Origin of the sequence: Bradyrhizobium sp. CCGE-LA001 (assembly GCF_000296215.2) — a bacterium.
Taxonomy (GTDB): Bacteria; Pseudomonadota; Alphaproteobacteria; order Rhizobiales; family Xanthobacteraceae; genus Bradyrhizobium.
This window is the reverse complement of record NZ_CP013949.1, coordinates 7,570,422-7,684,368: the sequence shown is the minus strand read 5'-3', so window position 1 is coordinate 7,684,368 and position 113,947 is coordinate 7,570,422. Positions and strand designations below refer to the sequence as shown.

Here is a 113,947-nt window from a genome sequence, read left to right as displayed (position 1 = left end):
TTTGCCATTATCTCGGCATCCAACATGGTCCGACGCCGCTGATGGTCGGCCCCGAAGATCCAGCCTATGGCGCGTTCCTGAACTGGATGTATTTCAGCGATGCCACGTTAACCTTCCCGCAGACGCTGGTGCTCCGATACACCCAGCTCGAGCCGGAGGAGCGGCGCAATCCGCAGGTCGCCGGCGACTATGCCAAATGGTTCCTGGGACGCCTGCGCGCCGTCGAGGCAGCGACCGCGAATGCCGAAACTTTGTGCGCAGACCGGTTCACCGCCGCTGACATTGTCATCGGTTACGCGCTTCGCCTCGCCGATAACATCGGCCTCGCCAAGGATTTCGGGCCAAATGTCGCAGCCTATTGGGCGCGCCTGCAACAGCGGGAAGGCTTCAAGCGCGCGGTTGCTGCGGAGCAAGCGGCCGGAAAGCAGCAGAATGTTGCGCCGAGGGTGAGAGGATAATCTCCGCCGTCGTCCTGGCTCTGCGGTCCGCTTCGCTTTGCTTGTCCAAACGACGGGATGGACGGTTCCGAGCTCTACTCATCCTGCTGGAATGCCAGCGGTTTGCGTCTCATGACAGCGCTATCGCGTCGTGACAGCGCCCAAATTTCCGCTAAGGTGACCTCCGTCCGCAGCGGCCAGAGAGCCGCGCGAGGAGGAACCCAATGGAATATATCGGTCGCGAATCCGACCATCTGATGCTGATCACACCGGAGCGCGTGTTCTATGCCGGCCTGCTTGGCCGGCCCCGCAAGCGGACCCCCGGTTGCTGCCATGTCTATGTCGCGGTGAAGGGCAGCCTGCATCTGACGATCGACGACGTTCACACATCAGACGAATTGATCGTGACCCTGCCTAACCAGCGCCATTCGATTGCGAGCGACTACCGGACTGCGATCAGCGTGACGCTGGAGCCGGAAAGCATGCCGGATGGCGTGATCGAAGCTCTGGCCGAACGGCTGCGGGGCCCGGACAAGGCCGCCTATGCCCGCAAGATTCTCGCCGCCTATGCGCTGCTGCGCCAGCGCCGCTATGGCGACCTCACCACCGCCGAGTTCGACGAGATGTGTTTTGGCGAGCCGTTGCCGCGCCGCGTGCTCGACCCGCGCGTGATGCGCGCGGTCGCCCGCATCGAGCGCTTCTCCGGCGAGCCGGTGACGGCCGACACTTGCGCGGCCGAAGCGGGCCTGTCCGCCTCGCGCTTCCTGCATCTGTTCAAGGAAGAGACCGGCATCTCGTTCCGCTCCTTCCGCGCCTGGAAGCGCGCGCGGCATCTGTTGCACTTCGCCAACCAGGACCTCAACCTCGCCCATCTCGCGCAGGATATCGGCTATCCCGATTCCACGCATTTCAGCCACTCGATCCGCCGCTTCTACGGATTGAAGCCGCGAGCGATCTTCGTCGGCTCGCGCGACCTTGCGATCTATCGCAGCAACGAGACGGTGAGGCTGGCGGAGGCGAGCTAGCGCCGTTCTTGTAGGGTGGGCAAAGCGAAGCGTGCCCACCATCTTTGCCAGACACGGAGAATGGTGGGCACGGCGCAAGAGCGCCTTTGCCCACCCTACGATTTCCTATCCTGTACTCAGCTTCTCCGCGCAAGAAGCCGCATCCCCGCGCGTCACATGATCGCAACCGTTGAATTCTCAACGTGCGAGACATTTTTGGCATGAGCGACAAGGCCGTCATCACCTGCGCGCTGAACGGCGTGCTCACCGACCCGAAGCAGCACAACGTGCCCGTGACGCCCGAGCAGATGGCACGCGAGGCCAAGGCTGCATTCGATGCCGGCGCGTCCGTCATGCACATCCATCTGCGCCAACAGGCGCCGAACAAGGGGCACCTGCCGTCCTGGGAGGTCGCAGTCAGCAGGGAGATCCAGCAGGCGATCCGCGAGGCCTGTCCCGGGGTCATCATCAACCACACCTCGGGCGTCTCAGGTCCGAACTACTCGGGCGCGCTCGACTGCATCCGCGAGACCAAGCCTGAGATCGCAGCCTGCAATGCCGGCTCGCTGAATTACCTCAAGGTCAAGGCCGACAACACCTGGGCTTGGCCGCCGATGATGTTCGACAACGCGGTCGAGAAGGTGAAGGACTATCTCGACGTCATGAACGCGGTCGGCACCATTCCCGAATTCGAATGCTTCGACGTCGGCATCGTCCGCTGCGTCGGCATGTACCGCCAGGTCGGCATGTACAACGGCCCGCTCGAATACAACTTCGTGATGGGCGTCGCCTCCGGCATGCCGGCCGATCCCGAGCTGCTGCCGATCCTGATCAAGCTGAAGCGTCCCGAAGCGCATTTTCAGGTCACCGCGATCGGCCGCGAGGAGATCTGGCCGCTGCATCAGCGTTGCGCCGAGCTCGGCGGCCATTTGCGCACGGGGTTGGAGGATACTTTCTATCTCGCCGACGGCAAGAAGGTGACGTCGAACGGGCAGCTCATCGAGGCCGTCGCTGCTTGCGCAAGACGCGCGGGCCGCGAGATCGCAAGCCCTGCCGAGGCGCGGAAGATCTTCGGGACGAATCGGTAAAGTATCGCCTCACCCGTCATTGCGAGCGAAGCGAAGCAATCCAGAATCTCTCCGCGGAAGCAGTCTGGATTGCTTCGTCGCTTCGCTCCTCGCAATGACGAGCAGGATCAGATCATGTCCACCATCGAAAACACCATCTCCCCCGGCAGTGCCGCCTACCAAGCCAACCGCGACGGCATGCTCGGTCTGATCGACCGCATGCGCGCGCTGGAGGAGCGCACGCGTGCGGCCTCGGCGGCCGCGAAAGACCGCTTCCACAAGCGCGGCCAGCTGCTGCCGCGCGAGCGCGTCGCGCTGGTGCTCGATCCCGGCGCGCCCTTCATCGAGCTGTCGACGCTCGCCGGCTACATGTTCGACGTACCGGATGCGGCCAAGAGCGTGCCGGGCGGCGGTGTCATCGCCGGCATCGGCTTCGTCTCGGGCATCCGCTGCATGGTCAGCGCCAACGACGCCGGCATCGATGCCGGTGCGCTCCAGCCGTATGGTCTCGACAAGACGCTGCGGGTGCAGGAGCTCGCGCTGGAGAACAAGCTGCCTTACGTCCAACTCGTCGAAAGCGCCGGCGCCAATCTGTTGCGCTACCGCGTCGAGGATTTCGTTCGCGGCGGCAACATCTTTCGCAATCTCGCGCGGCTCTCGGCGGCAGGCCTGCCGGTCGTCACCGTCACGCACGGCTCGTCCACCGCCGGCGGCGCCTATCAGACGGGCCTCTCGGATTACATCGTGATGGTCCGCGGCCGTACCCGCGCCTTCCTCGCCGGCCCGCCACTGCTGAAGGCCGCGACCGGCGAGGTCGCGACGGAGGAAGAGCTCGGCGGCGCCGAGATGCACACCCAGGTCTCTGGCCTCGGCGATTATCTCGCCGAGGACGATCGCGACGCGCTGCGCATCGCGCGCGAGATCATGGGTGCGATGGAATGGGACCGGTCGGGCCGGGCGCCTTCCGAATTCAAGCCGCCGCGCTACGACCAGGACGAACTGCTCGGTATCATGCCGATGGACCACAAGCGGCCCGTCGACATGAAGCAGGTGATCGCTCGCATCGTCGATGATTCCGATTTCACCGAGATGGCGCCGAACTACGGACCCGCCACCGTCTGCGGCCACGCCCGCATCGAGGGTCAGGCCATCGGCATCATCACCAATAACGGCCCGCTCGATCCCGCCGGCGCCAACAAGGCAACGCATTTCATCCAGGCCTGCTGCCAGACCCGCACGCCGCTGCTCTACTTGAACAACACCACCGGTTACATGGTCGGCAAGGCCTATGAGGAAGCCGGCATGATCAAGCACGGCTCGAAGATGATCCAGGCGGTGACGTCGGCGACAGTGCCGCAGATCACGATCTATTGCGGCGCTTCCTTCGGCGCCGGCAATTACGGCATGTGCGGCCGAGGCTTCCATCCGCGCTTCTGCTTCTCCTGGCCCAATGCCAGGACCGCGGTGATGGGCGGCGAGCAGGCCGCGGAAACCATGGCGATCGTGACCGAAGCCGCCGCCGCGCGCCGCGGCAAGCCGATCGAAAAGGATAAGCTGGAGGCCATGAAGGCTGAGATCATCGGCGTGTTCGACGGCCAGATGGACGTGTTCTCCACCAGCGCGCGCGTGCTCGACGATGGCGTCATCGATCCGCGCGACACCCGCGCGGTATTGTCCGAAGTGCTCGCGATCTGCCGCGAGGGCGACGCGCGCACGCCGCAGCGCATGCAATTCTCGGTGGCGCGCCCATGAGGAACGGATCAGTGCAGCACCGGCCGTTCTTCAAGGTCCTGGTCGCCAATCGCGGCGAGATCGCGCTGCGTGTCATGCGCAGCGCGCGGCAGCTCGGCCTCGGCGTCGTCGCAGTCTATTCGGATGCGGATCGCGATGCGCTCCACGTCAAGCACGCCGATCAGGCCGTGCGCATCGGCGAAGCCTTGCCGGCGCAATCCTATCTCAACATCCCCGCGATCATCGCCGCCGCGAAGGCCAGCGGCGCCGACGCGGTCCATCCAGGCTATGGCTTCCTCGCCGAGAACGAGGACTTTGCGCGAGCCTGCAAGGAGGCCAGCCTCATCTTCATCGGCCCGTCGCCGCAAGCGATCGAAGCGATGGGCAACAAGGCCGGCGCCAAGGAGATCATGAAGAAGGCCGGCGTGCCCATCGTGCCAGGCTATCAGGGCGCCGACCAGGGCGACGAGGTCATGCTCGCGGAGGCCAGGAAGATCGGCTTCCCCGTGATGATCAAGGCCGTCGCCGGCGGCGGCGGTCGCGGCATGCGGCTCGTCACAGACGCGGCATCCTTCCCCGATGCGCTGCGCAGCGCGCGATCGGAAGCAAAGGCCGCGTTCGGAGATCCCACTGTCATCCTCGAACGCGCCATTCAGAACCCACGTCACATCGAGATCCAGGTGTTCGGCGACAGCTACGGCAATGCCATCCATCTCGGCGAGCGCGACTGCTCGGTGCAGCGGCGGCACCAGAAGCTGATCGAGGAGGCGCCGTCGCCTGCCGTCACGCCGGACCTGCGTGCGAAGATGGGCGAGGTAGCGGTCGCCGCCGTCAAGGCGCTGCGCTATGAGGGTGCCGGTACGCTCGAATTCCTGCTCGATGAGCGCGGCGAATTCTACTTCATGGAGATGAACACGCGGCTCCAGGTCGAGCATCCCGTGACCGAGGCGATCACCGGGCTCGACCTCGTCGAGCTGCAACTGCGCGTCGCGCGCGGCGAGCCTTTGCCGGTCAAGCAACAGGACATCAAATTCTCCGGCCATGCCATCGAGGTGCGGCTCTGCTCCGAAGATGCCGTAAGCGATTTCATGCCGCAGTCCGGCCGCATGGCGCGCTGGCAGGTGCCCGATGGCATCCGCGTCGAGCACGCGCTGCAATCGGGCACGGAGATCCCGCCGTTCTACGATTCCATGATCGCCAAGGTCATCAGCCACGGCGCCACGCGCGAGGAGGCGCGAGGACGGCTGATCGTCGGCCTGGAGCAGCTTACGGCATTCGGCGTGACCACCAATCAGGCGTTCCTGATGTCGTGCTTGCGTCATCCCGGGTTCGCCAAGGGCGAGGCGACGACGGCCTTCATCGGCGCGCATCGGGACGAGCTGTTGTCGCCGCGGACGGATGGCCTATTCGATGCAGCGCTCGCGGGCCTGCTGCTCTACGTCACCAATCCTCACGCGCCGTCATGGCGCAGCGGCCGGAGCTTGTCGGCGACATTTCCTCTGCCTGCAAAGATCGAGATCGCCGGCCATGCGCATGAGCTCGAAATCACGCGCGAGCGCGACGGCAGCTACATGGTTGCCGCCGATGGTCGCCAGGAGAGGTTTGAGATCGATCAGCTCGATGCCGACGCCATCCGCTTTCGCCATGATGGCGTCATGGACGCCGCCAAATTCCTGCGCGACGGCGACCGGCTCCATCTCCAGCACCGCGGTATCCCGCTTGCGGTGACCGATCTCACTCTTGCCGCACCGAAGGCTGCGGCAAGTAATGGTGGTGACGGCAAGGTGCGTGCCGCCATGAACGGCCGCGTCGTCGCCGTGCTGGTGAAACCCGGCGACCGCGTTGCCGCCGGCCAGCCGGTGCTGACGCTGGAGGCGATGAAGATGGAGCACGTCCACAAAGCCGGCGTCGACGGCGTCGTGGCCGCGATCGATGTTGCCGAGGGCGAACAGGTCACGACCGGCAGGATCGTCGCAGAGATCGGGGCGGGGTAGCGTTTCGCTACGTCATTGCGAGCGCAGCGAAACAATCCGGAATCTCTCCGCGGGAGCGGTCTGGATTTGCTTCGCTGCGCTCGCAATGACGTTTTGTAGGTTGTGTTGCATCAACACCTCGCGCCTCACGAGTGTTCTGCGGGCGAGCTCCCGCTTACGATCAAAAATTTATGATTTCAATAGGTTGTTGGTCGGTCTGCGAGACCGCAATTTCGATTGAACTTCGTTCATTTCTGGGCTACTAATATTGAACGATGTTCAATACATGGAAGACACCGCATGTTCCGCGCAAATGACCTCGCCCAAGCGACCGCTGCCGTGCTTCCCTTGGCATCCCGCCGCTTCTCATTCGCCGCCCCGCAAGTCCGCGAGAAATATCTGACGGTCGCGCTATTCGTGCTCGCACTCGCGGCGCTGTTCGCGCCCGCGCTGCCGGCTGCCGGCTGGCACATTCCGCATTTCGTCGACACGCGCGCCTTGCTCGGCGTGCCCAACGCCGGCGACGTGCTGAGCAATCTCGCCTTTCTTGCAATGGGTGTCTGGGGCTCGGAGCGGCTGCGCGCCCGGAAGGACGCGCCCGTGGGTGCGAGCTGGTTCTTCGTCGGACTGATCCTCACTTGCCTGGGCTCCGGCTTCTATCATCTGGATCCCGACATGGCGGAGCGGCTCGTGGCTGATCGCCTCGGCATGGCGGTGGCGTTCGCGGGCTTTCTGGGCATCGCGGCCAGCGAGCGCATCAGCGTGCGCGCAGGCGAAGCGGTGCTGGTTCTGATGATGGTTGCGGGCCTGCTCGCGGCTTGGGTGGCACGCGAGAATCTCACGCCTTGGGTGGTCGTGCAGTTCGGCGGCATGGCGCTCGCAGTCGGACTGGCTTTGACACGGCCTCGGCCCGGCGCGATCGGCGTGCCACTCGGCGGCGTGCTCTTCTTCTACGTGCTGGCCAAGCTCTTCGAGCTCGGTGACGCGACGATCTTCGAAGCCACCGGGCACATCGTCTCGGGCCACACGCTCAAGCATCTGGCCGCGGCGCTGGCGGCTTGGCCGATAATCCGGGCGCTCCGGTCTACTGGCTCCGCCCCGTCCCTTCATTGAGCAGACATGCCACCTGGTGCCCATCGCCGGCGTCCACCAGCGCCGGCCGCTCGGTCTTGCAGCGCTCCATCGCAAACCGGCAGCGGGTGTGAAAGGCGCAGCCCGAGGGCGGATTGACCGGGCTCGGCACGTCGCCATCGACCAGCGGCGCAAGTCTTTTCGCGAGCGGATTCGCGACCGGCACGGAAGCGAGCAGGGCTTGCGTATAGGGATGGCGTGGATTGCGGAATAGCTCGTCCTTGTCGGCGATCTCGACGATGCGGCCGAGATACATCACGGCGACGCGGTGGCTGATATGAGCGACCACGGCGAGGTCGTGCGCGATGAAGAGATAGGAGAAGCCGTGCCGGCGCTGCAGATCGATCAGGAGGTTGATCACCTGCGCCTGGATCGAAACGTCGAGCGCGGAGACCGGCTCGTCGCAGACGATCAGGCGTGGTTCCAGGGCGAGCGCCCGTGCGATGCAGATGCGCTGGCGCTGGCCGCCGGAGAATTGATGCGGGAAGTTGCGCATCTGGTCCGGCCGCAGGCCCACCTGCTCGAACAGTCTTGCGACGCGCGCCTCCAGCGCCTTTCCGGTCGCAAGGCCATGCACGGCGAGCGGCTCGCCGACGATGTCGCCCGCGGTCATGCGCGGATTGAGCGAGGCGAACGGGTCCTGGAACACGATCTGCATCGAACGGCGGTGCGGACGAAGATCGGACTTCGAGAGATGGGTGATGTCCTCGCCTTCGAGGCGGATCTGCCCCGAGGTCGGCTCCACCAGCCGCAGCACGCTGCGCGCCACCGTCGACTTGCCGCAGCCGGATTCGCCGACGAGGCCGAGCGTCTCGCCGATACCAAGCGAAAACGACACGCCGTCGACCGCATGCACGGTGCCGACGCGCCGGCGCAGCACACCTGCGCGCACCGGATAGTGCTTCTTGAGATCTGTGACCTCGAGCAGCGCTTCGGTCATGCCACCTCCGCAACTTCCGCCGCGCGCCAGCACGCTGCGAGATGGCCGCCGCCCCAATCCGTCAGCGGCGGATATTCGGCCTCACAGCGCTTGATTGCCAGCTTGCAGCGCGGCGCAAAGGCGCAACCTTGCGGCAGCCGGACCAGCGAGGGCACGGTGCCGGGAATCTCGTTCAGCCGCGCCTGCGCGGCGGCGCCGGATGCCGGCACCGCCGGGATCGACGCCATCAGCCCGCGCGTATAGGGATGCTTGGGCGACGCAAACAGCGTCTCGACGCTGGCTTCCTCGACCTTCCGCCCCGCATACATCACGATCACGCGCTGCGCGGTCTGCGCGACCACGCCGAGATCATGCGTGATCAGCACGAGGCCGGTGCCGAGCTCTTTCTGAAGATCGAGGATCAGCGCCAGGATCTGCGCCTGGATGGTGACGTCGAGCGCGGTGGTCGGCTCGTCCGCGATCAGCAGCGCCGGCCGGCATGCCAGCGCCATCGCGATCATCGCGCGCTGGCGCATGCCGCCGGAGAGCTGATGCGGATATTCCCTTGCGCGCCGCGCCGGTTCGGGGATGCGCACCAGCCGCAGCATCTCGACCGCGATATTCCCGGCCTCCTTGGCCGACAGGTTCCGGTGCAGTCGCACCGCCTCGACGATCTGGTCCCCGATCCGCATGACCGGATTGAGCGATGTCATCGGCTCCTGGAAGATCATGGAGATGCGGTTGCCGCGGATCTTGCGCATCTCCGCTTCATCCAGCGCCAGCACATTCGTGCCTTCGAGCGAGACTGTGCCGCCGACGATGCGCCCCGGTGGATCGGGCACCAGCCGCATTAGCGACAGGGCAGTGACGCTCTTGCCGCAGCCGGATTCGCCGACGATTGCCAGCGTCTCGCCGCGCCTCACACTGAAGGAGAGATCGTCGACGGCCTTGAACAAGCCTGAATTGGTGAAGAACACCGTCTTCAGGTTCTTCACCTCGAGCACGAGATCGGATTTGTCAGCCATCAGCCGCGCTGCCGTGGATCGAGGACGTCGCGCAGAGCGTCGCCGAACAGGTTGGCGCCGAACACGGCGAGGCTGATGGCGATGCCCGGGAAGATCACCAGCCAGGGCGCAGTGCGGACGTATTCGGCGGCGGATTCGGAGAGCATGCGGCCCCATGACGGATACGGCTCGGGAATGCCGAGGCCGAGGAAGGAGAGGGACGCCTCGGTGAGGATGGTCGAGCCGAGCTGAGCGGTGGCGAGCACGATCAGCGGCGCCAGCGTGTTCGGCAGCACGTGGCGCAGCGCGATCCGCATCTCGCTCATGCCGATCGATTTCGCGGCTTCCACGAACGGCTGCTCGCGCAGCGCCAGCGTGTTGGCGCGGATCACGCGCGCGACCGTCGGAATCAGCGGAATCGCGATGGCGATGATGACGTTCGGCAGCGACGGGCCGAGCGCGGCCGTCATCACCAGCGCCAGCACCAGCAGCGGCAGCGCCTGGAGCACGTCCGAGACGCGCTGGAACACGAGATCGACCCAGCCGGAGAGATAGCCCGACGTCAGCCCGACGATCACCCCGATGATGCCGCCGAGCGCGGTCGAGCCGAGTCCGACCGCGAGCGATATCCGTGCCCCATGGATGATGCGGCTGAAGACGTCCCGACCGAAGGAGTCCGTGCCCATCCAGTGCGCCAGGCTCGGGCGGGCCAGCGCACGGGCGGAATCGACCGTCAGCGGATCGTAGCGTGCGATGAAGTCGGCGAAGATCGCGGTGAGGACGAATGCCATCATGATGACGAGCCCGGCCGCGCCCAGCACATGCCGCTGCGCCATGAACAGCACGCGCCGCCAGCCGCCGGTCGCGTGCGCCCCGGCGCGCCTCAATTCAACGTCGAAGTCGATCGCGGCCAAGCTGATCTCCTAATCCGTGTACCTGATCCGCGGATCGAACACCGCGTAGAGCATGTCGACGATGAAATTGGCGAACACCACGACGACGGCGATGAACATCACGAGGTTCTGCACGATCGGATAGTCGCGCCAGCGGATCGCCTCGACCAGGTAGCGGGCGACGCCGGGGATGTTGAACACGGTCTCGGTCACGATCAGGCCGCCGATCAGGAACGCGGCCTCGATGCCGATCACGGTGATGACCGGCAGGATCGCATTCTTCAGCGCGTGGTGGTAGTTGACCGCCGCCTCGGACGCGCCCTTCGCGCGGGCGGTGCGAATGTAGTCCTGCCGCAGCACTTCCAGCATCGAGGAGCGGGTGATGCGCATGGTCAGTGCCGCGCTGCGGAAGCCGACCGCGGCAGCCGGCACGGCATAGGTGGCGAACGCTTCGAGCCAGGTCTGCGGATTCGGGTTGAAGATCGGCATCTGGCCGAACATCGCCACCGACGCGGTGAGGATGAGCAGGCCGAGCCAGAACGAGGGCAGCGACAATCCGCTGAGGCTGACGACGCGCAGGGCATAGTCGAGCTTCGTGCCCTGCTTCACCGCGCTGATGACGCCGAGCGGGATGCCGATCGAGGCCGAGAACAACAGCGCGAGGCCGGCAAGCCGCGCCGTGATCGGGATCCGCGGCAGGATCTCCTGCAGCGCCGGCTTTTCCGAGACGTAGGAGTAGCCGAAATCGCCGCGCAGGAAACCGCTGATCCAGTGCCAATATTGCACGACCAGCGGCCGGTCGATGCCGAGCTCCTTCTCCAGATTGGCCTTGTCGGCGGGATCGACATAGCCGGCGGCGGCAAACAGGATGTCGACGATGTTGCCGGGCACGATGCGCAGCAGGAAGAAGATGACGATCGAGATCCCGAACAGGGTCACGAGCATCAGGAACAGGCGCCGCACCAGATAGGCAAACATGCACCGCCTCCCGTCGAACCCGTCAGCCGCCCGTGGCCTGCGCTACTTGTCCAGCCACGCGTCCTCGTAGCGATAACCGTTATAGGAGCTGTTCGTCATGATGGTGATGCCCTTGACGTAAGGCTGCCAGCAGCTGCCCATGCGGCTGTGGAAGATGATGGGCCGCGCGACGTCCTCCTGCAGCTTCTTGTCGATGTCCCAAACCAGCTTCTTGCGCTTCTCGACATTGGTCTCCTGCGACTGCACATCGAACAGCTTTTCGATCTCCTTGTTGCAGTAGTTGGTGTAATTGCGCTCCGAACCGCAGGCATAGTTCTCGTAAAAGGACTGGTCGGGGTCGTCCACGGCATTGCCGGTGAGATTGAGTCCGATCATGTAGTCCTTGCGCGCGACCTTCGGGAACCAGTTCGCGGTTTCCACGACGTCGACCTCGCCGTCGATATAGATGTTCTTGAGCTGGTCGATCAGGATCACCGCGGGATCGCGATAGATCGGGATGTTGCGCGTGGAGACCTTTACGGCGAGATGCTTGTCGGGCCCGTAGCCGGCCTTCTGCATCAGCTTCTTGGCCTCCTCGCGGTTGGCCTTCACGTCGGGGCCGTAACCGGGAATGGTCTCCAGCATCTCCTTGGGCATGCCCCACAGGCCGTTCGGCGGCGGCAGCATGGTGCCGCCGACGTCGCCCTGGCCCTCGAACATGATCGAGATGAACGCCTTGCGGTCGAGCGCCATCGCCATGGCGCGGCGAATGTCGACATTGTCGAACGGCGGCGAGGACGAGTTGACGATGATGTTGGTGGCGACATTGGTCGGCGCGATCTCGCAGATCGCGTTCGGCGCCTGTGACTTGACGTCCTTCACCAGCGGGATCGTCACCTCCGTCGGGAAGGTCATGTCGAACTTGCCGGCGATGAAGGCGAGGATCGCGGTCGAGCGGTTCGGGATGATGGTGAATTCGATGCCGTCGAGATAGGGCCGACCCTTGCGCCAATAGTCGGGATTGCGGGTCAGCTTGATGGATTCGTTGGCCTTGAACTCGACGAATTTGAACGGGCCGGTGCCGATCGGATGCGTACGCATCTCCGCCGGCGAGACATGGCAGGGATAGACCGGCGTGTAGCCCGAGGCCAGCAGCGCCAGCAGCGAGGGTTGCGGCCGCTTCAGGTTGAACGAGACCTCGAAGTCGCCGCTGGTCGAGACGTCGTTGACCTGGTCGTACCAGGTCTTGCGCGGGTTCTGCCGGAACTTCTGCTGCGCCTTGCCCATCAGCATGTCGAAGGTGCATTTCACGTCGGCCGAGGTGAACGGCTTGCCGTCGTGCCATTTCACGCCCTGGCGCAGCTTGAAGGTCAGCGTCTTGTTATCGCCCGCCCAGGCCCAGCTCTCGGCGAGCTCGGGCACGATGCTGTCCATGCTGTTCTGCGCCACGTCCTGCTTGTAGATGACGAGGTTGTTGAACACAGGCATGAAGGGAATGTTGAGCGAGTAGGTCGCGCCCTCGTGGATCGAGGCGTTGGCGGGGCTGTCGCGGTGATACATCCGCATAATGCCGCCCTGCTTGGGCTCGCCAGCCAGCGTGGTGGTCGAGGCCGTCAGCACAGATAGCGCCGCCATTGCGGCGAGCGCCCACACGCTCCGCATGCTCATCCTCCCTGGACAACGGCCTTTGCGGCCTGTTTGTCAGACGATAGCGAGACAGGTGGAGCGAGGCAACGGGCAAGTCCGCAGGAAGCCTCGACAATTCGGATGACGGATGGCCGCGGGGTTTCACGCTTCCGTCATGTGAGAGTGCAGGTGCGAAGGGGAGGATCACGCATGGATCCCGGCCCCTGCGCGCAATTGCGCGCTAGGCCGAGACCACACTGAATCTGTCGATGGCCCCTCACACGATCCGCGACGCCTTGTTCCCCCAATAGCGATCCCTGAGCAGCCTCTTGTAGAGCTTCCCCGTCGGCAGTCGCGGCAGTTCCTTCTCGAAGTCGATCGAGCGCGGCACTTTCTGTCGCGACAGCGATTTGGCGCAGAACGCGATCAACTCTTCCGCGAGCGCGGGGCCCGGCACAACGCCGGACATCGGCTGCACCACCGCCTTCACCTCTTCACCGAGGTCGGGATTGGGCACGCCGAACACGGCGGCATCGGCGACCTTCGGATGGGTGATCAGCAGATTCTCGCACTCCTGCGGATAGATGTTCACCCCACCCGAGATGATCATGAAGGTGGCGCGGTCGGTGAGGTAGAGGAAGCGGTCCTCGTCAACATAGCCGACGTCGCCGACCGTGCTCATGCTGCCGTCGGCCGAGCGCGCCTCCTTGGTCTTCTCGGGATCGTTGAAATACTCAAACGGCGTGGCGGTCTTGAACCAGACCTGGCCGGGCGAGCCGGTCGGACACGCCTGCATGTTCTCGTCGAGAATATGGAGATCGCCGAGCAGCACCTTGCCGACAGTGCCGCGATGGGCGAGCCATTCCTCGCTGTTGCAGGCGGTGAAGCCCAGCCCTTCGGTCGCGCCGTAATATTCGTGGATGATCGGTCCCCACCATTTGATCATGTCGTCCTTGACCAGGGCCGGGCAGGGCGCAGCGGCGTGGATCGCGATTTCGAGCGAGGACAGGTCGTAGCGGCTTCGCACCTCCTCCGGCAGCTTCAACATGCGCGAGAACATCGTCGGCACCAGCTGGGTGTGGGTGATGCCCCATTGCTGGACGAGCTGAAGGTAGCGCTCGGGATCGAAGCTCTCCATGATGATCACGGTGCCGCCCATGCGGATCGTGAGATTCACGGCCGCCTGCGGCGCGGAATGATAGAGCGGGGCCGGCGACAGATAGACCATGCCCTCGCGATAGTGCCAGAGCTTGGTCAGGAAATCGAACAGCGGCAGATTGTGCGTCGGCGGCTCCTCGGGCAGCGGCCGCAGAATGCCCTTGGGCCGTCCGGTCGTGCCCGACGAATAGAGCATGGCAGTGCCGAGCCATTCGTCGGCGATGTGCGTCGCCGGCAGGCCGGCGGTCACCTCGGCAAGGCCGACGATGCGGTCGCTCTCGCCGGGGCCATCGGCGACGATGCAGAGCTTGACCTCGGGACAGGCCTGGATCGCCTCGCGCGCGATGTCGAGCTTGGCCACCGACGTGATCAGGATCCTGGACTGGCTGTTGACCAGGAGATAGGCGAGCTCGCCCGGCGTCAGGAACGAGTTGATGCAGGTGTAGTAGAGGCCGGACCGCTCGCCCGCGCCGCAGGCTTCCAGATAGCGCGCATTGTTCTCCATGAAGATCGAGTAATGATCGAGCCGCTTCAGGCCGTGCTTCCGGAACAGATGCGCGAGACGGTTACTGCGCGCCTCCAGCTCGCGATAGGTGACGGCCTCGCCCGTCGAAGCCATGATGAAGGCGGGCTGGAGCGGGCGTAGGCGGGCATGCTGACCTGGGTACATCAGTCCTCCGGCTTGGAATCATGCGGCAAGAAGTAGGATTTCGCGCACATCGGCGGGGCCCTCGATCCTGCGCGGATTTCGCGGAATCCAGTTCGTGCGCATCGCTTGTTCCGCAATGCCATCGAAATGCTCCGGGGACACGCCGACGTCGGCGAGGCTGCGCGGCATGCCGAGCGAGCGGATGAAGGCATCGAGCACATCGGCCGCGTTCCGGCCGGGATAGCCCATTGCGGCGGCGACGATCATCTGGCGCTCGGCATTGTCGCGCGCGTTCCAGCGCATCACCGCCGGCAGCATGACGCAGGAGGTGTAGCCATGCGGGACATCGAAGGCCCCGCCCAGCACGTAGCCGATGCCGTGGCTCGCGCCCATGGGAACGCCAGCGGAAAGCGCACCCATCGACAGCCAGGTGCCGATCTGCGCGTCCATGCGCGCGTCGAGATCGGCGGGGTCCGCCTTCACCCGCGGCAGCGCGTCGCCGAGCATGGCGAGGCCCTTGACCGATTGCGCGTCGGCATAGGGATGCGTCTCGCGCGAGCAGATCGCTTCCACGCAGTGGTCGACGGCGCGGATACCGGTCGATAGAAACAGCCATTCCGGCGTGTGGACGGTGATGGCGGGGTCGAGGATGGTTGCCCGCGGCACCGTGAGCGGATGCCGCAGCATCTGCTTCACATGCGCAGCTCGGTCGGTGACGCCGGCGATCGCGCTGAACTCGCCGCCGGCGATCGTGGTCGGCACGCTGATCTGCCGCACGACGGGTGCGTTCATCTGCGGCGCGGCGCTCTTGTGGACGCGAATGCGGTCGATACCCTCGATGTCGTCGATGCCGTTCGCAAGGCAGAGTTGCACCGCCTTGGCGCCGTCGGTGATGGAGCCGCCGCCGACGGTGACGATCAGATCGGCGTCAACTTCGCGCGCCGCGCGAGTGGCGGCGATCACCGCTTCGCGCGGCGTGTGCGCCGGCATCGCGTCGAACAGTCCGGCGCAGCGTGCGCCGAGCGCCTGCTTGATTCTTGTGATCTCGTCGGTCTGCCGGTTGAGCGTGCCGGAGACCATCAGGAAGGCGCGGCGCGTTCCCAGCCGGTCCATCTGCGCCACGATGGCCTCGGCTGCCGGATGGCCGAACACGACCTCCTCGATCGCGCCGTAAACGACACGTCCCTGGTGCACGCCTGTCCTCCCCGGACAATTCCTCTTGTTTTTGTTGGAGTATCCTAGCCGAGGCCGCCTTGCCCGTCATGTGCGAAGACGCTGATCCGCCCTTGCTTCTCCTCCGCCCGTCCCCCCGCAGGCGAGGAGAGGCGAACAAGTCGTGTCAACCCGCCATCCGGTCAGGCGCCCCGGCGGAGCATTGCACGCGCATTGGTCTTGAAGTGTTCATCATTGCCGCCCATCTTGTGTCGCCCGCGAGCAGGCGCGTACCCTGCATTTGCCGCGGCTTTTGATGCGAGGACAGGGATGGGCGGACCGGACGGAAGCGAGCGACCTGTCAAAAAGCACGACTTCGTCCAGTGGCGGCATGGCGCCATGGCCGGGCTCCTCATCGCGGCATTCGCGCTCGCGGGCTGCGACAAACCGGCCTCACAGGCCGCCGCCCCGCCGCCGGCGCCAGTCACTGTCGCCCAGCCGGTCAAGCGCACCGTCACCGATTGGGACGAATACACCGGCCGCTTCGAGGCGGTCGAGGAGGTGCAGGTGCGCCCGCGGGTCGGCGGCTTCGTCAATTCGGTCGAATTCCAGGATGGCGCCATCGTGCGGCAGGGCGATCTGCTCTACGTGATCGACCCGCGTCCGTTCGAAGCCGTCGCCGCGCAGGCGGAAGGGCAGCTCTCCGACGCGCGCGCCAAGGTCGAGCTTGCCAAGCGCGAGCTCGATCGCGGCCTCAGCCTGGTGCAGACCAGCGCGGTCTCCGAGCAGGTCGTCGATCAGCGCCGCCAGGCTTTGCAGGCCGCGCACGCTGCCGAGAAGCAGGCCGAGGGCGCGCTGAAGGCCGCCAAGCTCAACATCGAGTTCACGCACGTCACGGCGCCGCTGACCGGCCGCGTCAGCCGCCACCTCGTCAGCCCCGGCAACCTCGTGCAGGGCAGCGATAGCGGAACGTCGACATTGCTGACGTCGATCGTCACGCTGGATCCGATCTACATCTATTTCGACATGGATGAGGCGACCTTCATCAAATACAGCAAGCTGTGGTTCGAAGGACGGCGCCCAAGCTCGCGCGACACCGCAAATCCGGTGCAGGTAACGTTGGCAGGCGAGACCAAGCCGTCGCGTGAGGGCGCCGTCAACTTCCTCGACAACCGCCTCGACGTCTCGACCGGCACGTTGCGCAGCCGCGCCGTGGTCAAGAACACCGACCTCTCGATCCTGCCCGGCCAGTTCGGTCGCGTCCGTCTGATCGGCAGCGCGCCCTACGAGGCGCTGCTGATCCCCGACGCTGCGATCGCGACCGATCAGTCCCGCAAGATCGTGTTCGTGGTCAAACCTGATGACACTGTCGAGGCGCGTCCCGTGGTGCTCGGGCCGCTCGACGACGGCCTGCGCGTGATCCGCGAAGGCTTGAAGGCGGAGGACCGCGTCATCGTCAACGGCATCCAGCGCGCCCGTGTCGGCGCCAAGGTCGCCCCGCAGACCGCGCAAGCCCCGGCCGGTGGCAAGTCATGAATCTTGGCCGTCTCTCCATCAACCAGCCCATCCTGGCGATGGTGCTGTCGATCGTGCTCTTGATCGTCGGCGCGCTGGCCTACACCACGCTGCCGGTCTCCGAATATCCGCAAGTGGTGCCGCCGACGGTCGTCGTCACCACGCAATACCCCGGCGCCTCCGCGCAGACCGTGTCCGACACGGTCGCAGCTCCGATCGAGCAGGAGATCAACGGCGTCGAGGACATGCTGTATCTCTACAGCCAGGCCACCTCGAACGGCCAGCTCACCATCACCGTCACCTTCAAGCTCGGCACCGATCTCGACAAGGCCCAGGTGCTGGTACAGAACCGCGTCGCCATCGCGCAGCCGCGCCTGCCGGAGGAAGTGCAGCGCAACGGCGTCACCACGCGCAAGAACTCGCCCGACATCCTGATGGTCGTGTTCATGCTGTCGCCGGACGACACCTTCGACCAGCTCTACATCTCCAACTATGCGCTGCTTCAAGTCCGCGACCAGCTCTTGCGCCTCGACGGCGTCGGCGACATCCAGATCTTCGGCGCGCGCGACTATTCGATGCGACTGTGGCTCGATCCCGACCGCATCGCCAATCTCGGCCTGACATCGGCCGAGGTGCTGGCGGCGATCCGCGCCCAGAACGTGCAGATCGCGGGCGGCCAGATCGCCGAGCCGCCGATCGCCGACCGCGCCTTCCAGCCGAACCTCACCTTCACGGGCCGCTTGAAGGATCAGAAGCAGTTCGAGGACATCCTGATCAAGGCGGGCTCAGACGGCCGGATCGTGCGCCTGCGCGACGTTGCCCGCATCGAGCTCGGGGCCTTGTCCTACAGCACGAACAGCTTCCTGCTGCGGAAATCCGCGGTTGCCATGCTGGTGACGCAGCGGCCGGGGTCGAACGCGCTCGCGACGGCCAAGAATATCTCGGACACCATGACGACTCTCAAGGAGAGCTTCCCCAGGGGTCTCGACTACAATATCGGCTACAACCCGACCGAGTTCATCGCGCAGTCCGTCCACGAGCTGATCAAGACCATCTACGAGGCCATGCTGCTCGTGGTGATCGTGGTGCTGGTGTTCCTGCAGGGATGGCGGCCGGCGATCATTCCGATCATCGCCATCCCGGTCTCGCTGGTCGGCACGTTCGCGGTGATGGCGGCGCTGGGCTTCTCCATCAACAATCTCACGCTATTCGGTCTCGTGCTCGCCGTCGGCATCGTGGTCGACGACGCCATTGTCGTGGTGGAGAATGTCGAGCGCCACCTCGAGCACGGCATGAGCCGGCGCGACGCCGCGCTGAAGACGATGGAAGAGGTCGGCAGCGCGCTGGTCTCGATCGCGTTGGTGCTCTGCGCGGTGTTCGTGCCGACCGCATTCCTCGGCGGCATTTCCGGGCAGTTCTTCCAGCAATTCGCCGTCACGATCGCGGTTGCGACCGCGATCTCCTGCTTCTGCTCGTTGACGCTGTCGCCGGCACTGGCATCGCTGATCCTCACCCCGCACGAGGAGAAGAGACCGCCCGCCGCCTGGAATGTCATTGCGCGCGGCTGGAACGCCTTTACGGGCGTGTTCAACCGAGTGTTCGACCGGTTGGCGCACGGTTATGCCGGTCTCGCCAATTTCGTGATCCGGCACTCCGTCGTGATGCTCCTGGTCTACGTCGTTCTGATCGGCAGCGCCGGCTGGCTGCTCGTGACGACGCCGCAGGGCTTCATACCCGCGCAGGATCGCGGCTACGTCATCATATCCGTGCAATTGCCCGGCGCGGCCTCACTGGCGCGCACCACCGAGGTCGTGCGCGAGATCGAGCGGATCTCGCTGGATACGCCGGGCATCGTCCGCGTCGCGGCCTTTGCCGGCTTCTCCGGCGCGACGCGCACCCAGGCCGGCAATGCGGCGGCGCTGTTTCCGGTGTTCGACGAGCCCGAGGCGCGAATGAAGAAGGGATTGTCTGCGAACGCCATCACGGTCGAGCTGCGCAAGCGCCTGTCCGCGATCCAGGGCGCCTTCATCATCGTGATTCCGCCGCCGGCCGTGCCTGGCATCGGCACCGGCGGCGGCTTCACCATCCGCATCCAGGATCGCCAGGGTCGCGGGCCCGAAATGCTCGCGGCCGCGACCGACGAGCTGGTCGCCGCGGCGCGCAAATCGCCCTTGCTGCTCGGCCCCACGGTGTTCTCGCCGTTCTCGGCCAACACGCCGCAGCTCTTCGTCGACATCGACCGCACCAAGGCGCAGAAGCTCGGTGTGCCCATCTCGAACATCAACGAAACGATCCAGACCTATTTCGGATCGAACTATGTCAACGACTTCAACCTGTTCGGCCGCACCTATCACGTCACGGCGCAGGCCGATTTCCCCTACCGCAAGGAGCCGAGCGACCTCGCGCGGCTGCGCACGCGCAACGCCTCCGGCGACATGGTGATGCTCGGCAGCGTGGTCGAGTTCAAGGACGTCTCGGGCCCCGACCGCGTCGCGCGTTACAATCTCTATGCGGCGTCCGAGCTGCAGGGCGAACCCGCGCCGGGCACCAGCTCGACCACCGCGCTCAACACCATCAAGCAGCTCGCGAACGATAACTTGCCGAGCGGCTTCACCTTCGAATGGACCGATCTGTCCTATCAACAGATTACCGGCGGCAATGCGGGTCTGCTCGTGTTCCCGATCTGCGTGCTGTTCGTCTATCTCGTGCTCGCCGCACAATATGGCAGCTGGACCTTGCCGTTCGCGGTGATCCTGATCGTGCCGATGTGCCTGCTGGCCGCCACCGTCGGCGTGCGCATCATGGGCCAGGACGTCAACATCCTCACCCAGATCGGCTTCGTCGTGCTGGTGGGGCTGGCGGCCAAGAACGCGATCCTGATCGTCGAGTTCGCGCGCGATATCGAGAACGAGGGCAAGTCGCGGCTGGAGGCCGTGATCGAGGCCTGTCGCCTGCGCCTGCGGCCGATCCTGATGACGTCCTTCGCCTTCATCCTCGGCGTGCTGCCGCTGGTGATCTCGAGCGGCTCCGGCTCCGAAATGCGGCAGGCCGTCGGCGTCGCGGTGTTCTTCGGCATGATCGGCGTCACCCTGTTCGGGCTTCTGTTCACACCGATCTTCTATGTGGTGGTGCGGAACCTGGCCGAGGGACGCAGGGACAAGCCGGCGGCGGTGGGATGACGACGGTCAGACGGCCACAATCGCGCACCACTCTCCGCCGTCGTCCCGGATCGGCGCGCGCTTGAGGGCGTGCTTGTCCGGGACCAGAGCCGAGGATTTAGCGCCCACCCTCCATACTAACGACCAACATGAAATCGATGGGCACGTGCGGGGTTCTTCACTACTATCCGCGCGATTTCACAGAAGACTGCTGGGAGTTAAACATATGAAATCAGCACTTTGGGCCGCAGCGGCGTCAGCCGTACTGATTGCGGTTCCCGCCTCGGCGCAGGGCGTCAAGATCGGCATCCTCAACGACCAGTCCGGCGTCTATGCCGATTACGGCGGCAAATGGTCGGTCGAGGCCGCCAAGATGGCCATCGAGGATTTTGGCGGCGAGGTGCTCGGCCAGAAGATCGAGCTCGTCACCGCCGACCACCAGAACAAGCCGGATCTCGCCGCCTCGATCGCGCGGCGCTGGTACGACGTCGAGAACGTCGACATGATCACGGAGCTGACGACCTCCTCGGTTGCGCTCGCGATCCACGAGCTGTCCAAGGAAAAGAAGAAGATCGACATCGTCGTCGGCGCCGCGACCTCGCGTCTGACAGGCGATGCTTGCCAGCCCTATGGCTTCCACTGGGCCTACGACACCCGCGCGCTCGGCGTCGGCACTGGCGGTGCGCTGACCAAGGCCGGCGGCGACACCTGGTTCTTCCTGACCGCCGACTACGCCTTCGGCTATGCGCTGGAAAAAGACACCAGCGAGATCGTCACCGCCAATGGCGGCAAGGTGGTCGGCTCGGTGCGCGTGCCGCTCAACTCCTCGGACTTCTCCTCCTTCTTGCTCCAGGCGCAGAGCTCGAAGGCGAAGATCGTCGGCCTCGCCAATGCCGGCCTCGACACCACCAACTCGATCAAGCAGGCCTCCGAGTTCGGCATCGTCGCCGGCGGCCAGAAGCTCGCGGGCCTCCTGATGACGCTTGCCGAGGTCAACGGCCTCGGCTTGCAGGCCGCGCAGGGCCTGGTGCTGACCGAAGCCTACTACTGGGACGTCAACGACAGGTCGCGCAATCTCGGGGAGCGCTTCCTCAAGCGCACGGGGCGGATGCCGAACATGATCCAGGCCGGCACCTATTCGGCGACGCTGAGCTATCTCAAGGCGGTGAAGGCCGCCGGCACCAAGGATCCGGATGCCGTCGCCAAGAAGCTGAAGGAGCTGCCGGTCGACGACGACTTCGCGCAAGGTGGCAAGGTGCTCGAGAACGGCCGCATGGTCCACGACATGTATCTGTTCGAGGTCAAGAAGCCCTCCGAATCGAAGAAGCCCTGGGACTATTACAAGCTGCTCGCCACCGTCCCCGGCGACAAGGCCTTCTTCACCGCCAAGGAGAGCGGCTGCCCGCTGACGAAGTGAGGCTCTCGTGTCCCGGACGCGCAGCAGCGTGAAACGCTGCTGCGCAGAGCCGGGACCCACGCCTCTCCGGGCGTGAAGGCCAGACTCGGTCCCGGTTCAGCGGCGCAGCGTTACCACGCTGCACCGCGCCCGGGACACGAGCCGTGTGATGCCGTGGTTTACTTCACCAGCCGCAACACCACCGCCCCCAGTGCACCGACCCACAGGACAAGCGCAGCGAGGACCTGGATCGCAAAACCCGTGCCGCGTTTGGCGGCCGCCTGCGAATAGCCGATGAAATAGACGATGCGGCCGATGATCCAGACCGCGCCGATCCCGGCCGCCATGGCATCACCGATATAGGCCGCGAACAGCCAGAGCGCCGGCAGGAAGATCGGCATCCATTCCAGCGTGTTCGTCTGGATGCGGAAGGCGCGGTCGAAATCCGGATGCCCCGCCATCGCTGGCACCTTGACACCGGTCTTGGTGCGCAAGCGCGACACGTTGACGGCGGTGAAGAAGTAAAATGCGATCGCCAGCAGCGTGACGAGAGCGGTGAGATGATACATCGCAAGTCCCTCGAAGAGATCGCGCTTCAATAGCCGGTCATCTCGAGATAGCCAACGCCGTCATGCGTGCCGGCAAAGCTGATCGGCCCTTCCCAATAGGAGAAGCCGGTCCCCATCCAGGCCTTCGGATTCAGCGGTTTGCAGGCGATCGAGAACGATCGCGAGGGAATTGCGATCTGCCATTCCACCGGCACTTTGCGCCCCGCAATGTCCACCGTCGCCTTGGGACTCATCTGGATATCGTCGCCCGCAATCATCTGCGTGTCGCCCGCGGCGTTGATCCAATTGCCGAACGGATAGTTTTGGCCGTCCTTCTGCCGCAGCCGGTACAGCATCAGCTTGTCGCCGGACGCCAGATGCAGCGACAGCCAGTCCCAGCCGGTCTGGTCGGCTTCGAGCGGCTGGCTGCTCCATTCGCGGTCCAACCAGGCCTGGCCCGAGACATCGACCGCCTTGTCGTCGATGCTGAGCGTGCCGCGCGCGCGGTAGAACGGCTGGCTGTAATAGTAGGACGCCTGTCCGCGCTCCGACTTGCGGCTGTAGCCGCGGTCGCCTTGCAGCACCACCGGCCGCTCCGTCTCCAGCGTCAGCGCGTAGCTGAAATCGGCACCGGACGCCTTCAGTGTCAACGGGGCCAGTGTGCGATCATCGGTGCGCTCGACGCACTTCATTTCCCAGGCGTCGATCCAGGCCTCGAACGGCTTGGCTATGACGCCGGCCTGTCCCACGCCGCCACGCGAAAATGTCTCGCTGAAGCGGTGCGTGTCGGCACGCGTCACCGCCGCATGTCCCATCCACACTTGCTGATTGGCCCAGCCTTCGCCTTGCGGCCCCGGCTGGGCCGCTTGGCGGAACAGCGTCCACTGCAGACCGCATGCCGCGCCGCTGGAATCGACGAGATTCGCCGTGAGATACCACCACTCGATGCGAAACTCCGGATGCGGCCCGTGATCTCCAGGGAAGCTGAACAGCTTTCCCGGCATCACTTTGGCAAAGCCGTCGGCGGTCTCGCCGAGACCGGCATAGCCCTGCGCGCCTGCGCGGCGCGAAAGGGCGAGCGCGGCAAGGGCGCCGGCGAATGCACGTCGGGAAATCGCGTCAGCGCTCATTGGCGAACACCTTGACGAGGCTCGCTGGCTGCATCCGCGCCAGCCGGATCATCGGCAGCAGCGCGGCGATCAGCGAAGCGAGCAGCGCGACCGCGACCAGCTCGACCAGTTGCAGCGGAAACACGTGGAACGGCAGCCGCCAACCAAACGCCTTCACGTTGACGATCGCGATGAGGCACCATGCCACGAGGAGGCCGAGCGGCACCGCCAGCAGCGCGGTGAACAGTGCGACCGATAGCGTCTTGGTCAGCTCGATCGCGGCCAGGCGCGGCCGGGGGAGGCCAATCGCCCAGAGCGGCGCGAGCTGCGGCAGGCGTGAATTGGCCAGCGTCAGCAGGCTGGTCAGCAGTGCGATGCCGGCGACGCCGAGCGTGAACGCATTCAGCGCGGAGGTCACCGCAAAGGTGCGGTTGAAGATGCGTATCGATTCCGCCTTCACCGAGGCCTGGTCGGCGACGCTGCGGTCGTCGAGCGCAAATTGCTTCTGCAAGGCTGCGATCAGGCCCGGGATGTTCTCCTTGGCGACGATCAGGCCGATGCGCGTCTGTGGCGTCTGCGGAAAGTGCCGGATCAGCGCCGCGACATTGACCGCGAGCTGTCCCTTGGGATTGCCGTAATCGGCATAGATGCCGACGATGTCGAACTCCCAGGTCCCACCCGGCGCCGGCACCGCGATGACGTCGCCGAGACGGATATTCAGCCGGCGGCTCAGCTGCTCGCTGATGAAGGCGGCATTGCCTGGCACGAGCCGCGTCCAGGCGCGCGGTGCGGCCTCCAGCAGCGGCCAACGCTCGCGATAAAGCGCATGATCAGGCAGGCCGAGCAACTCCACCGGCTGGCCCTGGACTTGCGCTTCGGCACGTCCGCCGGAAAGGACTGCCTGGACATCGTTGCGCTCACGCAGCCAGTTTCGAATCGCAAGGCCTTGCGCATTGTCGGCGGCGCTGATGTAGACGTCGGGCGCCAGCCGTCCATTGAGCCAGCCGATGAAGGTCCGGCTGAATGTCTCCACCATGGTGGACACCCCGACATTGACGGCGAGCGCGAGCAGCAGCGCCATCAGCGCCAGCGACAGGCCAGAGAGCTGCTGCCGGTTGTCGGCCCAGAACCACAGCGCGAGTGGCCCTCGCGCCACGCGCTGGCCTGCGAGGAGGATGATATCGAGGAAGGCCGGCAGGATCAGCGCGGCGCCGAGCATCAGCGCGGCCAGCACGCCAAAGCCTGCGATCAGCGTCTGTCCATAGTGCAGCAAGAGCAGCGCGACTGCGAACACCGCGCATGCGGCAGCACTTTGCAAGACCAGCCAGCGGCGCTGCCTCTGCTGCCAGGCGCGCGGCTGCGCAGTCGCCAGCACGGGCATCCTGATCACCTTGATCAGACTGGTCGCAGCCGCCACCAGCGCGCCGGCGATGCTGATGCCGATGCCGGCCAGCCACCATTCAGGCCGCAGCACGAGCTGCCCCGGGATCTGCGCGCCGTAGAGCCCGCGGAGCGACGCCGCAACGTCCGGGAGCAGCGCCGCTGCGATGAAATAGCCGCAGACCAGCCCGATCAGCCCGGCGACCAGCGCCAGCACGACCAGCTCGACGACCAGCACGGTGTTGACCAGCCGCGCCGAGGCTCCGCAGGCGCGCAGCGTACGCAGCATCGGCAATCGCTGCTCGAAGGCGAGGCCGACGGCCGAGTTGACGATGAAGAGCCCGACGAAGAACGACAGCAGGCCGAACGCCGTGAGATTGAGGTGAAAACTGTCGGTGAGTCGCTCCAGCTCCGTTTCCGCGTCGGGCTCGACCCGCTGCAATTGCTCACCGACGACGCTTTGCAGCGGCGCGGGCTTGCCCTTCGCCTTGCCGATCAGCAGCCGCGACAGCTGATCCGGCTTGTCGAGGAGCCGCTGTGCCACGCCGATATCGACCACCAGAACGCCGGGCACGAGCTGTGGCAGCACGCGCAGAGGCGGCAGTTTTGCGCCATCGCTGATCGCTGGCGTCGCGCCTTCCTTCTCGTGCAGATCGGTCAGCGTCTCCCGCGCCACCAGCGTCTGGCCCGGCGACGTCACAAAGCTGCTCAGATCCGCAGCGCCAAGGCGCGGAGCGTCGCCGACGTCCGCCGGCATCGTCACCGGCTCGATGCCGAGCAGCCGCAGCGAGCGCCCGTTGATCTGGACCCGCCCCTCCAGCACCGGCGAGACCGGCCAGCCGGCACGCCTCAGCTTGACGAACAGCTCCTGCGAGAAAGTCGCCGCATCAGGCGCGACCAGCATCGCCGTGCGCACGCCGCCAAACGTCGCCGCGGCGCGGTCGTAGGCGCTGCGGGCCTGCTGGTTGATCGCCTGCACCCCGCTCCACAGCGCGGTCGCCGCGATCAGTCCGATCAGCAGCGTTGCGAACTGCATCTTGTGGCGCCGCCAATGGCTCAGCAGCACGGCGAGGATCCACAGCGCGCGCCTCATGCGATGCGCCCGCCATGCAAGGTGAGGTGGCGGTCGAGCGTCGCTGCCAGATGCAGGCTATGCGTCACCATCAGGAAGCCGCAGCCAGTGCGGGCGACGAGGTCGCGCGTCAGCGCCAGCACATCCTCGGCGGTGGCTTCGTCCAGATTGCCGGTCGGCTCGTCCGCCAGCAGCAGCGCAGGCTTCGTCGCCAGTGCCCTGCCGATCGCGACGCGCTGCTGCTGTCCACCTGATAATTGCTCTGGATAACGCTTGAGCAGGCTGCCGAGTCTGAGTCGCTCGGTCAGCTCCTTGGTCCAGGCTGCATCGTGCCGGCCTGCGATCCGGGCCTGAAAGGCGAGATTGTCCGCAACCGACAGGCTCGGGATCAGGTTGAACTGCTGAAAGACCAGGCCGATCCGATCGCGTCGCAGCTCAGCACGTCCGGCATCGGACAGCTTGGTGACATCGACGCCCGCCAGCCGGATCGTGCCGCCATCGGCGGCATCGAGCCCTGCGATCAGGTGCAGCAGCGTGCTCTTGCCGCTGCCGGATTCACCGGTCAGCGCGACGCGTTCGCCGGCCGCGAGGTCGAGATTGACGCCGCGCAGCACGTGGACCGGCTCGCCGGCGGAGACGAAAGTCTTTGAGAGATCTTTGATACTCAGCACGATGAATGGCGCCGAACAAAATTGATGGAATTTGTTGCTAGCACACTTGCTCCGGAAATGCCGGGTTGCGTTGCTCCCGAAGCCGTTGTTAGCTTCCAAGCCGGCCAAATCAAAAAAGTGCCGAAAGGACCTGCGGGGAGAATGATGAGCGCTCAGGAAACGCCCAATCCGGGCAAGACGATCGAAACGCCGAAAGGCGCCTGGACGATCACTTTTCTCCTGTTCCTGTTCATGCTGGTGAACTTCGCTGACAAGATCGTCGTGGGACTCGCCGGCGTGCCGATCATGACGGAGCTCAAGCTGACGCCGGAGCAATTTGGCCTGCTCGGCTCCTCGTTCTTCTTCCTGTTCTCGATCTCCGCCATCGTGGTCGGCTTCATCGTCAACAAGGTGCCGACGCGCTGGGTGCTGCTGGCGCTCGCAGTGATCTGGGCGGTGACGCAGTTTCCGATGGTCGGCACCGTCTCCTTTACCACGCTGCTGATCTGCCGCATCGTGCTGGGCGCCGGCGAAGGCCCGGCCTTCTCGGTCGCCGCGCACGCGATCTACAAATGGTTCCCCGACGAGAAGCGCACGCTGCCGACCGCGATCCTGTCGCAAGGCTCGGCCTTCGGCGTCATCATCGCGGTGCCGGCGCTGAACTGGATCATCGTCAACCATTCCTGGCACTATGCCTTCGGCGCGCTCGGCATCGTCGGCCTGATCTGGGTCTGTGCCTGGCTTGCGCTCGGCAAGGAAGGCCCGCTGGAGGACACGCAGGCCCTCGCTGTCAGCGAGACGAAAATTCCCTACGTACAGCTGCTGACCTCGCGCACCTTCCTCGGCTGCGTCGCTGCGACCTTCGGGGCCTATTGGGCGCTGTCGCTCGGGCTGACCTGGTTCACGCCCTTCATCATCAAGGGCCTTGGCTTCTCGCAGAGCCAGGCGGGCTGGATCTCCGTTCTGCCCTGGGTCTTCGGCGCCACCATCGTGCTGCTCACGGGCTGGATCTCGCAATTGATGATGGCCCGCGGCTCGACCACGCGCGTCGCCCGCGGCGTGCTCGGCTCCGTGCCGCTGGTCATCGGCGGCCTGATCCTTGCGATGATGCCGCACGTCCAGGGCGCCGGCCTCCAGCTTACTTTGCTCGTGGTCGGAACCGGCCTGTGCGGCGCGATCTATGTGGTGTGCCCGCCGATGCTCGGCGAGTTCACGCCGGCCTCGCAGCGCGGCGCCATCCTCGCGATCTACGGCGCGCTCTATACGCTCTCCGGCATCATCGCGCCCGCCGTGATGGGCACCGTGATCCAGCACGCCAGCAGCACGCTCGAAGGCTACATGACCGGCTTCACTATCAACGCCGCGATCATGGTCGGCTCCGGCTTGCTTGGCCTCCTGCTGCTCTGGCCGAACACCGAACGCGCGAGGCTGACAGGCGGTACGGCCGCGCAAGCGGCGCCGCTGAAGGGCGCGGTGTCGCCGACGTAGTTAGGAGTGGCCTCCGTCTTACCCTCCAGGGGAGGGTAAGCGGCAACGCCGCGCTAGTTCGCCGCCCCCTGCGCGCCCCGAATCAGCTTCCCCGGCCGCTCGCCCGTGGCCTCGCCCTGTCGCCGCGTCACCACGCCGGACACGATCGTCGCCTCGTAGCCGTCGACGTCCTGCAGCAGTCGCCGTCCTCCGACCGGCAGATCGTAATGCACCTTCGGTGGATGCAGGTGCAGGCGGTCATAGTCGATCACGTTGACGTCAGCTTTATAGCCCGGAGCAATGAGCCCGCGGTCGGTGAGGCCGACCGAGAGTGCGGTCTTGCGTGCCTGCGCCGCGACCACGAACGGGATCGACAGTTTCTCGCCGCGCTTGCGGTCGCGCGTCCAGTGCGTCAGCAGATAGGTCGGGAAGCTGGCATCGCAGATGATGCCGCAATGCGCACCGCCATCGGAGAGGCCCGGCACCGATTGCGGATCGATCAGCATCTCGCGCGTCGCATCCAGATTGCCGTCGGCATAGTTGAGGAACGGCACGTAGAGCATGCCGCGGCCATCGTCCGACAGCATCGCATCGTAAGCGAGCTCTTCCGGCTGCCGGCCCTGCTTGCGCGCCTGCGGTCCGAGCGCGTTCTCCGGCGGCTGCTCGTAATCGGGGGGATCGCCGAGCAGGAACATCTTGTCGTAGTTCGGACGGAAGAACAGCGGATCGTCGGTCGCGGTCGCCGTCTCGCTCAGGATCGCCTTGCGCACCTCGCTCTGACGCAGCCGCGCCAGGCGCTCCTGCAACGGCAGATGCGCGATCGCCTGGTAGCTCGGATGGGTCTGGAAAGGATTGCGCGATAGTTCGAGCCCGAGCAGCAGACCCACGGGGCGCGCCGCGATCTGCGCGGTGATGGAGAGGCCGCGCCGCGCGGCGGCATTGATCTCGTCCAGCGTCTGACGCCAGCGCTGCGGCGCCTTGTCGTTCTGAGTGATCGAGAACGAGATCGGGCACTTCGTTGTGTCCGCCACCCGCAGCATCATCGGTAGGTCCTCGTGGATGGTCGACAGATCCAGCACGAATTGCAGCACGCTGCGGCCCTGCCGATGCATCGCGCCGGCGATCGCGGTGAGCTCGTCCTCGCCCGCCTTCAAGGTCGGCGTGAAATCGCCGGTCGAGGTGCGGTGATTGAGCGTGCGCGAGGTCGAGAAGCCGAGCGCGCCTGAGCGCACCGCTTCGCCCGCGAGCTTCGCCATCGCCGCGTTGTCCTCTGCGGTCGAGGGATCGCGGCGGGCGCCACGCTCGCCCATGACGTAGACCCGCAGTGCCGCATGCGGCAGCTGCGCGCCGACGTCGATGTCGAAATCGCGCTTCGACAGCCAGTCCATGTAATCCGGAAAGCTTTCCCAGGTCCAGGGAATGCCGGCGCTCAGCACCGGCTCGGGAATGTCCTCGACGCCTTCCATCAGCTGGATCAGGCGGGTGTGATCGGCCGGCTTGCACGGCGCGAAGCCGACGCCGCAATTGCCCATGATCGCGGTGGTGACGCCGTTCTGCGAGGACGGCGTGATGTCCTGGCTCCAGGTGACCTGGCCGTCATAATGCGTGTGCACGTCGACGAAGCCCGGCGTCACAAGTTTGCCGCGCGCGTCGATCTCCTCTGCTCCTTTGGCCGAGACCTTCCCCACTTGGCTGATCCTGCCGCCGCTGATGGCGACATCCGCCTCGAACAATTCACCGCCGCGACCGTCCGCAACGGTGCCGCCGCGGATCACGAGATCAGGAGTGCTCATGGTGTCTCTTCCCGTTTGTTGTTGTTTCCTTCGCCGGGACGCCGCTTGAATGTCAAACTACGTCTTGGCTTGCGCCCGCCGCTCCGTGAACGGCGACAGCACCACCGTCGCCACCATGAAGATCACGGACGCGCCGAACACCCAGTGCGGCGCGCTCTGGTCCATGATCCAGCCGAACAGCAGCGGTGAGACGATGCCGCCGAGATTGAAGCCGGTGGAGACGATGCCGAAGGCACGGCCCGCAGCGCCGGCAGGCGCCGCGTTGCGCACCAGCATGTCGCGCGAGGGGGCGATCACCCCGGAGAGGAAGCCCGCGGCCGACATGGCGGCGGTGAGCGCCCAGCCCGGCAGCGTGACCAGTGCGATCAGCAGCACGATCGCCGCATTGACCGCGAAGCAGGCCGCGGCGACCTGGCCGTGACGCTCGGTCCGGTCGGCGAGGACGCCGCCTGCGAGCACGCCAAGGGCACTGGCACCAAGGAAGGCCGTCAGCGCGATATTGGCGGCGGAGTAGGAGGCACCGTAGCCGCTCATCAGCGCGACCACGCCGAAATTGTTGATGCCGGCAACCGACAGGCTCAGCAGCATGAACAGCGCGGTCAGGGTGATCAGCGCCGGCGTGATCACGGCCTGCTTGGGCGCGTTCTCGTTGCCGGGCTTCTTCTTGTGCGCGCCGGCATCGGGAATGTTCATGACGATCAGCAGCAGCGCCACGGCGACACCGATCGCGCCCGAGGCGATCAGCGCGCCGGTGCCGCCGGACAGCGTGACGAGCGCGGCCACGATCGCCGGTGCGACGGCGCCACCGAGAAAGCCGGCAAAGGTGTGGATCGAGAAAGCGCGGCCCATCCGCGCCTCGTCCATGTGCTCGGCCAGGATCGCGTAATCGGCGGGATGATAGACGCTGTTGGCGAGGCCCAGCAGCACGGCGCAGGCGATCAGCGAGGCATAACTGAGATGCAGGCCGAGCAGGATCAGCGCGCAGCCGCCGAGCGCCAGCCCGGCCAAGAGAATGCGCCGCGCGCCATAATGGTCGACGAGATAGCCGGTCGGCGCCTGGGTCAATCCCGACACCACCGCGAACACGGTGAGTGAGAAGCCGAGCTCGATATAGCCGACGCCGAGCTGGCCTTTGAGGAACGGGAACAGCATCGGCAGCACCAGCAGATGGAAATGGCTGACCCAATGCGCGATCGAGATTCCCGTCAGCGTGCGTAGGGCGCTGTCCGCCTTGCCTTGCTGCGGTGCGGCGAGAACGTCGACCATTGCAGTTCCGTTTCACTCCCGATGGACGCGCAAACTATCGGGGAGGGCGGTTATTTGTCCATGAACGCAGGCGCATGGCAGGTAGCGCGGGTGGGTCGTAAGGGGCGCTATCCCTGTACATCGTCGTCCTGGCTTTCGACAGGACGACGGCGGAGGGTGGGGCGCCAGGGCGCCGTCAAACTCAACCCGTCCGCCACGCCCCTCAAAACGGCTCGTCATCCGGGCCATAGCGATCGCGCTTTGGCGTTGCAATGTCGCCGTCTTCGTAATCGTCGTCGTCGATCTCGCGCGGCGGCGGAGGCTTCGTCGTCTTATCTTCCGCCTTCCTCTCGATGATCTTGGGCGGCTCGCTCGGCTTCCCGGTCTTGGCCATGATCATTCCCGGATGGTGATGCTGCATCCGATCCTATCAGGGACATATGTGCAGGACCTGATCTGGCGCAAGCCGTTCAGTGCAGCACCGGCCCGCCCGCCTTTTTCCAGGCGTCGAGGCCGCCAGCGATATGGGCAGTGTTGGCGAGGCCAGCCGCCTTGGCGGCGGCCACAGCCATCGCCGAGCGTTCACCGAAGGCGCAGAAGAACACGACGCGGCGGCCGGTGGCGGCTGCGACCTCGCGCAGCATGCCGCCGGGCTTGAGGCTCTCCTCGACGGATTGATAGGGCGTGTGCAGCGCGCCTTCGAGCATGCCGTGCTTCATCCGCTCGTTGCTCTCGCGCAGATCGACCAGCAGGATGTCGGGCCGGCCGAGGATGCGGATCGCCTCGGTCGCGCTCAGTGCGCGGCCCTCTTTCTCGAGCTCCTCCTGATGCAGGCCGACATGCATGTTGGCGGGCACTGCGACATCCATCATCTTCGGATTGGGCAGCTTCAGATTGGCCATCAGCTCGATATATTCGTCGACCGAGCGCACCTGGAGCCGCGGATTGAAACGCTTCTCCTCGCCAATGGTGGAGACGGTGTCGCCCTTGTAGTCGTGCGCCGGGAAGACCATCGTCTCGTCCGGCAGCTTGAGCAGGCGGTTGAAAATCGACTCGTACTGTGCGCGCGACGAGCCGTTCTGGAAATCGGTGCGGCCGGTGCCGCGGATCAGCAGCGTATCGCCGGTGAAGACGCGGTCGCCCATCAGGTAGGAGTAGGAATCGTCGGTGTGGCCCGGCGTGTACATCACGTCGAGCGACAGGCCTTCGATCGTCACCTTGTCGCCGTCCGCGACCCGCATGGCAACGACGTCGGCCTTGGTCTGGTCGCCCATCACGGTCATGCAATGGGTGCGGTCGCGCAGCTCGCCGAGCCCGGTGACGTGGTCGGCATGCAGATGTGTGTCGACCGCCTTGACCAGCTTGAGGTCGAGCTCGCGCAGCAGCTGGCAGTAGCGATCGACTTTCTCCAGCACGGGATCGAGGATCAGCGCCTCGCCGCCGGGGCGGCTGGCCAGAAGATAGCTGTAAGTGCCCGAAACGCTGTCGAAGAGCTGGCGGAAGATCATGGCGGGACCCGGCGCAGGCTGGTTTCGACGATTCTACTACCATATGGGTTCAGAGGAGAAGTATTTTGCTGCATGGCTAGTAAGATATAGAAGATTGTTGTTGCGCACGGTCATCGCCCGCGAAGGCGGGCGATCCAGTATTCCAGAGGCCGTCGTGGGATACGGAGGGGCCGCGGCGTACTGGATTCCCCGCTTTCGCGGGGAATGACATCGAGTAGGGGCAACGTCGTGCTCCAAACCCTACGGCCGGACCAATGTGTAACCGTTCTGCACCAGGAACAGGATCTGCCCGACCCCGACCTGCACCGGCGTCGCGCCCGGGATGAACTCCGGTCGCTTGCCAGTCTCCCGCTCCATCGTGTCGACCGTGTTGAGGCAGATGTCGAAGCGCACGCCCTGTGCGATCAGGCTCTCGACCTGCTTGCGACGCTCGCTGCCTGATAGCAACAGGTCGATGCCGGGACCGAACGCCACCACCTCGATCGCGATCTTGTCGGGGTCGTAGGCCTTCAACAGATTGTTGGCGACGCTGAGCACCAGCGCCTGCTTCTTCGCATCGCCATCGGAGAGCTGAAGCACGACCTTGTGCTCGGCAAACGGCTTGTCCTGAAGCGGTACTTGCTGCGCAAGCGCCGGCGGCATCGCCGTCCACGTGAGCAGCGCCAGCAGAAGCGCGAATAGGATCGGCAGCCGCATCATCCCTGTCCTGCAATGCCCGGATTGCCGTCGACGCCTTTCAGCGTAACGCCGGCGCCGAGCCGTTCGGGCATCATCCGGCCCGAGCGCAGATATTTTCCGACCACATCCCACACCGGCGCGCCGTGCTGGCCGTTGACCGAGGCCCAGCCCGCGACCTTGTAGCGGTGGTTGGCGGCGAGCGTCTTGCCGTTGCCGAGCTTCAGCTCGGAGATGCGACTGCCAATCGCAGCGTCCGGCGTGCAGGTGTAGCTGAGGCCGCCGGCGCGCACCATGTCGCCACCCTGCTGGTAGTAGGGATCGGCGTTGAAGAGGTTGTCGCAGATGTCCTCCAGCACGTCCTTGATCTGTGTGCCGGTCATCTCCTGCACATAGGTCTCGGGATAGGTGATCGCGGTTTCCGCCAGCAGATCCTCCATGGTCAGCGCCTGGCCCGACAGCGCGGTCACGCCCCAGCGGAAGCCCGGCGACAGCGCGATCTCGGCATCGAGCTCGGTGCGCAGCGCCGTGCAGATCAGCTCGTCGACGGGGCCGGAGAAATTGCCGCGGCGGTAGAGCAGGCGGTCGGGCGTTGCGATCTTCTCCGACCAGTCGGTCACGTGCGGCGCGCGCAGCCGGCCGATCAGCTCGGCCATGACCGGGTCCGGCTTCAGCAACTCGGAAAAGACTGGCAGCAGATGATATTTGACGTCGGTGACCTTGCCCTTGCCGATGGCGAGATCGAGCACGCCAAGAAATTTTCCGTTGGAGCCGGCATTGGTGACGAGCGTGGTGCCGCCAGCGTTCTTCACCGGCATCGGCTGCGGCACGGCGTCATGGCTGTGGCCGCCCAGGATGACGTCGATGCCGGTGACGCGGCTCGCGAGCTTGAGATCCACGTCCATGCCGTTGTGCGAGAGCAGGATGACGGCATCGACCTTGTCGGTGCCGCGCAGAGCATCGACATGCTTCTGCAATTCCTCCTCGCGGATGCCGAAGGTCCAGTCCGGCGTGAACCGCTTCGGATGCGCGATCGGCACATAGGGAAAGGCCTGACCGACGATCGCGATGCGATGTCCGCCGAGCTCCCTGATGATGGACGGCTTGAACACCCGCCCGCTGGACTTGTCGAAGGCGGGGGCGTCGTTGAATGCCGCCTCCTCAGTCAGGAAAACGTTCTGCGCCAGGAACTCGCCCTTGAAGCGCTCGAGATTGTCGCGCAGCGCCTGCTCGCCATAGGTGAACTCCCAATGCCCGGTCATGGCCTCGATGCCGAGCAGGTTGGCGACCTCGACCATGTCGCGGCCTTGCGTGACGTTGGCCAACCCCGTGCCCTGCCAGAGATCGCCGCCGTCGAGCAGCAACGAATGCTTCTCACCGGCATCGCTGCGCAGGCGATCGATCAGCGTCTTCAGATGGGCGAAGCCGCCGAGCTTGCCGAAACGGCCCGCTGATTTCTCGAACTCGTAGCAGGTGAAGGCATAGGCATCCGCGCTGTCGGAGCGGATGCCGAAGCGCTCCAGGAACGCGCGCCCGACCAGATGCGGCGGCCGCCCCGCCATCTCGCCGATGCCGATATTGACGCTGGGCTCGCGGAAATAGACCGGATTGAGCTGCGCATGCGTGTCGGTGATGTGCAGGATGCGCGCATTGCCGAAGCGCTCGACGTCGTAGATGCTCGCGGTGTCGGCGCTGCGCGCGAGCCGCGGCAGTCCGAGCGATGCGGCGGCAAGGCCTGCGCTCTTCAGGAAATCGCGGCGGCGGATCGCCATCTCAAATTCTCCGCGCCTCTTCTCGACAACGCAACAGTTCCACAGGCATGACCCAGACCCTAAGGGCCTTTAGCGCAAAATGTGCAGCAGTTTTCCGACAAGATCATGCTCAAAGAGCAATTTGGAGCGCGATTTTTATCGCCCGCTCGGCCGATTTAGCGGATTTCCATGGCCTTCCAGGCTTCTTTTTCGGATGTCGCCTGGAAGATGGAGGCCTTAGCCAGCGCCTCTGCCTCCTTGGCTGCCGCGGTCGCGCGGTCGAAATCGCTGCCATCGGCCGCCTTCCTGGCCGCCGCCAGCGCCGAGACGGTGACGGTCCACTGGTTGCGTAGGCCGGCAGCCTCCTTCGCGGCGGCCTCCGCCGCAGCGTAGGCCGCCTTATAGTCGGCTTCGGTGGCTGCGCGTGCCGCCGGCGCGAGGCCCAGCGCGAGCAACATGGCGAGGAGAGCCGTCCGCGTCATGGCCGTGCTCCCGGTCCCGAGATCGGCAGGCCGTTGGCGACATACGACAGGAAATATTCGACGTCGCGATATTCGTCCGCCTGCGGCTCCAGCGGAACCGCGCGGGTCTGGCTGTTGCAGGTGACGAAGCGGCGGCTGGTCGTGCCCATGCCGCTCCATTCGGACCGGTAGATCGGCATCGCGTTGACGATGCCGAGCGCCGGCGCCAGGATCTCGGCGCGGATGCGCTCGCCCGGGCTCTGCACATGGCAGCTCGCGCAGGAGAAGTTCATCTGGCCGCGGCGGGTGTAGAAGTAGCGCTTGCCGTTCTCGTACGCCGCGAGCGCGCGGGGATCATCGGGAATCTTGATGTCCATCAGCTTGCCGCGGGAGGTGTAGGCCATGTAGGCCGTGAGTGAGGCCATCTCGTCCTTGACGTAGGAATAGGGCGCCTCGCCATTGGCTTCGCGGCAGCGGTTCAGCGCGAGCTCGAGCGTGACGACCTTGCCTTCCTTCTCGTCGAAATACGGATAGTTCTGGCGGATGCCGATGCCGCCGTTCGGGAAGCAATCGGCGTAGGTCTTGCCGTTCTTGAACGGGGTCGAGAACATCTCCTTGCCGGCCTCGAGCGCGAACTCGTAGGGCGGGAATTCCTCCTTCTCCTGCCACTGCCGCTTCAGATCCTCGTTCATGGAATAAGGACCGTTGACGAAGTCCTCGTGCTTCACGTTCGGAAATTTTTGGAAGAAGAAGTTCTGGAACGCCTTGGCATCAGCGACGGGATCGACCTTGTCGGCCGCGACCACGCGGGGAGAGGTGAGTGCGAACGCGACGAGCGCGGCGCTGAGCGAGCCAAGCAGGAGGGCAGATCGGGTCTTCATCACGCGATCTTTACGGTGGTCGCGTCCGAGCCACCCTTGTTGTCGGTCCAGGAGATCTTGAGCTCGTCGCCCTTCTTGGCGCCCTTGAAGCTGAATTTGACGTAGGGATCCTTGGAGACCGCGGTGCCCCAATTGGCGAGGAAGACGTCCTTGCCGTTACATTCGAACTTCAGCTCCTGGATGTAGTGCGCCGGGATCAGCTCGCCGTTGGGATTCTTGACCAGGCCGGTATCCATGGGGTGCTGGATCAGCGCCTGCACCTCGGTGATGTCGCCGTTGGACGTTGCGCGCACGCGAATGCTGGATGCCATGTCGAATTGCCTCGCTTAGCCGCCGCAGCCGCCGACGGTGACCTTCACTTCCTTGGTCGCGCTGTAGAGCTTGCCGTCGGCTTCGACGATGGCGATCAATTTGGTGGTCTTGGCCATCTTCAGCCGGTTGGCGACGGCAGGAATCGTGCCCTCGGCGATCTTGTAGGACGCGGCCAGCGCCAACGGGTTCTCGGCCACGAAGAACGAGATCGAGGTCACCTTGTCGAGCGTCGTCGTCACCGACACCGGAACGACGCCGCCGTTCTCTGCGATCTCGGGCGCATCCAGCTTGACCTTGTCGGAGGGCTCGGCGGTCTTGCCGTAGAGCGCCTTGATCGCCTCGGCCTCGCTCTTCTGCCTGAACGCCTCTTCCGGATATTTGTCGTTCGCCGCCGCGCGCGCCGGGCCGGCCGCAAACGGCAGGTTGCCAAGGCCGATCAGCGCGACAGAGGCCGCGCCCTGAAGAATCAGGCGCCGTGTCGCAAGGAGGCCGGTGGTCGTGGTCATCGAAAGTCTCCTAGGCAGCCGGCCGTTACAGTGTCTGCAGGAAATCAACGATCGCGCTGATCTCCTGGTCGGTCAAAATCCGGTTCCGGCCGAACGGCGGCATCATGGTCTGAGGATTGCGCTTGGTCTCGTCGAAGATGATCGCGACCAGCTCGTTGCGGTCGGGGTATCTGGCCGTCATGTCCTTCAGCTCCGGTCCGATCGTCCCTGGCAGGTCGCCGCCCTTGATGACATGGCAGGTCAGGCAATTGCCCTTGCTGCGGTCAAAGGCGAGCTTCCGGCCCTCGTCCACCGCGGACTGCGCCCGCGCCAGGCTGGCGAGGCCGGCGGCAATGGTCAGCAGAAGGAACAGGACTGATGTCCGGGACAAGGCAGTCAAGGCGTCATTCCGAGCATATGGTGATGTCGCAAACGGTGGAAAATAGACGCGTTCCAAAGCACAAAGGGCATCGCCTGACAATCGCGACTATGCACCGGGCAAAATGGAGTTAATATCTTCCGCATTGCAATTGAAGAGATTATTTGTTCGACCGATTTGGCCCAAGAACAAGCACAATGGGCGCGGGGCCGGCGGTTTCCGGAGCGTTTTGGCGCTCATCCTGTTTTCAATGCGTTCTCGTTTTTTCAAGGGGACCTCACTTGGCTGAATATGTCGTCGAATTTGGCAGGGACGGCGGGCGGGTGGAGCCGGATGGACGGCTCGATGCGCCGGCGTTTCATCGCAATCACGAGCCGATCTGGGCGGCGCTGGAGAAACATCTCGCCAACGCGACCGGCAACGTGGTCGAGCTCGGCAGCGGAACCGGGCAGCACGTGGTTCATTTCGCCCGCCACACGCCCGGCCTGATCTGGTGGCCGAGCGACCTCAACCAGCGCCACCTCAAGAGCATCGAGGCCTGGCGCGCTCATGCCGGCTTGCCCAATGTCCGCAGTCCCTTGCGCATCGATCTGGCCGATCCGGACTGGTGTCCGGAGATGCGAAGCGGGCAGGGGCCGGCCAGTCTTGCCGCCGTGTTCTGCGCCAACGTCATACACATCGCGCCATGGAGCGTGGCCGAGGGCCTGTTCGCCGGCGCCGGCCGCTACTTGCGCGCCGACGGCAAACTGTTCCTCTACGGCCCCTTCAAGCGAGCCGGCAAGCACACCGCGCTCAGCAACGCCGTGTTCGACACGTCCTTGCGCGAGGGCAATCCGGACTGGGGCGTGCGCGACATCGCCGATGTCGAGACACTTGCGCGCGCGGCGGGCCTCGGCCTCGTCGATACGATCGAGATGCCCGCGAACAATCTCACGCTGGTGTTTGCGCGTTAGGAGATCGTCAAGCCCGGCCACGACGATGTGGAGACGTCCGCGCCGCAAAAGCTAGTCGCCATCCGTCCACCCGATCTTCTCCTTCAAGAACCGATAGCCCAGCACCTCGAAGCCGGCGCGCTCCTTGTTGTCCTTGCCGTAACCGTGGCCGCCGGCTTCCGGCTCGTAGAACCAGGCTTCGTAGCCCATCGTTTGCAACTTGGCGGCCATCTTGCGCGCGTGGCCGGGATGGACGCGGTCGTCGCGCCGCGTCGTCGCGATCAGGATCGGCGGATAGGGCTGGCCGGCTTTGACGTTGTGATAGGCCGAATAGGTCTGCAGCCACTCCCAGTCTTCCGGGTTGTCGGGGTCGCCATATTCCGCGATCCAGCTCGCGCCTGCGAGCAGCTTGGTGTAGCGGCGCATGTCGATCAATGGGATGGTGCAGAACAGCGCGCCGAACCGCTCGGGATATCGCACCAGCATGTTGGTGATGAGGATGCCGCCATTCGATCCGCCCTGTGCGGCGATGCGCTTCGCGCGCGTCACGCCGCGGCGGACGAGATCGGCGGCGACCGCTGCGAAATCGTCATGCGACAGCTTCTTGCCGGCAAGCCGGCCGGCATCGTGCCAGCGCGTGCCGAACTCGCCGCCGCCGCGCAAATTCGCCTGCACAATGGTGCCGCCGCGCTCCAGCCACAGCTTGCCGAGCGAAGTGTTGTAATATGGCTTCACCGAGTGCCCGAAGCCGCCATAGGCGCTCATGTAAACGGGAGCATCGCCGGTCTCGCCGGCCGGGCCGGTCTGCACATAGGGAATGCGCTCGCCGTCAACAGAGATCGCCTCATGCTGCGTCACCACGAGGCCATCGGCGGTAAAGGTTTTCGGCGCCTGCTTCAGCACGGTCGGGCTCGCGACGGCCCGTTCGATCAGCAGCAGCGATGGCGGCGTCAGCGGGTCCTGCACATTGGCGAGCAGGTCGCCATTGCTCTCGCTCGCATGCCGATCCAGCGGCCAGACGTCGACGACGCCAATCTGCGGCAGGCCGGGAAGCGTCGCGCGGCTCCAGCCGTTGGCGGATGGCGTGCAGATCTCGAAGAGCGGGCGCAGCTCGTCGAGGATCGACAGCACGAGCTTGCCCGCCGCCCAGAACAGGCCCTGCAAGGCGCGCCGCGGCGCCGGCTCGAACAGCACGGCAAAGTCGCGATTGCCGTTCAGGAACGCCGAAAGCGAGATACCGAGCACGGTGTCGGTGGCGTAGGTCCGCCCCCCGCCGCCCAGTCCTTGCGCAGCTTCATTGCAAACCAGTCGCCATGGGCCTGCATCCAGACACCGGTCGGCAGATCGAGCTTCGTCATCGCGCCCGTCGCGTCGCGCAGCCAGACAGCGTGATTGAAGAAGTCGATCTGGTCGACGACCCAAACCCGCGGCGCCGGCCCGGTGTCGTCAGTGCTGCCATAGATCACCATGTGATCGGCAGTGGTTTCGGCGACGACCTCGGCGCGGGCGACGGGCTGGCCGCGCCGCCACAGCCGAACCGTCCGCGCATATCCCGAGCTCGTCGCCATGCCCTCGCTATGAGCGCTCGACAGCAGCAGCGTGTCGGCATCGAGCCAGTCGACGCCGCCCTTGGCCTCCGGCAGCGTGAAGCCGTCGGCGACGAAGCTCTTCGTCACGAGATCGAATTCCCGCAGCGTCACCGCATCGCTGCCGCCGCGCGACAGGCTCAAAATGGCGCGCGAGCTTCCCGGCGCGCTGGCGATCCCGCTCAGCAGCCAGTCCTCGCCTTCGCTCGCCGCGAGCTTGTCGATATCCAGCATGATCTCCCACGCGGGACTGGCTTTGCGAAACTCGGCAAGCGTCGTTCGCCGCCACAGGCCGCGCGGGTTGGTTGCATCCTTCCAGAGATTGTGCAGGTCATTGCCGCGCCGGCTCACATAGGGAATGTTGTCCGGTCGGTCGTAGATCGCGGCAAGCAGATCACGGTCGTGCTCGTAGGCCTTGCCGCCGAACGCCGCGAGCGTCAGCTCATTCTGCCGCGTGACGAAATCGAGCGCCTGCGTGCCTTCGATCTCCTCCAGCCAGAGCCAGGGATCGTCGTCGGGAGCACTGAGCGTGGGCCTGTCGTCGACGGTCATGGGCGAAACTCCGGGAAGATCGCGGCGGATAGGATTTGATCGAGCGCAAGCCGTCAAGGCTGCGGCCCGCTATCATCTGTCCGATTGCGTCACGGGCATGGCCCGCGTCCGTTTGCGCCGGTTGCTCGCCCTCCCGCGCCCCTCCATAGTGCCGGGAATCAACAAAGCCCCGTGAGCCCCTTGGGGCGGAAATGCCGATGTCAGACGTCACCTCCACCGCAGAAATCACCGACGATTCGCGCGTGCGCGCCAATGTGGTGCGCCTCGCCGCTGCGCAGGCGCTGACCGGCGCCAACTCGGCCGTGATCTTCGCTACCGGCTCGATCGTCGGCGCGACGCTCGCGCCGGACATGTCGCTCGCGACCGTTCCGCTGTCGATGTACGTGCTGGGGCTCGCCGCCGGCACATTGCCAACAGGCGCGATCTCGCGCCGCTTCGGCCGCCGCGCCGCCTTCGTCGTCGGCACCGGACTCGGCATGCTCACCGGCCTTCTGGGGTCCTACGCGATCCTGCATGGCTCGTTCGCGCTGTTCTGTATCGCGACCTTCCTCGGCGGCCTCTACGGCGCGGTCGCGCAATCCTATCGCTTCGCGGCCGCCGACGGCGCCAGCGCGGCTTATCGGCCGAAGGCGGTGTCCTTGGTGATGGCGGGCGGTGTGTTCGCCGGCGTGCTCGGTCCGCAGCTCGTGCAATGGACCATGGACGTCTGGCAGCCTTATCTGTTCGCCTTCAGCTTCCTGGTGCAGGCCGCGGTGGCGCTGGTTGCGATGGGCATCGTCGCCGGCGTCGACATGCCTAAGCCTGCACCAGCCGATCTCCATGGCGGACGGCCGCTGCTCGACATCGTGACCCAGCCGCGCTTCATCGCAGCCGCGTTGTGCGGCGTCATCTCCTATCCCATGATGAATATGGTGATGACGTCGGCGCCGCTCGCCATGAAGATGTGCGGCCTCAGCGTCTCCGATTCCAATTTCGGCATCCAATGGCACATCGTCGCGATGTATGGACCGAGCTTCTTCACGGGTGCGCTGATCGCGCGCTTCGGCGCCCCGAAGGTCGTCGCGGCCGGCCTGCTGCTGGAGGCCGGCGCCGCCGGCATCGGCCTGTCCGGGATCACCGCGATGCATTTCTGGGCGACGCTGATCGTGCTCGGCGTGGGCTGGAATTTCTCCTTCATCGGCGCCTCCGCCCTGGTGCTGGAGACGCACCGTCCGCAGGAACGCAACAAGGTCCAGGCCTTCAACGATTTCCTGGTGTTCGGCATGATGGCGATCGGCTCGTTCTCCTCCGGGCAGCTGCTCGCCAATTACGGTTGGTCGGCGGTGAACATGGTGGTGTTTCCGCCTGTCCTGCTCGGCCTCGCCGTGCTCTCGCTGGCCTCCTGGGCCCGCCGCCGCAAGGCGCGGCTGGACGCCGCGATGGGCGAGTTCCCGGATGCGATTTGACGCATGATCCGGAAAAGTGTGCAGCGGTTTTCCGATAAGATCATGCTGAATAGGTTGGCAGGAGCCTGTCAGCAACGTTGATGCTTCGACCGCGGTCGAAGTGATTTTCGGACGCACGGTTGTTACATGATGCTCGTCATCAAGAGACGGGCGTGACGCACGGCGCTCGTGGGGGCAACGAAGGACCAGCGCAAATGCTCGACAATCCCCGCGCCACCGCGCAGATCGACGAATCCTCGCTCCGCTACGAAGGCTGGCGCATCGTCGCGGTCTGCTTCCTGCTGGCGACCTTCGGCTGGGGGCTCGGCTTCTACGGGCAGAGCGTCTATGTCGCCGAGCTCCAGCGCGCGCGGGGCTGGCCCACCTCGCTGATCTCCGCCGGCACCACGTTCTTCTATCTGTTCGGTGCGCTGCTTGTCGTCTTCGTCGGCGAGGCCGTAAGGAAATACGGTCCGCGTCTCAGCCTGATCGCCGGTACGCTGGCGATGGCGGCGGCCGCGATCGCGATCGGCGCGGTGCGCGAGCCCTGGCAGCTCTACCTCGCCAATGCCGTGCTCGCCTTCGGCTGGGCCGGCACCAGCCTTGCGATGATCACCAACACGATCAGCCTGTGGTTCGACACCAAGCGCGGCATGGCGATCAGCCTCGCGCTGAACGGCGCCAGTTTCGGCGGCATCGTCGGCGTGCCGGTGCTGGTGATGCTGATCGGCCATATCGGCTTCGCCAGCGCGATGTACGCCACGGCCGGCGCCATGCTGGTCCTGCTGCTGCCGGTGATCCTCATTCTCGTCGGCCGTCCGCCTGATCTTCAAGGCTGGCATGCCGCGACGAAGCCGAAACCAAAATCCGCGACGGAGATCCGCGCGCAGGCGATGCGCGACGTCGGCTTCCTCACAGTGACGATTGCCTTTGCCTTGGTGCTGTTCGCGCAGGTCGGCTTCATCGTGCACCTGATCTCGTTCCTCGATCCCGTGATCGGCCGCGAGCGGGCAGCGGTCGCCGTCGCCGTGCTCACGGCCATGGCCGTGGTCGGCCGCGTGCTGTTCTCGCTGGTGATCGACCGCCTCAACCAGCGGCTGGCCTCGGCGCTGTCGTTCCTGAGCCAGGCGGTGGCGCTTGTCGTCGTCATCAACCTGCACAATGACTACGTGCTGATCGCCGCCTGCGCGTTGTTCGGCTTCTCTGTCGGCAATCTCATCACGCTGCCGTCGCTGATCGTGCAGCGGGAGTTCGACAGCGCCTCGTTCGGCGTGCTGATCAGCCTCAACACCGCGATCAACCAGGTCACCTACGCCTTCGGCCCGGGAATCGTGGGGGCGCTGCGCGATTGGTCCGGCGGCTACGCGCTGCCGTTCTATCTCTGCATCGCCCTGGAGCTGGCGGCCGCGGCGTTGATCATGGTTCGGGGGAAACGTTTCGTAGGGCGGATTAGCGAAGCGTAATCCGCCAATTTAGCTCCGCATTCGCTGAGGCATGGCGGATTACGCTCCGCTAATCCGCCCTACGGCATCACGTTTCTCGCTCCCGCAATAACCCCTCCACATCCAGCCGCTTGGTGAACATCGCAAGCTTCCCATCCGGCCCGAACGGCCATTGCTCCCGCGGCTTATCCCAATACAATTCGACGCCGTTCTGATCCGGGTCGCGCAAGTACAGCGCCTCGCTGACGCCGTGATCACTCGCCCCATCAAGCGCGATCCCCGCCGTGAGCACTCGGTGCAAGGCATCCGCCAGCGCTGGCCGCGTCGGATAGAGGATCGCGGTGTGGAACAGTCCTGTCGTGCCCGGCGGTGGCGGCGAGCCGCCCTTGCTTTCCCAGGTGTTGAGCCCGATGTGGTGATGATAGCCGCCGGCCGCGATGAAGGCGGCGCCCGAGCCCATCCGCTGCATCAGCTCGAAGCCGAGCACGCCGCAATAGAAGCCGAGTGCGCGATCGAGGTCGGCGACCTTGAGATGGACATGACCGATCCGTGTGCCGGCATGGACGGGCTGGTGTTGCGACATGTGAATGCTCCGTTGCTGAGCTCCACATAAGGCGAACCGCCGGACCGTGCCATTGCCCATCTCGAAACCCATCGTTTCCGGATGGGAAACTAGGCAAGCTCCGACACTTCTCCCTCGGGAAGTCCGAACTCGAACGTGTTCAGCGTCATCGACACCAGCGTGTAATAGCCGCACAGCCCGATCACCTCGACCACGCCGCGCTCGCTGAGCAGCTTTACGGCCTCGTCGTAGAGACCTTTCTCGACGCCGTGGCCCTCGTGCAGCGACTTCGCGAGATCGTAGATCATCTTCCCCTTGGGATCCTCGAATTCGGGCGTGCGGCGATCGCGGATCGCCTCGATGATTTGGGGGTCCATGCCGCCGGCGAGCGCGAGGCGCTTATGCGCGTACCATTCGTAATGGGCAGTCCAGTGCCGCGCCGTCACCAGGATCGCGATCTCCGATAGCTTGGCGGGAAATATCGTATCGAAGCGCAGGACTTCGCCGAGCCGCGTGGCGTGCCGCGCCATCTCGGGGCTGCTCAGCCAAGCCATCATCGGCGCCGGCGGCTTGCCGCGCTTGCCGGCAATGGACTCATCATAGGTCTGCCGCTGGCTCTCGTTCATTTCGCCAGGCGAAAGAAGTGTCAGGCGCATGGTCGTTTCCTCTTTGTTTTCAAGCACCGTCGTCGCCGCGACTATAGCCGATTGCGGTTCGCGGAAGTGGTTGAATTCCGCGGGAGCTTGGCCCAGAGTCGCTGCCAAACTTAGATGATGGAAACGACCATGAGCGAAACTGAAAACGCCGAGCTCGAAACATTCCGCAACGAGACGCGCGCCTGGCTGGAAGCCAATTGCCCACCGGAAATGCGCAAGCCCGCCACGTCGGATGCCGACGTCTACTGGGGCGGACGCAACGCAAAATTCTCGTCCGAGCCGCAGCGTATCTGGTTCGAGCGCATGCGCGACAAGGGCTGGACCGTGCCGGATTGGCCTAAGGAATATGGCGGCGGGGGCTTAAGCGCTGCCGAGCACAAGGTGCTGCGTGCGGAGATGGCGAAAATCGGCGCGCGTCCGCCGTTGTCGAGCTTTGGCATCTGGATGCTTGGGCCGGCGCTCCTAAAATACGGCAATGAGGCCCAGAAGAAAGAGCATCTGCCAAAAATCGCCGCGGGCGAGATCCGCTGGTGCCAGGGCTATTCCGAGCCGAATGCCGGCTCCGATCTCGCTTCGCTCCAGACCCGCGCCGAAAGCGACGGCGACGATTTCATCATCACCGGCCAGAAGATCTGGACGTCCTATGCCAACTACGCCGACTGGATCTTCTGCCTCGTGCGCACCGATCCTGCCGCGAAGAAGCACGACGGCATCAGCTTCATCCTGTTCGACATGGCCTCGAAAGGCGTCTCGACCAAGCCGATCCTGTTGATCTCCGGCTATTCGCCGTTCTGCGAAACCTTCTTCGACGGCGTGCGCGTGCCGAAATCGCATGTGGTCGGCACGGTCAATCGCGGCTGGGACGTCGCAAAATATCTGCTCCAGCACGAGCGCGCGATGATCTCCGGCATGGGCGAGCGCGGCGTCGGCCGCCCGCTGGGTCAGATCGCGGCGGACTCCGTCGGCACCGATGCGCAAGGTAAGCTCGACGATGCCATGCTGCGCGGCCAGATCGCGCGCTTCGACGTCGACGAAGCTGCACTCGCCGCCTGTGCCGAGCGTGCGGTCGATCTCGCCAAGGCGGGCCAGGCGCATCCGGCGTTCTCCTCGGCGATGAAATATTACGGCACCGAGCTCAACAAGCGCCGCCATGAGATCCTGATGTCGGCCGGCGGCGTCGATGCGTTGGAATGGGAGAGCGAGCGCTCCAAGCAGGGCGCCCGTCCGCGCGCCTGGCTGCGCACCAAGGCCAATTCGATCGAGGGCGGTACGACGGAGGTGATGCTCGGCATCGTCGCCAAGCGCATCCTGGATCTGCCGGGGGCGTGAGGACCGCACTCTCACCAACCGTCATTCCGGGGCGTGCGAAGCGCGAGCCCGGAATCCATAACCACGAGCGGGAGTATGGATTCCGGGCCTGCGCCTAACGGCGCATCCCGGAATGACGAGACAAGATAAACTTCGAAGTTCGGAAACACGCACCATGGCCCTCGTCCTCACCGAAGAACAATCGATGCTCCGCGATAGCGCGCGCGGGCTGATCAGCGACAAGGCGCCGGTGTCGCATTTGCGCCATTTGCGCGACAGCAAGGATCGCATTGGCTTCTCGAAAGAGCTCTGGCACTCCTTCGCCGAGATGGGGTTTGCCGGCCTTTTGGTCCCGGAAGAGTTCGGCGGCAGCGGCCTCGGCTATGTCGAAGCCGGAATCGTGATGGAAGAGATCGGCCGCACGTTGATGCCGTCGCCCTTTCTTGCGACCAGCGTGGTCGCGGCTTCCGCCCTGAATCGCGGCGGCAACGCCGTACAGAAGTCGGAATACCTGCCGAAGATCGCGAGCGGCTCGCTGCTCGCGACGCTGGCGATCGACGAAGGCGCAAAGCATCGTCCGCTGCAGACCAGCCTGCAGGCCGTGCGCGCCGGCAATGGTTTCAAGCTCTCCGGCGCCAAGGCGCTTGTCGTCGATGGTCACGTTGCCGATCTGCTCATCGTCGCCGCGCGCACCTCCGGCTCTGCCGGTGACCGCGAAGGCCTGACGCTGTTCCTGGTCGATCCCAAGGCCAAGGGCGTTGCGATCGAGCGCACCATCATGGTCGACGCGCACAACGCGGCGCGGATCGAATTCGCCAATGTCCAGGTCAATGCCGACGGCGTGCTCGGCGAGGTCGATCAGGCCGCCGGCCTGCTCGAGGGCGTGCTCGACATGGGCCGCGGCGCGGTGGCGGCCGAGATGGTGGGGCTCAGCGACGAAGTCTTCAACCGCACCGTCGAGTACCTGAAGAGCCGCAAGCAGTTCGGCAAGCTGATCGGCGAATTCCAGGCGCTGCAGCACCGCGCCGCCGAGCTCTATGTCGACATCGAGATCACCCGCGCCGCCACCATGAAGGCGCTGCAGGCGCTCGATGCCGACGTCGCCAAGGCCGCATCGAGCGTCGCCGTCGCAAAAGCCCGTGCCGGCACCACCGCGACGCGCGCGGTGCAGGAAGGCGTGCAGATGCACGGCGGCATGGGCATGACCGACCAGTTCGACATCGGCTTCTTCATGAAGCGCGCGCGCGTGTGCGAGGAGCTGTTCGGCGACGCCAACTACCACACCGAGCAGCTGGCGCGGGCGCGGGGGTATTGAGGAGAAGCGGCAGAGACGGTACGTAGCCCGGATGAGCGAAGCGACATCCGGGAACGTCGCGGGCGGTGGCCCCGGATGTCGCTTCGCTCATCCGGACTACGGCAGCAACGCGAACCGTCATGGCCGGGCTTGTCCCGGCCATCCACGTTCTCAGGTGCTGCAAAAACGTGGATGCCCGGGACAAGCCCGGGCATGGTTGATAGATGTAGCGCGGGCCCTCGCCCGCAATGACCGCGGATGGACCGTCGCCTACCGCATCGGCGGCGCGTACTGCACACCACCCGCATTCCACAGCTGGTTCATGCCGCGCGGAATCTTCAGCTTCGACTTCTCGCCGATGTTGCGGTCGTACATCTCGCCGTAATTGCCGACGTGGCGGATGATGCGGGCGGCCCAGTCCTTGGTGAGGCCGAGCTGCTCGCCGTAGCGGCCTTCGGTGCCGACGAGGCGCATCACTTCCGGCTTTTTCGACTTCAGGGCCTCGTCGATGTTCTCCGAGGTCACGCCGAGCTCTTCGGCGTTGATCATGGCGTACAGCGTCCACTTCACGATCATCATCCAGTCGTCGTCGCGCTGGCGCACGACCGGGGCGAGCGGCTCCTTGGAGATCATGTCCGGCAGGATCATGTGGTCGCCGGGCTTCGACAGGTTCAACCGCAGCGCATAGAGCTGGGAGACGTCGGCCGACAGCGTATCGCACTTGCTGGTGTCGTAGGCCTTCACCACGTCGTCGAGCTTGTCGAACTTCACCTCTTCATACTTCATGTTGTTGGCACGGAAGTAATCGGCGACGTTGAGAGTCGTCGTGGTTCCGGTCTGGACACAGACCTTGCTGTCGGCGAGGTCCAGTGAGGTCTCCTTGTTGCGCGAACGCGGCACCATGAAGCCGACGCCGTCGTAATAGGCCACGGCCGGGAAGTAGAGGTCGTAGTCGAGCTCGCGCGCCATGCTCCAGGTCGTGTTGCGCGAGAGGATGTCCACCTTGCGGGTCTGCAGCTCTTTGAAACGCTCATTGGCGTCGAGCGCGACGAACTTCGCCTTGCCGGGGTCGTTGAAGATCGCCGCAGCCACCGCGCGGCAGAAATCGACGTCGAAGCCGGTCCAGTTGCCCTTGTCGTCAGGGATCGAGAAGCCCGGCAGGCCCTTGTTGACGCCGCAAAGCACCTCGCCGCGGCGCACCGTGCGCTTCAGCGTGCGGGTGTCGTAGAATTCGTAAATGATGGCCGAAACGGCGACCAGCACGGCGACGGCGAGCCCGATCAGCAGGCCGCCACGAAAAGTGCGCATCATGTTGCTCTCTCGAAAAATCGGGAAAAGGAAAGGAGTGTTGTCGAAGGGAGGGGGCTTTAGAGCTCCGGCTTCTGCCGGATGACCACCTTGGTGCCAACAGGCACGCGATCGTAGAGATCGGCGACGTCAGCGTTGACGAGGCGGAAGCAGCCCGAGGAGACCTTGGTGCCGATCGTATCAGGGCGGTTGGTGCCGTGGATGCGGTAGACGGTGGTGCCGAGATACATGGCGCGGGCGCCGAGCGGATTGCCGGGGCCGCCGGCCATGAAGCGCGGCAGATAGGGTTGGCGCTGGATCATCTCCGGCGGCGGCGTCCAGTCCGGCCATTCCTTCTTGTTGGTGATGGTCACGAGCCCTTGCCACTGGAAGCCGTCGCGGCCGACGCCGATGCCATAGCGGATCGCGCGCCCGCCGGGCTGCACCAGATAAAGATGACGTTCGGCGGTCGAGACGATGATCGTGCCCGGCGGCTCGGTGGTGCGGAAGTAGACCACCTGCTTTTTCCATTCCGGCTCGAGCTGGTAGCCGTCATCGGCGATCAGGCCCGGCTCGTCGCCGCGATCAGGCTGCTGCGCGAAGACCTGCGGTGTGGACAGGGTCAGGCCGATCGCGGCCAGAAACATCCCGGTCAGGCGACGAAAATCCGTCATGTAAAGCTCTCCCCGCTGCCACAGCGCAAATCAATCAGGAACCATCAAACCTGAGGGGCAAGTTCATGGCAAGTTGATGGCGCGCCGCTCTGGTATGTCACGAGAATGCTTTGGTTTTTTTGACGCGCTCCCGGCAATGCTGGAAACGGGGGATGGCGCGAAAAGCAGTGGAAGTGACATCCTCGCCAGGCGGCAGGATCAAATTGCTGCTGTCATGCCCGGGCTTGTCCCGGGCATCCACGTTCTTCGTGTCGCGGGTCAAGGCGTGGATGGCCGGGACAAGCCCGGCCATGACGATGTGGAGGCAGTCGCTCTCAAATCTTGTTGCTCTCCGGCACGATGGCGAGCCGCCGCACGATCTCGGCTCCGACGGCGCGGGCTTCGACCCGCGAGCCGATGCGGGGGCTGCGAAACCGCTTCCCGGAGTGCAGCCGGATCACGACGATGCAGTGCTCGTCCTCGGACCGGCCGCGGCGCTCGACCGTGATCGTCTTCACGTCCCGCCCTTCGATGTGGTCCGCGCGCGGTGTGCCGTCGCCCCACAGGCGTTCGACGCGGATATCGCCTGGCCGGATGATCCAGAAGGCGCCCGTGACGAGATTGGCATATCTGTACACGGCGAACGCGGCGATCACGCCGACCGGCAGCAGCAGGATCTCGACATGGCTCGGCGGCAGCCCACGCCACAGCTTGTAGGCATAGGGGAGGGCACACAATGCGACGGCGATCAGCGCAAGGATGCGGATGTCGCGCGCGGGAAACGGCTCGAGCGGTTCGCCGAGATGCATCTCCGGATTGCTGGCGTCGAGCGGATTGCGGGGTGCCTCGAAATTGGCAACGCCGAATTGCGCGGCGATCCGGGCTACGGTGTCGCGCACATGGGTGACGTCGGAGATCGGCGGAGAGGTCAGGCGTTCCCCGGAGGCCAGCGTGAATGCGAGCTGGAAACGGGCTTTCACGCGCTTGCTGCCGGGAACCTGTAAGCCGCTGATGTCATCCTTAGGGACGACCCGCGTGCGGAGCTTTCCGAACGGACGCTGTTGCCCGATCAGGATCTCGTTCGGCGTGATGATCCATACTACCGCCGGCGCCATCATGATGCCGATGACGAACCCCGCCCCCACCAGCAGCGCCACCACCGAGATAGTGATTTCCAGGGTGTCGCGCGTGAATAGGCCCGGCGTGAAGCACAGCGCAACCGCGGCCGCGCAGCCGGCCACAATCAGCCGCTGCGCGATCGAGGAGCCTTCACGAAGGCGGATGTCGGTGCTGGTGGTCGCGTCGTCCATCGCGGGCGGCTGATTCCGTCGCCCGCGAAACTCCACGGACGGGTCCGTGGAGTCAAGCAACAAGCGCGACAGATGAAGCCGCCGCGCGAAGGCGGTGCGGAATCAGCTGTTCACGTTCAGCAGCCGCGCCACGGTGCGGTCGATCTGGTCGTAGCTGCCTTCGCCTTCGTGCTGGAACACGATCTTGCCGGTCTGGTCGACGATATATTGCGCCGGCCAGTAACGGTTGCGGTAGGCGTTCCAGGTCTTGGACTCATTGTCCTGCGCCACCGGATAGGTGATGCCGTGGCGTTTCAGCGCGGCTTGCACGTTCGAGGCGGACCGTTCGAACGGAAATTCCGGCGTGTGCACGCCGACCACGACGAGACCCCGGTCCTTGTACTTGGCGTAGAGCTCGGTGACGTGCGGCAGCGTATTGACGCAGTTGACGCAGCCATAGGTCCAGAAATCGACCAGCACGACCTTGCCACGGAGATCGGCCATGCTCAGCGGCTTCGAGTTGAACCAATTGTTGATGCCGGTGAAGTCGGGCGCGCTCTCCTGGCTTGCGGCCGCGACGCGCAGCGGTGTTGCGCGGGATACCTCGTCGCAGATGCCTGGGATCACGGCGCCGGTGACGGTGAAGCCGATCAGTGCGGCGGCCACGGTGAGCAGTTTGAAAGTCATGGAAGCGTCCTCCGGTGAAATGGATCGATGATCACAGGCCGATCTGGCCGGTGGGATAGAAGCCGGTAAGCCACGCCACGATCAGCGTGTCGTATTGGAAATAGGCGGCGGCGGCGAAGGCGATCACGACGACGCCAAAGCCCTGCTGCAGCCGCGGCGAGATCCGGGCGAGGCTGCGCACCCGCGTGGTCGCGGCCTGTCCGCCATAGGCGATTGCCAGCATCGGGATCGCGGCGCCGATGGCGTAAGCGATCAGCAGCGTGCCGCCCCATGACAGGTTCTTCGAGGTCGCAACCAGCGTCAGGATCGAGCCGAGTACGGGGCCGGCGCAGGGCGTCCAGACCAGGCCGAGCGTCGTGCCGAGCACCAGCCCGCCGAGCGCGCCCTCGCGCTGGGTGGCGCTGGAATTGCCGAAATCGAGCCAGCCATTGAGCCGGATCGACAGAAATTCGAACGGCGCCGGCCACAGCATCAGCAGGCCGAAGCCGAGCAGCAGGATCGCGGCCGCTTCGCGCAGCACGTTCGGATCGAAATCGAACAGCCGCGTGATTGCGCCCAGCAATAGCGCGGTCGCAGAGAACGAGATGACGAAACCGAGCGCGATCATCGCCGGGCGCAAATGCCCTGCGCGCCCGATCGAGGCACCCAGCAGGATTGGCAGCATCGGCAGCGTGCAGGGCGCGGCGATGGTGAGGACACCGGCGAGGACGGCGAAGAACAATTCGAGCATGGGGCACTCGTGAAGGAGGTCACGAGGGCATTTCGGAACGGATGCGCGGCGCGTTACGCAGCGTCACGGCTTCGTGACGGAGGGGAATTTGCAAAGGTCGTCATGCCCGGGCTTGTCCCGGGCATCCACGTTCTTTGTCGTGGGGCTGGACGTGGATGGCCGGGTCAAGGCCCGGCCATGACGATGTGGAGCGACAGTGTCCCAGCGGTCGCGTCCGGTCGGGCCCCAAACACAAAACGACCCGGAAGGGGGGCATCCCGTCCGGGTCGCTGGAGGTCCTTGGGAGGTTTAACGAAACCGTATGTGAGCTTTATAGGGGGGAAGTTTTTCCGCCTGATGTTGTGCTTTGTTTCAATTGTTTCGTCGGCGGTAACACTTCCGTGTCCGGGGAAAGGGTCAGAGTGCCAACCTTATCCCGTTGAATTCGTTGAGATCAGGCGGCGAAACGCTCGACGCCGCAGCCCTTAAGCAATTCGGCGAGCTGCTTGCGGGCGTAGAACATCCGGGTCTTCACCGTGCTCTGGGGAATCCCGATGATCTGGCCGACCTCCTCCACCGACTTCTCGTGGTAGTAGACGAGGGTGATGATCTCGCGATGCGCGGGCGACAGCTTCTGCACGCAGGCGCGCAGGATGGCGCTGGTGTCGGTGCGGTCGAGCGAGGTCTCGGGCGTCTCGGCATCGTCGGGAATCTGGCGCACGTCTTCCTGGTCGATGTCCTCGAAGCGGCGCTGGCGCATCGCGGTCAGGGCCTTGAAGCGGGCGATCGAGAGCAGCCAGGTCGAGACCTGCGAGCGGCCCTGGAACTGGCCGGCGGTCCGCCACACGTCCAGGAACACCTGGCTGACCAGGTCTTCCGCCGTGGTGGCGTCACGCACGATGCGCAGGATGAAGCGGTAAACCCGTACATTGTGTCGGCAGTAAAGGATGTGCATGGACGTCCTGTTGCCGCCGGCAATGCTTTCGAGAAGCATGTCGTCCGAAGTCGCCTGAGCGGCAATGATGCTCTGGCTGGCCTGGGCGTTGATAGCGATGACGTTCGGCATGGACTTGGCTCCCCGTAGCGCCGCAACCGAGCGGCGTTTCCTTGAGCCAAAGTGTTAATGAGCCAACGTTTCGGGACGTCTGCACGAAAAGGAGAAAATGGTTTCGTGCGCCGCCAAATTGTTTCGTCGAAATCGCCGCGACGAAACATTCGAGGCAAAAAGGCAAGGAATTTCAATGGACGGAAGGTGCGGGGGGCGGATTTGGCGGGGCTGGAACGTATTTCCAGCTCTTGCGTTCGGTCGCGCCACATACACCGCTGTCGTCCCGGGACGCCAAGCGAGCCCGGAACGACGGCGGTTGGTGGCGCGCGCCCTTACGCCTTCTCGCCCGCCGGCGAGAACAGATAGCCGCCGCCGCGGATGGTGCGGATCACGGCGGGCTTGGCCGGATCGGGCTCGATCTTGCGGCGGATGCGCATGATGCGGAGATCGACCGCGCGGTCGAAGGCTTCGGCGTCGCGCGCATTCGCAAGCTCCAGGAGGCGCTCGCGCGACAGCACGCGCTTTGGATTGGCAGCGAACACTTTCAGCAGCCCGAACTCCGACGCGGTCAGCGGATGTTCGTTGCCCTCGTCGTCGCGCAGGGCCTGCGCTTCCAGATCGAGCCATTTGGTGCCGAAGCGCACCAATTGGTCCTTGTCGGATTTCGCAGCGGCAGCCTCCGGCGCGGCCGCCTTGGCCGGCGCACTTCTGCGCAGCACCGAACGGATGCGCGCCATCAGCTCGCGCAGCTCGCAGGGTTTGGCCACGTAATCGTCGGCGCCGAGCTCGAGCCCGACCACGCGATCGATCGGGCTCGCGGTCGCCGTCAGCATGATCACGGGCACGTTGATGCGGCTCTTGAGGTCGCGGATGATCGAGAGGCCGTCTTCTTCGGGCATGTTGAGATCGAGCACGACGAGATCGGGCATGCTGCCGTCGATCGCGGCGCGCAAGCTCTTGCCGCCGTCGCACAGCGTCACGGTGAAGCCGTGCATCTTGAGGTAATCCCCGACCATCTCCCGGGCCGGGGCCTCGTCGTCGACGATCATGATGTGCTGGCTTTGGGTCATGGCACTAGGTCGGCATTTCGGTCGCGGGGAGGGTGATGGTGAAGGTCGAGCCCTTGCCGGGGCCGTCGCTGTCGGCGGTCACCTCGCCGCCATGCATGTCGATAATACGCTTGACGATGGATAACCCAAGCCCCGTCGAGCTCTCGCCGGCGGTCGGCTTTGCCGACAACCGCTGGAACCGGCCGAACAGGCGGCCGAGATCCTCCGGCGACAGGCCGGCGCCCTCGTCGGTGACGCGGACGATGGTTTCGCTGCCCTCATGGGTCACGGCCACGTCGATCTTGCCGCCGATCGGCGAGTATTTGATGGCGTTGCTGATGAGGTTGTCGATCGCCTCGCGGATGCGGTCTGTGTCGCACATGGTGACGATGTTGGGCGGCGCGGTGACGCTGATCGTCTGCTGCTTGTTGACCGCGAGCGGCTGGTTGGCGTCGGCGACCTCCTTGACGAGGGCCGCGACGTCGACCGGCTCGCGGCGGATGGTGATGTCGAAGGCATCCGCCATCGCGTCCGAGATCAGGTGATCGACCATCGTGGTCAGCCGCTTGGTGGCGTCGCGGATGTGGTCGACCTGGGCGACCACGCCGTTTTCCGAGGCGCCGGTCGAGATCAGCTCCTTCAGCATCTCGGTGCGGCCGAGGATGACGCCGAGCGGATTCTTCAGGTCGTGCGCGACGGTGCCCAAAATCTCGTTCTTGAAGCCGTTGGCGCGCTGTAGCCGCAGCCATTGCGCGGACAGGCGGCGATTGGCCTGCATCAAGGCACGGGTGCGCTGGGCGACGCGGTCCTCCAGCTGGGTGTTGGCGTCCTGGAGCTGCTGGTAGAGGATGACGTTGTCGAAGGCGATCGAGAGCCTCGAGGAGAAGATCTCGACCAGCGAGCGGTCGGTCTCGGACAGCTCGCGCTCGGCCTGCAGCAGCACCACGACCTCGCGGCCGGATCCAGTGCGCAAATAGATCACGCTGCGATGGTCGGCGAATTCGTTCTTGCGGCGCTGGAACGCCGCCTCCACCATCGCCCGCAGATCGGGATCGAGTGCCTTCGACGTCGTGGTGCCGATGAAGCGGCTGTAGCAGCCGCTGCCGGCGAGGACCGAGAGCTCGGGATCGATGCCGCCGTTGTCGCGCAGGACCAGGATGCCGGCGCAGTCGACGTTGAGCAGCGAGGCGAGCTGGGTCAGCACGCCCTCGGCGAGCCGCTGCATCGACTTGAAGTCGTACAGCGTCGAGGCTGCATCGATGATGATCTCCAGCCCGCGCCGCGTCTGCACCATGCGCTCGAGCTGCTGGTAGGAGCGCAGCGCCGCGGTCAGCGAGGTGAACAGCTTGTCGGCGGTGAGCTCGGTCTTGGCCTTGTAGTCGTTGATGTCGTACTGCACGATCACGCGCCGCTCCGGCGCCTGGCCGGGCTGGCCGGTGCGCAGGATGATGCGGACGGTCTCGTTCTTGATCTCGTTGCGGATGAACTCGACGAGCTCGAGGCCGGCGACGTCGGTCTCCATGATGACGTCGAGCAGCACGGCGGCGATGTCGTTGTGCTCGGCCATCAGCTTGCGACCTTCGGCCGCGGAATAGGCCGACAGGATCTCTAGGCTCTGGCCGTTCAGGCTGTAATCCGAGAGAGCAAAACGGGTGCCGTCATGCACGGCCGGATCGTCGTCGATGACGGCGATCTTCCATTTCCGGGCGTTGGCATCCTCCGACGCGGTACCGGTATCGTCGATCAGGTGGAGGACATCGTCCTGTTCGGCCATTGAGAAGTCCCGTCACTTTCTGTGCTTTGCGCGCCGCCCTTGGCGATGCGGGGCATGATAATGCGAAAAGTAGTGCCTTGTCCCAGCTTGGATTCCAGCATCATGCGGCCGCCCAGCTGCTGGGTCACGAGGTTATAGACGATATGAAGGCCGAGTCCCGTGCCACCTTCATTGCGCCGGGTGGTAAAGAATGGGTCAAAGGCCTGGCGCTGCACGTCTGGAGTCATGCCGGCCCCGTCGTCGGCGAAGCTGATCTCGATATCTTCAGTCCCGCGCGGCCGCGCCGAGATCGCGATCGTGCCGGCCCGGCCGTCGGCGAAGGCGTGGTTGGCGGCATTGAGGAACAGATTGGTCAGGATCTGGCCGTAGGAGCCGGGATAGCCGTCGAGCAGCAGCCCTTCGGGCACGTCGACCTGAAGCGTGATCGGCGAGCGCTTCAGCACCGGGCGCAGGCTGGCGATGATCTGGTCGGTGGCCTCGCTTAAGCTGAACTGCCGCCGCTCGGCATGGGAGCGGTCGACCGCGACCTGCTTGAACGACTGGATCAGCTCGCCGGCGCGGGTGAGATTGGCGACCAGCTGCTGCGAGGCGTCGCGCGAGGATTGCACGAACTCCTCCAGCTGCGAGCGCCGCAGCCCGCCCTCGCCCTTGAGCTGGGCTTCGAAGATCTCGGTGCGCCGGGCAAAGCTCGAGGCCACCGTCAGGCTGATGCCGATCGGGTTGTTGACCTCGTGCGCGACGCCGGCAACGAGGCCGCCGAGCGCGGCGAGCCGCTCGGCATCGATCAGGTTCTGCTGCGCGGCGTTGAGCTCGAGCAGCGCACTCTCCGCCTTCTCCTTCGACGCGCGCAGCTCGTCCTCGGTCTGGCGCTTCGCGATCGCGTTCTCGCGGAACACCTCGACCGCGCGCGCCATCGCGCCGACCTCGTCGCGTGCCTTGGTGCCCTGCACCTCGCGGTCGAGGTCGCCGAGCGTGATCGCGCGCATCGCGGTCATGATCTGCTGCAGCGGTAGGCGGATCGACAGCGCGATCATCACGCCGGCGGTGAGGATGATGCCGAGGAAGATCACCGCGATCGACAGCACGCGGCGGGAAATGTCGGCCAGGGTGCGGTCGAAGGTCTCCTGCGCCTTCTGCTCGCGCTGGCGCATCTTGGTCGAGAGATCGTCGATGGCGCCGATCGCCTCGGCCTGGCTGGCGTCGATGGTGTTGCGGAGCAGCTCGGTGCGGCTCGCCAATTGCTCGGAGAGTTTTGCGAAACCGACGCGCAGCGCAGCGGTGCGGGCGCCGAGGCGCCGCAAGGCCATCCTCTGGAGATCGTTGTCGGCGAGATCGATCATCACGGGGATGGTCTTCTCGATCGTCTCGGTGTGGCGCCGGGCGTCGTCGGCCGCGCCCGCCGACTGCGACAGATAGTAGGAATTGGCCGCGACCAGCATCGCGGTGAAAGCCTCGCGGGATTTGCCGAGCGAGGGCCAGATCAGCGCGTCGCGATGGCCGGTGGCGCCTTCGATGATGGAATAGAGGCCCGCCATGTCCCTGGCCGGACCCTGCACCTCCTCCTCATAGGTCTTGGCGATGGTGGCCTGCACGCCGCGCAGCTCGCCGAAGCCGTTGAGGAAGCGGTCGGTGGTGCGCTCGAGGTCCTCAACCGAGCCCGATAGCATCGGGTCCTTGGTGGCGCGGTTGGTCAGCGTGCCCAGCACCGCCTCGCGCAGCAGGAGGATCTCGGCGAACAGGTCCGGGCTCGGCTGGTTGATGTAGCGGTGGATCAGGTTCTGCAGCCGCCCGGTCTCGCTTTCCAATAGCGCCAGGATCCGGTCGGATTCGCGCACCTGGCGCACGTCGTCCCAGGCCGAGCCCAGCACATGGGCGCCGTTCCAGATCATGGCGACCAGCACCACCACCACGGCGGAGTTCAGCGCCGCGATCGACAGGATGCGCCAGCGGATCGGCACCGCGCGCAGCACGCCGACGAGCCGCGCGCGCAGCCGCCCGAGCGGGCCGGCCGGCCTGTCCGCGTGCTCGCTATGTCCGGCTGCGATCAACTGGACCTACTCCACCTTGCGAATGCGTTCGATCAGCGCGGCCGCCGCCGGATCGCGCGCGGCCTTGGCATAGATCGGAGCCATGGCATCCTCGAACCGCTTGCGGTCGATGTCCTTGATGATGGTGACGCCGGCCGCTTCCGCCTTGCGCTGCGACTGCTCCTCCAGGTCGCGCCATTTCTCGCGCATGAATCGGCCCGAGCGCTGCGCGGCCTCCTTGAAGATCGTCTGCTCCTCCGCCGAGAGGCTGTTCCAGGCCTTCAGCGAGATCACCAGCACCTCCGGGCTCATCGTGTGCGCGGTCAGGGTGTAATGGCCGGCATGCTTGTAATGGTCTGTGGTCACGAAGGATGGCCAGTTGTTTTCGGCGCCGTCGATCAGATGGTTGGCAAGCCCGGTGAGCACCTGCCCGTAGGGCAGCTCGATCGGTTCGGCGCCGAGCGAGCGCATCATCTGGTTCATCAACTCCGACTGCTGCACCCGGATCCGCAATCCCTTGAGGTCCGCGACGTTCCTGACCGGACGGAGCCCATTGTAGATCGAGCGCGCGCCGGAATCGTAGAAGGCGAGCCCGACGAAGCCATAGGGCTCGAAGCTGCCGAGGATCTCGCTGCCGATAGGCCCGTCCAGCACCTTCTGCATGTGCTCGATGGACCGGAACAGGAACGGCATCGCCAGCACGTTCATCGCCGGGACGAAATTGCCGATCAGGGCGACGTTGGTCCGGTTGAGGTCGATGGCGCCGACCCGGGTTTGCTCGATGGTCTCCTTTTCCTCGCCGAGCTGGCGGGAGTGGAACACCTTGATCTCGTGCCGGCCGCCGGTGCGCTCGGCGATCAGGGCGCCCATGTAGCGCAGCGCCTGGACGGTCGGATAATCCTCGGCCTGGGTGTCGGCGGCGCGAAATTCGCGTGCGAGGGCGCCCGTCGTCCAGACGGTCAACAAAAGCGCGACGAAGATCACCCCGGTCCGCGAGAGTTCGGCACGGCTCAGCACTGGCACACTCAACCCCTCAGTGGTGGAGTCTATGGCGGAAGGAAAAGGTTCAACGCAATCTAGCAGATGGTTGATGGAAGGCTATCCCGGCTCCCGGCGAGGGACCGATTGTGCGGCGCGGCCGGCGCGCATTCGCGGTTGAAACCGCAATGGCCGCGCCTTAAGCAGGGACGGTCGCCGTTTAGCGCCGCCAGATCGGAAGAGCCATCGTGATTTCAGCATTGCGCCTTTTGCCGGTCGTTGCCCTCGCAGCCCTCACATTCATCTCGAAAGCACAGGCGGCAACCGACATCGCGTGGTGGCACGCCATGTCGGGCGAGCTCGGCCGGCAATTGGAAAAACTCGCCGCCGACTTCAACGCCTCGCAATCCGACTACCGGATCGTGCCGACTTACAAGGGCAACTACACTGAGACCGTGACGGCGGCGATCTTCGCCTTCCGCTCGCGCAGCCAGCCCGCCATCGTCCAGGTCAACGAGGTCGCCACCGCCACCATGACCGCGGCCAAGGGCGCGATCTATCCGGTGTTCAGCCTGATGCGCGACCAGGGCGAGCCGTTCTCGCTCAGCGACTACCTTCCCGCCGTCTCCGGCTACTACACCGATGCGGCCGGCAATCTGTTGTCGTTCCCGTTCAATTCCTCGACGCCGATTCTCTATTACAACAAGACCATGTTCCGCGACGCCGGCCTCGATCCCGAGGTGCCGCCGAAGACCTGGCCGGAGCTGGGCGCCGCAGCAAAGCGCCTGCGCGATCGCGGCGCGCCTTGCGGCTTCACCACGTCCTGGCCGTCCTGGATCCATGTCGAGAATTTTTCTGCCTTCCATAACCTGCCGCTGGCGACCCGGGCGAACGGCTTCGCAGGGCTGGACGCGGAATTGACCATCAACAATCCGTCGCTCGTGCATCACATCGCAGCGCTCAGCGAGTGGCAGAAGACCAGGCTGTTCGACTATAGCGGCCGGGGACAATCGGCCGAGCCGCGCTTCCAGAAGGGCGAATGCGGTATTTTCATCGGCTCCTCGGCGACGCGCGCCGACATCAGAGCGAATTCGAAATTCGAGATCGGCTACGGCATGATGCCGTACTGGCCCGACATGAAGGGCGCGCCGCAAAATTCGATCATCGGCGGCGCCACGCTCTGGGTGCTGCGCGACCGGCCCCGCGAAGAGTACAAGGGCGTGGCCCGGTTCTTCGCCTATCTCTCCCAGCCCGGCGTGCAGGCCGCCTGGCACCAGAACACCGGCTATCTGCCCGTGACCCGCGCCGCCTTCGAGCTGACGCGCTCGCAGGGCTTCTACGAGCGCAATCCGGGCTCGGCGATCTCGTTCGAGGAGATCACGCTCAATCCGCCGACGGAGAACTCCAAGGGCATAAGGCTGGGCTCCTTCGTGCTGATCCGCGGCGCGATCGAGGACGAGCTGGAGCAGGCCTTCTCCGGCCAGAAGAGCGCGCAATCAGCGCTCAACTCCGCCGTCGAGCGCGGCAACAAGATCCTCCGCCAGTTCGAGCGGGCCAGCCCGGAGCGGTAGGCTCAGCGTTAAAGGGGCAAGATCTTTCCACAGCGTCATGGCCGGGCTTGTCCCGGCCATCCACGCCTCAGCCACAGCGCGAAGAACGTGGATGCCCGGGACAAGCCCGGGCATGACGACCTCAAATGCATCGAGTGCGCCGATGTCGATGACGCTGCCCCACCTCACTGACGCCGAAAGCTTCCGCGCTTTCCGCTCCGCTTCCTCGCAATGGCTGCCGATCGCGCTCGACATCGCGCGCAGCCACGGCTTCGACGCCGACGCGCCGCATGTCTTTGCGACCGGCACCAACCTCGTGATCGGGCTCGGCGACAAGCTGATCCTCAAGATATTCCCGCCGCTCTTGCGCGCGCAGTTCGTCTCCGAGCGTGGCTCACTGACGCAGCTCAACGGCCGCCTGCATCTGCCGATCCCCGAGATCGTTGCGGAGGGTGAGCGCGACGGCTGGCCCTACCTGATCATCACGCGCCTTGCTGGCACGCTCGGCTCCGAGGTCTGGCCGCATCTGCCGGAAGACCAGAAGGAGCGCCTGCTGCGTCAGATCGGCGAGACCATCGCTTCCGTACAGCGCGTCCCGCTCGGTGCGCTCGGTAGAATCGAGCCGCGCTGGGACGATTTCATGCGTCGGCAGATGCAGGGCTGCAGGGCGCGGCATACGCGTCTCGGCCTCGCGCCCAAATTCCTCGCCGGCCTCGACGACCTCCTGTGTGACGCGGAACAGCTGATCCCGATGGATGCGCCGCCGGTGATCCTGATCGGCGAATACATCCCTGAGAACTTTCTGCTCGCCTGCGATGACGGCCAATGGTCGCTTGCCGGCCTGTTCGACTTCGGCGACGTCCTCGCAGGATGGCGCGACTACGATCTGCTCGGCCCCAGCGCCTTCATGGCAGCGGGCCGGCCGGGTCGGGTGAAGAATCTGCTCGAAGGCTTTGGCTATCCGAAGCCCGACGATGCGCTGAAGCGCCGCCTGATGGCCCTGATGCTGCTGCACCGTGCCAGCGATCTCAACAGCCACATCTGTATCGAGGGTTGGCAGGAGCAGGCGAACGACCTGATCGAGCTGCAGGAGCTGATCTGGGCCAGCTGAGCGCTCTGGGGGTACCGTCATTCCGGGGCGCCGCGAAGCGGCGAGCCCGGAATCCATTGTACCGCACGTACTGCCGCCCGATGGATTCCGGGCTCGATGCTGCGCATCGCCCGGGAACGACAGCGATGGTGGCTGCCGCGGCACGCTCTTCAAAGCTCGTTCTGAGCCGCCTCGCACATGAGCGACAAGAATTTGTTGCATAATTTATATGCAAATGCCGATCTTTGTATGCAATTTGCGCCGTGGCCAGATTTGTGGCTTTCGGGATTCGCTTGGAAGATGCAGTGATATCAGGGGCTTAAAGACATTGTAACGCTCCCTTAACCCTTGGCACGAACCTTGCGAATCCGGTTCCAACCAAAAACTTTGTGTTGGAGCGATTTCATGAAGCGCCGCGATTTCCTCAAGTCCGTTTCCGGATTGGCCGCTGGCGCGGCGCTTCCGGCCGTGTCGTCCGTAATCTCCTCGGCCAAGGCCGACGCCCGCTCGGAGACGCTGCTGATCGTCTCGGAAGGCGGCCCCAACAATCTCGACATCCACGGCATCGGCACCAACGTGCCCGGCTACGAGGTGTCCTGGAATTGCTACGACCGCCTGATCAGCCACGAGATGAAGACCGGCCCCGGCGGCGTGCCCTATTACGACCGCGACAAGTTCAAGGGCGAGCTCGCCGAGGATTTCAAGATCGACGACATGTCGGTCACCTTCAAGCTGAAGAAGAACGCCAAATTCCACGACGGCACGCCGGTCACCGCGAAAGACGTGAAATGGTCGCTCGACCGCGCGGTCAGCGTCGGCGGCTTCCCGACCTTCCAGATGAGCGCGGGCTCGCTGACCAAGCCCGAGCAGTTCGTCGTGATCGACGACCACACGGTGCGCGTCGACTTCCTCAAGAAGGACAAGCTGACGATCCCCGATCTCGCCGTCATCGTGCCCTGCGTCGTCAATTCCGAGCTGGTCAAGAAGCACGCCAGCGAGAAGGATCCCTGGGGTCTCGAATTCACCAAACAGCAGACCGCGGGCTCCGGCGCCTACAAGGTGACGAAGTGGACGGCCGGCACCGAAGTCGTGATGGAGCGCAACGACGATTGGGTCGGCGGTCCCTTGCCCAAGATCAAGCGCGTGATCTGGCGTATGGTGCCGCAGGCCGGCAACCGCCGTGCGCTGCTGGAGCGCGGCGATGCCGACATCTCCTACGAGTTGCCGTTCAAGGATTTTCAGGAGATGAAGGCGAACGGCAAGCTCAACGTGGTGTCGCTGCCCTTCTCCAACGGCATCCAATATATTGGCATGAACGTGACCAAGCCGCCCTTCGACAATCCGAAGGTGCGCCAGGCCATCGCCTATGCGCTGCCTTACCAGAAGATCATGGACGCCGTGCTGTTCGGGCTCGGCAATCCCATGTTCGGTGCGCCCGCGGACAAGGCCACGGACGTCGCGTGGCCGCAGCCGCACAAATACAACACCGACATGGCGAAGGCGAAGGCGCTGCTCGCCGAAGCCGGCTACGCCAACGGCTTCGAGACCACGATCTCGTTCGACCTCAACTTTGCCGGCGTCAACGAACCGCTATGCGTGCTCGTGCAGGAGAGCCTCGCTCAGCTCGGCATCAAGACCACCATCAACAAGGTGCCCGGCGCCAACTGGCGCACCGAGCTCAACAAGAAGGAGATGCCGCTCTTCACCAACGTGTTCTCGGGCTGGCTCGATTACCCCGAGTACTTCTTCTACTGGTGCTATCACGGCAACAATTCCGTCTTCAACACCATGAGCTACAAGTCGGCGGAGATGGACAAGCTGATCGACGGCGCGCGCACCGCCGCCGCCACCGGCGACACCTCGGCCTACGACAAGGACGTGAAGGGCTTCGTCGATCTCGCCTTCACCGACATCCCGCGCATCCCGCTGTACCAGCCCTTCGTCAACGTCGCGATGCAGAAGAACATCTCGGGCTATCAATACTGGTTCCACCGGAGGTTGGATTACCGCGCCATGGCGAAGGGGTGAGGGAGGCGAGTAGCGAATAGGGAGTAGCGAATGGTGACCACCGACTGGGGCGTATTGCCACTCGCCACTCGCTATTCACTATTTGCGCGAGAGCAGCGGAACGAGGAGTTCGCCGCGTGTTAGCAATGATCGGCAAGCGTCTGATGTTCGCGATTCCCTCGCTGATCGGCGTCGTCATCGTCACCTTCCTGCTGACGCGCGCGCTGCCGGGTGATCCCGCCGCCTACTTCGCCGGGCCCGCCGCGACCAAGGAGGCCGTCGAGCAGATCCGCAAGAAGCTCGGGCTCGACAGGCCGCTGATCGAGCAGTTCTTCCGCTACACCAACGATCTCGCCCATGGCGATTTCGGCAACTCGCTTACGACGGGACAGCCGGTCGCGACCGAGATCCGCAATCGCCTGCCGGCCTCCGCGGAGCTGACGCTGCTCGGTCTCTTCGTCTCGATCGTCATCGCCATTCCGCTGGGCGTGCTCGCCGCGACGCGGCCGGGATCATGGATCGACCATCTCTGCCGCGTCACGACCACGGCCGGCGTGTCGCTGCCCGTGTTCTTCACCGGCCTCGTGCTGGTCTACGTATTCTATTTCCGCCTCGGCTGGTCGCCGGCGCCGCTTGGCCGCCTCGACGTGTTCTACAGCGCGCCGCCGACCGTGACCGGCTTCTATCTGATCGACACCCTGCTCGCGCGCGACGTCGAGGCGTTCCGCTCGGCGCTGAGCCAGCTCATTTTGCCGGCGACGACCCTCGCGATCTTCTCGCTGGCGCCGATCGCACGCATGACGCGCGCCTCGATGCTCGCGGTGCTGGGATCGGAATTCGTGCGAACGGCCCGGGCCAGCGGCCTGTCGCCGTCGACCGTGATCGTCACCTACGCCTTCCGCAACGCCATGCTGCCGGTCATCACCACGCTCAGCATGGTGTTCTCGTTCCTGCTGGGCGCCAACGTGCTGGTCGAAAAGGTCTTCGCCTGGCCCGGCATCGGCTCCTATGCGGTCGAGGCGCTGATCTCGTCGGACTTCGCACCGGTGCAAGGCTTCGTGCTGACCATGGCGGTGATGTACGTGCTGCTCAACCTCGTGATCGACATCCTCTACGGCGTGATCGATCCGCGCATCAGACTTGAAGGCTAGGAGGATCAAATGAGCTCCGTTGCGCCTGCCGTTGAACCTGTCGGTCCCGCGCGGACCTCAGGTTTCGTCGCGATCCTTGAACAGACCCGCTATGTGCTCAGCGAGAACAAGGTTACCGGCTTTGCCTTCGCGCTGCTCCTGATCATCGTGTTCGCGGCGATCTTTGGTCCCTACGTGGTGCCCTACGATCCGCTCGCGTCCGACACCGCTGCAACCCTGAAGCCGCCGTCGGCGGCGCACTGGTTTGGCACCGACCAGTTGGGCCGCGACATCTTCAGTCGCGTCATCGTCGCAACGCGGCTGGATTTCTTCATCGCGATCGCCTCGGTCGCACTGGTGTTCCTGATGGGCGGCCTTGCCGGCATCGCCGCGGGCTATTTCGGCGGCTGGACCGACCGCATCGTCGGCCGCATCGCCGACACCATCATGGCCTTCCCGCTGTTCGTGCTCGCCATGGGCATCGTCGCCGCCCTCGGCAACACCGTGCAGAACATCATCCTGGCCACCGCCATCGTGAATTTTCCGCTCTATGCCCGCGTCGCACGCGCCGAGGCCAATGTCCGCCGCAATGCCGGCTTCGTGCAGGCCGCGCGCCTGTCGGGCAACGGCGAATTCCGCATCCTTCTGGTGCACATTTTGCCGAACATCATGCCGATCATGGTCGTGCAGATGTCGCTGACCATGGGCTACGCCATCCTCAACGCCGCCGGCCTCTCCTTCATCGGCCTCGGGGTCCGTCCTCCGACCGCCGAATGGGGCATCATGGTTGCCGAGGGCGCCGGCTTCATGGTCTCGGGCGAATGGTGGATCGCGCTCTTCCCGGGCCTTGCTCTGATGATCGCCGTGTTCTGCTTCAACCTCCTCGGCGACGGCCTGCGCGACATCGTCGATCCCCAGCGGAGGACGTGATGGTGGTCGGGTTCGAACTCCAGCATTTCGGGTGTGAGGAGGCGCTGCCTCCCTCGCTTGCAAAGATCCTTCAAAAATTCGCCAATAACTTCAGTGCCATCTCTACTGTGCATGGGGTTGTTTTCGACCTCGCGAATGCCGGAAGGCCCGCATGACCGCCCAGCCCCTGCTCGACGTCCGGGATCTCACGGTCGAATTCACCACCCGCCGCGGCATCGTCAAGGCGGTGCAGCACGTCAACATCTCCGTGGCCAAGGGCGAGACGCTCGCCATCGTCGGCGAGTCCGGTTCCGGCAAGTCGGTGACGTCCTATGCGGTGATGCGCATCCTCGATCGCGCCGGCAAGATCGCCGAGGGCTCGGTGGTGTTCTCCGGCATCGACGTCAAGGCCGCGACCGAGGACCAGATGCGCGACCTGCGCGGCCGCGAGGTCTCGATGATCTTCCAGAACCCGCGCGCGGCGCTCAATCCGATCCGGAAAGTGGGCGACCAGATCGAGGACGTGCTGCGCACCCACGTGCAGCAGGCCCAGGTCAAAGATCACGGCGAGAAGGCGATCGAGGCGCTGGAGCAGGTCAAGATCGCACGTCCGCGCGAGCGCTACCACGCCTATCCGTTCGAATTGTCCGGCGGCATGTGCCAGCGCGTCGTCATCGCGCTCGCGCTCGCCTGCAATCCGCAGCTGCTGATCGCGGACGAGCCGACCACCGGCCTCGACGTCACCACGCAGAAGGCGGTGATGGATCTGATCGTCGAGCTGACCAAGCGCCGCGCCATGTCGACGATCCTGATCACGCATGACCTTGGCCTTGCCGCTGCCTATTGCGACCGCGTCGTCGTGATGGAGAAGGGCCGCGTGGTCGAGACCGCCAACGCCGCCGACATTTTCGCGAACCCGCAGCACCCCTACACCAAGAAGCTGATGCGCGCGACGCCGCGGCTCGGCGTGAACTTGCGGGATTTGCTGCCGGAAGAGGAAGGCGCCGCGCAGCCCTCAGCCGTCATGGCCGGGCTTGACCCGGCCATCCATCAAGCTTCGCAAGACTCCTCTCGATCGATGGACCCCCGGGTCAGGCCCGGGGGTGACGAGAAACCCCTCCTCCTCGTCGACAAGCTCGTGAAGGAATATCCCCGTCAGGGCGCCACCGCCGTGCTCGGAAAACTGTTCGGCCGCAAGCCGCCCGTGGAGCCGGATGTGTTCCGCGCCGTCGACGGCATCAGCTTCTCGATCGGCCATGGCGAGAGCGTCGGCCTCGTCGGGGAGTCCGGATGCGGCAAATCGACGACGTCGATGATGGTGATGCGCCTGCTCGACCAGACCTCGGGCCTGATCCAGTTCGACGGCGAGGACATCTCGGGCATCGCGCCTGCCGCCTTCGCCCGGCTGCCGCAGCGCAGCCGCATCCAGATGGTGTTCCAGGACCCGACCGACAGCCTCAACCCGCGCTTCACCGCCGCGCGCGCCATCGCCGATCCGATTCTGCAGCTCGATGACATCAAGGGCCGCGACGCGCTGCGCGCCCGCTGCGAGGAACTGGCCACCATGGTCGGCCTGCCGCACAATCTGCTCGACCGCTTCCCGCATCAATTGTCCGGCGGCCAGAAGGCTCGCGTCGGCATCGCCCGCGCCATCGCGCTGCATCCAAAGCTCGTCATCCTGGACGAGCCCACGGCGGCGCTCGACGTCTCGGTGCAGGCCGTGGTGCTCAACCTGCTGCAGGACCTCAAGCAGCGGCTAGGTATGAGTTATCTGTTCGTCTCGCATGATTTGAATGTGGTGCGCTTGCTGTGCGAACGTGTCATTGTGATGCGGACCGGGCGGATCGTCGAGGAGGGCTCTTCCGAGCAGGTGCTCAGCGATCCCAAGGATGACTATACCAAGGAGCTGCTGACGGCGATCCCGCATCCGCCGCTGCAGACACACTAAAGAGTGCACTGAGATCAGCTTGAGAGCGTGATGGCCGAACCTCTGGACGACTATATCGACGCCGTATCGAAAGCCCTGGCGCTGCCGGTCGAGGACGCCTGGAGGCCCGCGGTGCGCGCCAACCTCGAGGTCTCGCTGCGGCTCGCCCGCCTCGTCGACGAATTTCCGCTGCCGGACGAGACCGAGCCGGCGCCGATCTTCACGGTCTGATGCTGCCATGACCGCCAAGCCAGAGATGAATGCTGCCGAGATCGCGAAAGCGGTCGCAAACCGCAAGATGTCCGCGCTCGACGCCACCGAAGCTGTGCTCGCGCGCATCAAGCAGCATGATGGCGTCCTCAATTCCTTCACCGACGTCACCGCCGATCGCGCCCGCGCGAAAGCGCGGGCGATCGATGCCGACATCGCGGCGGGAAAGGACGTCGGCCCGCTCGCCGGTGTGCCCTTCGCCGTGAAGAACCTGTTCGACGTAGCGGGCCTCTCCACGCGTGCCGGCTCCAAGATCAACCGCGATCTCGCACCCGCCAAGCGTGACGCCACGCTGATCGAGCGCATGGAGGCCGCCGGCGCGGTGCTGGTCGGCGCGCTCAACATGGGCGAATACGCCTATGACTTCACCGGCGAGAACGTCCACGACGGTCCCTCTCGCAATCCGCATGACACGACGCGCATGACCGGCGGCTCCTCCGGCGGTTCCGGCAGCGCCGTCGGCGGCGCGCTGGTGCCGATCGCGCTGGGATCGGACACCAACGGCTCGATCCGCGTGCCGTCCTCGTTCTGCGGCATCTTCGGCCTGAAGCCAACCTATGGCCGGCTGTCGCGGGCGCGCTCGTTCCCGTTCGTGGCGAGCCTCGATCATCTCGGTCCGCTGGCGCGCTCCGTCACCGACCTCGCGCTCGCCTATGACGCGATGCAGGGGCCGGATGCCGACGACGGCGCTTGCACGACGCGCGGGCTGGAGCCGACGCTGCCGCTGATCGCCAATCCGGTTTCGGATCTGCGCATTGCCATCGCCGGGGGCTACTTCCAGAACAACGTGTTTCCGGAAGCTGTCGAGGCGGTAAGTCGTGTCGCCAAAGCGCTCGGCGCAACGAAGGTTGTCGACGTGCCCGAGGCCTCGCGCGCCCGCGCCGCGGCTTACGTCATCACCACCACGGAAGGTGCTTCGCTGCATCTCGATCGCCTGCGCAAGCGCCCGAACGATTTCGATCCGGCCGTGCGCGACCGGCTGATCGCCGGCGCCATGGTGCCGGCGCCGCTGGTCGACCGCGCGCAGAAATTCCGCCGCTGGTATCGCGCGCAACTCGCCGAGATATTCAAGTCGGTCGACGTGCTGATCGCGCCGGCAACGCCCTGCACTGCGCCGAAGCTCGGCCAGGTGAATTTCACGCTCGACGGCGTCGAGCTGCCGGTGCGCGCCAATATCGGCATCCACACCCAGCCGATCTCGTTCGTCGGCCTGCCGGTGGTGGCAGTGCCGGTGCCGCTGGAGCCGCTACCGATCGGCGTGCAGATCATCGCCGCGCCCTGGCGCGAAGACATCGCGCTGCGCGTCGCCTATGCATTGGAACAGATGGGCGTCGTTGCCGCGCCCGGCCCAAGAGGATTGTGAGATGGAGATCGATCTCCCCGACGTGATCGCGGAAGTCAAAGCCGCGTTCGACCGCTATGAGCAGGCTCTCGTCAGCAACGACGTCGCCGTGCTCGGCGAGCTCTTCCGCAACGATCCCCGCACGATACGCTACGGCATCGGCGAGAACCTCTATGGCTATGAGGCGATTTCGGGCTTCCGCGCCGGCCGCTCGCCGGTCGGGCTGAACCGCCGCACGGCGAAGACCGTGATATCGAGCTACGGCCGCGATACGGCCGTGGCCTCCACCCTGTTCTATCGCGACACCGCGCCGGGCAAGGTCGGCCGGCAGATGCAGACCTGGATACGCTTCCCGGAGGGCTGGCGCGTCGTCGCGGCCCATGTCAGCATCATCGACGAGTCGAACGAGACCTGACCGTATGACGCTTGACGATCTTCCGCCCGGGACGCTGCCGGCCGAGCCGGTGGTGCCACGGGTCGACCGGGCGCAACCCGGCCTGCACAAGGTCACGCGCGCCGAGGAGCTGCGGCTTCAACTCGCCGACGAGATCGTGCGCGGAACCCTGGCGCCCGGCGCGCCGCTGGACGAGACCGACATCGCACGGCGCTTCAGTGTTTCGCGCACGCCCGTGCGTGAGGCGCTGCGCCAGCTGGTCGCCAGCGGTCTCGTCGAGGCGCGCGCCCATCGCGGCGCGGTGGTGGCGCAGCCCTCGATCCAGCGTCTCACCAGCATGTTCGAGGCGATGGCCGAGCTCGAGGCGCTGTGCGCCGGCCTTGCCGCCGAGCGTATGTCGGCCGCGGAGCGGCATGGCTTAGAGGCCATCCACGAAGAGCTGCGGGTGCTGAGCCATGCCGGCAATCCCGAGCGTTTCCACGAGGTCAACGAGCGCTTTCACAACGCGATCTATGCGGGCTCGCAGAACGGCTATATCGCCGAGATCACGCTGGCGACACGCGTTCGCGTGCAGCCGTTCCGCCGCGCCCAGTTCCGCAATCTCGGCCGTCTCGCGAAGTCTCAAGCCGAGCACGACCGCGTCGTCGTCGCCATCATGCGCGGCGACAAGCAGGGCGCGGCAGCCGCGATGCGCGCGCATATCGAGCTGGTGCGCGGGGAGTACGAGATCTACGCGGTGTCGGTGTAGGGCACTGCGCGCAGTGCCGTAGGGTGGGCAAAGGCGCGAAGCGCTGTGCCCACCGTCCATCCGCAAGCGATGTTGGAAGTGGTGGGCACGCTACGCTTTGCCCACCCTACGGCACCTTACGCCTTGGCAGCTTCCGCCACATACTTCCGCCAGCCGCCATACGCCGTGATATCACGCGCTTCGCCCAGCACTTCCGGCTCGACCAGAAACCCCTTCACGCTGCGGCCATCCGCAAGCCGCACCGTTCCAATCGCCATCGGCGCGGGGATCGCGTTGACGAATTGGCCGAAGGCCGACGGCGACAGCGACCAGATCTCCAGTTCGATGGCGGCGCCCTTGCCGGTTTCGACGCGCAGCATGCCCGGCTTCGGCGGCGTGGTGTTGAGCGCATAGAGCTTGTAGTCCGGCGCGGTTCTCGTCGCCTCGATCAGGCTTCCGTTCAGTGCCGTCAATTCGCGGTTCAGCACCATGCCCGACAGATGCGCGCCGACCACTGCAATCGGGATCTCGTCACTGCTGCTTGCGGGAAGCGGCGCGAGCGGTGCCTGCTCCGCGCCCTTGGCATCGGCATGGAACACGCGGCCGATGCTGGCGAGCAACGCGTCGTGTCCTGCGGGCGCGAGTAGCGTGATGCCGAACGGAATGCCGTCCGCGCGCATCGACGCCGGCACCGCAAGACCGCAGAGGTCGAGTAGGTTGACGAAATTGGTGTAAGTGCCGAGCCGGCTGTTGAGCTCGATCGGATTGGCCAGCACCTGCGCGGTCGTATAGGCGGTCGGCGCCGTCGGCAGCACCAGCGCGTCGATATCGGTAAAGGTCCGCTCGGCGATCTTGCGCAGGCCCTGCAGACGATAAAGCGCCGAGAAGGTGTCTGCAGCGGTCAGCCGCGCGCCGGCCGCCGTGATCTCGCGCGTCACTGGATGGATCGCTTCAGGTGCGGACGCGAGCAGATCCTTGATCACGAGATATCGCTCGGCCACCCACGGCCCTTGATAGAGCAGCCGCGCCGTCTCGTAGAACGGCTCGAGGTCGAATTCGACCAGTGTGGCGCCAAGCGCGGCCCAGCGCTTCAGCGCATCGGCATAGGCGGCTTCCGCCTTCTTGTCGCCGAAGAAGATCAGCTGTCCGCTCCTGGGCACGCCGAGGCGCAAGTTTTGAGGGAACGGCGTGATCGGTTGAAGCGGCCGCTCGCGCGAGAACGGATCGGCCTGGTCCGGCGCTGCCATCACCGACAGCGCAAGCGCGGCATCGTCCACCGTCAACGCAAACACCGAGATGCAGTCGAGCGTGCGGCACGCCGGCACGAGGCCTGTGGTCGAGATCATGCCGAGGCTCGGTTTCAGCCCGACGATGTTGTTGAGCATGGCCGGCACGCGGCCGGAGCCGGCGGTGTCGGTGCCGAGCGAGAGCGGTACCAGCCCTGCGCCGACAGCGACCGCAGAGCCCGAGCTCGAGCCGCCGGGGACCAGATCGTCGCGGATCGAATTCCTGGGAATGCCGTAAGGCGAGCGCACGCCAACGAGGCCGGTCGCGAACTGGTCGAGATTGGTCTTGCCGATGATGATGGCGCCGGCGGCGCGCAGGCGCGCCACGGCGGTGGCATCGCGCGTCGGTGTGTAGGAGAAGGCCGGGCAGGCTGCGGTGGTCGGAAAGCCCAGCGCGTCGATATTGTCCTTCACCGCGACCGGGACGCCATAGAGCGGCAGGCTCGCGGCATCCGCACGGGTAAGCCTCTCGGCCTCCGCGATCGCGTCCTTCTCGTCGCGCAGGCTGATGAAGGTGGCGGGATCGTTGCGGTCGCGGATGCGCTGATAGGTCCGCGCGACCGTCTGCGCCGGCGTCAGCGTGCCCGCGCGATGCGCGGCCACAATCGCGGCGATCGTTTCAGGCTGCTCAGCCCCCATGGCGACAAAACTCCGGCATTGTCTCTTCACCCGGGTTCAAGCAAACGATGTGCCATTGTGTACAGTATCGGAGCTGGCCCGATGCCCCGGATATTATTGCGAGATCAATGACTTGTTGCGAGGCGTAGGCGAGCATCCGAGCGCCCGGCTACGGCATTTGCTCAAACTGTAGGCAGTCAGCGTCAAGTGAAGTCGGCGAGGATCCGGAGCAGGTGCTGCCGGTTCTCCCGGCCGATCCTGGCCTCGACATTCCGCTCGTGCTCCGCGGCGAGGCGCTTGAACCTGGCCAGAGCCGTCTCGCCCTGCGCGGTGAGGTGCAGCGCATGCGAGCGCCGGTCGGTCTTCGACTTGATCCGCTTGACATATTTGCGCTGCTCGAGGCTGTCGAGCAGATGCACCAGCCGGGCCCGCTCGATGCCGAGGCGCTTGGCCACCGCCATCTGCGACAGGCCGGGATTGGCGCCGATCACCGTCAGCACCGAATATTGCGTCGGTCGGATGTCGACCTCGCCGAGGGTTTTGATGAAATCCTGGAAGATCCAGATCTGGAAGCGGCGCACCGCATACCCGGCGTGCCCGACCAGCGCGTCGAGGCCGACCTCGTCGGCGTCATTCCGCGGTGCCTTCCCGTTGACGGCGCGCTTGCGTGGGGACGGCTGGGCTGCGCTGCTTGTCACATCGTGTCTCCCTTGGCGCGACCTTAGCGCCTTGGCGGGCCGGACGAAAGATTGTTGTTGACGACAACAATTGTCGTGCCCAACATTATGGCCGAAGCAGCCCGGGACGAGGCTGCGGCCGATCCGGATTCCGGGCGAGGAGGAAACCATGACACTCGCGTCACGCGGTGACGTTGCAGGCCTGTTCGCAACGCCGAGGACCATCGCGGAGCACCGCGCCGACGGCAGCGTCGTGCTGCGCTCACCCGAGCCGCTCGGCGAGAGTGCACGCTGCATCGGCGACTGGCTTGAGCAATGGGCGCGGGAAACGCCTGATGCAATCTTTCTCGCCGAGCGCGGTGCTGCCGAAGCGCCGTGGACCACCATCACCTATGGGCAGGCGCTGCGGCAGGTGCGTGGGGCGGCCTCCTGGATCCTCGCGCAGGGCCTCAGCGCCACGCGCCCGCTCGCGATCCTCTCCGACAACAGCATCGATCACGCGCTGCTCGCGCTCGCCGCGCAGCATGTCGGCGTGCCCTCAGCTGCGATCTCGCCGGCCTATTCGCTGATGTCGAAAGATTTCGACAAGCTGAAGAGCATGATTTCGCTGCTCGAGCCGGGCGCGATCTATGTTTCCGCGATCAAACCTTTCGCCTCGGCGCTGGCCGCGATCAAGCCGCTGCACAATGCGCAGATCGTCAGCGGCCATGGCGACGACGCCGATGCGCTTGCCTTCCGCACCGTTGCGGCAACGCCGGAGACGCCTGGCGTCGCAAAGGCCTTCGCCGCGATTACGCCGGACACGATCGCGAAATTCTTGTTCACCTCGGGCTCGACCGGCACGCCGAAGGCGGTCATCAACACCCAGCGCATGCTGACGTCCAGTCAACAAGCCAAGGCGCAGACCTGGACGTTTCTCGCGCCGGGCCGCGGCAATCTCGTGATCCTCGATTGGCTGCCCTGGAGCCACACCTTCGGCGCCAACCATAATTTCAACCTCGTGCTGCGCAACGGCGGCTCGCTCTATATCGACGGCGGCAAGCCTGCTCCCGGCCTGTTCGCGACCTCGCTCGCCAACCTGAAAAGCGTGATGCCGACGGTCTATTTCAACGTACCGCGCGGCTTCGACATGCTGATCGCGGCGCTGCGCGGCGATGAGGAACTGCGCCGCCGCTTCTTCGGCGAGGTGAAGTTCGCCTTCTATGCCGGTGCGGCATTGCCGCAAAATCTCTGGGATGCGCTGGAGCAGCTGTCCATCGAGACCGTCGGCCGGCCGCTGCCGATGGTCTCGGCTTGGGGCTCGACCGAGACGTCCCCGCTCGCGACCGATTGCCACTTTCTCGCGGAACGCTCGGGCAATATCGGCGTACCGATTCCCGGCACGGAGCTCAAGCTCGTCCCCTCCGGCGACAAGCTGGAGGTGCGCGTGCGTGGGCCCAACGTCACGCCGGGCTACTGGAAGGCGCCGGAGCTGACCAGGCAAGCGTTCGACGAAGAGGGTTTCTATCTCATCGGTGACGCCGTGAAGCTTGCCGACCCGGACAGGCCGGAGCGCGGCCTGTTCTTCGATGGCCGCGTTGCGGAGGACTTCAAGCTCAATTCCGGCACCTGGGTCAGCGTCGGCACGTTGCGTGTCGCCGGCATCGCTGCATTGGCGCCGCTTGCGCAAGACATCGTCGTCGCCGGTCATGGTGGCGACGAGGTCCGCTTCCTGGTGTTCCCGAATATCGCCGCTTGCCGCGCTCATGCCGGTCTGCCGGAGACGGCGGCTGTGAGCGAGGTGCTGGCGCATGACAAGGTCAGGGCGGCGATCGCACAGGGTCTGGCGAGGCTCAAGCAGCAGAGCGGCAATTCCTCCGGCCACGCCACACGCGCGCTGCTGCTGGCGGAGCCGGCCTCCGTCGACGGCGGCGAGATCACCGACAAGGGCTACATTAACCAGCGCGCCGTGCTGACCCGGCGCGCCGATGCGATGAGGCGGTTGAATGATGATGCGTCGGGTGAGTGGATCGGGTTGTAACCGTGGCGCCCTAACGGCTCTCGTGCCCCGGACGCGGCGCAGCACGCAGTGATGCGCTGCAGAGCCGGGGCCTATCTCTCATTGTGCTCGTCGCCGCTGGATCCCGGCTCTGCGTCGCGTCATTTCATGCCGCGCCGCGTCCGGGAGATGAGGACGGAACTGGATTAGGCCAACAATCCTGCCGCATTATCTTGCGGATTCTTTTGTTGCCTAAGCAACTAATTTGTGCGAACCGTTCCAGACAGAGATGACGGCGGGCGAACCGCTGCGTTCTTTCTGGAGGAAGCAATGCACGGCAGAAGGGGTGCCGCCGGCAAAAGCCGGCGCATGACCGGGAATGACGGGGGATGGCGTGCCGCGCGCGGTCCGTCAGGTCTCGGTGCTGCCGGTCACCGCGCCGAGATTTTCGTGCAGCCGGCGAAGCAGGTCGATCAGCACCTCGCGCTCGTCCTTGCTGAGGCAGGACAACAGGCGCCGTTCGCGCTCGAGCGCGGCGGCGATCACCTTGTCATGGGTGGTGCGGCCCTTCGCGGTGAGCGAGATCGAATGGGTGCGGCCATCGTTCGGATCGGTGCGGATCGCGACCAGCCCGCGCTTCTCGAGCCCGGCGAGCGTCCGGCTCACCGGTCCCTTGTCGAAGCCGATGACCTGGCAGATGCGCGAGGCGGGAATGCCGGGCTCGATCGCGAGCAGCGACATGATCCGCCATTCCGTGACGTTGACGCCGAACTCACGCTGATAGAACGCGGTCGCGCTGTTCGAGAGCTTGTTGGCGATGAAGGTGACGAACGCCGGGACGTAACGATCAAGGTCGAGCGTCGGTCCCGTGTCAGCGGGCGCAGCTTTAGGACGGGATCTGGTCGAAGGCACGGGCATGTCGGGCTTCTGGCTCGCGGCGGGCTCCGTGAGCTAAGGGCATGCGCCGCCCTTTCACAAGATCAAAATGAAAGAGGTCTCCCATGACCGCATCCGGCTCCCCCGAATCAACCGGTGTCGCGTCCGTCCCGCATCTCGACGTCGATCCCTTCGCGATGAGCTTTTTTGCCGACCCCTATCCCACGCACGAGCTGCTGCGGGAGGCCGGGCCGGTGGTCTATCTCGACAAATGGAATGTTTACGGCGTGGCGCGATATGCCGAGGTCCACGCCGTGCTGAACGATCCCGCGACCTTCTGCTCCAGCCGCGGCGTCGGCCTCTCCGACTTCAAGAAGGAGACACCGTGGCGGCCGCCGAGCCTCATCCTCGAAGCCGATCCCCCCGCGCACACTCGCACCCGGGCCGTGCTGTCGAAAGTGCTGTCGCCGACCGTGATGAAGCAGGTTCGTGACCGCTTCGCCGCCGCAGCCGAGGCGCGGGTCGATGCGCTGCTGGAGACGCGCAGCTTCGATGCGATCACTGATCTTGCCGAAGCCTATCCGCTCTCGATCTTTCCGGATGCGCTTGGGCTGAAGCCGGAGGGGCGCGAGCATTTGATTCCCTATGCGAGCGTGGTGTTCAACGCGTTCGGTCCGCCCAACCAGTTGCGCCAGGAGGCGATCGAGCGCTCGGCGCCGCACCAGGCCTATGTCGCCGAGCAGTGCCAGCGCGAAAATCTTGCGCCCGGCGGCTTCGGCGCCTGCATCCATGCGCAAGTCGACGAGGGAGCCATCACAGCGACCGAAGCGCCGCTGCTCGTGCGGTCGCTGCTGTCCGCCGGCCTCGACACCACCGTCAACGGTATCGGCGCCGCGGTCTATTGTCTCGCGCGCTTCCCGGATCAATGGCAGCGCCTGCGCGACGATCTTTCGCTCGCGCGCGGCGCCTTCGAGGAAGCCGTGCGCTTCGAAAGCCCGGTACAGACCTTCTTCCGCACCACGACACGGGAGGTCGAACTTTCAGGTGCCAGAATAGGTGAGGGCGAAAAGGTGCTGATGTTCCTCGCTGCCGCCAATCGCGATCCCCGCCGCTGGGACAAGCCCGACAGCTACGACATCAGTCGTCGCACCTCCGGTCATGTCGGCTTCGGCTCCGGCATCCATATGTGCGTTGGCCAGCTCGTCGCCCGCCTCGAAGGCGAGGTGATGCTGACGGCGCTGGCGCGGCGCATTGCGAAGATCGAGATCACGGGCGAGCCGGAGCGTCGTTTCAACAACACGCTGCGCGGGCTCGATAGCCTGCCTGTCACCATCACCCCGGCCTGACGAGGAGTTTCATGCCTGCCATTACGTTCATCCATCCGGGCGGCAAGTCCGACCGCGTCGAGGCCATCGACGGCGAGAGCGCCATGCAGGCCGCAACGCGCCACGGCCTCGACGGCATTCTCGCCGAATGCGGCGGCAACGCCATGTGTGCGACCTGTCACGTCTATGTCGACGACGCCTGGCTCGCACGCCTGCCCGACATCGCCGACGACGAGGATGCGCTGCTCGACGGCACTGCAAGCGAGCGGCTGCCGAACAGCCGGCTATCCTGCCAGATCCACCTCACGCCCGCGCTCGACGGGCTCGTGCTGCAATTACCGGAGCGACAAGTCTGAAGCGAAAAGTCCAAACCGGCTAGTGACGTCCGAACTGCACCGGCAACGATCGGCGTGGCAACACATCCAACAGGGGAGGGAATGATGAAGCAACTGAATTGGACGCTCGCACTGGCTGCGAGCCTGATGACCAGCGCGGCGAGCGCCCAGATATCCGACAATGTCGTGCGCGTCGGCGTGCTCAACGACATCTCCGGCATCTTCCAGGACACCAACGGCATGGGCTCGGTCGAGGCCGCGCGCATGGCGGCGGAGGATTTCAACGGCGGCGGCAAGGGCATCAAGGTCGAGATCGTCTATGCCGACCACCAGAACAAGGCCGATGTCGGCAACGCGATCGCGCGCAAATGGCTCGATGTCGAGGGCGTCGATGCCATCGTGGATGTGCCGAACTCGGCCGTCGGCCTGTCCATCAATTCACTGCTGCGCGACAGCCGCATGACCTTCCTGGCGTCCTCGACTGCGAGCTCGGATCTCACCGGCAAGGCCTGCTCGCCCAACACCATCCAATGGGTCAACGACGCCTGGGCCACCGGCAACACCACGGCGGCCGCGATGATGTCGCGCGGCGGCAAGGATTGGTATTTCCTGACGGTCGACTACGCGCTCGGCAAAGGTATCGAGGCGGAGGCGCAGAAATACATCGAGGGACATGGCGGCAAGGTGCTGGGCTCGTCCAAGCATCCGCTCGGCACCTCCGATTTCGCGTCCTTCCTGCTGCAGGCGCAGAGCTCGAAGGCGCAGGTGATCGGCCTTGCCAATGCCGGTGGCGACACCATCAACGCGGTGAAGCAGGCCGCCGAGTTCGGCATTCAGCAGAGCGGCCAGAAGCTCGTCGCCTTCCTGCTCTTCATCAACGACGTTCACGGCATGGGCATCAAGGTCGCTCAGGGCCTTCAGCTCATGGAAGCCTTCTACTGGGACATGAACGAGGACACTCGCGCGTTCGCGAAACGGTTCGCCGCCCGGCCCGGCATGAACGGCAAGATGCCGAGCGGCAACCAGGCCGGCGTCTATGCCTCCACGCTCGCTTACCTCAACGCCGTCGCCGCCACCGGCAGCGACAATGCCAAGAACGTCGTGCCCGAGATGAAGAAGTTCAAGGGCAAGGACAAGCTGTTCGGCGACACTGCCATCCGCCAGGACGGCCGCGTCATCCACCCGATGTACCTGTTCGAGGTGAAGAAGCCGGAGGAGTCGAAATATCCCTACGATTACTACAAGCTGGTCTCGACGATTCCCGCGGACCAGGCCTTCCGCCCGCTGGCGGAAGGCGGGTGCGAACTGGTGAAGTAGGCTCGTGCCCCGGACGCAGTGCGGCGCGGAGCGCTGCGCTGCAGAGCCGGGGCCCAGAACTCTGGGTCCCGGCTCTGCGTCTCGTCATTGCATGCCGCGCCGCGTCCGGGACACGATAGCATCGTCACACCACCTTGCTTGATCCCTGTGTGATCAGCCGCGCCGCGCGCTGATCCCGCGCGTAGATCCAGAGCCAGCTCAAGGCAACGCTGAGGCGGTGGCGGAGGCCGATCAGGAAGTAGATGTGGGCGATGCCCCAGATCCACCACGCGATGGTGCCGCGCAGCTTGACCTTGCCGAAATCGATCACCGCGAGCCGCTTGCCGATCTGCGCGAGGCTGCCGGCGTGCTTGTAGCGGAATGCGCCCTTGGTCTGTCCACGGAGCCGCGCCTTGATGGTCTCGGCGACGTGGCGGCCCTGTTGTTTCGCCGCTGGTGCGATGCCGGGTACGGGCTTGCCGTCCCAGGCATTGATGCTGACGGTATCGCCGATCGCAAAGATCTCGGGATGGCCGGGAATCGTCAGGTCGGCCTCGACCTGCACGCGCCCGGCGCGATCACTTGGCGCGCCCAGCCATTCCGCAGCGGGCGAGGCGCGCACGCCGGCGGCCCAGATCCGTGTCTTTGCCTCGAGCAGCTTGCCGCCGAACACCACGCCCTCGCGATTGATCTCGGTCACGGCCTGCCCGAGCACGACCTCGACGCCGATCTTTTCCAGCGAAGCCTGCGCGTAAGCCGAGAGCTCGTCGGGAAAGCCTGCAAGCACGCGCGGGCCCGCCTCGATCAGCACCACGCGCGCCTCGTGCGTGTCGATGTTGCGGAAGTCGGCGGGCAGGGTGTGATGTGCCATCTCGGCGATCGTGCCGGCGAGCTCGACGCCGGTCGGACCGGCGCCGACGATGACGAAAGTCAGCCGCGCCGCGCGCCGCGCGGGATCCGTCTCGCGCTCGGCGCGCTCGAACGCCACGAGAATGTGACGGCGCAATGTGGTCGCGTCCTCCAGCGTCTTCAGGCCCGGCGCCCACGCCTCCCATTCGTCATGGCCGAAATAGGCATGTCGCGCGCCGGTGGCGAGCACGAGGGTGTCGTAGGGCACCTCGCTGCCGTCGTCGATCAGCACGCAGCGCCTGTCGGCATCGACGCCGCTCACGGTCGCAAACAGCGTCGTCACCTCGCGCCGGTCGCGCATCAGATGGCGGATTGGCCAGGCGATCTCGCTGGTCGCGAGCGAAGCGGTCGCGACCTGGTAGAGCAGCGGCTGGAACAGATGGTGGTTGCGGCGGTCGATCAGCGTGATCTCGACCGGTGCGCCCGCGAGCCTATAGGCCGTCTCCAGGCCGCCAAAGCCGGCCCCGACGATGACGACGCGGTGTGGTTTAGCGGTCATGGTGCGCCCTCGAATCTCGCTGCTGTGCCTGCTCATTTAAGTGCGGATTAGGGGCCGCGGTCCAATAGCCGTCACCAATGGGCGCATAGGCGGGACATATCGATCCAGCGCGAAAAAGCGCCGCAGCCTTGGTCGAAGTAAGTAGAATTATATTTCTTGCCATCGCCGATTGGGGCGAAATATGGTGCAGGCACGGTCGCTGAGCCATTGGCGGCGCGATAGATTTTGCGTTCAATAGAGACAGGCCCGGGGCGGCGATCACCCCGTTTTCCGGGACCAATAATAAGGAGGGGAGTGGTTATGAGGACGGCATTCTGGCTGGCGGGCGCAGCGGCGCTTGTGCTGGCAGGCCCGGCATCCGCCGGCGACACCATCAAGATCGGCTTCGTTTCGACCTTCAGCGGTCCGACCGCCGTGATCGGCAACGACATGCGCAACTCCTTCGAGCTCGCGCTCGATCATCTCGGCCGCAAGATGGACGGCAAGCCGGTCGAGGTGATCTACGAGGACGACGGGCAGAAGCCCGACGTCGGCAAGCAGAAGACCGAGAAGCTGGTGCAGTCCGACAAGGTCGATTTCATCGTCGGCTACATCTGGTCGAACGTGCTGCTGGCCTCGCTCAAGACCGCGGTGGACTCGCAGACCTTCCTGATCTCGGCCAATGCCGGTCCCTCGCAGCTCGCCGGCGAGCTGTGCTCGCCTTACGTGTTCTCGACCTCCTGGCAGAACGACCAGACGCCGCAGGCGATGGGCCTCTACATGAACCAGAAGGGCGTCAAGAGCGTGTTCCTGATCGGCCCGAACTACGCGGCCGGCAAGGATATGCTCGCGGGCCTGAAGAGCACCTTCAAGGGCGAGGTGAAGGGCGAGGAGTACACGGTCTGGCCGAGCCAGCTCGACTTCTCGGCCGAGCTCTCCAAGGCGCGCGCCTCCGGAGCCGAGTCGATCTTCGTGTTCTATCCGGGAGCTGCCGGGGTGCAGTTCCTCAATCAATACGCCCAGGCCGGCCTGAAGAGCACGATGCCGCTCTACACCGCCTTCACCATCGACGAGCTGTCGCTGCCGCTCCAGAAGGAGAACGCGTTAGGGGTGCCCGGCGCGCAGGAATGGGTCAACGACCTCCCCAACGAGCAGAACAAGCGCTTCGTCGCCGACTACCGCAAGAAGTACACTGGCCTGCGTCCAACCTATTACGGCGCGCAGTCCTATGACGCGGCCCAGCTCATCAACAGCGCGGTGGTCGCGGTGAAGGGCGACACCAGCAAGAAGGACGCGATGCGGGCCGAGATGGAAAAGGCCAACTTCAAGTCGCTGCGCGGTGCGTTCAAGTTCGGCAAGAACCACATCCCGGTGCAGAGCTTCTATCTCCAGGACGTGGTCAAGGATTCCGAAGGCCAGCTCGCGCTGAAGACCGTCGCCACCATCGTGGAGAACGACCAGGATCGTTTCCACGAGAAATGCAAGATGAAGTGAGCTGAACCTCCTCCTCTCCCCGCAAGCGCGCTTGCGGGGAGAGGGTTGAGGCGAGGGGACTCTCCGCGAGGCACGATAGACGTTGGGTTCGCAACCGCTCGCCACATCGTCATTGCGAGCGTAGCGAAGCAATCCAGAATCCATCCGCGGAAAGATTCTGGATTGCTTCGTCGCAAAGGGCTCCTCGCAATGACGGCGTGGAGCGAGAAGTCCCTACACCCGAGGCACACTCGCGGGGCGCACCTCGCGGGCTTGCGCCGCCAGCCTGATGCCGGCATTGGCCGCGCCAAAACCCCGATAGTTCCTCCGCTCGACGATCTCGAAGAAGAAGCGCTCGTCGAAGATGTGAGTGTAGACCTGGAAGAATTCGCCGTCGCCCTCGCGGTCGTAGAGGATGTGGTTGGCGCGCAGCTGCGCCATCAGCTCGGGCGCGAGGTCGTATTTGGCTTCGATGTCGTCGTAGTAATTGCCGGGGATATCCAAGAAATCCGCACCGCGCTGGCGCATCTGCCCGACCGCTGCAAAGATGTCCCGGCACGCGAACGCGACGTGCTGGACGCCCGAGCCGAAGAACTCGGAGATGAAGCGCGACGGCAAAGTGCGGTTGGCAGAGGAGCCGTTGAGCACGAAGCGCAGGCTCTGGTCGCCGTTGACGACGGCCTGGCTCTGCACGAGGCCTCTGGGGTCGGCGATCTCCATCTGCGGTAGCCGCGTCAGGTCGAGAATGCCCGTGTAGAACAACAGCCAGGACAGCATCTCGTCATAGGGCATCGACTGCGCGATGTGATCGACCGCGAGCAGCGCATCGCCGCTGGCGTCGCTCGCAACAGGCTCGAAATCGGTGTCCCAGTTTTTGCCGGCCTGGTCCAGGAAATAGAGCAGGCTGCCGCCGACGCCGTGGATCGCAGGGATCTCCAGCTCGCCCGGCCCGACCGGCTGGTAGAAGGTGCGGGCCTTCAGCGCCTCGGCCCGCTGCATGGCAAGGCCTGCATTGTCGACGTCAAGCGCGATCGCGCAGACGCCCGGGCCGTGCGTCACGTAATGCGAATGGGCAAAGCCGCCGCTCTCGCAATTGATGACGAGCTCGACCTTGCCTTGCGACCAGCGCTCCACCGCCTTGCTGCGGTGCTTGCCGCTCCTGCGGAAACCGAGCTGCGCGAACAGGCGGGCGAGCTCGCCGGCCTTGGTCTCGTTGACCGCGAACTCGACGAAGCCGGTCCCGTGGCTTCCGGCCCTTGGGGCCAGCGGTTCGCGGACGAGCTTGGGCCAATCCGGCGCAAGCTGGTCCTCCAGCAGGATCAGCGAGCGCAGGCCGTCCACCGCGGTCTGCGCGGCCGAGCCGGCGCGGAACTGGTCGTTGAAGATCTCCAGCGACAGCGGCCCGGCATAGCCGGTCGCCGCGATCGACGCCATGAACTCGCCGACCGGCAGGTCGCCCTGGCCGGGGAAGGAGCGGAAGTGCCGACTCCACGACAGGATGTCGAGCTCCAGCTTCGGCGCGTCAGCAAGCTGGACCAGGAAGATCTTGTCGGCGGGGATCGAGGCCATGGCGCGGGTCGGAAAGCTAGGCGCCAGCGCGTGAAAACTGTCGAGGATGATTCCGATCGCGGGATGATCGGCGCGCCGCACGATCTCCCAGGCATCGCGGTAGTCGTTGACATGACGGCCCCAGGCCAGCGCTTCGTAGCCGACGCGCAGGCCGCGCCTCGCGGCGCGCTCGCCGAGCTCGCAAAAATCCTCGGCGGCGCGGTCGATGCCGCCCAGCGAGGCGGGCGAAACGTTCGAGCAGATCAGCAACAGATCGGTGCCGAGCTCCTGCATCAGGTCGAACTTCCGCTCCGCGCGGGCAAAATTGCGTGCACGCTGCGGCTCGGGCATGCCTTCGAAATCGCGAAACGGTTGGAACGCGCAAATCCCGAGGTTGAGGTCCTTGCAGAGCCTTGCGATGTCGCGCGGGCCCGCGCCGAACGACAGCAGATCGTTCTCGAAGATCTCGACCGCGTCGAAGCCGGCGGCGGCGATGGCGCGGAGCTTTTCGTCGAGAGTGCCCGAGAGCGAGACGGTGGCGATCGAGCGCTTGTTCATGCCGCACTCTCCTCCATGGCGCCGCCCAGGAACAGCTGCCCGATGCGGGGATCGTTCAGGATGCGCTTGGCGTCGTCGACCATGCGGGTCTGGCCGAGCTCGAGCACGATGCCGATGTCGGAGATCTCCAGCGCCGAGCGTGCGTTCTGCTCGATCATCAGGATCGTAACGCCGCGGTTGCGCAGGCTCTTGAGGATGTCGAAGGTCTGCTGCACCATCAGCGGCGACAGCCCGATCGAGGGCTCGTCGATGAGAACCAGCTTGGGTTCGAGCAGCAGCGAGCGGGCAATCTCGAGCTGTTTTTGCTCGCCGCCCGAGAGCGTAGATGCCTGTTGTGTCGACTTGCGCCGCAGTGCCGGAAACAGGTCGAGCGCGGCTTCGATACGCCTGGGCAGGTCGAGGCCCTTGCCGGCGGCGACGCCGCCGAGCTCGATATTGTGGCGTACCGACAGCTCGGGAAAGATGTTGCGGCCCTGCGGCACGTAGCAGATGCCGGCATTGAGCAACGCGCGCTGGCTCAAGTTCGTGACATCGCGGCCCGCGAAGCTGATCTTGCCCTCGCGCAGCTTCAAGAGGCCGAAGATCGCCTTGAACACCGTGGACTTGCCGGCGCCGTTCGGGCCGATGATGGTGGTGATGGTCGCCTGCGGCACGGCGAAATTCGTGCCGTTCAGGATCGTCATCTTGCCGTAGCCGCCGACGAGATTGTGGACCGAGAGGATCGGATCGCTCATCACTCGCTCCTAATGTCCGAGATAGGCTTCGATCACGGCGGGGTTCTTGCGGACCTCGTCGGGCCGTCCCATCGCCAGCACCTTGCCCTCCGCCATGACCATCACGCGCGAGCACAGCGACATCACGAATTCCATGTTGTGCTCGATGACGACGAAGGTCGCGTTCCTCTCGCGGTTGATCGCGACCAGGCGGTCCTTGAGGTCGGCCAGCATCGACGGATTGACGCCGCCCGCGGGCTCGTCAAGCAGCACGAGGCGCGGACCGCCCATGAAGGCCATGGCGGCGTCGAGCAGCTTTTGCTGGCCATAAGAGAGGCCGCCGGCGGGCTCGTCGGCGAGATGGTCGAGCTTGAAGAAGCCGATCATCTGGTTGGCGGCCTCGGTCAATCCGGCGTCGGAGCGGCCGACCAGGCGCGTGGCCATGTTGCCCTGGTGCTCCTGTCCGGCGAGGATCAGGTTCTCGCGCACCGAGAGCTTTGGGAACACCTGCAGAAGCTGGAAGGTGCGGCTGACCCCGAGCTTGTTGAGTTCGGCGGGGCGCAATCCCGTGACCAGCCTGCCGTCGAGCTTGACCTCGCCGCCACTGGGGGTGAGCTGGCCGAGGATGCAGTTGAACAGGGTCGACTTGCCGCAGCCGTTCGGGCCGATCAGGCCGAGGATCTCGCCCTCACGGACGTCGAAGGAGACGCCGTCAACGGCGCTGATGCCGCCAAAATTCTTCTTGATGTCGGTGACTTCGAGGACCGCGCTCATTGTGCCGTCTCCAGGCGGGATTTCGCGACGGCGCGCAGCGCGGAGGCCGCCTTGGTGCGGCGCTCCGCGAGGTAACGGTCGAGGATTCCCAGAATGCCGGTCGGCGACCAGATCAGGAGCAGCATCACGGCGACCGCATAGAGCATCAGATAATAGCCGTCGGTGAAGCGCAGCCATTCCGGCAGCAGCACCGCGATCATCGCGCCCAGGAACGGACCGAAATAGAAGCCGGCGCCGCCGACGATCACCATCATCAGCAGGTCGAGCGAGAGCGACAAGTTGAACGGAACGGGATCGATATATTGCGTCAGCGGCGCATAGAGCGCGCCGGCGACACCGCCGAGCGCCGAGCCGATCGCAAACGCCATCAGCGTGTAGCGGCGCGTGTCGATGCCGAGCGATTGCGCGCGCAAGGGATTCTCGCGCAGCGCCATGAAGGCGCGGCCCCAGGGCGAACGGATCAGCCACAACACCGCCAGCGAGACGATCGCGAGCGAGCCGAGGCAGACATAGTAGAACGGCAGCGGTCTGTTGGTCGCGAACCCGAAGACGTGGGGGCGCGGAATGTTGGAGATGCCGTAGATGCCGCCGGTGAGCCAACTCTCGTTGCGGAACACGAGGAAGGCGAGCGTGGAGAACGCGAGCGTGACGAAGGCGAGATAGTGGTGCTGCACGCGCAGCGCGGGATAGCCGAGCACCCAGCCGATCGCAAAGCTCAGGACGATCGCGACCAGAATCGCTGCCGGCAGCGGCCAGCCATGCGTCGTCATGATCGCTGCGGAATAAGCTCCGATGCCGACGAACGCGCCCTGGGCGAGCGAGACCTGACCGGCATAGCCGAGCGTGAGGTTGAGCCCCATCGCCGCGATGCTCATCACCGCCCATTGGCTCAGGATGAACAGGCCGTAGCGGTTGAAGTTCATGGGGACGATGATCAGCGCGGCGATGACCGCAACGCCGAGCGCAATCTTCAGGGGTTTGGCGAAGCCGCTCATACGGTGCGCTCCTCGGCGCGGCCGAGCAAGCCCTGCGGCCGGAACAGGATGACGGCGATCAGGAAGAGCATCGGCACGGCGGCGCGATACTGCGTCGAGACATAGGCGGCGGCGAGATTGTCGAGCACGCCGATCAGGAGGCCGCCGGCGATCGCGCCACGCACCTGGTTGAAGCCGCCGACGATCGCGGCGATGAAGGCGGCCTGGCCCAGCACCTCGCCCGACGAGAACTTCGCAAGGTAGATCGGGGTGATCAGAAGCGAGGCCAGTGCCACCAGGAAGGCGTTGATCAGGAAGGTCAGCATGATCATGCGCTCGACCGGCACGCCGATGATGCGCGCCACCGTCGGGTTCTGCGCGGCGGCCTGCATCTGGTGGCCGAGCGAGGTGCGGTTGAGCAGCGTGGTCAGGCCGGCCACGGCGAGGATGGCGACGACGAGCACGCCGATGCTTTGCAGCGACACCGCATGGCCGAGAATGGAGACGTCGCCGGTCGGCACGATGGATGGAAAGGGCTGGGCCTCGGCGCTGAAGAACTGCTTGACGGATTCCTTGATGCCGATTGCGAGCGCCATGGTCGCGATCGCGAGCGGCAGCACGCCGTGGCGCATCATCGGATCCACCAGCAGCAGCTTGAAGGCGAGGCCGAGCAGGATCATCGACAGGAGGATGCCGAGAATGATCGCGAGCCAGAACGGCGCGCCGACATGCATCGCCGCCAGCATCAGGAAGGCCGGGAGCATCACGAACTCGCCTTGCGCGAAATTGATGGTCTGCGAGGTTTGCCACAGCAGCGTGAAGCCGACCGCGACCAGCGCATAGATCGCGCCGGTGGCAAGTCCCGCGACCAGAAGATCGAACAGATTGGACATGGTAAACCTCTTTCGTCTCCTCTCCCAGCCCGCTGCGACCAACGGATTGCGACAGCTTCGTCGCGGCACATCCTTCGAGACGCCCGCCTGCGGCGGGCCCTCAGGATGAGGGCGGAGTACGCGGTTGCGGGACCACGCGCTCCGCTGCAGCCTCATCCTGAGGAGACCGCTGAAAGCGGTCGTCTCGAAGGAAGAGGCGCTCGCTCCGCTCCATCAAAATGCATGGTCGACAACCTCTCCCCGCACGCGGGGAGAGGCGAAGATCACTTCACTTTCGGCAGCACCTGCTTCACGACCTGCTTGCCTTCGACCACCTCGACCAGGAAGCTCTGGCGGTCGATGTCGCCGGTCTCGCTGAAGGTGACGTCCATCAGGATGCCCGGCTCGTCCGCGGCCTTGATGGTGAGGCCGTGCAGCGTGTCGGCGAACTTCTTCGGATCGACCTTGCCCATCTTCTCGGTGGTGGCCTTTACCATGTAGACCGCGAGATAGCCCTTGAGGCCGTTGTGGTCAGGGACGTAATTGTACTTCTTGGAGAACTTCTCGCGGAACGTCTTGATCAGGTCGACCGGCGCATCCGTGGTGAGGCCGACATGGCCGCGCGCGCCGTTGGCGGCATCGCCGGCGAGCTCGATCACCTTCTGGCCGATCAGCGTGGTCTCGCCCATCAGCGGCGCGGTGACGCCCTGGCGCTTCAGCTCCTTGAGGATGCGCGCGCTCTCTTCTTCGTTCAGATAGACGAACACGGCGTCGGGATTGGCGGCCTTGATCTTGCCGACGTCGGCGGCGAAATCGGCCTGGCCGGCTTCGGTGGAGAGGTCGGCGACCACCTTGGAGCCGAGCCGGTCGAGCTCCTTGACCACGACGTCGCGCCCGCCGCGGCCGAAATCGTTATTGACCCAGACCACCGCAACCGTCTTCGCCTTCATCTCGTCGTGGATGTACTTGGCGACCTTCGGCATCGAGGATTGCTGGCCGAAGGAGGTGCGGAACAGGAATTTGTTTCCGGTCTGCGTCAGCTCGGCGGCCTCGCCGCCCATGATCTGCGCGATGCCGGCTTCGGCCGCGAGCGGCGCGGTGACCTTCACGGAGCCGGAATAGCCGGGCCCGAGCAGCACATAGGGCTCGGCGTCGAGCGCCTTCTGCACCTGGGCGCGCGCGACGCCCGGGTTGGACTGCGAGTCGGCGTGGGTGACCTCCAGCTTGCGGCCGAGCACGCCGCCCTTGGCGTTGATCTCCTCGATCGCGAGGTCGATGCCGTTCTTCCAATTGGTGCCGACGGTGGCGCCGCCGCCCGAGAGCTCGGCGACGTTGGCGAGCTTGATCGCCTGGGCAAGGGCGCTCGTTGCGGTCATGGCGGTGAGCAGCGCGCCCACCAATAGCGTTGATTTCATCGTCCTCTCCTCCCGTTTCAAATCTTGCAAGCGGCCTTGTGCCGGCCGCTTCGCCTCAAGCTGCCTGATAGGCTGCGCTGCGCGCAGCCATCACGGCGTCGAAAGCCTCTCCCATGATCTCGGTGGATGGGGCAAGGCCGGTGAACAGTTCGAAGGCGTCGGCGGCCTGGTAGATCGCGAGCTCGCGGCCGGTCATGATCCGGGCGCTTTTCTCTCGCGCTGCGGCAAGCAGCGGCGTGATCAGCGGCGAATAGACGGCGTCGGCGACCCACAGATTGGCCCGGAGCAGTCCCGCCGGCACCGGCGTGTCCCGGTTCGGCAGCATGCCGACCGGCGTGCCGTTGACGAGGCCGGTCGCACCATCGAGCGCCTCCTCGACGCTGGCGACAACGCGGGCACCGCCGCGCGGGGCGAGCAGGGCCGCCAGCTTTTCGGCGCGCGCCGGCTCGCTGTCGAAGATCCGGATATCGGCTACGTCCAGGCTCGCCAGCGCAAACGCGATCGCCTTGCCGACGCCGCCGGCCCCGATCACGGCGACGGCGTTGGCGGAGGGTGCCAACAGCGGCGCCACCGCGCGTGCAAAGCCGGTCGTGTCGGTGTTGTGGCCGGTCAGCCGGCCATCCCTGACGACGACGGTGTTCACCGCGCCCATGGCGGCAGCCCCCGGCGCCAGCGCGTCGAGCAGCGGGACCACGGCTTCCTTATAGGGGTAGGTGATGTTGACACCGGCGAAGCCGAGCCGCCGCACGCCTTCCAGCATCATGGCAAGGCCAGCCGCGTCGGCGCCGGCCACCTCGATGAGCTGGTAATGGCCGCGCAGGCCGAGCGCCTCGGCGGCGCGCTCATGCATGGCGGGGGACGCGGAATGCGCGATCGGTGCGCCGATCAGGCCGGTGAGAAGTTTTTGGCTGGCGGCGTATCCGCGCTTCGACATGGTTCGCTATCGTCTCGTTGGGAGCGTCCGGTCCCGGCCCTTAGCGGGGAAATCCGCGTCATTCCAGCTGTGACGATAGCCTTTCCCCGGCCTAACACAATTACCCTTTTATCCGGCAAACCTAACATCATGTTATTTCTTCCGGACGCGTGCCGGGGTGGCCCTGCCATTGCCGCGCGCGGGCTCGACTGCGCGCATCTCGGTGCGCAGAGCGTCGATGAAATTCTCGGCATGGAGCGACAGCGGCGCGCCGCGCTTGACGGCAATATAGGTGTCGAACCGCGTCGGCTCGGTGATCCGCAACAGCTCGATCCCGGGATAGCCGCCATGAGCGACCGTGAACTGGTCGATGATGGCGATGCCGAGCCCCGCCTTCACCAGCGCGCAGACCGTGGTGCCGAAGCGCGCGCGGATGGTGATGTTGTAGTCGAGCCGGTTGCGCGCGAAGATCTCGGCCATGATCCGGCCATAAGGATCGTTCGGGTCGATGCCGATCAGCGGATAGCGCGTGATCTCGGCGGCGGAGACCTGCTTGCGTCCTGCGAGCTCATGGCCCGGCGGCACGATGCAATAGAGCTCGCCCGAGGCGAGCGGCATGAAGTCGAGCCCGGAATGCTCCAGCCGGTAGCTCATCGCGACGCACTCGCCGCGGCCGAGCATCAGATAGTCGATGGCCTCCTCGAGCTTGAGGATGTTGATGTCGATGCCGAGATCCGGATAGCGGCGGCGGACGCGCTCGATCGCGCGCGGCACCATCACCTGCGAGATGCTCGGCACCGAGCCGATGCGCAGCTCCGACAGGCCGCCGCGGCCGATTTTGGAGATGATCTCGGAGAGGTCGTCGACCTTCTTGTAGACGCCGTTGATCTGCTCGAAGATGCTCTCGGCTTCCGGCGTCGGGAAGTAGCGCCCGTTCTGGCGCTGGAAGAAGCGGATGCCGAGCGAGCGCTCGGTGTATTTGACGAGGCGGCTGATGCCCGGCGCCGAGACGTTGAGCAGCTTCGCCGCACCGCCGATGGTGCCTGTCACCATCACGGCGCGGATCACTTCCACCTGGCGCAGCGTCATCATGTCCCGGCTGTCCCGACACGTCCTTTCAGATCATGTCACGGAAGCCGCGCCGTCATCCAGCGCGTTTTCAGGACAGGAAGTGACCGTATTTCGGAATCACGATCTGGCAAACCACGCCGCTCGGACGGTATTCGAGCCTGGTGCCGCCGTTCGGACCGCTCCCCAGGCTGCGCGAGATCAAAGTCTGCCCGAAGCCGGATGCAGTCGGCGGCGTCACCAGCGGCCCGTCGCGCTCTTCCCACTCGATCTGGAGCGCGCCGTCGTCGAGCAGTCCGATCCGCCGAACCGAAAGCTTGCCGGACCGGGTCGAAAGCGCGCCGTATTTCACTGCATTGGTCGTCAGCTCGTGAAAGACGAGCCCGAGCGAGACAGCCGTCTTGGAATCGACGGAGATATCCAGTCCTTCCATCGTGATGCGTCCGCTCGACAGCGTTGCATAAGGCGCGAGCTCGACGCGGAGCACGTCTTTGATCTGCAGATTCTCCCATGACGCATTCGACAGCAGCGTGTGGGTGGCCGCCAGCGCCTGGATGCGGCCGGAGAAGGACTTCTGGAAGTCCTCGATCGTGCGTTCGTGCGATGCGGTGCGCGCGGAAATCGCCAGCACCATCGCCAGCGTATTCTTGACGCGGTGGTCGAGCTCGCCCATCAGGAGAGCCTGGCGGCGCTCGGCGGCCTTGCGCTGCGACAGGTTGATCAGCGTCACCACGCAGCCCTGTGTCCGGTCGCCGGATACGATGAGCGGCGCCGCGCTGATCATGACGTCGGTGACGTCGACGGCCGATGTCTTCACGGCGGCTTCGAGGCCCTGTACCGGAGTGCCGCCAGCGGCCATCGCGACGATGTCGGACCCTGACATCAACTCGGACGCATCGGCAAAAGTCAGCTCGATCGCCTGCTCGAACGGCTTTCCGATCGGAGCTTCGGCGCAGATACGCTCCGCGGCCGCATTGATGTGGGTCACCCGACCGGAGCGGTCGCAGACGATGACGGCCTCGTTGGCGGAGGCGAGAACCGACCGCGCCAGTCGCTCCGACTCCTTGGCGGCGGCGATCTGTTCACGCTCGCTGATATCCGTGAAGGTGATCGCGACGCCGCTTACGATGCCAAAATCGATCGGGGCCCCGGTGAGAAGGAAGCTGCGCTCGATGTGGCCCACCCGAACGTGGATTTCGGACGATTGACGCTCCTTCAGCGCTTGCGTCAGCAGGCGGCGAAACGTGGTTTGATTGACGGCGTCGAGCATGCCGAGCAGCGCCTGACCCGACAATTCGTCGGCCGGCCGGTCGAGCAACGTACACAGTGCCTGGTTGGCATAGAGCAGCTGCCCCTCGGCGTCGAACGCCGCGGCGCCGATATCCATCGCCTCCATGAAAGTGCGGTAGGACTGGCCGCCGCCTTCGAGCGTGAAGACCTGTTCGATGGCTCCGCCCTTGATGACTACGGCATCGATCTCGCCCTCGCGAATGGCCCGGAGCGTCTCTTCGGCCTCGTACAAGCGGGCCTCGAGTTCGTCCCGGGTCAACGCGGATACGAGCGACACCACCGTCATCATTCCTCAACCGACAGATGAACTAGAACTTTCTGAGTATCGGAAAGGTCCCCGATGATCTTGCGAATAGGAACAGGAAGCTCCTTCACCAGGGTCGGGATCGCGACGATGCCGTGCTCGCGGGCCAGCTGCGGCTGCTTCTTCAGATCGACCACCTCGACCTTGTACTTGCCGGCCAGATGCTCGGAGCAGATCTTTTCGAGATTGCGGATCGCGGCGAGCGATTTCGGCGTCTCGCCGGCAACGTAAAGGACGAGCTTAACCGGCTCGCTGCTTGCTTGGGACATGGGTCAGTCCTGTTTTGTCTTGCCGGAAGGGGTGTCGATTCCCCGTCCCCGCGCCATGGCCGCGGCGTCGTCCCGGCTTTGCTGAAGATAATGGTGCTCGGCCGAAACGAGGCGGTTGAGTTCAGCCTCGTCGGCATCGATGTCGGCCTTGAGAGATTCGATTTGCGCAAGGGCGCGTCGCCGGCGCTGCGTCACCTGGTCCTGGAGACGCGCGACCTCGGCCTGTCTGCTGACCTCCGTCCGCCGGGCCCGTGCCTCCTCGTTGCGGCGGGCCGAGCCGGTCAAGGCGCCGCCTTCGCCGAGATAGGGCTCCAGCAGGTGAATGCCGCTGCTCGACATCACGAACTCGCGGACCTGGTTGGAATGAGCGATGCCGCGCGCCTTCAGCAGATAGAGCTCCCGATTGAATTCGCCGTTCGCCTCGCGGTTCAGCAGGAGAATCCAGCCGTCCATCAATGACGACAGGCCGGCATCGGTTTCCGCCTGCTGGACATTGGCGAGATGGGTGAAGACGGCGGTGATGCCGTTGGATTTGAGGTAATCGACGATGCGGAGCAACATCGCCTGTACCTCGGCGATATCGGCTGAGCCCGTGAAGGCGGAGATCGGGTCGAGTACGACCAGCTGCGGCTTGAACCTGCCGATCTCGCGCAACATGATCGCGAGGTGCATCTCAAGCGAGTAGAAGGTCGGGCGCGTCGCGATATAACGCATCTGCCCCTTCTTCAGCCATCGAGCAAGGTCGGTGCCGATCGACCTCATGTTGCGCACGGTCTGCGCCTCGGACTCCTCGAAGGAAAGATAAAGCGCGCGCTCGCCGCGGGCGCAGGCGGCGTCCGCCATCATGCAGGCGAGCGAACTCTTGCCGGAACCGGCGACGCCGGTGAGCAGGATGCTGCTGCCGCGGTAGAAGCCACCACCGGTCAACATGGCATCGAGATCAGGCACGCCGGTCGAGATGCGCTCGTCGAACACCTGATGGCCGAGGCCGAGCGAAGAGACCGGCAGTACGCTGAAACCGTCCTCGTCGATCAGGAACGGATATTCGTTGGTGCCGTGCGCCGTGCCGCGATATTTGACGATGCGCAGCCGCCGTGTGGAGATCTGGTTGTCGACCCGGTGATCCAGCAGGATCACGCAGTCGGACACGTATTCCTCGAGCCCCTGCCGGGTCAGACTGCCGTCACCGCGTTCTCCGGTGATGACGGCTGTCAGGCCCTTCTGCTTGAGCCAATCGAACAGGCGTCGGATCTCGGCGCGCAGGATCGCCGGATTGGAGAAGGCCGAAAACAGGCTCTCGATGGTGTCGAGCACGATGCGCTTTGCGCCGATCTGGTCGACGGCGAATTCGAGCCGCAGGAAGAGAGCCTCGAGGTCGTAGTCGCCGATCTCGGCGACTTCGGAGGGATCGATCGCGATGTGCTCGATATGGATTTTCGACTGGTCGATCAGCCCCTGCAGGTCGAAGCCGAGCGATTCCACGTTGGCGACGATGTCGACCGGGCGCTCCTCGAAGGTCACGAAGACACCGGGCTCGCCGTAGAGCCGCGCGCCATTGAAGAGGAATGTCGAAGCGAACAGTGTTTTTCCGCAGCCAGCCGAACCGCAGACGAGCGACGGCCGTCCGGTGGGAAGGCCGCCCAATGTCAGATCGTCAAAGCCTTCGATGCCGGTTGGAGATTTCGTAATACCTTCAGTCATGCCCTATCCTGGTTCCCACGGATTTTTCTAGGCAAAGAAAAGCGGGCTGCATAGAGGGCCTCAGGGCAAGCATGGCTGATCGTCGCGGGGAACGATGCCGTGGAATGAGCGTTGCGTTTCTCTGCTCCATTTTCCTCCGCACTCAATACCCTTTGATAACTTTGATCGCTTTGACGTGATTGGCAGGTGCTCATTTACCAGTGCGCCGTGTTCACTTGTGCACATACAGCATTATCGCGCCGCCCCATGACTGAGCCTGCTTCGGCAACGGGCCTGGCAAAAAGGGGGACGAGATGAGCGAGTTCGAGGGCCGCTTGCAAAGCGCACTTGATGCGGCTTTGGAAGCCGCTTTCAGTCATGTCAGGCACGGCGGCGATCATGAGAGCCGCAAACTCATCGCTGCCCGGCTGATGGAGGCGGCCCGTTCGGGCGTCACTGCTCTGGAGGAATTGACGGCAGTCGCCCGGCGCGCCCTAATCGATCTCAGAAGCAGATCGTCGGGCTAGGCGACGGAGCTGCTGGGCCGATACCTGGACTTGGCGAACGCCTCATCAGCGAGGCGGGGCGATGCTCCACGAATCGATCAACTGGCGCACGGGATGTTGAATGCTGTGCAAGTTTGTTCGGGTCGCGAGCGCATCCTTGGTGCGACGTTGGTCAACTCGCCGGGCCCTCGGGCAAGCGATTTTCCGCCAGCTCCGTGCGCTCGCTTTCCAGCACCTCGCGCGCGAACTCGATGATCTTCTGCTTGTTCGCCGTTTGATGCACGGCGAAAAACACGCGGTTCAATTCCAGGCCGAGCACGCTGTTGAGAGCAATGTCCTCGTCTTGCATTGTATGTTTCCCTGCGAACGCGTTCAGGTGTAACTGGGCGCCGCTTCTGCCACAAGTAGATTAAACTTTCGGATCAAGCGGAACACCGGCAAACTACGGGAGCAGCGAATTGAGGCAGCTCCCAAATACGTGCTATACGGGAGAAAGAGGGTCAGGAAACGCGCTGATGTCTGCCGCAGGTGCAGTTGACTATGGCCGAGAGGCGCTCGACTTCATCGAAGGCCTCGGGGCCTATACCAAGGTGCCGGATGCGATGAATGCGCTCGAAGCGGCGTTCGGTCGTTTCGGCTTCGAGACCATCATAGTGACGGGATTGCCGAATCCCGACCAGCGCTTTGCGCAGATGGTGCTCGCCAAGCGCTGGCCTGCCGGATGGTTCAGCCTCTACACTGAGAAGAATTACGATCGCTTCGATCCGGTGGTGCGACTTTGCCGGCAATCGGTCAACCCGTTCGAATGGTCGGAAGCGCCTTATGATGCCGAACTCGAGCCGAACGCGGCCGAGGTGATGAATCGTGCCAGCGAGTTTCGCATGTCGCGCGGTTTCATCGTGCCGATTCACGGGCTCACCGGCTACGAGGCCGCGGTGTCGCTCGGCGGCGTCCATCTCGACCTCAATCCCCGCAGCAAGCCGGCGCTGCACCTGATGGCGATGTACGGCTTCGACCACATTCGCCGTCTGCTCGATCCTGCGCCGCACCCGTCGGCGCGTCTGACGCCGCGCGAGCGCGAGGTGATCTCCTGGGCGTCGCAGGGCAAGTCGGCGTGGGAAATCGGCGAAATCCTGCACATCACGCAGCGCACCGCCGAAGAGCATCTTGCAACTGCCGCGCGCAAGCTCGGCGCCGTCAACCGCACGCATGCGGTGGCGCTGGCGATCCGGAACAAGATCATCGCTCCCTAGAGCGCGTACTGGGAAATTTCCCAATACCGGACCTGCGTCTTTTCGCAGATTCTGCCCCCATTGATGATGAATGGGGGATTTCATGATCCACGCAATTTCCGCGGTGAACCGTCACCTTTATCAAGACGTGATCGAGCAGCACTTCCGGCTGCGGCACGAGATTTTCGTCGGGGAGCGCCGTTGGGAAACGCTGCGCAGGCCCGACGGCCGCGAGATCGATTCCTATGACGACGAGGACACCGTCTATCTGCTCGCGCTGGATGGGCGGCGCGTCATTGGGGGACATCGGCTCTATCCAACGACCAAGCCATCGATGATGAGCGAAGTCTTCCCGCATCTGGCATCAGTCCGCGGGTGCCCCGCGGATCCGCTGATCTGGGAATGGTCGCGCTACTTCGTCGTGCGTGATCGCCGCGACGGCGCTCTGAACCTTCAACTGATGGCGGCGGTGCAGGAGTTTTGCCTCGCTCAGGGAATCACGCAGGTCAGTGCGATCATGGAAACCTGGTGGTTGCCGCGCTTCCATGAGGCCGGATTCGTCGTGACGCCGCTTGGCCTGCCGGCGCTGGTGGAGAATGCATGGACCATGGCGGCGACCATCGACATTCGCCAGCAGACGCTCGACGCGCTGCATGATCGCATCGGCATGGCTTCGGTCGTGCGTCAGGACGGCCCGCGTCTGGATGCCGTCGCCCGTGCCAACCTCAGCGGCCTCGCCGCGACGCAACGAAAGAGCGCCTGAAATGTCGAACATGATGCGGGACAGCCAGATCATGGCGCAAACCAAGGACGAAAATCTCGGCTACATGTCCGACATGGCGCTGGAGCTGGCGCAGATGGCGGAAGACACCGGATTGGCGACGCTCGCCTATCTGTTCCGGATGGCGGCGCTGGAGGCCTCGACGGCCAACAGCGTGCTCGCCGAACCGGATGACCTTCCCCGACAGATGACGTCGCACTAGACGCTCACACGCTAACGAATGTCGCATCCTCCCTCGGTCATCCGGGGGAGGTATTCTTTTGGGTGCGACAGGACGCCCCATGCTCCGCGGCAGCCTTCTTGCTTCGCGGGCTGGGCGCATGCGCCGAGATGCAACAAAGTGCATGTTTGGCGCAGAATCGCTCTTGCCTCGGAACGATACTGCCATTACCCATTTTTCCGCCTTGAACAGGCAGGGGGAGCTCTTTCACTGATGGCGACCGTGTTCGAACATCGGCGCGACGCTGCGTGCGCCTGAAAGAGTCTTGATGCTGCTCGTCGTCGAACAGTTCTTGAACGGATTGCAGTTCGGCCTGCTGCTGTTCCTGCTCGCCGCCGGCCTGACGCTGGTGTTCGGGATCATGGATCTCGTCAACCTCGCGCACGGCTCGCTCTATATGATGGGCGCCTATTTTGCCGCGACCTTCGCGGCGTGGACCGGCAGCTTCCTGCTCGGTGCGCTGATGGCGCTAGGGGCCACGCTCGTGCTCGGCATCGTGCTCGAGGTGTCGGCGCTGCGGCATCTCTACGGCCGTGACCATCTCGACCATGTGCTTGCGACCTTCGGCCTGATCCTGTTCTTCAACGAAGCGGTACGGCTGATCTGGGGCCCGGCCGGCCTTGCGCTGCCACTGCCGGCCTGGCTCACCGTGCCGGTGCCGATCCTGCCCGGCATCCACTATCCCGCCTATCGCCTCGCCATCATCGCGGTGGCGCTGCTGGTTGCGCTGCTGCTTTATCTCGGCGTGATGCGCACCCGCATCGGCATGCTGATCCGGGCCGGCGCGTCCAACCGCGAGATGATCGGCGCGCTCGGCATCAACATCAAGCTGCTCTACACGCTGGTGTTCGGCTTGGGCGCCGCCCTCGCGGGCCTCGCCGGCCTGATGCAGGCGCCGATCCTCACCGTGCAGATCGGCATGGGCGAGAACATCCTGATCCTCGCCTTCGTCATCATCGTGATCGGCGGCATCGGCTCGATCCGGGGCGCGTTCCTGGCCGCGATCTTTGTCGGCATGATTGATACGCTTGGCCGCGCCTTCCTGCCGAACCTGCTCCGGCAGGTGTTGAGTGGCGCTGCCGCCTCCACCGCCGCGCCCGCGCTGTCGTCCATGCTGATCTACCTCCTGATGGCGATCGTGCTGGTGGTGCGGCCGGAGGGGCTGTTTCCGGCCAATCGTCGATGAAGACTTTCACTGTGAGCAAGGCCGTCACGGCCCTGATGCTGGCGGGCCTCGCGCTGCTGCCGCTCTATTCGCACCTGACCGGCAACATCTTCATCCTGACGCTGTTCACGCGCATCATCATCCTGGCGCTGGCGGCTGCGAGCCTCAACCTCATCATGGGTTTTGGCGGCATGATGAGTTTCGGCCACGCCGCCTATCTCGGCATCGGCGGCTATGCCGTCGGCATGCTGGCGCAGGAAGGCGTAGGGTCCGGCTTCATCCAGTTTCCGGTCGCGCTCGCCGCGTCGGCGATCTATGCGCTGGTGATCGGCGCACTCTCTCTGCGCACGCGCGGCGTCTATTTCATCATGATCACGCTGGCCTTCGCCCAGATGGCCTATTACGTCGCATCGGGGCTGGCGCGCTACGGCGGCGACGACGGCCTCACCGTCTACAACCGCAGCGACTTCTCCGGTCTGATCAACCTGGGCAACCGCACGCAGTTCTATTATCTCTGTCTTGCCTGCCTGTTCGGCGTGATCGTCCTGATCTGGCGCATCGTCAATTCGCGCTTCGGCCTCGTTGTGCAGGGGCTGCGCTCCAACGAGCAGCGCATGCAGGCAATCGGCTTCCCTGCCAAGCGCTACCAGCTGGTCTGCTTCGTCATATCGGGCACGATGTGCGGCCTTGCCGGCGCGCTGCTCGCCAACAACACCGATTTCGTCAGCCCGGCCGTGATGTACTGGACCCGCTCCGGCGATCTCATGGTGATGGTGATCCTGGGCGGCATGGGCACGCTGTTCGGTCCGATCATGGGCGCGGTGTTTTTCCTGCTGCTGGAAGAGCTGTTGTCGCAGATCACCGAATATTGGGCGCTGATCATGGGCCCGCTGCTGCTGCTCATCGTCCTGTTCGGCCGCGGCGGCATCATGGGCGCGCTCGGGAGGGCTGGCCGTGGCTGAACCCTTGCTCCGCGTCGAGAAGCTGGTGCGCCGCTTCGGCGGCATCATCGCCACCGACAATGTCTCGCTCGACGTCGCCAGCGGTGAGCTACATGCCATCATCGGCCCGAACGGCGCCGGCAAGACCACGCTGATCAGCCAGCTCACCGGCCATCTCGAACCGCATTCCGGCACCGTCTCGCTGGCCGGGCGCGACATCACCTATTTGCCGGCCTATCGCCGTTGCGCGCTGGGCTTGGCACGTTCGTTCCAGATCACCTCGCTGCTGCTCGATTTCACCGCAGCCGACAATGTCGCGCTGGCGGCGCAGGCGCATGCCGGCACGTCGTTCCGCTTCTTCGCGGATGCACGCAAGGAGAAGGGCCTGCGCGATGCCGCGCATGCTGCGCTCGACCGCGTCGGCCTGTTGCATCGCGCCGACGTCGTGGTGTCCAGGCTCAGCCATGGCGAACGCCGCCAGATCGAGCTTGCGGTCGCGCTCGCGAGCAGGCCGAAGTTGCTGCTGCTGGATGAGCCGATGGCCGGCTTGGGCGTCACCGAATCCCAGCGCATGGTGAAGCTGCTCCAGGAGCTGCGGAAGGAAGTGTCGATCGTGCTGGTCGAGCACGACATGCCGGCGGTGTTCGCGCTCGCCGACCGTATCACGGTGCTGGTCTATGGCCGCGTCATCGCCTCTGGCGATCCCGCTGCGATCCGGGCGAACGACGACGTCAAGCGCGCCTATCTCGGCGATCAGCATGTGGTGACGCATCATGGCTGACACGCTGCTCGAGGTCGACGGCATCGAGACCTGCTACGGCCTCTCCCAGGTGCTGTTCGGCCTGTCGCTGTCGATCAAGCCGGGCGAGATGGTCTCGCTGATGGGCCGCAACGGCATGGGCAAGACCACCACCATCCGCTCCATCATGGGTCTGACGCCGGCGCGATCAGGCGCGATCCGCTTCGCGGGCACTGAAGTACGGCAGCTGCCATCGTACAGAATTGCAAAGCTCGGCGTCGGCCTCGTTCCCGAGGGACGCCAGATCTTCCCGAATCTCACCGTGCGTGAAAACCTGGTCGCGGCCGCCGCCGATCGTTTCGGTAGTCCGAATCCCTGGACGCTGGCCGCGATCTACGTGTTGTTTCCGCGCCTCGCCGAGCGCGCCGCCAACATGGGCAACCAGCTCTCCGGCGGCGAGCAGCAGATGCTTGCCATCGGCCGCGCGCTGATGACCAACCCGAAGCTGCTGATCCTGGATGAAGCGACCGAGGGTCTCGCGCCGCTGATCCGCGAAGAGATCTGGAATTGCCTGTCGCTGCTCAAGAGCCGGGGACAGTCGATCCTGGTCGTCGACAAGAACGTCGACCATCTCGCCCGCATTTGCGACCGCCATTACATCATCGAGCGCGGCAAGACGGTGTGGAGCGGCACCTCCGACCAATTGATGGCGGAGCCGGATCTCCAGCACAAATATCTGGGAATCTGACGCGTTCGTTGCCCTGAACCGCCGCACCGCAAGGTCGCTTCGAGCAAATCCAGTTTCGAAATCCTCCAAACTGCGCGCTGTCCCCTTGAGCGCGCCGCCGTCTGCCGTCAAAGAGGCCGCGATGTAAGCGGATTCGATGCGGGACTTTTACGAGCAAATTATCGGACGGCCCAAAGACGACATCGGTTCCGCGCAAGGAGCTTCAACGAGAGGCCAATGGCTGGATTTCCCGGGCTGCGTGTTCGTCAGAGGTGAGTTTCGCGCCGATGCGAACGGGCCTGCGATGGGCGCGGCGGGCTTGTTCATCTCTGTGGTTTTCGATGACGGTGCAGACCGCGGCAGTTCGACGCGCGCGATAAGGCAGATCACGACAATTGCCGTGCGCGAATCCCTCGCGATGTGCCGCTCGGTCCGGCGCGACGAACGTCCTGCGATCGGCCTGGCACTGCCCCAGACTTCGATCGATGAGCTCGGCCTCGGCGATGAATTTCGGGCGCTGTTCCGGGACGAGGGGGCTAAGCCGGCCATCGTCTCGCTGGTGGCATCTGCACGCGTGCAGGCCGTCGCGGCGGAAATGTTCTCGCCGCCGGTCGCCGGAAACGCGGCGCAATTGTTGCTGTCGGCGCATGCCGCCGAGATCGTCGTCCATGCCTTGTGCAGCGAGCGTGGCCGGATCGCACTCGATCCGGCGACCGACCTCCAGCGGATGCGGCTGCAATCGGTCAAGGAGCGGATGGACGCCGATCTTGCTTACCGCTGGGGCATCGACGAGCTGGCGCGCAACGCAGGGCTGAGCCGGCGGTCCTTCAACCAGAAATTCCAGATGGCGTATGGCGAGAGCGCGATCGACTATTTGCGGGCCCGGCGGCTCGATGCCGCACGTGACCTTCTGATTCATCAACGGTTGTCAGTCACCGAGGCAGCCTTTCGGGTCGGCTACGCCCATCCGGCCAATTTCGCGACGGCCTTTCGCAGGCACTTCGGCTATTCGCCCAGCCGCTGTCAGTAGCGGCGAGAGGATTGCGCGCCGGCCGAAATGTTTCGCGATGTGTCTGCGTCGTTCGCGATGAGGTCTCCGTCCGCAGTCTTGAAAGGCTCCACCTGGAATCAAAGACGATTTGCGCAGCCGCAAAGGCGGTGCGCGCCCCGATCTGATTACTCCCGGGTTTGCTTAAAGACGGAACTTGGGGAAGATGATGCGGCGCGACGACGGAGAGACGTTCGGTTGGGAACGGGTGGTGAAGGCCGGACTGGGTGTGGCCGGCCTCGGGGTGGTGCTGCACGCCACACCGACGCTCGCCCAGGTCTCCGGGACGAATTCGGGATCGACGGCGGGGACCTTGCCTCCCGTCACCGTCGAGGCGCCGAACCAGGCGCGTCCGCGTGCCCAGTCCGCCCAGCGCAATTCAGTATCACAGCGCGGCCGCGTCGCGGCGCAGCGCAATGCCGCATCCGGCCCGGCCCGAAATCCGGACGCGCGCGAGGCTGGCATCGGCGAAGGCAAGCTGGCGAGCGAGAACAGCTACGTCGCCAACAGCAGTTCTGCCGGCACCAAGACGAACACTCCGCTGCTGGAGACGCCGCAGTCGATCTCGGTCGTGACGCGCAAGGAGCTCAACGATCGCGCCGTGCAGACGTTGACGGAGGCGGTCGGCTATGAGCCGGGCGTCCGCATCGATGCCTCCGGCTATGATCCGCGTTTCGATGCCATCTCGATCCGCGGCTTCGACATCACCTATAACGGCATCTATCTCGACGGCTTGCGCCTCGTCGGCGCCGGTCTCGGCGTGTTCAAGACCGAGCCCTATGGCGTCGACAGCATCACGGTGGTCCGCGGGCCCAGCTCGGCGCTCTATGGCCTTGGCTCGCCCGGGGGACTCATCGACCTCTCGAGCAAGCTGCCGACCAGCCAGCCGTTTCACGAGGTGCAGACCGTGTTCGGCGACCGCGAGCGCATCCAAGGCAATTTCGATTTCTCGGGACCGGTCGATCCCAACGGCCAGTTTTCGTACCGGCTGACCGGCGTGATGCGTGACGCCAACGTGTTCGTGCCCGGCGGCAAGGACAACAGGACCTACATCGCTCCCGCCTTTACCTGGAAGCCGGATCAATCGACGACACTCACGATTCTCGGCTCCTATCAGAAGTCGAAGACGCCCGGATCCATGTTCACCTATTCCACGGGTACCGGCATCGCCACCGATGTTTTCACCGGCAGCCCGTCTTACAATTCGCTCGACCAGGAGCAGGGACGTGTCGGCTATTTGTTCGAGCACGCGTTCAACAACGACATCACCGTCCGCCAGAAATTCCGCTACGTCGATATCGATGCGGTCACCCGCTATGTCGGTTTTCTCGGCGCTCCCGTGGGCAATGTGGTCTCGCGCTATACCGGCCTTGTTCATGACACGCTGCAATCGGCCATCATGGACAATCAGGTCGAGGCCAAGCTTTCGACCGGGCCGGTGCAGCACACGCTGCTGGTCGGCACTGACTACACCGCGTCGAAGTTCAACGACAGGCAGGGTTTCGGCTTCGGTGTCTCCGACCTCAACGTGGCCTCGCCAGTCTACGCGCCGGAATCGATTCCCGATCCTGCGATCTCGTCCTCGACGCAGCAGCGGCAGACCCAGTCCGGCGTGTACATCCAGGATCAGGCCAGGCTCGACCATTGGCTCCTGACGCTGAGCGGCCGCAGCGACTGGGTCAGCACCACTGGCGAGAATCTGTTCGCGCTGACGCGGCAGCAGCAATCCGATCAGGCCTATAGCGGCCGTGCCGGTCTGACCTACGTGTTCGATTCCGGCGTGGCGCCCTATGTCGCCTATTCGACTTCGTTCTTTCCCAATCTCGGCGTCGACCCCTCGGGCGCCTTCTTCAAGCCCACCACCGGCAAGCAGACCGAGGTCGGTATCAAGTATCAGCCGCAGGGGACGAGGAGTTTCATCACCGCCGCGGTGTTCGACCTGACCCAGGACGGCGGGCTGGTCACGACGGGAACGGGCGTGACGGTCCAGCGCGGCGAGATTCAAAGCCGCGGCTTCGAATTGCAGGGGCTCGCGAGTCTCGGCGGCGGTTTCGACATCACCTCGTCCTACACCTATCTCGACATGGTCACCAAGCAGGCCGGCGACAGTTCGCTGGTCGGCAAGTTTCCGTCGGGCAATCCTCCGCACACGGCAACGCTATGGGGCAACTATACCCTGCCGTTTGCCGGCCCGTTCGCGGGGCTGAGCATCGGTGGCGGCGTGCGTTACATGTCGTGGAGCTATGGCGACGATCTGAACACGTTCAGGAACAGCTCGGTGACCCTGGTCGACGCGGCGCTGAAATATGATTTCGGCCAGGCGGCGAAGGAGCTGAAGGGGCTTCAGTTCCAGGTCAACGCCAAGAACCTGTTCAATCTGCACTACACCACGTGCCAGGTGGGTTATTGCTACCGCGGCGCCCCGCTGACCGTCATCGCCACGCTCGGCTATCGCTGGTGAACGTTGCCGCAGGAAGGAAACGGCCGGACGGTCACCAATAGATGCCGTGGCGGTGCAGTTCGCGGATCACGCGGGCTTCGACGGACGGCTGCCGGCGCTTCGGCTTCGGCGCCTCGATTGTCCTTGCCGCCGGTGCGGGGCTCGATTGAACAGGAGCCGTTGCAGTCGACGCCGTTGCGGCCGGCGGAGCTGACGTTGGCGTTGTGGTCGCTGTCTGCACGCTTGCCGGTGACGGTGACGTCGCCTGCGGCGGTGTGGCGGCCGGCTGCTCGGTGACCGGTTGGTTTGCATTGGCTGCGGCTAAGCTGAGGCCTCGCGAACCGCCCGCATAGGCGTGGTTTGCCAGCAGCGACACCGCGGCGATCAGAACAAGCCTGCGCATGGGAAGCCCCGTATCTGTCAATCCGCCTTACCTATTTCGCATCCCCTTGGCGTTAGCGCGCCAGGCGATGCACGCCGATCTCGATCAAGGTGGTCCGGCACGACAGGCGATAGATCAGGTTGAACAATTGACCCCACATGACCGAACTCCATTGTTGATCACACGCAGGCAGCCTAGCGCGGCCGTTTTTCCGGCGGTTTTCGAGACATTGGGGAATTGGCTTCGTCGGCGCACGGAGTGATGTCGTCGGAACAGGCCGGACGAAGTCGCCTCACGCCGGCGTGAGGCCTATCCCCATCAAAACGTCTCGAAATATTCGCGGTGCTCCCAGTCGGTCACCTCTGACAGGAAGCGGTCGATCTCGGCGTTCTTGATGTGGGTGTAATAGTCGACGAATTCCGGCCCGAACTTCTCGCGGAAGAACGGATCATCCTTCAGCGCGCTGACCGCATCACGCAGTGACTTCGGCAGCAGCGGTGCCTTGGTCTCGTAGGGCGTGTCGGCGGACGGGCCGGGATCGAGCTTGCGATCGACGCCGTCGAGGCCCGACAGGATCTGCGAGGCCATGTAGAGATAGGGATTGGCGGCGGGCTCGCCGATGCGGTTCTCCAGGCGCGTCGCGGCATCATTGGCGCCACCGAGCACGCGGATCATCACGCCGCGATTGTCGCGGCCCCAGATCGCGCGATCCGGCGCCAGCGAATAGGAGCGGTAGCGCTTGTAGCCGTTGATGGTCGGCGTCGTGAACACGGCGGAGGCGCGGGCGTGGTCGAGCAGGCCCGCCAGGTACGCCTTGCCGAACGGGCTGAGCGGCTCGCCGCCGTCTTTCGCCATGAAGAGGTTCTCACCGCTTGCGCGCGACACGACCGACTGGTGCAGATGCCAGCCGCTCGCGAACACGTTCGGCAGCTTCGGCCGGCACATGAAGGTGGCGTGATAGCCGTTACGGCGCGCGATCTGCTTCACGGCCGAGCGGAACAGCACCATGTTGTCGGCGGGCTCCAGGCCCTTCTTCGGTGCGAAGGTGAATTCGCACTGGCTCGGCCCGAACTCGACTTCGACCGAGCGCAGCGGCAGCCCGAGCGCCACGATGTCACGCCGCAGGATCTCCAGCACCGGCTCCATCTGATCGAAGCGCTGCTCGGTGAGGTATTGATAGCCGTGGCTGAGCAGGCTCACCGAGGGCGGCGTGCCCGGCTGGCCGGCGTCCTCAGGCCGCATATGCGCATCGTCGAGCTTGAAGATGTGGAATTCGACTTCGAGGCCTGCGACGAAATCATGGCCGCGGGCGGCGAGCTCATCGAGCACCTTGCGATAGAGCCCGCGCGTTGCGAACGGCACCGGACGGCCATCGCCAAAATAGAGGTCGCACAGCACCCAGCCCGTCGTGGGCGCCCACGGCAGCACGCGAAACGTGCTGGGATCGGCGACCATCAGCACGTCCGCCGCGCCCTCCATCTCCTTCATGCCGAAGCCGCCGCCCGCGGTGAACACCGGAAACACCGTGCGGTGCGAGGTGTCCTTGGCAAGCATGGTGGTGGTGATGGAGCAGCCGCTCTCCAGCGAGGCAATCGCCTCGGAGGCGATGATGGTCTTGCCGCGCAGGATGCCGTGCTGGTCGGGGAAGGCGAGGCGGATGACCTCGAGGTTCTTGTCCTCGGCGATGCGGCGCATGCGCGCCGCCGCGTCCTTCTGCTCATCCGACCACAGCGCATGGCGCGCGACGAAAGTCACTTCATCACTCCTTCAACTGCCGTAGGGTGGGCAAAGCGAAGCGTGCCCACCGTGTCTATCGTCCTCACGGAACCATGGTGGGCACGGCGCTTTGCGCCTTTGCCCACCCTACGGGGTCCGTGCATGGACGTTCACTCCGCCGCCGTCAGCCGGTGCACATTGTCGGCGATGTCCTTGGGCACCGGCGCGGTCCACGGCGCGCCGCGGCGGCGCTTGACGTCGACCTCCATCCAGTAGGTCTCCCAGCCCCGCGTCGGGCCGATGCCGTCCATGGTCGCCGGCCCCTGGATGCTGCGCGCATTGGCTTCGTCCAGGAACAGCATCGGCTTCTCGCCGCCAGAGACCTTCTCGATCTCCTGCCGCAGCAGGCGGCGATATTGCACGATCGCCTTGTCGCTCGAACCGAGATGCTCCTTGGTGCGGTCCTGGATCGCGCCCATGGATTCCACCGCCCATTGGTCGTGGACATTGATGTCGGTGCCCATGCCGGTATAGGTCGCGGTCTGCTGCTCGTGCGGATCGAAGCCGTAATCGTTGCTGCGGTTCTTGCGCGACTTGTAGTCCGGCAGCTCGTAGAGCTCGAGCCGCTGCTCGCGCATCTTTTGCTTGTCGACCGGGTTCAAATAGCTGGTGAAGATCGCGTACCAGTAGCAGTTCTCGTCATCCACAGGCACGTGCCACTGCGTGATCGTCATCTCCGTGCTCATGGGGATGACGAAGCCGTGCGGGAAGAGCTGGTTGGTGACGCGCACATGGGTACGCTCCTCGTCGATCTCGCGCAGCGCGATCAGCCGCAGGCCATATTCGGTGTGCTCGACATTGATGATCGGGCGGTCGTATTCGCGCAGGATTTTGGTCATCGGCAGATCGGAGCCGGCGGAAGCCCCGCGGAATTGCTTGCCGTAGGCAGTGGACGTGTCCTCGTCCTCGAAGAAGCGGTGCAGATAGGAGGCGTGCGCGGGATCGATGCCGACTTCAAGCGCCTGCAGCCAGTTGCAGGCCATGTGGCCCTTGAAAGCGAAAGTATGAGTGCCGGGCGCGACGAAACAGTCGAGCTCCGGGAATGCCGGCGGGGCGCCTTCGCCCAGATAAGCCCAGAGAATGCCGCTCTTCTCGACCACGGGGTAGGAGCGCTGGCGGATATTCTGGCAGAGCTTTGACTCCTTCGGCTCGGCCGGCGTCTCGATGCATTGGCCGGTAGCGTCGAACAGCCAGCCATGGAAGGCACAGCGCAAGCCGCCATGTTCGAGCCGGCCGAAGGCGAGGTCGGCGCCGCGATGCGCACAATGGCGGTCGATCAGGCCGTAGCGTCCGCTCTCGTCGCGGAACAGCACCAGGTTCTCGCCGAGCAGCTTGACCGGACGGATCGGCCGCGAGCCCTCGAGCTCATCGACCAGCGCCGCCGGCTGCCAATAGCTCCGCATCAGCTTGCCGCAGGGGTCCTTCGGCCCGGTGCGGGTGATCAGGTCGTTCTGCTCCTGGCTCATCATGGCGCATGCATCCTTGTGGAGTGGCGTGTTCGCCTATTGAACGAATGGGCGAATTATGACATGCCTTGAAAGGGCGGCAAGCACTATTTTGCAGGATTGTCCCGAGGCGATGCCTAAGCTGAAGCGGAATGAGACCGAGGATCGGTCGACAGATTTCGTCGAGGCGCTCGATCGTGGCCTGCGCCTGCTTCAATGTTTTGGCGCGACTGCCGGCCCGATGACGCTGAGCGATCTCGCACGGGCCGCCGATCTGCCGCGCGCCACCGCGCGGCGCATGCTGTTCACGCTGCAGCGCGGCGGTTACGTCGGTGGTGATGGCAAGCTGTTCTCGCTGACGCCCCATGTGCTGACCCTGGCGGCGTCGTATTTGCGCTCCAATCAGCTCGTTGCGGTGCTTCAGCCCGTGCTCGATCGCGTAGCGACCGCGGCCAACGAAATCTCCTCCCTCGCGGTGCTGGATCACGATGATGTCGTGTTCGTCGCGCGCAGCAGTCCGGCGCGGATGTTCTCCGGGGGGCTCGAGATCGGCTATCGGCTGCCGGCCTTCTGCACCTCGGTCGGCCGCGCCATGCTCGGTCAGCTCGACGATGTCGAGCTTGCCGCGCGTCTGAAGGCGATGACGCGCGAGGCGTTGACGCCGCAGACCGTGACGGACCCGAAGGCGCTGCTCGCGCGCATCGCTTCCGACCGCGCGCATGCCTATTCACTGGTCGATCGTGAAGCCGAGCCGCATTTCCGCTCGATCTCGGTTCCCGTGCATCGTTACGACAATGTGATCGTCGCCGCCATCAACATGGGCGCCCATGTCGATCGCGTGACGGAACGGGAATTGATCGATCGTTTTCTGCCGCTGCTGCGCGATGGCGCGGAGTCGGTGCGCTCGCAACTGCTGTGAGCTTCGCTAGCCGCGCGCACAGGTCGCGGTGCACATGCGCACCTCGTGTGTCAAAAGGCAAAAATGCCGCATGACACGCCTCTCATCGCCACCATCGTTGCTGGACTTGGACTAGCTTTCGTACTCGGAACAATCGCGCAACGGTTCCGTGTTCCGCCGTTGGTTGGCTATCTCCTTGCGGGCGTCGCGGTCGGCCCGTTCACGCCGGGATACGTTGCCGATCAAGCGCTTGCCACCGAGCTCTCCGAACTTGGCATCATCTTGCTGATGTTCGGCGTCGGGCTGCATTTCTCCCTTCAGGATCTGCTCAGTGTGCGCAAGATCGCCGTTCCCGGCGCCGTCGTGCAGATCGCGGCCGCAACGGTGATGGGGCTCGGTCTTGCAGTTCTGATGGGCTGGAGCATCGGCGCGGGTCTCGTGTTCGGATTGGCCTTGTCAGTCGCGAGCACTGTCGTCCTTCTTCGCGCAATGCAGGAGCGGCGGCTGATGGAAACCGATCGCGGCCGCATCGCCGTCGGCTGGCTTATCGTCGAGGACCTCGCGATGGTGCTCGTGCTGGTGCTTTTTCCGGCGATCGCGAGCCTCCAGGGTGGATCCGATGGCAAGCCTGCCTTCGATCCGCTCGCGGCGCAGCTGGGCCTCGGACTGGCCGGCGTCGTGATGCTGACGGTCGTCAAGATCGTCGTGTTCATCGGCTTGATGCTGGTGGTGGGGCGCCGCTTCATCCCCTGGATCCTGCATTACATTGCGCACACGGGCTCGCGAGAACTGTTCCGCCTGGGCGTGCTCGCGATTGCACTCTGCATCGCGTTCGGAGCCTCGAAGCTGTTCGACGTCTCGCTCGCGCTGGGCGCCTTCTTCGCCGGCATGATGCTGCGGGAATCGCCGCTCAGCGCGCGCGCCGCGCAGGAATCGCTGCCGCTGCGCGATGCCTTCGCGGTGCTGTTTTTCGTCTCTGTCGGCATGATGTTCGATCCGCTCAGCGTCATCCGTGAGCCTTGGCCTTTGCTGGCGACGCTTGCGATCATCATGCTCGGCAAATCCGCTGCGGCATTCCTGATCGTGATCCTGTTCCGTCATCCGGTCGCGACCGCGCTGACGATCTCCGCAAGCCTATCGCAAATCGGCGAGTTCTCCTTCATCCTGGCAGAACTAGGCGTTTCCTCGCAAATTTTGCCGAAGGAGGGCCGCGATCTGATCATGGCGGGGGCGATCCTTTCCATCATGCTCAATCCGCTGATGTTTGCAGCCGTCACCTGGCTGGCGCCGCTGCTAGAGCCGCGCCGGGATGAGCCGCAAGCGGTCGCCGCAGTGCCCGAGCCGATCCGCACAACTGAGCTGACCGACCATACGATCGTGATCGGCTATGGCCGCGTCGGCGCACTCGTTGGCGATGCGTTGATGCAGCGGCAATGGCCATTTCTCGTCGCCGAAGTCGGAGAGCGCGTGCTCGAGAAGCTGAAGCAGGGCGGCATCGAAACCGTCATGGGCAACGCCGCGAAGCCCGAGATTCTCGGTGCGACCAACCCCTCTCGCGCGAAGCATCTGGTGATCGCGATCCCAGAAGCGTTCGAGGCGGGACAGATCGTGCAACAGGCGCGTGCCGCCAATCCGGACATTCAGATCATCGCGCGGGCGCATGCGGATGCCGAAGTCGAGCACTTGAAGGGGCTGGGCGCGGATGTCGTGATCATGGGTGAACGCGAAATCGCGCGCGGCATGATCGAGGAGCTGGAGAGGAGATATCCAGATGCTGCCCAAACTCCCCCTACCATCGCGGCGGGTTCGGTCCTTTGATCTGATGACGCCTGCAGGGCGGATCTACCGGTTTCCGCCGCCGACCTTGGCGCAGCGGCTGCTGCGGTGGGGACTGGCACATGCGGAAACCCTGGCGATCTCGGCGGCTATCCTGGGCTTGATCTATGTCGCGGGCTTTGCCGCCGAGGCCTTGGATCGGTCGATGTTTGACGCGTGCAATGATCGGATTGGGCAGCCCATTGGAATGTCGTAACCCGAGCAAGCGAAGCGATACCCGCGAAAGTGTCGCAAGACCCCGGATGTCGCTTCGCACATCCGGGCTGCGGGCCTATAATCCGCTCCACACGAGTCCAAGGGAGCACGCCATGCAACACACCATGGTTCCCAGTGATCGCGTCGAGCACGTCGCCGTCTATGGCCGTGACGGCACCAAGCTCGGCACGATCGAGAGATTGATGCTCGACAAGGTGAGCGGAACCGTCGCCTACGCCGTCATCAAGACCGGGCGACTGCTCGGCACCCATCACCATTATCCCGTGCAGTGGAGCTCGCTGAAATATGATCCGGGACGTCAGGCCTTCCAGATCGATCTGACGCCGGAACAATTGAGCAGCGGCCCCTGCGAAGCCGATGGCGATGAATTCGACTGGGGCGACCGCTCGCGGCCGTACCAGCATCCGAACTACTGGTCGATCTAGCCGAGCGGCAATCGTTGTTGCCCGGACTAGCGAAGCGAGACCGGGTGCAAGTCATCGCGACGACCGGATGTCGCTGCGCGCATCCGGGCTTCGGCGTCCCGCGCCCGTCCTTACCGCTCGGCCGCCTCGCGCTCCATGTCGCGCCCGGAGAGATCCTCGCCCTGCATGTTGGCATAGTCGCGCGCCATCTCCCGCATCAAGAACTTCGCCGGCACGTCGTGATAGGCGCCGCGGTCGTTGACATATTGCATATAGGCGCGTCCCTCGCCGTCGAGGGGATGTAGCAGCGCGTCGGTGTGGCCGTCGAAATCGAGTGGGGCCACGCCGACCTTGGCGCAGAGCGTGTCGTTGAAGGTTGGCGTCGCCTTGCGCCAGGCGTCATCGACATAAACCTCGGTAAAGCCATGCCAGGTGAAGATGTCCGTCCCCATGCTCTGGCGCAGCTTCTCGGTGGTGAGGTGGTTCTTCACATCCGCAAAACCGACGCGAGCCGGAATGCCGTGGACGCGGCAGGCGGCCGCATAGAGTGCGGCCTTGCCGACGCAATAGCCTTGCCCTGCGGCGAGCACACTCGACGCTCGGAAGGTCTCGGCGGCGCGCATGCTGACATAGGGATTGTAGCGGATGCCGTCGCGCACCGCCTTGTAGAGCGCGCTCGCCTTGCCGCGCACGCTCGCATCCGCGCGCACGGCTGTCTCGGCGAATTGCCGCACGGCGGGGTGGTCGCTGTCGATGTACTCGCCGGGGTCGGTGTAGAGGCGGCGGATGGTATCGGGCAGGGTTTCGGTCATGATCTGAGCTTAGCAGCCGGCTTTGGCCGGGCTCAATTTCGTTCGTTGCAGGCCGCCCATGCTCGCGGCACTACCCCGTCACCGCTTGCGTCGAGCCGCTACGGCTTTTGCAAGCGGCGACGCTGCGCTAGGATTACTGGAACCGTCGACCCCGGGGGAGACGTAGCGTGCTGAGGTGGTGTGCCCATTGCCAGCAGTTCATTGGGGAGATGCCGCCGCACGCGGACCTGAGCATCACGCACGGGCTGTGCCGGAAGTGTTCGGGCGAGCAGCCGGATCTGCTCAGCGACGGTGAGTTTGCCCATGCGGTGGTGCTGCGGGACATCTTTCAGGCGCTGTTTGCCGCCGGTCGCAAGAGCGATTTCGATGCGGCCGGGCCGCTGGTCGACCGGGCCATCGTCGCCAACTGCCGTCCCGTGGACATCCTCGTCGGCATGATCGCGCCGATGCTCTACGAGATCGGCCGCGCCTGGGAGCGCGGCACACTCACGGTCGCGGGCGAGCACGAGTTCACGGCCTTCGCCGAGCGGGTGGTCGATCTTGTCGAGGCGCGGATGAATCGGGCCTCGTCACAACGGGCGCGGTTCGCCGGTGAGGGCCGCTATTTTCTGATGAACGCGCCCGGCAACACCCATGTGGTGGGGATTCGCATTCTCGCGCTCTGGCTGCAGAACCAGGGATGGCAGACGCGTCATGTCGACGAGCTTACGGTTCTCGATGCCTTGTCCGAGCCTTCTCTTGCCGGCGAGCCCAAGACGCTGCTCGTCTCGATCGCATTGCTCGAGCAGTGCGAGGCCGTCAGGGCGCTCGTCGAGCGCGTGCAGGCACTGCCGGCACCTAATCGTCCAAAGATCGTCCTCGGTGGCTACGCCGTCAAAACGCGCCTGGTGCCTCGTATCCCCGGGGTGGTGCTCGCCCGCGACATCAGCGCGCTGGGCCTCGACTGAAAGCGGCTAGGTGCGGTTGCGCATCCAGTCGGCGAGGCCGGACAGCGCCTTGTCGAGATCCTGCCGCGCGGCGCGATCTGCCACCGTCTCCTCCAGCGCGCCGCGCATGCAAATCATCCAGGCGTCGCGCTCGGCATCACCGATGGCAAAGCCGATGTGCCGCTGGCGCAGCCGCGGATGGCCTTTCGCGGGCGTATAGAGCCGCGGCCCGCCGGTCCATTCGGTGAGATAGCGCTTCAAGACGTCCCTGATCAGGCCGAGGTCGTCCGCATGCATGGCACGGATGATCTTCGCTTCCGGCAGCGTGTCCATGCGGTCGTAGAAGCGATCGACGAGACGATCGATCGCGCTACTCCCGCCGATCCGTTCGAACATGGAGACGGTGACGGTGCCGTCGGTCATCTACAGCGCCACGCTGCGCAGGCCGAAGCTGCGCGCCTCGTTCTGCAGCACCGGCCGCACCGCATCGATCAGCCGCACCGCCGCGGCATCGACGCTGAGCCCCGCGGTATCCACCACCGCCGTTGCGCGCGAATACAGCGGCTCGCGGCTCAGCAAGATGTTGCGCAGCTCCGCCATCGCGGAGCGGTCGTCGGCCATCGGACGGAGGTCGCCCTGGCGGCGGACGCGGGCCATGTGCTCCTCGGGCTCGGCCTTCAGCCAGATCGTATAGAACGAAGACAGGATCTGGTCGAAGGTCAGCGGCTCGGAGACGATGCCGCCGCCGGTCGCCAGCACCATCAACTCGTTGCGCGCGAGCAGCTGCTGCAAGGCCGCCTGCTCCATGCGGCGAAAGCCTTCCTGGCCGTAGAGCGCGATGATCTCGGCGACCGAGAGCCCGTTCTGCTGCTCGACCTCCTTGTTGAGCTCGACGAAGCTCCAGCCGATCTTCTTCGCCAGCATCCGCCCCAGCGTCGATTTGCCGGCGCCGCGCAGGCCGATCAGCGCAATGCCGCAGAAAGGCGCGCGCCGCGGCGCGGTTGCGCTGCCGCCGGCGAGCAAATCCTTGGCTTGGGCGATCTGGCCAGGGGTCGCCTTGCGCAGCAGGTCGCGAAACATCTGCCAGTCCGGCGTCGGATCGGCCGAAGGCAGCAGATCTTCGAGATGCGCGCCCATAGCATCGGAGACGCGGCGCAACAGCACGATCGAGACATTGCCCTTGCCGCTCTCGAGCTGCGCGATGTAGCGCTCCGAAATGCCTGATACCTTGGCGAGTACCTTGCGCGACATGCCGCGCAGTGCGCGCATGGTGCGCACACGCTGGCCGAGTTGTTCGAGGAATTGAGATTCGGCGTCGGGACTGTCGGTCATGAGCCTTCTTTAACGGATGTCTTCTTGAAGAAGGTCCGCGTTTTAATGAAACATAGTGCCTGATGGCATTGACAGCAAGCCGTCGCAGTGTCTTTCTATGAATTATAATTCTAAATTCTGGGGAGACGTCCGTGAGCGAGGGATCCTATAACGCGGTGACCTGGCTGCTCGACCGTAACGTCGAGGAGGGCAGGGGAAGCAAGCTCGTCTTCGACGACACCGTTTCGCGGCTCACCTATGGCGAACTCCAGCACCAGAGCTGCCGCGCCGCCAACATGCTGCGCCGGCTCGGCGTACGCCGCGAGGAACGCGTGGCGATGATCATGCTGGATACGGTCGATTTCCCGATCGTGTTCCTGGGCGCAATCCGCGCCGGCATCGTGCCGGTGCCGCTCAACACGCT

General features: G+C 64.9%; 103 protein-coding genes and 1 pseudogene (2 of these 104 only partly in view). 46 read left to right on the top strand and 58 right to left on the bottom strand.

Translation table 11 applies throughout. From position 1 onward, the window contains the following. The 6 genes from BCCGELA001_RS34925 to BCCGELA001_RS34900 all read left to right on the top strand — a co-directional run. Nucleotides 1–458, top strand: partial view of a glutathione S-transferase family protein gene (locus BCCGELA001_RS34925; RefSeq protein WP_008540665.1) — the 3' portion only. 199 nt of this gene lie to the left of the window's left edge; 458 of the gene's 657 nt are visible here — the last part of the coding sequence; its start codon lies beyond the left edge, outside the window; its stop codon occupies nt 456–458. 203 nt (nt 459–661) lie between these two features. After that, the gene (locus BCCGELA001_RS34920; RefSeq protein WP_008540667.1) at nt 662–1,462 is read left to right on the top strand and encodes a helix-turn-helix domain-containing protein; all 801 of its coding nucleotides are present in this window, start codon (nt 662–664) and stop codon (nt 1,460–1,462) included. 200 nt (nt 1,463–1,662) lie between these two features. Continuing rightward, nucleotides 1,663–2,529, top strand: coding sequence for a 3-keto-5-aminohexanoate cleavage protein (locus tag BCCGELA001_RS34915; protein WP_008540669.1), 867 nt, complete (start codon nt 1,663–1,665; stop codon nt 2,527–2,529). A 114-nt stretch (nt 2,530–2,643) separates the two neighbouring features. Beyond that, nucleotides 2,644–4,260, top strand: coding sequence for an acyl-CoA carboxylase subunit beta (locus tag BCCGELA001_RS34910; RefSeq protein ID WP_008540670.1), 1,617 nt, complete (start codon nt 2,644–2,646; stop codon nt 4,258–4,260). Further along, nucleotides 4,257–6,233 (top strand): acetyl/propionyl/methylcrotonyl-CoA carboxylase subunit alpha, encoded by a 1,977-nt coding sequence (locus tag BCCGELA001_RS34905; RefSeq protein ID WP_060737366.1) that lies wholly within the window; start codon nt 4,257–4,259, stop codon nt 6,231–6,233. Before BCCGELA001_RS34910 ends, BCCGELA001_RS34905 begins: the two co-directional genes overlap by 4 nt. 279 nt (nt 6,234–6,512) lie before the next feature. Further along, nucleotides 6,513–7,325 carry a hypothetical protein gene (locus BCCGELA001_RS34900; RefSeq protein ID WP_060737365.1) on the top strand — a complete coding sequence of 271 codons (813 nt, stop codon included), beginning with the start codon at nt 6,513–6,515 and terminating at the stop codon, nt 7,323–7,325. Here BCCGELA001_RS34900 and BCCGELA001_RS34895 read toward each other — a convergent pair. From BCCGELA001_RS34895 to BCCGELA001_RS34865, 7 genes are all read right to left on the bottom strand, one after another. Next, on the bottom strand, nt 7,297–8,283 hold the full coding sequence (locus tag BCCGELA001_RS34895) for an ABC transporter ATP-binding protein (RefSeq protein ID WP_060737364.1): 987 nt from the start codon (nt 8,281–8,283) through the stop codon (nt 7,297–7,299). The two genes, BCCGELA001_RS34900 and BCCGELA001_RS34895, sit on opposite strands and share 29 nt — an antisense overlap. After that, entirely contained in the window at nt 8,280–9,287 is a 1,008-nt protein-coding gene (locus tag BCCGELA001_RS34890) for an ABC transporter ATP-binding protein (RefSeq protein WP_008540692.1), read from the bottom strand. Before BCCGELA001_RS34890 ends, BCCGELA001_RS34895 begins: the two co-directional genes overlap by 4 nt. Next, the gene (locus tag BCCGELA001_RS34885) at nt 9,287–10,180 is read right to left on the bottom strand and encodes an ABC transporter permease (RefSeq protein ID WP_008540695.1); all 894 of its coding nucleotides are present in this window, start codon (nt 10,178–10,180) and stop codon (nt 9,287–9,289) included. Before BCCGELA001_RS34885 ends, BCCGELA001_RS34890 begins: the two co-directional genes overlap by 1 nt. A gap of 9 nt (nt 10,181–10,189) precedes the next feature. Beyond that, complete coding sequence (locus tag BCCGELA001_RS34880) at nt 10,190–11,137, bottom strand: ABC transporter permease (protein ID WP_008540696.1); 948 nt, start codon at nt 11,135–11,137, stop codon at nt 10,190–10,192. Nucleotides 11,138–11,179: 42 nt separating this feature from the next. After that, the gene (locus BCCGELA001_RS34875; RefSeq protein ID WP_060737363.1) at nt 11,180–12,778 is read right to left on the bottom strand and encodes an ABC transporter substrate-binding protein; all 1,599 of its coding nucleotides are present in this window, start codon (nt 12,776–12,778) and stop codon (nt 11,180–11,182) included. A gap of 241 nt (nt 12,779–13,019) precedes the next feature. Beyond that, complete coding sequence (locus BCCGELA001_RS34870; RefSeq protein ID WP_008540709.1) at nt 13,020–14,570, bottom strand: AMP-binding protein; 1,551 nt, start codon at nt 14,568–14,570, stop codon at nt 13,020–13,022. An 18-nt stretch (nt 14,571–14,588) separates the two neighbouring features. Further along, entirely contained in the window at nt 14,589–15,743 is a 1,155-nt protein-coding gene (locus BCCGELA001_RS34865; protein WP_060737362.1) for an iron-containing alcohol dehydrogenase, read from the bottom strand. A gap of 288 nt (nt 15,744–16,031) precedes the next feature. Between BCCGELA001_RS34865 and BCCGELA001_RS34860 the strand changes: the two genes are divergently transcribed. From BCCGELA001_RS34860 to BCCGELA001_RS34850, 3 genes are all read left to right on the top strand, one after another. Beyond that, on the top strand, nt 16,032–17,237 hold the full coding sequence (locus tag BCCGELA001_RS34860; RefSeq protein ID WP_060737361.1) for an efflux RND transporter periplasmic adaptor subunit: 1,206 nt from the start codon (nt 16,032–16,034) through the stop codon (nt 17,235–17,237). Then, nucleotides 17,234–20,395 (top strand): efflux RND transporter permease subunit, encoded by a 3,162-nt coding sequence (locus tag BCCGELA001_RS34855; protein ID WP_060737360.1) that lies wholly within the window; start codon nt 17,234–17,236, stop codon nt 20,393–20,395. Before BCCGELA001_RS34860 ends, BCCGELA001_RS34855 begins: the two co-directional genes overlap by 4 nt. A 205-nt stretch (nt 20,396–20,600) precedes the next feature. After that, nucleotides 20,601–21,791 (top strand): ABC transporter substrate-binding protein, encoded by a 1,191-nt coding sequence (locus BCCGELA001_RS34850; protein WP_060737359.1) that lies wholly within the window; start codon nt 20,601–20,603, stop codon nt 21,789–21,791. Between the two features lie 158 nt (nt 21,792–21,949). On the opposite strand, the gene BCCGELA001_RS34845 is transcribed toward BCCGELA001_RS34850, so the two are convergent. From BCCGELA001_RS34845 to BCCGELA001_RS34830, 4 genes are read right to left on the bottom strand one after another with little or no spacing between them, the layout of a single operon-like run. After that, a complete protein-coding gene (locus tag BCCGELA001_RS34845) occupies nt 21,950–22,339 on the bottom strand; it encodes an MAPEG family protein (RefSeq protein ID WP_008540732.1) in 390 nt (129 codons plus the stop codon). A 26-nt stretch (nt 22,340–22,365) separates the two neighbouring features. After that, nucleotides 22,366–23,448, bottom strand: a complete 1,083-nt coding sequence (locus BCCGELA001_RS34840) for a lipocalin-like domain-containing protein (protein WP_008540734.1) — start codon at nt 23,446–23,448, stop codon at nt 22,366–22,368. Further along, complete coding sequence (locus BCCGELA001_RS34835; protein WP_008540736.1) at nt 23,438–25,900, bottom strand: ABC transporter permease; 2,463 nt, start codon at nt 25,898–25,900, stop codon at nt 23,438–23,440. The genes BCCGELA001_RS34840 and BCCGELA001_RS34835 overlap by 11 nt, the downstream gene beginning before the upstream one ends. After that, nucleotides 25,897–26,550, bottom strand: coding sequence for an ABC transporter ATP-binding protein (locus BCCGELA001_RS34830; RefSeq protein ID WP_060737358.1), 654 nt, complete (start codon nt 26,548–26,550; stop codon nt 25,897–25,899). Before BCCGELA001_RS34830 ends, BCCGELA001_RS34835 begins: the two co-directional genes overlap by 4 nt. A 144-nt stretch (nt 26,551–26,694) precedes the next feature. Between BCCGELA001_RS34830 and BCCGELA001_RS34825 the strand changes: the two genes are divergently transcribed. Beyond that, entirely contained in the window at nt 26,695–28,017 is a 1,323-nt protein-coding gene (locus BCCGELA001_RS34825; protein ID WP_060738022.1) for an MFS transporter, read from the top strand. Between the two features lie 53 nt (nt 28,018–28,070). Here the strand turns inward: BCCGELA001_RS34825 and BCCGELA001_RS34820 are convergent, their stop codons facing one another. The 11 genes from BCCGELA001_RS34820 to soxX all read right to left on the bottom strand — a co-directional run bounded on the left by BCCGELA001_RS34820 (nt 28,071) and on the right by soxX (nt 37,507). Then, nucleotides 28,071–29,789 (bottom strand): N-acyl-D-amino-acid deacylase family protein, encoded by a 1,719-nt coding sequence (locus tag BCCGELA001_RS34820; protein ID WP_008540750.1) that lies wholly within the window; start codon nt 29,787–29,789, stop codon nt 28,071–28,073. A 57-nt stretch (nt 29,790–29,846) separates the two neighbouring features. Further along, the gene (locus BCCGELA001_RS34815) at nt 29,847–31,055 is read right to left on the bottom strand and encodes an MFS transporter (protein WP_008540752.1); all 1,209 of its coding nucleotides are present in this window, start codon (nt 31,053–31,055) and stop codon (nt 29,847–29,849) included. A gap of 202 nt (nt 31,056–31,257) precedes the next feature. Further along, nucleotides 31,258–31,428, bottom strand: a complete 171-nt coding sequence (locus BCCGELA001_RS38570; RefSeq protein WP_060738021.1) for a hypothetical protein — start codon at nt 31,426–31,428, stop codon at nt 31,258–31,260. A 76-nt stretch (nt 31,429–31,504) separates the two neighbouring features. Further along, nucleotides 31,505–32,542 carry an MBL fold metallo-hydrolase gene (locus BCCGELA001_RS34805; protein ID WP_060737357.1) on the bottom strand — a complete coding sequence of 346 codons (1,038 nt, stop codon included), beginning with the start codon at nt 32,540–32,542 and terminating at the stop codon, nt 31,505–31,507. A gap of 240 nt (nt 32,543–32,782) precedes the next feature. After that, entirely contained in the window at nt 32,783–33,241 is a 459-nt protein-coding gene (locus BCCGELA001_RS34800) for a DsrE family protein (RefSeq protein WP_060737356.1), read from the bottom strand. After that, nucleotides 33,238–34,989: a thiosulfohydrolase SoxB gene (gene soxB / locus BCCGELA001_RS34795; protein WP_008540763.1), complete on the bottom strand. Its 1,752-nt coding sequence runs from the start codon at nt 34,987–34,989 to the stop codon at nt 33,238–33,240. Before soxB ends, BCCGELA001_RS34800 begins: the two co-directional genes overlap by 4 nt. Nucleotides 34,990–35,144: 155 nt before the next feature. Beyond that, the gene (locus BCCGELA001_RS34790) at nt 35,145–35,450 is read right to left on the bottom strand and encodes a hypothetical protein (protein WP_008540765.1); all 306 of its coding nucleotides are present in this window, start codon (nt 35,448–35,450) and stop codon (nt 35,145–35,147) included. Then, the gene (gene soxA, locus BCCGELA001_RS34785; RefSeq protein WP_008540767.1) at nt 35,447–36,310 is read right to left on the bottom strand and encodes a sulfur oxidation c-type cytochrome SoxA; all 864 of its coding nucleotides are present in this window, start codon (nt 36,308–36,310) and stop codon (nt 35,447–35,449) included. The genes BCCGELA001_RS34790 and soxA overlap by 4 nt, the downstream gene beginning before the upstream one ends. After that, entirely contained in the window at nt 36,310–36,621 is a 312-nt protein-coding gene (soxZ, locus tag BCCGELA001_RS34780) for a thiosulfate oxidation carrier complex protein SoxZ (RefSeq protein WP_008540768.1), read from the bottom strand. The genes soxA and soxZ overlap by 1 nt, the downstream gene beginning before the upstream one ends. A gap of 15 nt (nt 36,622–36,636) precedes the next feature. Beyond that, a complete protein-coding gene (soxY, locus tag BCCGELA001_RS34775; protein ID WP_008540769.1) occupies nt 36,637–37,128 on the bottom strand; it encodes a thiosulfate oxidation carrier protein SoxY in 492 nt (163 codons plus the stop codon). Between the two features lie 25 nt (nt 37,129–37,153). Next, nucleotides 37,154–37,507 carry a sulfur oxidation c-type cytochrome SoxX gene (soxX, locus tag BCCGELA001_RS34770; RefSeq protein ID WP_060737355.1) on the bottom strand — a complete coding sequence of 118 codons (354 nt, stop codon included), beginning with the start codon at nt 37,505–37,507 and terminating at the stop codon, nt 37,154–37,156. Nucleotides 37,508–37,767: 260 nt separating this feature from the next. Between soxX and BCCGELA001_RS34765 the strand changes: the two genes are divergently transcribed. After that, a complete protein-coding gene (locus BCCGELA001_RS34765) occupies nt 37,768–38,439 on the top strand; it encodes a DUF938 domain-containing protein (RefSeq protein ID WP_008540772.1) in 672 nt (223 codons plus the stop codon). Between the two features lie 51 nt (nt 38,440–38,490). Here the strand turns inward: BCCGELA001_RS34765 and BCCGELA001_RS34760 are convergent. Further along, nucleotides 38,491–40,556, bottom strand: a pseudogene (locus BCCGELA001_RS34760) (prolyl oligopeptidase family serine peptidase). Between the two features lie 197 nt (nt 40,557–40,753). Between BCCGELA001_RS34760 and BCCGELA001_RS34755 the strand changes: the two are divergent. Together BCCGELA001_RS34755 and BCCGELA001_RS34750 are read left to right on the top strand one after the other, a co-directional pair. Further along, on the top strand, nt 40,754–42,001 hold the full coding sequence (locus BCCGELA001_RS34755) for an MFS transporter (protein WP_060738020.1): 1,248 nt from the start codon (nt 40,754–40,756) through the stop codon (nt 41,999–42,001). Nucleotides 42,002–42,195: 194 nt separating this feature from the next. Continuing rightward, on the top strand, nt 42,196–43,443 hold the full coding sequence (locus BCCGELA001_RS34750) for an MFS transporter (protein ID WP_008540788.1): 1,248 nt from the start codon (nt 42,196–42,198) through the stop codon (nt 43,441–43,443). Nucleotides 43,444–43,510: 67 nt separating this feature from the next. Here the strand turns inward: BCCGELA001_RS34750 and BCCGELA001_RS34745 are convergent, their stop codons facing one another. Together BCCGELA001_RS34745 and BCCGELA001_RS34740 are read right to left on the bottom strand one after the other, a co-directional pair. Further along, complete coding sequence (locus BCCGELA001_RS34745) at nt 43,511–44,005, bottom strand: VOC family protein (RefSeq protein WP_008540790.1); 495 nt, start codon at nt 44,003–44,005, stop codon at nt 43,511–43,513. Nucleotides 44,006–44,094: 89 nt separating this feature from the next. After that, the gene (locus BCCGELA001_RS34740; protein ID WP_008540792.1) at nt 44,095–44,640 is read right to left on the bottom strand and encodes a carboxymuconolactone decarboxylase family protein; all 546 of its coding nucleotides are present in this window, start codon (nt 44,638–44,640) and stop codon (nt 44,095–44,097) included. Nucleotides 44,641–44,769: 129 nt separating this feature from the next. Between BCCGELA001_RS34740 and BCCGELA001_RS34735 the strand changes: the two genes are divergently transcribed. Beyond that, nucleotides 44,770–45,969, top strand: a complete 1,200-nt coding sequence (locus BCCGELA001_RS34735; RefSeq protein ID WP_060738019.1) for an acyl-CoA dehydrogenase family protein — start codon at nt 44,770–44,772, stop codon at nt 45,967–45,969. A gap of 154 nt (nt 45,970–46,123) precedes the next feature. Beyond that, nucleotides 46,124–47,263 (top strand): acyl-CoA dehydrogenase family protein, encoded by a 1,140-nt coding sequence (locus BCCGELA001_RS34730; RefSeq protein ID WP_060737354.1) that lies wholly within the window; start codon nt 46,124–46,126, stop codon nt 47,261–47,263. A gap of 249 nt (nt 47,264–47,512) precedes the next feature. Here BCCGELA001_RS34730 and BCCGELA001_RS34725 read toward each other — a convergent pair whose 3' ends face one another. The 11 genes from BCCGELA001_RS34725 to BCCGELA001_RS34675 all read right to left on the bottom strand — a co-directional run bounded on the left by BCCGELA001_RS34725 (nt 47,513) and on the right by BCCGELA001_RS34675 (nt 58,788). Continuing rightward, a complete protein-coding gene (locus tag BCCGELA001_RS34725; RefSeq protein WP_060738018.1) occupies nt 47,513–48,550 on the bottom strand; it encodes an amino acid ABC transporter substrate-binding protein in 1,038 nt (345 codons plus the stop codon). A gap of 59 nt (nt 48,551–48,609) precedes the next feature. Further along, nucleotides 48,610–49,203 carry a L,D-transpeptidase gene (locus tag BCCGELA001_RS34720; RefSeq protein ID WP_060737353.1) on the bottom strand — a complete coding sequence of 198 codons (594 nt, stop codon included), beginning with the start codon at nt 49,201–49,203 and terminating at the stop codon, nt 48,610–48,612. 97 nt (nt 49,204–49,300) lie between these two features. Further along, complete coding sequence (locus BCCGELA001_RS38095) at nt 49,301–49,495, bottom strand: hypothetical protein (protein ID WP_060737352.1); 195 nt, start codon at nt 49,493–49,495, stop codon at nt 49,301–49,303. A gap of 22 nt (nt 49,496–49,517) precedes the next feature. Continuing rightward, nucleotides 49,518–50,492 carry a hypothetical protein gene (locus tag BCCGELA001_RS34710; protein WP_060737351.1) on the bottom strand — a complete coding sequence of 325 codons (975 nt, stop codon included), beginning with the start codon at nt 50,490–50,492 and terminating at the stop codon, nt 49,518–49,520. A gap of 102 nt (nt 50,493–50,594) precedes the next feature. Then, on the bottom strand, nt 50,595–51,158 hold the full coding sequence (locus tag BCCGELA001_RS34705; protein WP_008567375.1) for a thioredoxin family protein: 564 nt from the start codon (nt 51,156–51,158) through the stop codon (nt 50,595–50,597). A 31-nt stretch (nt 51,159–51,189) separates the two neighbouring features. After that, nucleotides 51,190–51,888: a cytochrome c biogenesis CcdA family protein gene (locus tag BCCGELA001_RS34700; protein WP_060737350.1), complete on the bottom strand. Its 699-nt coding sequence runs from the start codon at nt 51,886–51,888 to the stop codon at nt 51,190–51,192. 433 nt (nt 51,889–52,321) lie between these two features. Beyond that, nucleotides 52,322–52,933 carry a sigma-70 family RNA polymerase sigma factor gene (locus BCCGELA001_RS34695; RefSeq protein WP_008540804.1) on the bottom strand — a complete coding sequence of 204 codons (612 nt, stop codon included), beginning with the start codon at nt 52,931–52,933 and terminating at the stop codon, nt 52,322–52,324. A gap of 314 nt (nt 52,934–53,247) precedes the next feature. Beyond that, on the bottom strand, nt 53,248–53,985 hold the full coding sequence (locus BCCGELA001_RS34690; RefSeq protein WP_060737349.1) for a response regulator: 738 nt from the start codon (nt 53,983–53,985) through the stop codon (nt 53,248–53,250). 4 nt (nt 53,986–53,989) lie between these two features. Continuing rightward, nucleotides 53,990–55,738 carry an ATP-binding response regulator gene (locus BCCGELA001_RS34685; RefSeq protein ID WP_060737348.1) on the bottom strand — a complete coding sequence of 583 codons (1,749 nt, stop codon included), beginning with the start codon at nt 55,736–55,738 and terminating at the stop codon, nt 53,990–53,992. Continuing rightward, nucleotides 55,708–57,786, bottom strand: coding sequence for a sensor histidine kinase (locus tag BCCGELA001_RS34680; RefSeq protein WP_060737347.1), 2,079 nt, complete (start codon nt 57,784–57,786; stop codon nt 55,708–55,710). Before BCCGELA001_RS34680 ends, BCCGELA001_RS34685 begins: the two co-directional genes overlap by 31 nt. 6 nt (nt 57,787–57,792) lie before the next feature. Next, nucleotides 57,793–58,788: a TRAP transporter substrate-binding protein gene (locus BCCGELA001_RS34675; protein ID WP_060737346.1), complete on the bottom strand. Its 996-nt coding sequence runs from the start codon at nt 58,786–58,788 to the stop codon at nt 57,793–57,795. 188 nt (nt 58,789–58,976) lie between these two features. Here BCCGELA001_RS34675 and ugpB point away from each other — a divergent pair, with 188 nt between their 5' ends. The 10 genes from ugpB to BCCGELA001_RS34625 all read left to right on the top strand — a co-directional run bounded on the left by ugpB (nt 58,977) and on the right by BCCGELA001_RS34625 (nt 70,110). Further along, nucleotides 58,977–60,314 (top strand): sn-glycerol-3-phosphate ABC transporter substrate-binding protein UgpB, encoded by a 1,338-nt coding sequence (ugpB, locus tag BCCGELA001_RS34670; protein ID WP_060737345.1) that lies wholly within the window; start codon nt 58,977–58,979, stop codon nt 60,312–60,314. Between the two features lie 142 nt (nt 60,315–60,456). Beyond that, nucleotides 60,457–61,404 carry an aminoglycoside phosphotransferase family protein gene (locus BCCGELA001_RS34665; RefSeq protein ID WP_008540821.1) on the top strand — a complete coding sequence of 316 codons (948 nt, stop codon included), beginning with the start codon at nt 60,457–60,459 and terminating at the stop codon, nt 61,402–61,404. 384 nt (nt 61,405–61,788) lie between these two features. Further along, a complete protein-coding gene (locus BCCGELA001_RS34660; protein WP_008540823.1) occupies nt 61,789–63,411 on the top strand; it encodes an ABC transporter substrate-binding protein in 1,623 nt (540 codons plus the stop codon). Between the two features lie 116 nt (nt 63,412–63,527). Further along, on the top strand, nt 63,528–64,541 hold the full coding sequence (locus tag BCCGELA001_RS34655; protein ID WP_060737344.1) for an ABC transporter permease: 1,014 nt from the start codon (nt 63,528–63,530) through the stop codon (nt 64,539–64,541). A gap of 9 nt (nt 64,542–64,550) precedes the next feature. Next, on the top strand, nt 64,551–65,450 hold the full coding sequence (locus tag BCCGELA001_RS34650) for an ABC transporter permease (protein ID WP_060737343.1): 900 nt from the start codon (nt 64,551–64,553) through the stop codon (nt 65,448–65,450). 151 nt (nt 65,451–65,601) lie between these two features. Then, nucleotides 65,602–67,377, top strand: a complete 1,776-nt coding sequence (locus BCCGELA001_RS34645) for a dipeptide ABC transporter ATP-binding protein (RefSeq protein ID WP_060737342.1) — start codon at nt 65,602–65,604, stop codon at nt 67,375–67,377. 30 nt (nt 67,378–67,407) lie between these two features. After that, nucleotides 67,408–67,587: a DUF4089 domain-containing protein gene (locus BCCGELA001_RS34640; RefSeq protein ID WP_008540837.1), complete on the top strand. Its 180-nt coding sequence runs from the start codon at nt 67,408–67,410 to the stop codon at nt 67,585–67,587. Nucleotides 67,588–67,594: 7 nt separating this feature from the next. Continuing rightward, nucleotides 67,595–68,989 carry an AtzE family amidohydrolase gene (locus BCCGELA001_RS34635; RefSeq protein WP_060737341.1) on the top strand — a complete coding sequence of 465 codons (1,395 nt, stop codon included), beginning with the start codon at nt 67,595–67,597 and terminating at the stop codon, nt 68,987–68,989. 1 nt (nt 68,990) lies between these two features. Continuing rightward, the gene (gene hpxZ / locus BCCGELA001_RS34630) at nt 68,991–69,383 is read left to right on the top strand and encodes an oxalurate catabolism protein HpxZ (protein WP_060737340.1); all 393 of its coding nucleotides are present in this window, start codon (nt 68,991–68,993) and stop codon (nt 69,381–69,383) included. A gap of 4 nt (nt 69,384–69,387) precedes the next feature. Beyond that, nucleotides 69,388–70,110 carry a GntR family transcriptional regulator gene (locus tag BCCGELA001_RS34625; protein WP_008540853.1) on the top strand — a complete coding sequence of 241 codons (723 nt, stop codon included), beginning with the start codon at nt 69,388–69,390 and terminating at the stop codon, nt 70,108–70,110. A gap of 116 nt (nt 70,111–70,226) precedes the next feature. On the opposite strand, the gene atzF is transcribed toward BCCGELA001_RS34625, so the two are convergent. Next, nucleotides 70,227–72,014 (bottom strand): allophanate hydrolase, encoded by a 1,788-nt coding sequence (atzF, locus tag BCCGELA001_RS34620; RefSeq protein WP_060737339.1) that lies wholly within the window; start codon nt 72,012–72,014, stop codon nt 70,227–70,229. Between the two features lie 182 nt (nt 72,015–72,196). Continuing rightward, nucleotides 72,197–72,691 (bottom strand): MarR family winged helix-turn-helix transcriptional regulator, encoded by a 495-nt coding sequence (locus tag BCCGELA001_RS34615; RefSeq protein ID WP_008540864.1) that lies wholly within the window; start codon nt 72,689–72,691, stop codon nt 72,197–72,199. Between the two features lie 148 nt (nt 72,692–72,839). Between BCCGELA001_RS34615 and BCCGELA001_RS34610 the strand changes: the two genes are divergently transcribed. Continuing rightward, nucleotides 72,840–74,690 (top strand): feruloyl-CoA synthase, encoded by a 1,851-nt coding sequence (locus BCCGELA001_RS34610; RefSeq protein ID WP_008540866.1) that lies wholly within the window; start codon nt 72,840–72,842, stop codon nt 74,688–74,690. Between the two features lie 369 nt (nt 74,691–75,059). Here the strand turns inward: BCCGELA001_RS34610 and BCCGELA001_RS34605 are convergent, their stop codons facing one another. Continuing rightward, nucleotides 75,060–75,566, bottom strand: a complete 507-nt coding sequence (locus BCCGELA001_RS34605) for a MarR family winged helix-turn-helix transcriptional regulator (protein WP_008540868.1) — start codon at nt 75,564–75,566, stop codon at nt 75,060–75,062. Between the two features lie 83 nt (nt 75,567–75,649). On the opposite strand from BCCGELA001_RS34605, the gene BCCGELA001_RS34600 reads away from it, so the two are divergent. The 3 genes from BCCGELA001_RS34600 (at nt 75,650) to BCCGELA001_RS34590 (ending at nt 78,501) form a co-directional block, all read left to right on the top strand. Further along, entirely contained in the window at nt 75,650–76,870 is a 1,221-nt protein-coding gene (locus BCCGELA001_RS34600; RefSeq protein ID WP_060737338.1) for a cytochrome P450, read from the top strand. An 11-nt stretch (nt 76,871–76,881) separates the two neighbouring features. Then, a complete protein-coding gene (locus tag BCCGELA001_RS34595; protein ID WP_060737337.1) occupies nt 76,882–77,205 on the top strand; it encodes a 2Fe-2S iron-sulfur cluster-binding protein in 324 nt (107 codons plus the stop codon). An 84-nt stretch (nt 77,206–77,289) separates the two neighbouring features. Next, a complete protein-coding gene (locus tag BCCGELA001_RS34590) occupies nt 77,290–78,501 on the top strand; it encodes an ABC transporter substrate-binding protein (RefSeq protein WP_060738016.1) in 1,212 nt (403 codons plus the stop codon). A gap of 124 nt (nt 78,502–78,625) precedes the next feature. Here BCCGELA001_RS34590 and BCCGELA001_RS34585 read toward each other — a convergent pair whose 3' ends face one another. Then, on the bottom strand, nt 78,626–79,888 hold the full coding sequence (locus BCCGELA001_RS34585) for an NAD(P)/FAD-dependent oxidoreductase (RefSeq protein WP_060737336.1): 1,263 nt from the start codon (nt 79,886–79,888) through the stop codon (nt 78,626–78,628). A gap of 300 nt (nt 79,889–80,188) precedes the next feature. On the opposite strand from BCCGELA001_RS34585, the gene BCCGELA001_RS34580 reads away from it, so the two are divergent. After that, entirely contained in the window at nt 80,189–81,361 is a 1,173-nt protein-coding gene (locus tag BCCGELA001_RS34580) for an ABC transporter substrate-binding protein (protein WP_060737335.1), read from the top strand. 213 nt (nt 81,362–81,574) lie between these two features. Here BCCGELA001_RS34580 and BCCGELA001_RS34575 read toward each other — a convergent pair whose 3' ends face one another. The 11 genes from BCCGELA001_RS34575 to kaiC form a co-directional block, all read right to left on the bottom strand. Beyond that, a complete protein-coding gene (locus BCCGELA001_RS34575) occupies nt 81,575–83,446 on the bottom strand; it encodes a bifunctional sugar phosphate isomerase/epimerase/4-hydroxyphenylpyruvate dioxygenase family protein (protein ID WP_060737334.1) in 1,872 nt (623 codons plus the stop codon). Next, a complete protein-coding gene (locus BCCGELA001_RS34570) occupies nt 83,443–84,180 on the bottom strand; it encodes an ABC transporter ATP-binding protein (protein WP_060737333.1) in 738 nt (245 codons plus the stop codon). Before BCCGELA001_RS34570 ends, BCCGELA001_RS34575 begins: the two co-directional genes overlap by 4 nt. Nucleotides 84,181–84,189: 9 nt before the next feature. After that, entirely contained in the window at nt 84,190–84,933 is a 744-nt protein-coding gene (locus BCCGELA001_RS34565) for an ABC transporter ATP-binding protein (RefSeq protein WP_060737332.1), read from the bottom strand. Beyond that, nucleotides 84,930–85,928, bottom strand: a complete 999-nt coding sequence (locus BCCGELA001_RS34560; protein WP_008540906.1) for a branched-chain amino acid ABC transporter permease — start codon at nt 85,926–85,928, stop codon at nt 84,930–84,932. Before BCCGELA001_RS34560 ends, BCCGELA001_RS34565 begins: the two co-directional genes overlap by 4 nt. Beyond that, the gene (locus BCCGELA001_RS34555; protein WP_008540907.1) at nt 85,925–86,800 is read right to left on the bottom strand and encodes a branched-chain amino acid ABC transporter permease; all 876 of its coding nucleotides are present in this window, start codon (nt 86,798–86,800) and stop codon (nt 85,925–85,927) included. The genes BCCGELA001_RS34560 and BCCGELA001_RS34555 overlap by 4 nt, the downstream gene beginning before the upstream one ends. A 263-nt stretch (nt 86,801–87,063) precedes the next feature. Then, nucleotides 87,064–88,194 (bottom strand): ABC transporter substrate-binding protein, encoded by a 1,131-nt coding sequence (locus BCCGELA001_RS34550; protein WP_060737331.1) that lies wholly within the window; start codon nt 88,192–88,194, stop codon nt 87,064–87,066. Nucleotides 88,195–88,249: 55 nt separating this feature from the next. Continuing rightward, entirely contained in the window at nt 88,250–89,128 is an 879-nt protein-coding gene (locus tag BCCGELA001_RS34545) for a shikimate dehydrogenase (RefSeq protein WP_060737330.1), read from the bottom strand. A gap of 132 nt (nt 89,129–89,260) precedes the next feature. Continuing rightward, nucleotides 89,261–90,199 carry a LysR family transcriptional regulator gene (locus BCCGELA001_RS34540; RefSeq protein WP_008540909.1) on the bottom strand — a complete coding sequence of 313 codons (939 nt, stop codon included), beginning with the start codon at nt 90,197–90,199 and terminating at the stop codon, nt 89,261–89,263. 67 nt (nt 90,200–90,266) lie between these two features. Continuing rightward, on the bottom strand, nt 90,267–91,751 hold the full coding sequence (locus tag BCCGELA001_RS34535) for a sensor histidine kinase (protein WP_063921176.1): 1,485 nt from the start codon (nt 91,749–91,751) through the stop codon (nt 90,267–90,269). Beyond that, on the bottom strand, nt 91,751–92,038 hold the full coding sequence (locus BCCGELA001_RS34530) for a circadian clock KaiB family protein (protein WP_008540910.1): 288 nt from the start codon (nt 92,036–92,038) through the stop codon (nt 91,751–91,753). Before BCCGELA001_RS34530 ends, BCCGELA001_RS34535 begins: the two co-directional genes overlap by 1 nt. A 3-nt stretch (nt 92,039–92,041) precedes the next feature. Continuing rightward, nucleotides 92,042–93,739: a circadian clock protein KaiC gene (gene kaiC / locus BCCGELA001_RS34525; protein WP_060737329.1), complete on the bottom strand. Its 1,698-nt coding sequence runs from the start codon at nt 93,737–93,739 to the stop codon at nt 92,042–92,044. 293 nt (nt 93,740–94,032) lie between these two features. On the opposite strand from kaiC, the gene BCCGELA001_RS34520 reads away from it, so the two are divergent. After that, complete coding sequence (locus BCCGELA001_RS34520) at nt 94,033–94,245, top strand: hypothetical protein (RefSeq protein WP_008540912.1); 213 nt, start codon at nt 94,033–94,035, stop codon at nt 94,243–94,245. 151 nt (nt 94,246–94,396) lie between these two features. Here the strand turns inward: BCCGELA001_RS34520 and BCCGELA001_RS38565 are convergent, their stop codons facing one another. Next, a complete protein-coding gene (locus BCCGELA001_RS38565) occupies nt 94,397–94,573 on the bottom strand; it encodes a hypothetical protein (RefSeq protein ID WP_060737328.1) in 177 nt (58 codons plus the stop codon). Nucleotides 94,574–94,739: 166 nt separating this feature from the next. Here BCCGELA001_RS38565 and BCCGELA001_RS34510 point away from each other — a divergent pair, with 166 nt between their 5' ends. From BCCGELA001_RS34510 to BCCGELA001_RS34470, 9 genes are all read left to right on the top strand, one after another. Further along, entirely contained in the window at nt 94,740–95,477 is a 738-nt protein-coding gene (locus BCCGELA001_RS34510; protein ID WP_060737327.1) for a LuxR family transcriptional regulator, read from the top strand. An 82-nt stretch (nt 95,478–95,559) separates the two neighbouring features. After that, nucleotides 95,560–96,219, top strand: coding sequence for an acyl-homoserine-lactone synthase (locus tag BCCGELA001_RS34505; protein ID WP_060738014.1), 660 nt, complete (start codon nt 95,560–95,562; stop codon nt 96,217–96,219). Between the two features lies 1 nt (nt 96,220). Next, nucleotides 96,221–96,439 (top strand): hypothetical protein, encoded by a 219-nt coding sequence (locus BCCGELA001_RS34500; RefSeq protein WP_008540920.1) that lies wholly within the window; start codon nt 96,221–96,223, stop codon nt 96,437–96,439. Nucleotides 96,440–96,725: 286 nt separating this feature from the next. Then, a complete protein-coding gene (locus BCCGELA001_RS34495; protein WP_060737326.1) occupies nt 96,726–97,643 on the top strand; it encodes a branched-chain amino acid ABC transporter permease in 918 nt (305 codons plus the stop codon). Further along, nucleotides 97,640–98,584 (top strand): branched-chain amino acid ABC transporter permease, encoded by a 945-nt coding sequence (locus BCCGELA001_RS34490; RefSeq protein ID WP_008565395.1) that lies wholly within the window; start codon nt 97,640–97,642, stop codon nt 98,582–98,584. The genes BCCGELA001_RS34495 and BCCGELA001_RS34490 overlap by 4 nt, the downstream gene beginning before the upstream one ends. Next, complete coding sequence (locus BCCGELA001_RS34485) at nt 98,577–99,344, top strand: ABC transporter ATP-binding protein (protein ID WP_060737325.1); 768 nt, start codon at nt 98,577–98,579, stop codon at nt 99,342–99,344. Before BCCGELA001_RS34490 ends, BCCGELA001_RS34485 begins: the two co-directional genes overlap by 8 nt. After that, nucleotides 99,337–100,050, top strand: coding sequence for an ABC transporter ATP-binding protein (locus tag BCCGELA001_RS34480; protein ID WP_008540930.1), 714 nt, complete (start codon nt 99,337–99,339; stop codon nt 100,048–100,050). Before BCCGELA001_RS34485 ends, BCCGELA001_RS34480 begins: the two co-directional genes overlap by 8 nt. 379 nt (nt 100,051–100,429) lie before the next feature. Next, entirely contained in the window at nt 100,430–101,059 is a 630-nt protein-coding gene (locus BCCGELA001_RS34475; RefSeq protein ID WP_236840804.1) for a helix-turn-helix transcriptional regulator, read from the top strand. A 184-nt stretch (nt 101,060–101,243) separates the two neighbouring features. After that, entirely contained in the window at nt 101,244–103,538 is a 2,295-nt protein-coding gene (locus BCCGELA001_RS34470) for a TonB-dependent siderophore receptor (protein WP_236840803.1), read from the top strand. Between the two features lie 31 nt (nt 103,539–103,569). Here the strand turns inward: BCCGELA001_RS34470 and BCCGELA001_RS34465 are convergent, their stop codons facing one another. The 3 genes from BCCGELA001_RS34465 to BCCGELA001_RS34455 all read right to left on the bottom strand — a co-directional run bounded on the left by BCCGELA001_RS34465 (nt 103,570) and on the right by BCCGELA001_RS34455 (nt 107,144). Beyond that, nucleotides 103,570–103,920: a hypothetical protein gene (locus tag BCCGELA001_RS34465; protein WP_008540944.1), complete on the bottom strand. Its 351-nt coding sequence runs from the start codon at nt 103,918–103,920 to the stop codon at nt 103,570–103,572. 297 nt (nt 103,921–104,217) lie between these two features. Continuing rightward, nucleotides 104,218–105,654 (bottom strand): glutamine synthetase family protein, encoded by a 1,437-nt coding sequence (locus tag BCCGELA001_RS34460; protein WP_060737323.1) that lies wholly within the window; start codon nt 105,652–105,654, stop codon nt 104,218–104,220. Between the two features lie 131 nt (nt 105,655–105,785). Then, complete coding sequence (locus tag BCCGELA001_RS34455; protein ID WP_060737322.1) at nt 105,786–107,144, bottom strand: aromatic ring-hydroxylating dioxygenase subunit alpha; 1,359 nt, start codon at nt 107,142–107,144, stop codon at nt 105,786–105,788. Nucleotides 107,145–107,253: 109 nt separating this feature from the next. Here BCCGELA001_RS34455 and BCCGELA001_RS34450 point away from each other — a divergent pair, with 109 nt between their 5' ends. The 4 genes from BCCGELA001_RS34450 to BCCGELA001_RS34435 all read left to right on the top strand — a co-directional run bounded on the left by BCCGELA001_RS34450 (nt 107,254) and on the right by BCCGELA001_RS34435 (nt 110,495). Continuing rightward, a complete protein-coding gene (locus tag BCCGELA001_RS34450; RefSeq protein ID WP_008540954.1) occupies nt 107,254–108,039 on the top strand; it encodes an IclR family transcriptional regulator domain-containing protein in 786 nt (261 codons plus the stop codon). 63 nt (nt 108,040–108,102) lie between these two features. Continuing rightward, nucleotides 108,103–109,836: a YbaL family putative K(+) efflux transporter gene (gene ybaL / locus BCCGELA001_RS34445; protein ID WP_060737321.1), complete on the top strand. Its 1,734-nt coding sequence runs from the start codon at nt 108,103–108,105 to the stop codon at nt 109,834–109,836. After that, on the top strand, nt 109,790–110,050 hold the full coding sequence (locus BCCGELA001_RS34440; protein WP_144441639.1) for a hypothetical protein: 261 nt from the start codon (nt 109,790–109,792) through the stop codon (nt 110,048–110,050). The genes ybaL and BCCGELA001_RS34440 overlap by 47 nt, the downstream gene beginning before the upstream one ends. A 112-nt stretch (nt 110,051–110,162) precedes the next feature. Then, nucleotides 110,163–110,495, top strand: a complete 333-nt coding sequence (locus BCCGELA001_RS34435; RefSeq protein WP_060737320.1) for a PRC-barrel domain-containing protein — start codon at nt 110,163–110,165, stop codon at nt 110,493–110,495. A gap of 110 nt (nt 110,496–110,605) precedes the next feature. On the opposite strand, the gene BCCGELA001_RS34430 is transcribed toward BCCGELA001_RS34435, so the two are convergent. Continuing rightward, entirely contained in the window at nt 110,606–111,286 is a 681-nt protein-coding gene (locus BCCGELA001_RS34430; protein ID WP_060737319.1) for a transglutaminase-like domain-containing protein, read from the bottom strand. 167 nt (nt 111,287–111,453) lie between these two features. On the opposite strand from BCCGELA001_RS34430, the gene BCCGELA001_RS34425 reads away from it, so the two are divergent. Beyond that, entirely contained in the window at nt 111,454–112,233 is a 780-nt protein-coding gene (locus BCCGELA001_RS34425; RefSeq protein ID WP_158511673.1) for a cobalamin B12-binding domain-containing protein, read from the top strand. Nucleotides 112,234–112,239: 6 nt separating this feature from the next. Here the strand turns inward: BCCGELA001_RS34425 and BCCGELA001_RS34420 are convergent, their stop codons facing one another. Together BCCGELA001_RS34420 and BCCGELA001_RS34415 are read right to left on the bottom strand one after the other, a co-directional pair. Further along, entirely contained in the window at nt 112,240–112,635 is a 396-nt protein-coding gene (locus BCCGELA001_RS34420; protein WP_008540978.1) for a group II truncated hemoglobin, read from the bottom strand. Next, on the bottom strand, nt 112,636–113,544 hold the full coding sequence (locus BCCGELA001_RS34415; RefSeq protein ID WP_008540979.1) for a helix-turn-helix transcriptional regulator: 909 nt from the start codon (nt 113,542–113,544) through the stop codon (nt 112,636–112,638). A gap of 131 nt (nt 113,545–113,675) precedes the next feature. On the opposite strand from BCCGELA001_RS34415, the gene BCCGELA001_RS34410 reads away from it, so the two are divergent. Beyond that, nucleotides 113,676–113,947, top strand: partial view of a benzoate-CoA ligase family protein gene (locus BCCGELA001_RS34410; RefSeq protein ID WP_008540980.1) — the beginning only. 1,270 nt of this gene lie beyond the right edge of the window; 272 of the gene's 1,542 nt are visible here — the first part of the coding sequence; it begins with the start codon at nt 113,676–113,678; its stop codon lies off the right edge, out of view.

Coding starts and splice junctions, on each gene's coding strand:
- BCCGELA001_RS34700 (WP_060737350.1), bottom strand. CDS start 51,888: ATGCTCGAATTGTTCTTCGCCGTCCTCGCCGGTGTCCTCACCATCGCC.
- BCCGELA001_RS34640 (WP_008540837.1), top strand. CDS start 67,408: ATGGCCGAACCTCTGGACGACTATATCGACGCCGTATCGAAAGCCCTG.
- BCCGELA001_RS34585 (WP_060737336.1), bottom strand. CDS start 79,888: ATGACCGCTAAACCACACCGCGTCGTCATCGTCGGGGCCGGCTTTGGC.
- BCCGELA001_RS34735 (WP_060738019.1), top strand. CDS start 44,770: ATGAGCGAAACTGAAAACGCCGAGCTCGAAACATTCCGCAACGAGACG.
- BCCGELA001_RS34480 (WP_008540930.1), top strand. CDS start 99,337: ATGGCTGACACGCTGCTCGAGGTCGACGGCATCGAGACCTGCTACGGC.
- BCCGELA001_RS34890 (WP_008540692.1), bottom strand. CDS start 9,287: ATGGCTGACAAATCCGATCTCGTGCTCGAGGTGAAGAACCTGAAGACG.
- BCCGELA001_RS34560 (WP_008540906.1), bottom strand. CDS start 85,928: ATGAGCGGCTTCGCCAAACCCCTGAAGATTGCGCTCGGCGTTGCGGTC.
- BCCGELA001_RS34625 (WP_008540853.1), top strand. CDS start 69,388: ATGACGCTTGACGATCTTCCGCCCGGGACGCTGCCGGCCGAGCCGGTG.
- BCCGELA001_RS34720 (WP_060737353.1), bottom strand. CDS start 49,203: ATGACGGATTTTCGTCGCCTGACCGGGATGTTTCTGGCCGCGATCGGC.
- BCCGELA001_RS34895 (WP_060737364.1), bottom strand. CDS start 8,283: ATGACCGAAGCGCTGCTCGAGGTCACAGATCTCAAGAAGCACTATCCG.
- BCCGELA001_RS34555 (WP_008540907.1), bottom strand. CDS start 86,800: ATGTCCAATCTGTTCGATCTTCTGGTCGCGGGACTTGCCACCGGCGCG.
- BCCGELA001_RS34870 (WP_008540709.1), bottom strand. CDS start 14,570: ATGTACCCAGGTCAGCATGCCCGCCTACGCCCGCTCCAGCCCGCCTTC.
- BCCGELA001_RS34530 (WP_008540910.1), bottom strand. CDS start 92,038: ATGTCCCAAGCAAGCAGCGAGCCGGTTAAGCTCGTCCTTTACGTTGCC.
- BCCGELA001_RS34455 (WP_060737322.1), bottom strand. CDS start 107,144: ATGATGAGCCAGGAGCAGAACGACCTGATCACCCGCACCGGGCCGAAG.
- BCCGELA001_RS38095 (WP_060737352.1), bottom strand. CDS start 49,495: ATGGCCGGGCTTGTCCCGGCCATCCACGCCTTGACCCGCGACACGAAG.
- BCCGELA001_RS34440 (WP_144441639.1), top strand. CDS start 109,790: ATGCTGCCCAAACTCCCCCTACCATCGCGGCGGGTTCGGTCCTTTGAT.
- ybaL (WP_060737321.1), top strand. CDS start 108,103: ATGCCGCATGACACGCCTCTCATCGCCACCATCGTTGCTGGACTTGGA.
- BCCGELA001_RS34510 (WP_060737327.1), top strand. CDS start 94,740: ATGTCTGCCGCAGGTGCAGTTGACTATGGCCGAGAGGCGCTCGACTTC.
- soxY (WP_008540769.1), bottom strand. CDS start 37,128: ATGACCACGACCACCGGCCTCCTTGCGACACGGCGCCTGATTCTTCAG.
- BCCGELA001_RS34695 (WP_008540804.1), bottom strand. CDS start 52,933: ATGCCGAACGTCATCGCTATCAACGCCCAGGCCAGCCAGAGCATCATT.
- BCCGELA001_RS38570 (WP_060738021.1), bottom strand. CDS start 31,428: ATGGCCAAGACCGGGAAGCCGAGCGAGCCGCCCAAGATCATCGAGAGG.
- BCCGELA001_RS34910 (WP_008540670.1), top strand. CDS start 2,644: ATGTCCACCATCGAAAACACCATCTCCCCCGGCAGTGCCGCCTACCAA.
- BCCGELA001_RS34415 (WP_008540979.1), bottom strand. CDS start 113,544: ATGACCGACAGTCCCGACGCCGAATCTCAATTCCTCGAACAACTCGGC.
- BCCGELA001_RS34535 (WP_063921176.1), bottom strand. CDS start 91,751: ATGACGGTGGTGTCGCTCGTATCCGCGTTGACCCGGGACGAACTCGAG.
- BCCGELA001_RS34850 (WP_060737359.1), top strand. CDS start 20,601: ATGAAATCAGCACTTTGGGCCGCAGCGGCGTCAGCCGTACTGATTGCG.
- BCCGELA001_RS34575 (WP_060737334.1), bottom strand. CDS start 83,446: ATGAACAAGCGCTCGATCGCCACCGTCTCGCTCTCGGGCACTCTCGAC.
- BCCGELA001_RS34920 (WP_008540667.1), top strand. CDS start 662: ATGGAATATATCGGTCGCGAATCCGACCATCTGATGCTGATCACACCG.
- BCCGELA001_RS34835 (WP_008540736.1), bottom strand. CDS start 25,900: ATGAGGCGCGCGCTGTGGATCCTCGCCGTGCTGCTGAGCCATTGGCGG.
- BCCGELA001_RS34645 (WP_060737342.1), top strand. CDS start 65,602: ATGACCGCCCAGCCCCTGCTCGACGTCCGGGATCTCACGGTCGAATTC.
- hpxZ (WP_060737340.1), top strand. CDS start 68,991: ATGGAGATCGATCTCCCCGACGTGATCGCGGAAGTCAAAGCCGCGTTC.
- BCCGELA001_RS34860 (WP_060737361.1), top strand. CDS start 16,032: ATGGGCGGACCGGACGGAAGCGAGCGACCTGTCAAAAAGCACGACTTC.
- BCCGELA001_RS34650 (WP_060737343.1), top strand. CDS start 64,551: ATGAGCTCCGTTGCGCCTGCCGTTGAACCTGTCGGTCCCGCGCGGACC.
- BCCGELA001_RS34600 (WP_060737338.1), top strand. CDS start 75,650: ATGACCGCATCCGGCTCCCCCGAATCAACCGGTGTCGCGTCCGTCCCG.
- BCCGELA001_RS34905 (WP_060737366.1), top strand. CDS start 4,257: ATGAGGAACGGATCAGTGCAGCACCGGCCGTTCTTCAAGGTCCTGGTC.
- BCCGELA001_RS34470 (WP_236840803.1), top strand. CDS start 101,244: ATGATGCGGCGCGACGACGGAGAGACGTTCGGTTGGGAACGGGTGGTG.
- BCCGELA001_RS34635 (WP_060737341.1), top strand. CDS start 67,595: ATGACCGCCAAGCCAGAGATGAATGCTGCCGAGATCGCGAAAGCGGTC.
- BCCGELA001_RS34495 (WP_060737326.1), top strand. CDS start 96,726: ATGCTGCTCGTCGTCGAACAGTTCTTGAACGGATTGCAGTTCGGCCTG.
- soxA (WP_008540767.1), bottom strand. CDS start 36,310: ATGAAGACCCGATCTGCCCTCCTGCTTGGCTCGCTCAGCGCCGCGCTC.
- BCCGELA001_RS34590 (WP_060738016.1), top strand. CDS start 77,290: ATGAAGCAACTGAATTGGACGCTCGCACTGGCTGCGAGCCTGATGACC.
- BCCGELA001_RS34805 (WP_060737357.1), bottom strand. CDS start 32,542: ATGATCTTCCGCCAGCTCTTCGACAGCGTTTCGGGCACTTACAGCTAT.
- BCCGELA001_RS34915 (WP_008540669.1), top strand. CDS start 1,663: ATGAGCGACAAGGCCGTCATCACCTGCGCGCTGAACGGCGTGCTCACC.
- BCCGELA001_RS34740 (WP_008540792.1), bottom strand. CDS start 44,640: ATGCGCCTGACACTTCTTTCGCCTGGCGAAATGAACGAGAGCCAGCGG.
- BCCGELA001_RS34595 (WP_060737337.1), top strand. CDS start 76,882: ATGCCTGCCATTACGTTCATCCATCCGGGCGGCAAGTCCGACCGCGTC.
- BCCGELA001_RS34565 (WP_060737332.1), bottom strand. CDS start 84,933: ATGAGCGCGGTCCTCGAAGTCACCGACATCAAGAAGAATTTTGGCGGC.
- BCCGELA001_RS34755 (WP_060738020.1), top strand. CDS start 40,754: ATGTCAGACGTCACCTCCACCGCAGAAATCACCGACGATTCGCGCGTG.
- BCCGELA001_RS34435 (WP_060737320.1), top strand. CDS start 110,163: ATGCAACACACCATGGTTCCCAGTGATCGCGTCGAGCACGTCGCCGTC.
- BCCGELA001_RS34845 (WP_008540732.1), bottom strand. CDS start 22,339: ATGTATCATCTCACCGCTCTCGTCACGCTGCTGGCGATCGCATTTTAC.
- BCCGELA001_RS34800 (WP_060737356.1), bottom strand. CDS start 33,241: ATGATGCGGCTGCCGATCCTATTCGCGCTTCTGCTGGCGCTGCTCACG.
- BCCGELA001_RS34605 (WP_008540868.1), bottom strand. CDS start 75,566: ATGCCCGTGCCTTCGACCAGATCCCGTCCTAAAGCTGCGCCCGCTGAC.
- BCCGELA001_RS34580 (WP_060737335.1), top strand. CDS start 80,189: ATGAGGACGGCATTCTGGCTGGCGGGCGCAGCGGCGCTTGTGCTGGCA.
- BCCGELA001_RS34685 (WP_060737348.1), bottom strand. CDS start 55,738: ATGGCCGAACAGGACGATGTCCTCCACCTGATCGACGATACCGGTACC.
- BCCGELA001_RS34825 (WP_060738022.1), top strand. CDS start 26,695: ATGAGCGCTCAGGAAACGCCCAATCCGGGCAAGACGATCGAAACGCCG.
- BCCGELA001_RS34690 (WP_060737349.1), bottom strand. CDS start 53,985: ATGACCCAAAGCCAGCACATCATGATCGTCGACGACGAGGCCCCGGCC.
- BCCGELA001_RS34745 (WP_008540790.1), bottom strand. CDS start 44,005: ATGTCGCAACACCAGCCCGTCCATGCCGGCACACGGATCGGTCATGTC.
- BCCGELA001_RS34500 (WP_008540920.1), top strand. CDS start 96,221: ATGTCGAACATGATGCGGGACAGCCAGATCATGGCGCAAACCAAGGAC.
- soxB (WP_008540763.1), bottom strand. CDS start 34,989: ATGGCGATCCGCCGCCGCGATTTCCTGAAGAGCGCAGGCCTTGCCGCC.
- BCCGELA001_RS34710 (WP_060737351.1), bottom strand. CDS start 50,492: ATGGACGACGCGACCACCAGCACCGACATCCGCCTTCGTGAAGGCTCC.
- BCCGELA001_RS34840 (WP_008540734.1), bottom strand. CDS start 23,448: ATGAGCGCTGACGCGATTTCCCGACGTGCATTCGCCGGCGCCCTTGCC.
- BCCGELA001_RS34875 (WP_060737363.1), bottom strand. CDS start 12,778: ATGCGGAGCGTGTGGGCGCTCGCCGCAATGGCGGCGCTATCTGTGCTG.
- BCCGELA001_RS38565 (WP_060737328.1), bottom strand. CDS start 94,573: ATGCAAGACGAGGACATTGCTCTCAACAGCGTGCTCGGCCTGGAATTG.
- BCCGELA001_RS34430 (WP_060737319.1), bottom strand. CDS start 111,286: ATGACCGAAACCCTGCCCGATACCATCCGCCGCCTCTACACCGACCCC.
- atzF (WP_060737339.1), bottom strand. CDS start 72,014: ATGGGGGCTGAGCAGCCTGAAACGATCGCCGCGATTGTGGCCGCGCAT.
- BCCGELA001_RS34815 (WP_008540752.1), bottom strand. CDS start 31,055: ATGGTCGACGTTCTCGCCGCACCGCAGCAAGGCAAGGCGGACAGCGCC.
- BCCGELA001_RS34820 (WP_008540750.1), bottom strand. CDS start 29,789: ATGAGCACTCCTGATCTCGTGATCCGCGGCGGCACCGTTGCGGACGGT.
- BCCGELA001_RS34790 (WP_008540765.1), bottom strand. CDS start 35,450: ATGACGCGGACGGCTCTCCTCGCCATGTTGCTCGCGCTGGGCCTCGCG.
- BCCGELA001_RS34465 (WP_008540944.1), bottom strand. CDS start 103,920: ATGCGCAGGCTTGTTCTGATCGCCGCGGTGTCGCTGCTGGCAAACCAC.
- BCCGELA001_RS34610 (WP_008540866.1), top strand. CDS start 72,840: ATGACACTCGCGTCACGCGGTGACGTTGCAGGCCTGTTCGCAACGCCG.
- BCCGELA001_RS34505 (WP_060738014.1), top strand. CDS start 95,560: ATGATCCACGCAATTTCCGCGGTGAACCGTCACCTTTATCAAGACGTG.
- BCCGELA001_RS34550 (WP_060737331.1), bottom strand. CDS start 88,194: ATGAAATCAACGCTATTGGTGGGCGCGCTGCTCACCGCCATGACCGCA.
- BCCGELA001_RS34545 (WP_060737330.1), bottom strand. CDS start 89,128: ATGTCGAAGCGCGGATACGCCGCCAGCCAAAAACTTCTCACCGGCCTG.
- BCCGELA001_RS34420 (WP_008540978.1), bottom strand. CDS start 112,635: ATGACCGACGGCACCGTCACCGTCTCCATGTTCGAACGGATCGGCGGG.
- BCCGELA001_RS34725 (WP_060738018.1), bottom strand. CDS start 48,550: ATGCGCACTTTTCGTGGCGGCCTGCTGATCGGGCTCGCCGTCGCCGTG.
- BCCGELA001_RS34665 (WP_008540821.1), top strand. CDS start 60,457: ATGTCGATGACGCTGCCCCACCTCACTGACGCCGAAAGCTTCCGCGCT.
- kaiC (WP_060737329.1), bottom strand. CDS start 93,739: ATGACTGAAGGTATTACGAAATCTCCAACCGGCATCGAAGGCTTTGAC.
- BCCGELA001_RS34520 (WP_008540912.1), top strand. CDS start 94,033: ATGAGCGAGTTCGAGGGCCGCTTGCAAAGCGCACTTGATGCGGCTTTG.
- BCCGELA001_RS34880 (WP_008540696.1), bottom strand. CDS start 11,137: ATGTTTGCCTATCTGGTGCGGCGCCTGTTCCTGATGCTCGTGACCCTG.
- BCCGELA001_RS34450 (WP_008540954.1), top strand. CDS start 107,254: ATGCCTAAGCTGAAGCGGAATGAGACCGAGGATCGGTCGACAGATTTC.
- BCCGELA001_RS34855 (WP_060737360.1), top strand. CDS start 17,234: ATGAATCTTGGCCGTCTCTCCATCAACCAGCCCATCCTGGCGATGGTG.
- BCCGELA001_RS34660 (WP_008540823.1), top strand. CDS start 61,789: ATGAAGCGCCGCGATTTCCTCAAGTCCGTTTCCGGATTGGCCGCTGGC.
- BCCGELA001_RS34705 (WP_008567375.1), bottom strand. CDS start 51,158: ATGACTTTCAAACTGCTCACCGTGGCCGCCGCACTGATCGGCTTCACC.
- BCCGELA001_RS34730 (WP_060737354.1), top strand. CDS start 46,124: ATGGCCCTCGTCCTCACCGAAGAACAATCGATGCTCCGCGATAGCGCG.
- BCCGELA001_RS34900 (WP_060737365.1), top strand. CDS start 6,513: ATGTTCCGCGCAAATGACCTCGCCCAAGCGACCGCTGCCGTGCTTCCC.
- BCCGELA001_RS34570 (WP_060737333.1), bottom strand. CDS start 84,180: ATGAGCGATCCGATCCTCTCGGTCCACAATCTCGTCGGCGGCTACGGC.
- BCCGELA001_RS34490 (WP_008565395.1), top strand. CDS start 97,640: ATGAAGACTTTCACTGTGAGCAAGGCCGTCACGGCCCTGATGCTGGCG.
- soxZ (WP_008540768.1), bottom strand. CDS start 36,621: ATGGCATCCAGCATTCGCGTGCGCGCAACGTCCAACGGCGACATCACC.
- BCCGELA001_RS34540 (WP_008540909.1), bottom strand. CDS start 90,199: ATGATGACGCTGCGCCAGGTGGAAGTGATCCGCGCCGTGATGGTGACA.
- BCCGELA001_RS34750 (WP_008540788.1), top strand. CDS start 42,196: ATGCTCGACAATCCCCGCGCCACCGCGCAGATCGACGAATCCTCGCTC.